This is a genomic window from Amycolatopsis sp. CA-128772, from assembly GCF_002904295.1.
GTDB lineage: Bacteria > Actinomycetota > Actinomycetes > Mycobacteriales > Pseudonocardiaceae > Amycolatopsis.
Genome location: NZ_PPHG01000066.1, coordinates 56,156 through 168,666, shown reverse-complemented (window position 1 = coordinate 168,666; position 112,511 = coordinate 56,156). Strand labels below are relative to the sequence as shown.

General features: G+C 72.1%; 108 protein-coding genes and 2 pseudogenes (2 of these 110 running past the window's edge). 47 read left to right on the top strand and 63 right to left on the bottom strand.

The features are described from left to right. A protein-coding gene (locus C2L59_RS22860) for an RICIN domain-containing protein (RefSeq protein ID WP_233223639.1) crosses the window boundary here: on the bottom strand, positions 1-339 show its 5' portion. The gene continues 1,098 nt to the left of window position 1, outside the view; only the first 339 of its 1,437 coding nucleotides appear in the window; its start codon is at positions 337-339; the stop codon falls past the left edge of the window. A gap of 452 nt (positions 340-791) precedes the next feature. Between C2L59_RS22860 and C2L59_RS22855 the strand changes: the two genes are divergently transcribed. Further along, complete coding sequence (locus C2L59_RS22855) at positions 792-1,520, top strand: serine/threonine protein kinase (protein ID WP_103351552.1); 729 nt, start codon at positions 792-794, stop codon at positions 1,518-1,520. On the opposite strand, the gene C2L59_RS22850 is transcribed toward C2L59_RS22855, so the two are convergent. From C2L59_RS22850 to C2L59_RS48175, 3 genes are all read right to left on the bottom strand, one after another. Continuing rightward, a complete protein-coding gene (locus tag C2L59_RS22850; RefSeq protein ID WP_103351551.1) occupies positions 1,505-2,830 on the bottom strand; it encodes a jacalin-like lectin in 1,326 nt (441 codons plus the stop codon). The genes C2L59_RS22855 and C2L59_RS22850 overlap by 16 nt on opposite strands. Next, the gene (locus C2L59_RS22845) at positions 2,827-4,665 is read right to left on the bottom strand and encodes a phosphatase PAP2 family protein (protein ID WP_304485943.1); all 1,839 of its coding nucleotides are present in this window, start codon (positions 4,663-4,665) and stop codon (positions 2,827-2,829) included. Before C2L59_RS22845 ends, C2L59_RS22850 begins: the two co-directional genes overlap by 4 nt. Positions 4,666-4,896: 231 nt before the next feature. Further along, a complete protein-coding gene (locus C2L59_RS48175) occupies positions 4,897-5,169 on the bottom strand; it encodes a hypothetical protein (protein ID WP_370444764.1) in 273 nt (90 codons plus the stop codon). On the opposite strand from C2L59_RS48175, the gene C2L59_RS48170 reads away from it, so the two are divergent. The 3 genes from C2L59_RS48170 to C2L59_RS22830 are packed head-to-tail and all read left to right on the top strand — an operon-like array spanning position 5,147 to position 6,625. Then, positions 5,147-5,407, top strand: a complete 261-nt coding sequence (locus C2L59_RS48170) for a hypothetical protein (RefSeq protein ID WP_233223638.1) — start codon at positions 5,147-5,149, stop codon at positions 5,405-5,407. The genes C2L59_RS48175 and C2L59_RS48170 overlap by 23 nt on opposite strands. 11 nt (positions 5,408-5,418) lie before the next feature. After that, a complete protein-coding gene (locus C2L59_RS22835) occupies positions 5,419-5,661 on the top strand; it encodes a hypothetical protein (RefSeq protein ID WP_103351549.1) in 243 nt (80 codons plus the stop codon). A gap of 37 nt (positions 5,662-5,698) precedes the next feature. Further along, on the top strand, positions 5,699-6,625 hold the full coding sequence (locus tag C2L59_RS22830) for a TAXI family TRAP transporter solute-binding subunit (RefSeq protein WP_103351548.1): 927 nt from the start codon (positions 5,699-5,701) through the stop codon (positions 6,623-6,625). Here the strand turns inward: C2L59_RS22830 and C2L59_RS22825 are convergent. Beyond that, positions 6,622-8,031 (bottom strand): HAMP domain-containing sensor histidine kinase, encoded by a 1,410-nt coding sequence (locus C2L59_RS22825; RefSeq protein ID WP_103351547.1) that lies wholly within the window; start codon positions 8,029-8,031, stop codon positions 6,622-6,624. The genes C2L59_RS22830 and C2L59_RS22825 overlap by 4 nt on opposite strands. Positions 8,032-8,036: 5 nt before the next feature. Then, the gene (locus tag C2L59_RS22820; RefSeq protein ID WP_199199209.1) at positions 8,037-8,711 is read right to left on the bottom strand and encodes a response regulator transcription factor; all 675 of its coding nucleotides are present in this window, start codon (positions 8,709-8,711) and stop codon (positions 8,037-8,039) included. Positions 8,712-8,989: 278 nt separating this feature from the next. Here C2L59_RS22820 and C2L59_RS22815 point away from each other — a divergent pair, with 278 nt between their 5' ends. The 5 genes from C2L59_RS22815 to C2L59_RS22795 all read left to right on the top strand — a co-directional run bounded on the left by C2L59_RS22815 (position 8,990) and on the right by C2L59_RS22795 (position 13,617). Further along, positions 8,990-9,718 carry an amino acid ABC transporter ATP-binding protein gene (locus C2L59_RS22815; protein ID WP_199199208.1) on the top strand — a complete coding sequence of 243 codons (729 nt, stop codon included), beginning with the start codon at positions 8,990-8,992 and terminating at the stop codon, positions 9,716-9,718. 50 nt (positions 9,719-9,768) lie between these two features. Then, positions 9,769-10,623 (top strand): glutamate ABC transporter substrate-binding protein, encoded by an 855-nt coding sequence (locus C2L59_RS22810; protein WP_103351544.1) that lies wholly within the window; start codon positions 9,769-9,771, stop codon positions 10,621-10,623. 76 nt (positions 10,624-10,699) lie between these two features. After that, the gene (locus C2L59_RS22805; protein WP_103351543.1) at positions 10,700-11,386 is read left to right on the top strand and encodes an amino acid ABC transporter permease; all 687 of its coding nucleotides are present in this window, start codon (positions 10,700-10,702) and stop codon (positions 11,384-11,386) included. Further along, a complete protein-coding gene (locus C2L59_RS22800; protein WP_103351542.1) occupies positions 11,383-12,288 on the top strand; it encodes an amino acid ABC transporter permease in 906 nt (301 codons plus the stop codon). The genes C2L59_RS22805 and C2L59_RS22800 overlap by 4 nt, the downstream gene beginning before the upstream one ends. Before the next feature lie 591 nt (positions 12,289-12,879). Further along, positions 12,880-13,617, top strand: a complete 738-nt coding sequence (locus C2L59_RS22795; RefSeq protein WP_103351541.1) for an SDR family NAD(P)-dependent oxidoreductase — start codon at positions 12,880-12,882, stop codon at positions 13,615-13,617. A gap of 41 nt (positions 13,618-13,658) precedes the next feature. Here C2L59_RS22795 and C2L59_RS22790 read toward each other — a convergent pair whose 3' ends face one another. From C2L59_RS22790 to C2L59_RS22780, 3 genes are read right to left on the bottom strand one after another with little or no spacing between them, the layout of a single operon-like run. Continuing rightward, complete coding sequence (locus tag C2L59_RS22790) at positions 13,659-14,177, bottom strand: GNAT family N-acetyltransferase (protein ID WP_103351540.1); 519 nt, start codon at positions 14,175-14,177, stop codon at positions 13,659-13,661. Next, positions 14,174-14,842 carry a YoaK family protein gene (locus C2L59_RS22785; protein WP_103351539.1) on the bottom strand — a complete coding sequence of 223 codons (669 nt, stop codon included), beginning with the start codon at positions 14,840-14,842 and terminating at the stop codon, positions 14,174-14,176. Before C2L59_RS22785 ends, C2L59_RS22790 begins: the two co-directional genes overlap by 4 nt. Then, positions 14,835-15,881: a DUF4037 domain-containing protein gene (locus C2L59_RS22780; RefSeq protein ID WP_103351538.1), complete on the bottom strand. Its 1,047-nt coding sequence runs from the start codon at positions 15,879-15,881 to the stop codon at positions 14,835-14,837. Before C2L59_RS22780 ends, C2L59_RS22785 begins: the two co-directional genes overlap by 8 nt. Positions 15,882-16,051: 170 nt before the next feature. Between C2L59_RS22780 and C2L59_RS22775 the strand changes: the two genes are divergently transcribed. Beyond that, complete coding sequence (locus tag C2L59_RS22775) at positions 16,052-16,903, top strand: helix-turn-helix transcriptional regulator (RefSeq protein ID WP_103351537.1); 852 nt, start codon at positions 16,052-16,054, stop codon at positions 16,901-16,903. Between the two features lie 6 nt (positions 16,904-16,909). After that, positions 16,910-17,089, top strand: coding sequence for a DUF397 domain-containing protein (locus C2L59_RS22770; RefSeq protein ID WP_103351536.1), 180 nt, complete (start codon positions 16,910-16,912; stop codon positions 17,087-17,089). Here C2L59_RS22770 and C2L59_RS22765 read toward each other — a convergent pair. The 6 genes from C2L59_RS22765 to C2L59_RS22740 form a co-directional block, all read right to left on the bottom strand. Then, positions 17,073-18,188 carry an amidohydrolase family protein gene (locus C2L59_RS22765; protein ID WP_158263100.1) on the bottom strand — a complete coding sequence of 372 codons (1,116 nt, stop codon included), beginning with the start codon at positions 18,186-18,188 and terminating at the stop codon, positions 17,073-17,075. The two genes, C2L59_RS22770 and C2L59_RS22765, sit on opposite strands and share 17 nt — an antisense overlap. Further along, entirely contained in the window at positions 18,185-18,424 is a 240-nt protein-coding gene (locus C2L59_RS22760; protein ID WP_199199204.1) for a hypothetical protein, read from the bottom strand. Before C2L59_RS22760 ends, C2L59_RS22765 begins: the two co-directional genes overlap by 4 nt. A 733-nt stretch (positions 18,425-19,157) precedes the next feature. Then, complete coding sequence (locus tag C2L59_RS22755; protein ID WP_103351534.1) at positions 19,158-19,910, bottom strand: succinate dehydrogenase/fumarate reductase iron-sulfur subunit; 753 nt, start codon at positions 19,908-19,910, stop codon at positions 19,158-19,160. Continuing rightward, complete coding sequence (locus tag C2L59_RS22750) at positions 19,907-21,823, bottom strand: fumarate reductase/succinate dehydrogenase flavoprotein subunit (RefSeq protein ID WP_103351533.1); 1,917 nt, start codon at positions 21,821-21,823, stop codon at positions 19,907-19,909. The genes C2L59_RS22755 and C2L59_RS22750 overlap by 4 nt, the downstream gene beginning before the upstream one ends. Positions 21,824-21,888: 65 nt before the next feature. Then, a complete protein-coding gene (locus tag C2L59_RS22745) occupies positions 21,889-22,713 on the bottom strand; it encodes a hypothetical protein (RefSeq protein WP_103351532.1) in 825 nt (274 codons plus the stop codon). Next, the gene (locus C2L59_RS22740; RefSeq protein ID WP_043783673.1) at positions 22,710-22,997 is read right to left on the bottom strand and encodes a hypothetical protein; all 288 of its coding nucleotides are present in this window, start codon (positions 22,995-22,997) and stop codon (positions 22,710-22,712) included. Before C2L59_RS22740 ends, C2L59_RS22745 begins: the two co-directional genes overlap by 4 nt. A 236-nt stretch (positions 22,998-23,233) precedes the next feature. Here C2L59_RS22740 and edd point away from each other — a divergent pair, with 236 nt between their 5' ends. From edd to C2L59_RS22720, 4 genes are all read left to right on the top strand, one after another. Next, the gene (edd, locus tag C2L59_RS22735) at positions 23,234-25,117 is read left to right on the top strand and encodes a phosphogluconate dehydratase (protein ID WP_199199203.1); all 1,884 of its coding nucleotides are present in this window, start codon (positions 23,234-23,236) and stop codon (positions 25,115-25,117) included. Further along, positions 25,114-25,719, top strand: a complete 606-nt coding sequence (gene eda, locus C2L59_RS22730) for a bifunctional 4-hydroxy-2-oxoglutarate aldolase/2-dehydro-3-deoxy-phosphogluconate aldolase (protein WP_103351531.1) — start codon at positions 25,114-25,116, stop codon at positions 25,717-25,719. The genes edd and eda overlap by 4 nt, the downstream gene beginning before the upstream one ends. Before the next feature lie 215 nt (positions 25,720-25,934). Further along, complete coding sequence (locus C2L59_RS22725; RefSeq protein WP_103351530.1) at positions 25,935-27,902, top strand: PEP/pyruvate-binding domain-containing protein; 1,968 nt, start codon at positions 25,935-25,937, stop codon at positions 27,900-27,902. Between the two features lie 19 nt (positions 27,903-27,921). Then, the gene (locus tag C2L59_RS22720; protein ID WP_233223637.1) at positions 27,922-29,232 is read left to right on the top strand and encodes an MFS transporter; all 1,311 of its coding nucleotides are present in this window, start codon (positions 27,922-27,924) and stop codon (positions 29,230-29,232) included. Between the two features lie 222 nt (positions 29,233-29,454). Here the strand turns inward: C2L59_RS22720 and C2L59_RS22715 are convergent, their stop codons facing one another. The 4 genes from C2L59_RS22715 to C2L59_RS22700 all read right to left on the bottom strand — a co-directional run bounded on the left by C2L59_RS22715 (position 29,455) and on the right by C2L59_RS22700 (position 33,441). Continuing rightward, complete coding sequence (locus tag C2L59_RS22715) at positions 29,455-29,982, bottom strand: regulatory protein RecX (protein ID WP_103351589.1); 528 nt, start codon at positions 29,980-29,982, stop codon at positions 29,455-29,457. Between the two features lie 80 nt (positions 29,983-30,062). Further along, on the bottom strand, positions 30,063-31,109 hold the full coding sequence (recA, locus tag C2L59_RS22710) for a recombinase RecA (RefSeq protein WP_103351529.1): 1,047 nt from the start codon (positions 31,107-31,109) through the stop codon (positions 30,063-30,065). A gap of 238 nt (positions 31,110-31,347) precedes the next feature. Then, positions 31,348-31,542, bottom strand: a complete 195-nt coding sequence (locus C2L59_RS22705; protein WP_103351528.1) for a DUF3046 domain-containing protein — start codon at positions 31,540-31,542, stop codon at positions 31,348-31,350. Positions 31,543-31,587: 45 nt separating this feature from the next. After that, positions 31,588-33,441, bottom strand: coding sequence for an Hsp70 family protein (locus C2L59_RS22700; protein WP_103351527.1), 1,854 nt, complete (start codon positions 33,439-33,441; stop codon positions 31,588-31,590). A 182-nt stretch (positions 33,442-33,623) separates the two neighbouring features. Here C2L59_RS22700 and C2L59_RS22695 point away from each other — a divergent pair, with 182 nt between their 5' ends. The 6 genes from C2L59_RS22695 (at position 33,624) to def (ending at position 43,296) form a co-directional block, all read left to right on the top strand. Continuing rightward, positions 33,624-34,874, top strand: coding sequence for a four-carbon acid sugar kinase family protein (locus C2L59_RS22695; RefSeq protein ID WP_103351526.1), 1,251 nt, complete (start codon positions 33,624-33,626; stop codon positions 34,872-34,874). Next, positions 34,871-35,899 (top strand): 4-hydroxythreonine-4-phosphate dehydrogenase PdxA, encoded by a 1,029-nt coding sequence (pdxA, locus tag C2L59_RS22690; protein ID WP_103351525.1) that lies wholly within the window; start codon positions 34,871-34,873, stop codon positions 35,897-35,899. Before C2L59_RS22695 ends, pdxA begins: the two co-directional genes overlap by 4 nt. Beyond that, a complete protein-coding gene (locus C2L59_RS22685; protein WP_103351524.1) occupies positions 35,896-37,173 on the top strand; it encodes an MFS transporter in 1,278 nt (425 codons plus the stop codon). The genes pdxA and C2L59_RS22685 overlap by 4 nt, the downstream gene beginning before the upstream one ends. Further along, positions 37,145-37,933, top strand: a complete 789-nt coding sequence (locus C2L59_RS22680) for a DeoR/GlpR family DNA-binding transcription regulator (protein ID WP_103351523.1) — start codon at positions 37,145-37,147, stop codon at positions 37,931-37,933. The genes C2L59_RS22685 and C2L59_RS22680 overlap by 29 nt, the downstream gene beginning before the upstream one ends. Continuing rightward, entirely contained in the window at positions 37,926-42,593 is a 4,668-nt protein-coding gene (locus tag C2L59_RS22675; protein ID WP_199199202.1) for a DEAD/DEAH box helicase, read from the top strand. The genes C2L59_RS22680 and C2L59_RS22675 overlap by 8 nt, the downstream gene beginning before the upstream one ends. Before the next feature lie 202 nt (positions 42,594-42,795). Continuing rightward, on the top strand, positions 42,796-43,296 hold the full coding sequence (gene def / locus C2L59_RS22670; protein WP_103351521.1) for a peptide deformylase: 501 nt from the start codon (positions 42,796-42,798) through the stop codon (positions 43,294-43,296). 7 nt (positions 43,297-43,303) lie between these two features. Here def and C2L59_RS22665 read toward each other — a convergent pair whose 3' ends face one another. From C2L59_RS22665 to C2L59_RS22650, 4 genes are all read right to left on the bottom strand, one after another. Beyond that, complete coding sequence (locus C2L59_RS22665) at positions 43,304-44,368, bottom strand: GNAT family N-acetyltransferase (protein WP_103351520.1); 1,065 nt, start codon at positions 44,366-44,368, stop codon at positions 43,304-43,306. Positions 44,369-44,523: 155 nt separating this feature from the next. After that, a complete protein-coding gene (locus tag C2L59_RS22660) occupies positions 44,524-45,255 on the bottom strand; it encodes a VOC family protein (RefSeq protein WP_103351519.1) in 732 nt (243 codons plus the stop codon). 58 nt (positions 45,256-45,313) lie between these two features. Continuing rightward, the gene (locus C2L59_RS22655) at positions 45,314-46,081 is read right to left on the bottom strand and encodes a maleylpyruvate isomerase family mycothiol-dependent enzyme (RefSeq protein ID WP_103351518.1); all 768 of its coding nucleotides are present in this window, start codon (positions 46,079-46,081) and stop codon (positions 45,314-45,316) included. Beyond that, on the bottom strand, positions 46,071-46,949 hold the full coding sequence (locus C2L59_RS22650) for an SAV_6107 family HEPN domain-containing protein (protein WP_103351517.1): 879 nt from the start codon (positions 46,947-46,949) through the stop codon (positions 46,071-46,073). Before C2L59_RS22650 ends, C2L59_RS22655 begins: the two co-directional genes overlap by 11 nt. 222 nt (positions 46,950-47,171) lie before the next feature. Here C2L59_RS22650 and C2L59_RS22645 point away from each other — a divergent pair, with 222 nt between their 5' ends. Further along, a complete protein-coding gene (locus C2L59_RS22645) occupies positions 47,172-47,684 on the top strand; it encodes a YbaK/EbsC family protein (protein WP_103351516.1) in 513 nt (170 codons plus the stop codon). Further along, on the top strand, positions 47,681-48,253 hold the full coding sequence (locus tag C2L59_RS22640; RefSeq protein WP_103351515.1) for a GNAT family N-acetyltransferase: 573 nt from the start codon (positions 47,681-47,683) through the stop codon (positions 48,251-48,253). The genes C2L59_RS22645 and C2L59_RS22640 overlap by 4 nt, the downstream gene beginning before the upstream one ends. A gap of 19 nt (positions 48,254-48,272) precedes the next feature. On the opposite strand, the gene C2L59_RS22635 is transcribed toward C2L59_RS22640, so the two are convergent. The 3 genes from C2L59_RS22635 to C2L59_RS22625 form a co-directional block, all read right to left on the bottom strand. Beyond that, on the bottom strand, positions 48,273-49,136 hold the full coding sequence (locus tag C2L59_RS22635) for a DMT family transporter (RefSeq protein WP_103351514.1): 864 nt from the start codon (positions 49,134-49,136) through the stop codon (positions 48,273-48,275). A gap of 216 nt (positions 49,137-49,352) precedes the next feature. Then, positions 49,353-51,035, bottom strand: a complete 1,683-nt coding sequence (locus tag C2L59_RS22630) for a DUF885 domain-containing protein (protein ID WP_199199201.1) — start codon at positions 51,033-51,035, stop codon at positions 49,353-49,355. A gap of 105 nt (positions 51,036-51,140) precedes the next feature. Then, positions 51,141-52,025, bottom strand: a complete 885-nt coding sequence (locus tag C2L59_RS22625; protein WP_103351512.1) for a methylenetetrahydrofolate reductase — start codon at positions 52,023-52,025, stop codon at positions 51,141-51,143. Positions 52,026-52,131: 106 nt separating this feature from the next. Between C2L59_RS22625 and merB the strand changes: the two genes are divergently transcribed. The 4 genes from merB to C2L59_RS22605 all read left to right on the top strand — a co-directional run bounded on the left by merB (position 52,132) and on the right by C2L59_RS22605 (position 56,313). Further along, positions 52,132-52,821 (top strand): organomercurial lyase, encoded by a 690-nt coding sequence (merB, locus tag C2L59_RS22620; protein WP_103351511.1) that lies wholly within the window; start codon positions 52,132-52,134, stop codon positions 52,819-52,821. A 60-nt stretch (positions 52,822-52,881) separates the two neighbouring features. Continuing rightward, positions 52,882-53,973 carry a polyprenyl synthetase family protein gene (locus C2L59_RS22615; protein WP_103351510.1) on the top strand — a complete coding sequence of 364 codons (1,092 nt, stop codon included), beginning with the start codon at positions 52,882-52,884 and terminating at the stop codon, positions 53,971-53,973. 1 nt (position 53,974) lies between these two features. Beyond that, positions 53,975-55,447 carry a phytoene desaturase family protein gene (gene crtI, locus C2L59_RS22610; protein ID WP_103351509.1) on the top strand — a complete coding sequence of 491 codons (1,473 nt, stop codon included), beginning with the start codon at positions 53,975-53,977 and terminating at the stop codon, positions 55,445-55,447. 86 nt (positions 55,448-55,533) lie between these two features. After that, a complete protein-coding gene (locus tag C2L59_RS22605; RefSeq protein WP_103351508.1) occupies positions 55,534-56,313 on the top strand; it encodes an LLM class F420-dependent oxidoreductase in 780 nt (259 codons plus the stop codon). A 2-nt stretch (positions 56,314-56,315) separates the two neighbouring features. Here C2L59_RS22605 and C2L59_RS22600 read toward each other — a convergent pair whose 3' ends face one another. From C2L59_RS22600 to C2L59_RS47535, 3 genes are all read right to left on the bottom strand, one after another. Further along, positions 56,316-56,837, bottom strand: coding sequence for a CGNR zinc finger domain-containing protein (locus C2L59_RS22600; RefSeq protein WP_103351507.1), 522 nt, complete (start codon positions 56,835-56,837; stop codon positions 56,316-56,318). A gap of 240 nt (positions 56,838-57,077) precedes the next feature. Then, complete coding sequence (locus tag C2L59_RS49140; protein ID WP_233223636.1) at positions 57,078-57,494, bottom strand: hypothetical protein; 417 nt, start codon at positions 57,492-57,494, stop codon at positions 57,078-57,080. 451 nt (positions 57,495-57,945) lie between these two features. Continuing rightward, entirely contained in the window at positions 57,946-58,314 is a 369-nt protein-coding gene (locus tag C2L59_RS47535; protein WP_158263101.1) for an Rv2175c family DNA-binding protein, read from the bottom strand. A 103-nt stretch (positions 58,315-58,417) separates the two neighbouring features. Here C2L59_RS47535 and pknB point away from each other — a divergent pair, with 103 nt between their 5' ends. The 5 genes from pknB to C2L59_RS22570 all read left to right on the top strand — a co-directional run bounded on the left by pknB (position 58,418) and on the right by C2L59_RS22570 (position 64,645). Further along, on the top strand, positions 58,418-60,421 hold the full coding sequence (pknB, locus tag C2L59_RS22590; protein WP_103351505.1) for a Stk1 family PASTA domain-containing Ser/Thr kinase: 2,004 nt from the start codon (positions 58,418-58,420) through the stop codon (positions 60,419-60,421). After that, positions 60,418-60,627: a hypothetical protein gene (locus tag C2L59_RS22585; protein ID WP_103351504.1), complete on the top strand. Its 210-nt coding sequence runs from the start codon at positions 60,418-60,420 to the stop codon at positions 60,625-60,627. The genes pknB and C2L59_RS22585 overlap by 4 nt, the downstream gene beginning before the upstream one ends. Before the next feature lie 170 nt (positions 60,628-60,797). Beyond that, positions 60,798-62,303, top strand: coding sequence for a flotillin family protein (locus C2L59_RS22580; protein WP_103351503.1), 1,506 nt, complete (start codon positions 60,798-60,800; stop codon positions 62,301-62,303). 138 nt (positions 62,304-62,441) lie between these two features. Next, on the top strand, positions 62,442-63,155 hold the full coding sequence (locus C2L59_RS22575) for a hypothetical protein (protein ID WP_103351502.1): 714 nt from the start codon (positions 62,442-62,444) through the stop codon (positions 63,153-63,155). Between the two features lie 239 nt (positions 63,156-63,394). Further along, entirely contained in the window at positions 63,395-64,645 is a 1,251-nt protein-coding gene (locus C2L59_RS22570) for a wax ester/triacylglycerol synthase family O-acyltransferase (RefSeq protein ID WP_233223642.1), read from the top strand. A 4-nt stretch (positions 64,646-64,649) separates the two neighbouring features. On the opposite strand, the gene C2L59_RS22565 is transcribed toward C2L59_RS22570, so the two are convergent. Further along, positions 64,650-66,041 carry a class II 3-deoxy-7-phosphoheptulonate synthase gene (locus tag C2L59_RS22565; protein WP_199199200.1) on the bottom strand — a complete coding sequence of 464 codons (1,392 nt, stop codon included), beginning with the start codon at positions 66,039-66,041 and terminating at the stop codon, positions 64,650-64,652. A 24-nt stretch (positions 66,042-66,065) separates the two neighbouring features. Between C2L59_RS22565 and C2L59_RS22560 the strand changes: the two genes are divergently transcribed. Continuing rightward, positions 66,066-66,662, top strand: a complete 597-nt coding sequence (locus C2L59_RS22560; RefSeq protein WP_103351499.1) for a phosphatase PAP2 family protein — start codon at positions 66,066-66,068, stop codon at positions 66,660-66,662. Positions 66,663-66,668: 6 nt separating this feature from the next. Here the strand turns inward: C2L59_RS22560 and C2L59_RS22555 are convergent, their stop codons facing one another. The 4 genes from C2L59_RS22555 to C2L59_RS49880 all read right to left on the bottom strand — a co-directional run bounded on the left by C2L59_RS22555 (position 66,669) and on the right by C2L59_RS49880 (position 73,070). Continuing rightward, on the bottom strand, positions 66,669-68,042 hold the full coding sequence (locus C2L59_RS22555) for an alpha/beta hydrolase (RefSeq protein ID WP_103351498.1): 1,374 nt from the start codon (positions 68,040-68,042) through the stop codon (positions 66,669-66,671). A gap of 81 nt (positions 68,043-68,123) precedes the next feature. Further along, positions 68,124-69,011, bottom strand: a complete 888-nt coding sequence (locus C2L59_RS22550; protein ID WP_103351497.1) for a serine protease — start codon at positions 69,009-69,011, stop codon at positions 68,124-68,126. 113 nt (positions 69,012-69,124) lie between these two features. Further along, positions 69,125-72,388: a hypothetical protein gene (locus C2L59_RS22545; protein WP_103351496.1), complete on the bottom strand. Its 3,264-nt coding sequence runs from the start codon at positions 72,386-72,388 to the stop codon at positions 69,125-69,127. A 553-nt stretch (positions 72,389-72,941) separates the two neighbouring features. After that, positions 72,942-73,070 carry a hypothetical protein gene (locus C2L59_RS49880; protein WP_255410279.1) on the bottom strand — a complete coding sequence of 43 codons (129 nt, stop codon included), beginning with the start codon at positions 73,068-73,070 and terminating at the stop codon, positions 72,942-72,944. On the opposite strand from C2L59_RS49880, the pseudogene C2L59_RS49130 reads away from it, so the two are divergent. Further along, positions 73,033-73,206, top strand: a pseudogene (locus tag C2L59_RS49130) (transposase); the annotation flags it as partial. The gene C2L59_RS49880 and the pseudogene C2L59_RS49130 overlap by 38 nt on opposite strands. A 94-nt stretch (positions 73,207-73,300) precedes the next feature. Here C2L59_RS49130 and C2L59_RS22535 read toward each other — a convergent pair. Both C2L59_RS22535 and gltB read right to left on the bottom strand, forming a co-directional pair. Continuing rightward, positions 73,301-74,809: a glutamate synthase subunit beta gene (locus C2L59_RS22535; protein WP_103351495.1), complete on the bottom strand. Its 1,509-nt coding sequence runs from the start codon at positions 74,807-74,809 to the stop codon at positions 73,301-73,303. After that, positions 74,802-79,355 (bottom strand): glutamate synthase large subunit, encoded by a 4,554-nt coding sequence (gene gltB, locus C2L59_RS22530; RefSeq protein ID WP_103351494.1) that lies wholly within the window; start codon positions 79,353-79,355, stop codon positions 74,802-74,804. The genes C2L59_RS22535 and gltB overlap by 8 nt, the downstream gene beginning before the upstream one ends. Before the next feature lie 300 nt (positions 79,356-79,655). Here gltB and C2L59_RS22525 point away from each other — a divergent pair, with 300 nt between their 5' ends. Beyond that, the gene (locus tag C2L59_RS22525; protein WP_103351493.1) at positions 79,656-80,444 is read left to right on the top strand and encodes an SDR family oxidoreductase; all 789 of its coding nucleotides are present in this window, start codon (positions 79,656-79,658) and stop codon (positions 80,442-80,444) included. A gap of 171 nt (positions 80,445-80,615) precedes the next feature. On the opposite strand, the gene lgt is transcribed toward C2L59_RS22525, so the two are convergent. The 4 genes from lgt to C2L59_RS22505 form a co-directional block, all read right to left on the bottom strand. After that, the gene (gene lgt / locus C2L59_RS22520; RefSeq protein WP_199199199.1) at positions 80,616-81,680 is read right to left on the bottom strand and encodes a prolipoprotein diacylglyceryl transferase; all 1,065 of its coding nucleotides are present in this window, start codon (positions 81,678-81,680) and stop codon (positions 80,616-80,618) included. A gap of 123 nt (positions 81,681-81,803) precedes the next feature. After that, positions 81,804-82,973: a M20 family metallopeptidase gene (locus tag C2L59_RS22515; protein ID WP_103351491.1), complete on the bottom strand. Its 1,170-nt coding sequence runs from the start codon at positions 82,971-82,973 to the stop codon at positions 81,804-81,806. Next, positions 82,970-84,094, bottom strand: coding sequence for an amidohydrolase family protein (locus C2L59_RS22510; protein ID WP_103351490.1), 1,125 nt, complete (start codon positions 84,092-84,094; stop codon positions 82,970-82,972). The genes C2L59_RS22515 and C2L59_RS22510 overlap by 4 nt, the downstream gene beginning before the upstream one ends. Next, positions 84,091-85,518 carry an APC family permease gene (locus C2L59_RS22505; protein ID WP_233223635.1) on the bottom strand — a complete coding sequence of 476 codons (1,428 nt, stop codon included), beginning with the start codon at positions 85,516-85,518 and terminating at the stop codon, positions 84,091-84,093. The genes C2L59_RS22510 and C2L59_RS22505 overlap by 4 nt, the downstream gene beginning before the upstream one ends. 57 nt (positions 85,519-85,575) lie before the next feature. Here C2L59_RS22505 and C2L59_RS22500 point away from each other — a divergent pair, with 57 nt between their 5' ends. Beyond that, positions 85,576-86,934 (top strand): glutamine synthetase family protein, encoded by a 1,359-nt coding sequence (locus C2L59_RS22500; RefSeq protein WP_199199198.1) that lies wholly within the window; start codon positions 85,576-85,578, stop codon positions 86,932-86,934. 399 nt (positions 86,935-87,333) lie between these two features. On the opposite strand, the gene C2L59_RS22490 is transcribed toward C2L59_RS22500, so the two are convergent. The 6 genes from C2L59_RS22490 to C2L59_RS22465 form a co-directional block, all read right to left on the bottom strand. Continuing rightward, a complete protein-coding gene (locus C2L59_RS22490; RefSeq protein WP_103351487.1) occupies positions 87,334-87,990 on the bottom strand; it encodes a peptidoglycan recognition family protein in 657 nt (218 codons plus the stop codon). Positions 87,991-88,109: 119 nt separating this feature from the next. Beyond that, positions 88,110-88,901, bottom strand: a complete 792-nt coding sequence (gene trpA, locus C2L59_RS22485) for a tryptophan synthase subunit alpha (protein WP_103351486.1) — start codon at positions 88,899-88,901, stop codon at positions 88,110-88,112. Then, positions 88,898-90,136 carry a tryptophan synthase subunit beta gene (gene trpB / locus C2L59_RS22480; protein WP_103351485.1) on the bottom strand — a complete coding sequence of 413 codons (1,239 nt, stop codon included), beginning with the start codon at positions 90,134-90,136 and terminating at the stop codon, positions 88,898-88,900. The genes trpA and trpB overlap by 4 nt, the downstream gene beginning before the upstream one ends. After that, on the bottom strand, positions 90,133-90,942 hold the full coding sequence (gene trpC, locus C2L59_RS22475) for an indole-3-glycerol phosphate synthase TrpC (protein ID WP_103351484.1): 810 nt from the start codon (positions 90,940-90,942) through the stop codon (positions 90,133-90,135). Before trpC ends, trpB begins: the two co-directional genes overlap by 4 nt. A 124-nt stretch (positions 90,943-91,066) precedes the next feature. Next, the gene (locus C2L59_RS22470; RefSeq protein ID WP_103351483.1) at positions 91,067-91,594 is read right to left on the bottom strand and encodes a Trp biosynthesis-associated membrane protein; all 528 of its coding nucleotides are present in this window, start codon (positions 91,592-91,594) and stop codon (positions 91,067-91,069) included. Between the two features lie 127 nt (positions 91,595-91,721). Then, positions 91,722-93,281: an anthranilate synthase component I gene (locus C2L59_RS22465; protein WP_103351482.1), complete on the bottom strand. Its 1,560-nt coding sequence runs from the start codon at positions 93,279-93,281 to the stop codon at positions 91,722-91,724. Between the two features lie 96 nt (positions 93,282-93,377). Here C2L59_RS22465 and C2L59_RS22460 point away from each other — a divergent pair, with 96 nt between their 5' ends. After that, positions 93,378-93,992 carry a TetR/AcrR family transcriptional regulator gene (locus C2L59_RS22460; protein WP_199199197.1) on the top strand — a complete coding sequence of 205 codons (615 nt, stop codon included), beginning with the start codon at positions 93,378-93,380 and terminating at the stop codon, positions 93,990-93,992. Between the two features lie 306 nt (positions 93,993-94,298). Here C2L59_RS22460 and C2L59_RS22455 read toward each other — a convergent pair whose 3' ends face one another. Genes C2L59_RS22455 through hisF form a run of 4 tightly spaced genes read right to left on the bottom strand, consistent with a single transcriptional unit; the run spans position 94,299 to position 96,164 of the window. Continuing rightward, positions 94,299-94,661 carry a DUF1304 domain-containing protein gene (locus C2L59_RS22455; protein ID WP_103351480.1) on the bottom strand — a complete coding sequence of 121 codons (363 nt, stop codon included), beginning with the start codon at positions 94,659-94,661 and terminating at the stop codon, positions 94,299-94,301. Next, the gene (hisI, locus tag C2L59_RS22450) at positions 94,658-95,020 is read right to left on the bottom strand and encodes a phosphoribosyl-AMP cyclohydrolase (RefSeq protein WP_103351479.1); all 363 of its coding nucleotides are present in this window, start codon (positions 95,018-95,020) and stop codon (positions 94,658-94,660) included. Before hisI ends, C2L59_RS22455 begins: the two co-directional genes overlap by 4 nt. Further along, positions 95,017-95,394 (bottom strand): hypothetical protein, encoded by a 378-nt coding sequence (locus C2L59_RS22445; RefSeq protein WP_103351478.1) that lies wholly within the window; start codon positions 95,392-95,394, stop codon positions 95,017-95,019. Before C2L59_RS22445 ends, hisI begins: the two co-directional genes overlap by 4 nt. Next, the gene (hisF, locus tag C2L59_RS22440; RefSeq protein ID WP_103351588.1) at positions 95,391-96,164 is read right to left on the bottom strand and encodes an imidazole glycerol phosphate synthase subunit HisF; all 774 of its coding nucleotides are present in this window, start codon (positions 96,162-96,164) and stop codon (positions 95,391-95,393) included. The genes C2L59_RS22445 and hisF overlap by 4 nt, the downstream gene beginning before the upstream one ends. A gap of 236 nt (positions 96,165-96,400) precedes the next feature. On the opposite strand from hisF, the gene C2L59_RS22435 reads away from it, so the two are divergent. Together C2L59_RS22435 and C2L59_RS22430 are read left to right on the top strand one after the other, a co-directional pair. Next, entirely contained in the window at positions 96,401-96,901 is a 501-nt protein-coding gene (locus tag C2L59_RS22435; RefSeq protein WP_103351477.1) for a SigE family RNA polymerase sigma factor, read from the top strand. Next, on the top strand, positions 96,898-97,875 hold the full coding sequence (locus C2L59_RS22430; RefSeq protein WP_103351476.1) for a hypothetical protein: 978 nt from the start codon (positions 96,898-96,900) through the stop codon (positions 97,873-97,875). The genes C2L59_RS22435 and C2L59_RS22430 overlap by 4 nt, the downstream gene beginning before the upstream one ends. Here the strand turns inward: C2L59_RS22430 and C2L59_RS22425 are convergent. Beyond that, complete coding sequence (locus C2L59_RS22425; protein ID WP_103351475.1) at positions 97,865-98,803, bottom strand: hypothetical protein; 939 nt, start codon at positions 98,801-98,803, stop codon at positions 97,865-97,867. The genes C2L59_RS22430 and C2L59_RS22425 overlap by 11 nt on opposite strands. Positions 98,804-98,937: 134 nt before the next feature. Between C2L59_RS22425 and C2L59_RS22420 the strand changes: the two genes are divergently transcribed. Continuing rightward, a complete protein-coding gene (locus C2L59_RS22420) occupies positions 98,938-99,324 on the top strand; it encodes a PPOX class F420-dependent oxidoreductase (RefSeq protein ID WP_103351474.1) in 387 nt (128 codons plus the stop codon). Here C2L59_RS22420 and C2L59_RS22415 read toward each other — a convergent pair. From C2L59_RS22415 to C2L59_RS22390, 6 genes are all read right to left on the bottom strand, one after another. Then, on the bottom strand, positions 99,308-99,784 hold the full coding sequence (locus tag C2L59_RS22415) for a GNAT family N-acetyltransferase (RefSeq protein WP_103351473.1): 477 nt from the start codon (positions 99,782-99,784) through the stop codon (positions 99,308-99,310). The two genes, C2L59_RS22420 and C2L59_RS22415, sit on opposite strands and share 17 nt — an antisense overlap. Positions 99,785-99,852: 68 nt before the next feature. Continuing rightward, a complete protein-coding gene (locus C2L59_RS22410; RefSeq protein ID WP_103351472.1) occupies positions 99,853-100,194 on the bottom strand; it encodes a DUF1330 domain-containing protein in 342 nt (113 codons plus the stop codon). 56 nt (positions 100,195-100,250) lie between these two features. After that, complete coding sequence (locus C2L59_RS22405; RefSeq protein ID WP_103351471.1) at positions 100,251-100,844, bottom strand: TetR/AcrR family transcriptional regulator; 594 nt, start codon at positions 100,842-100,844, stop codon at positions 100,251-100,253. A gap of 75 nt (positions 100,845-100,919) precedes the next feature. Further along, positions 100,920-101,657, bottom strand: a complete 738-nt coding sequence (gene priA / locus C2L59_RS22400) for a bifunctional 1-(5-phosphoribosyl)-5-((5-phosphoribosylamino)methylideneamino)imidazole-4-carboxamide isomerase/phosphoribosylanthranilate isomerase PriA (protein ID WP_103351470.1) — start codon at positions 101,655-101,657, stop codon at positions 100,920-100,922. A gap of 35 nt (positions 101,658-101,692) precedes the next feature. Further along, entirely contained in the window at positions 101,693-102,310 is a 618-nt protein-coding gene (gene hisH / locus C2L59_RS22395; protein WP_103351469.1) for an imidazole glycerol phosphate synthase subunit HisH, read from the bottom strand. Positions 102,311-102,342: 32 nt separating this feature from the next. After that, a complete protein-coding gene (locus C2L59_RS22390; protein WP_103351468.1) occupies positions 102,343-103,206 on the bottom strand; it encodes a hypothetical protein in 864 nt (287 codons plus the stop codon). 170 nt (positions 103,207-103,376) lie between these two features. Between C2L59_RS22390 and C2L59_RS48165 the strand changes: the two genes are divergently transcribed. From C2L59_RS48165 to C2L59_RS22375, 3 genes are read left to right on the top strand one after another with little or no spacing between them, the layout of a single operon-like run. After that, positions 103,377-103,553 (top strand): hypothetical protein, encoded by a 177-nt coding sequence (locus C2L59_RS48165; RefSeq protein WP_199199196.1) that lies wholly within the window; start codon positions 103,377-103,379, stop codon positions 103,551-103,553. Positions 103,554-103,601: 48 nt separating this feature from the next. Beyond that, entirely contained in the window at positions 103,602-104,774 is a 1,173-nt protein-coding gene (locus C2L59_RS22380) for an acyl-CoA dehydrogenase family protein (protein WP_103351466.1), read from the top strand. A gap of 37 nt (positions 104,775-104,811) precedes the next feature. Continuing rightward, positions 104,812-105,357 carry an NIPSNAP family protein gene (locus tag C2L59_RS22375; RefSeq protein WP_103351465.1) on the top strand — a complete coding sequence of 182 codons (546 nt, stop codon included), beginning with the start codon at positions 104,812-104,814 and terminating at the stop codon, positions 105,355-105,357. On the opposite strand, the gene C2L59_RS22370 is transcribed toward C2L59_RS22375, so the two are convergent. From C2L59_RS22370 to C2L59_RS22360, 3 genes and pseudogenes are all read right to left on the bottom strand, one after another. Next, a complete protein-coding gene (locus C2L59_RS22370; protein ID WP_103351464.1) occupies positions 105,343-105,768 on the bottom strand; it encodes an NUDIX hydrolase in 426 nt (141 codons plus the stop codon). The genes C2L59_RS22375 and C2L59_RS22370 overlap by 15 nt on opposite strands. Before the next feature lie 9 nt (positions 105,769-105,777). Then, positions 105,778-106,679: pseudogene (locus tag C2L59_RS22365) on the bottom strand (transketolase family protein). 2 nt (positions 106,680-106,681) lie between these two features. Then, entirely contained in the window at positions 106,682-107,374 is a 693-nt protein-coding gene (locus C2L59_RS22360) for a thiamine pyrophosphate-dependent enzyme (protein WP_103351463.1), read from the bottom strand. 52 nt (positions 107,375-107,426) lie between these two features. Between C2L59_RS22360 and soxR the strand changes: the two genes are divergently transcribed. After that, on the top strand, positions 107,427-107,888 hold the full coding sequence (gene soxR, locus C2L59_RS22355; RefSeq protein ID WP_103351462.1) for a redox-sensitive transcriptional activator SoxR: 462 nt from the start codon (positions 107,427-107,429) through the stop codon (positions 107,886-107,888). A 33-nt stretch (positions 107,889-107,921) separates the two neighbouring features. Beyond that, positions 107,922-108,536, top strand: a complete 615-nt coding sequence (locus tag C2L59_RS22350) for an RNA 2'-phosphotransferase (RefSeq protein WP_199199195.1) — start codon at positions 107,922-107,924, stop codon at positions 108,534-108,536. Between the two features lie 21 nt (positions 108,537-108,557). On the opposite strand, the gene C2L59_RS22345 is transcribed toward C2L59_RS22350, so the two are convergent. Next, positions 108,558-109,145 carry a TetR/AcrR family transcriptional regulator gene (locus C2L59_RS22345; RefSeq protein ID WP_103351461.1) on the bottom strand — a complete coding sequence of 196 codons (588 nt, stop codon included), beginning with the start codon at positions 109,143-109,145 and terminating at the stop codon, positions 108,558-108,560. A 204-nt stretch (positions 109,146-109,349) separates the two neighbouring features. On the opposite strand from C2L59_RS22345, the gene C2L59_RS22340 reads away from it, so the two are divergent. Then, on the top strand, positions 109,350-111,533 hold the full coding sequence (locus C2L59_RS22340; RefSeq protein WP_103351460.1) for an MMPL family transporter: 2,184 nt from the start codon (positions 109,350-109,352) through the stop codon (positions 111,531-111,533). Between the two features lie 52 nt (positions 111,534-111,585). On the opposite strand, the gene C2L59_RS48160 is transcribed toward C2L59_RS22340, so the two are convergent. Further along, positions 111,586-111,744, bottom strand: a complete 159-nt coding sequence (locus C2L59_RS48160; protein WP_199199194.1) for a hypothetical protein — start codon at positions 111,742-111,744, stop codon at positions 111,586-111,588. A gap of 17 nt (positions 111,745-111,761) precedes the next feature. On the opposite strand from C2L59_RS48160, the gene C2L59_RS22335 reads away from it, so the two are divergent. Then, positions 111,762-112,331, top strand: coding sequence for an MBL fold metallo-hydrolase (locus C2L59_RS22335; RefSeq protein WP_103351459.1), 570 nt, complete (start codon positions 111,762-111,764; stop codon positions 112,329-112,331). Here the strand turns inward: C2L59_RS22335 and hisB are convergent. After that, a protein-coding gene (gene hisB, locus C2L59_RS22330; RefSeq protein WP_103351458.1) for an imidazoleglycerol-phosphate dehydratase HisB crosses the window boundary here: on the bottom strand, positions 112,328-112,511 show its 3' end. The gene runs 416 nt beyond the window's last position; only the last 184 of its 600 coding nucleotides appear in the window; its start codon lies beyond the right edge, outside the window; the stop codon is at positions 112,328-112,330. The genes C2L59_RS22335 and hisB overlap by 4 nt on opposite strands.

The following is a 112,511-nucleotide window of genomic DNA, read 5'->3' as shown; positions in this document are numbered from 1 at the left end:
GTAGACGACCTTCGGCCGTTCGATCTTGGCCCGGCCCAGCTCGGCCGCCGACGACTGCGTCAGGACGTCGTTGCGGTACTCCCACGTCTTCAGGTCGGCCGACCGGTAGACCGAAACCGCCTTGAAGGTGTCGTCGGCGTTGCGGTTTTCGCCGAACCAGTAGTAGTACGCACCCACCTTGAGCACCCCGCCGCCGTGGGCGTGCACCAGGGCGCCTCCGGTGTCGGTGAACTGGCTGCCGTTGGTCACCGTCACCGGCGCGGCGGACGCAGGGGGTGCGCCGAGCAGGGCGGTGAAGAACACGAGCACGGACAGCACCACACCACGTCGTCGTAGCATGACGGCTCCTTTGCGCAGCACCCGGGCCGGGCTTCTGTTAGCGCTAACACAACTCCCGCAGTTTAAGTGACGCGCGCCACAGGGTGTCAAGGGCCGAACGTCGGCCGGCGCTGAACGGCCGGTTGACCGTGCCCGGGCCGGCCGCTATGTTAGCGCTCACTTTGCGTTCCGCGGCCGCGGTTTCCGGGCCGCGTCCGACTTCCCCGCACCATCGGCACCCCCCCATTGGAGGGCCGGTATGCCCGTTCGGCTCGCGGCGACGACGCCGTCGTCCCACCTCGCCCGGCGGCAGCGGCCGCTGACCGCGATCGTCACCGCCCTCGCCCGGGCCAGGGCGCGCCTCGTCAAGTAACGGCGTTCGGGTGGGTGAATTGCGCCGGTCGGCCGAACCGGATGCCCGTTCCCGCCGTATCCCCGCAGACGAGGAGCCGACGAAACGGAGGGACGACGACGTGGCGCACGAAGGAACACTCATCGGTGAGCGGTACCGCCTGCTCGGGCCCGCGGGGCACGGCAGGGCCTGGCGTGCCCGGGACGAGCGCCTCGACCGGCTGGTCGCGCTCCGGCCGCTGTTCGACGAGCCGGCGGCGATCCCCGCGCCCCGCACCCCGGTCTGCGACGTCGTCGACGAGGACAGCACGACGTACCTGGTGCTCGAATACCCGGCGTCGCGCACGCTCACCGAACTGCTCGAGGAGCACGGCGTGCTGCCTCCCGAGCAGGTGGCCCGGCTCGGCGCCCGGCTGGCGTCGGTGCTGGCGGCGGCGCACGACGACGGCGTGCTGCACCCCGCCGTCGAGCCGGATCGCGTGCTGCTCGCCCCGGACGGCCACGCCGAACTCGCGGCCGGCGCCCGTCCGCCTGGCACCGAGGCGTACCTCGCCCCGGAGGTGACCGACGGCGGGTTCCCCGACTTCCCGGCCGAAGTGTTCTCCCTCGGCGCCACGCTGTACGCCGCGCTGACGGGCCGCCCCCCGGCCGGCTCGGCGTTCGCCGGCAGCGGGAGCACCGGCAGCCCGGTCACCGAGGCCGTGCTGCGGCTGCTCCACCCCGACCCGGCGGCCCGGCCCACGATGGCGGCGGCCGAACACCTGCTGAGCAGCGTCGCGCCCCGCCGTCCGGGAGGTCTTCCGGACGGCGGGGCGAGCCGGATCGCCGCGGGCGACTACCGCTGCGTGTAGACGAACCCGAGCTTGTCGACCTCGTCGCCGGCCCGGCCGTGGAAGCCGGCGAGCTGCCAGCCGGCCGGCGCCGTCCGGGTCACGCAGTCCGGCGTCGTCGAACCGCCGGCGAGCGCGCGCCCGAGGTTGGTGGTGAACCGCGCCGAGAAGATCCGCGTCGTGCCGTTGTACTTGCCCTGGCACAGGGTCGCGGTCGTGACGTACTCGCCGCTGCCGAGCGTCAACGACGCCGCCGTCCCGCCCGTGGCGCCGTGGGCCAGCGTCGTGCCGTTCTCCAGGGTGACCCCGACCTGGTCGACGCGGGAGCCGCTGCGCAGCGAGAACGTCCGCACCCGGGCGGCCGCGGGCGCGGTGGCGACGTCGGTGAAGTAGTCGCCGTGCGGGCCGCCGAACTGCTCCGACAGCTGCAGCGCGGGGTTGCGGGTCCAGCTGAACCGCACGGTGACCGGGTCGTGGTCGGACAGCATCTTGCCCGCGCTGTCGAGGAACTTCGCGTGTTCGTTGTCGTAGAGCGTCGCGTCGAGCGACACGAGCTTGCTGCCGCGGTAGAGCACCTTGTCGACGACCTCGCAGTCGTTGGTGACCGCTTGCTCGTCGCACACCAGCGCCGGGCTGCCCGGGGCCGGCGCGACCCCGCCGCGCACGAGCTTCACCCACGCGTCGGTCAGGCCGTTGTCCGACGCGAACCCGGCGATCGTGTCGGCCGCGCGGGTGTAGCGCGTGTTGGTGTCGCCCATGACGACGACGGCGTTGCCCGCCGAGTGCGTCTTGATGAACGCGGTCAGCTGCGCCAGGTTCGACGCGCGCGAAGCCTCGTCGCCGTCGTTGGTCCCGGCGTTGGTGTGGACGTTGTAGAAGTCGACGTACAGGCCCTCGGCCAGCCGCACCCGCATGAAGGTGAAACCCTTCGGGGTCAGGCAGTCGCCGGAGTCGAGCTGGCAGGACGTCCAGCGGACGCGCTCGAAGTCGTCGGTGTCGTACGGCAGCGACGACAGCGTGTTGAGGCCGCTGCCGATCCCGGCGCCCCCGCTGGTCGGCGTGCGGTACGGGTGCTGGTCGGCGGCGTACAGCTTGGCGTGGTAGTTGAAGTCCTCCTCGACGTGCACGACGTCGTACGGACCGAGCCGCTGCCCGATCGCGGTCGTCGCGGGGTCACGCGGCGTCGGCGCGCTCGAGATCCCCTCGGGCAGGCCGGCGACGTTGTAGCTCAGCACCGAGAAGCTGCCGCCGTCGGCGGCGTGCGCCACCGTCGGACCGACCATTGTGGACACGGCCACGGCGGACAACAGGGCAGCCAAGCGTTTCTTCACGACAACTCCCGCAGGATTCGGACGGACAAACCGGTGGGCGTGTACCGCGGAACCACCCGGTACCCCGGGCGGTCCGCTGCGACGGCAGCGAACCGGCCGCGCAGCCGCCGCGCGCACAGCACTTCGACCTCGTGCGCGGGGCAGGCGCCGGGCGCCCGGATCTCCAGGACGCTGCCGCGTCCGAGGGTGGCCTCGCCGCGCACGAGCAGCACCGAGCCGGCCGCGACCGACAGCGTGCCGCCGGTCTGGTGGTAGCCGCTCACCCGGAGCCCGGACACGTGCAGCGCGCCGCCGGCGAGTTCGACGTCGCCGGCGCCCAGCGCGTCCGGCGAAGCCGCGACCAGCGTGCCCGCCTCGACGCGGGTGCCGCCGCGGTAGCGGTTCCCGCCGGTGAGCGTCAGGGTCCCGGTGCCCGCCTTGACGAGCCCGCCGTCGCCGCCGATGTCGTTGCGCCAGCTGTCGTTCGCGCCGAACCCGCCGCGCGTGGCGTCCATCGTGACGCGCACGACCGAGTCGAACGCGCCGAAGCCGTCGGCCGCGGCGAAGAGGTTCAGGCGCCCCCACAGCTCCGGGCCGTCGAGCAGCGGGTGCCCGGCCGGGAACGCCGTCGTGCGCAGGACTTCCCGCCGCTGCGCCGCGTCGAGGTACGGCAGGCGCGTCTCGAGCAGCACCTCGGCGCCCTTCGGGACGCGCATCGCGGTGCGCGCGGCGCGGCCCGGCAGGCCGTAGGTGGCCCGGCGGTCGACCATCGCGGCGTTGGCCCGGCGGTCGCCGTACTCGTCGGCGCCGGTGTGCGCCCGGGCGAACAGCGTGTCGGCCGTCGTGCCGGTCTGCGCGGTGAAGTACTTCAGCGCCTGCTCGCGCGCGCCCGCCTTGAGCGCGGCGTTCTCCGGGTCGGCCAGCGTGGCCGCGGTCAGCGCGGTGGCCATGGTGCGGCCGCCGATCACGTCCACCGGCGAGTGCATCCCGGCGACGATCCGCGTGTCCGAGAGGTCGTAGGCGCGCGCCACCAGTTCTTGGAACCGTTCCGGGACCGCGTAAGCCAGCGCGAGGCAGGCCAGGTGGAAGGCGTTGGTGTGCCCGCTCGGGAAGCCGGCGTCGTCCACCGGCGAGGTGCTGCGCTGCCGCAGCAGCTGCGGCGCGACGACCACCTCGGACTCGTAGACCGGGTAGCCGAAGGCGTCCGTCGCACCGGTGGGGACGACCCGGCTGTCGGCGGTCAGCCGCCACGGCCGCGGGTACTGGTAGGCGTATTTGCTCGGGTTGCCCGAGGCGAAGGTGCCCCGGACGGTGTCCACGAGCTGCGCCACCAAGCCGAGCGCGGAGTCGTGCGAGCCGGCACCGAGCGCCGAGCCCGCCGGGGCGTCCGCCGGGACGGCGTCGTCGATCTTCGCCGGCGGCGTGCCGTGGGGGGCGGACGTGATGCTCGTGACGGCCAAGGCGCCACTGCGGTAGAGGCTTGCCAGGGGGCCCAGGCCACCGATGGCGGCGTAGGACTGATGCCGGCGGTCGTAGACGAAGGCGCGCTCGGCCTCGGCGTCGGTCCGGCTGCGGGTGACGGCGACACAGTGCCGGACGTTGGCCCGCAGCACGCCCGCGTCGAGCACGGTCCCACCGTCCCAGGTGGACCCGGTGCGCCAGAGCCGCTGCATCCCGGCCAGGATCCGCACCACGGCGTTGGTTTCCGGAGTCCGGTTCGCGGCCACGTTGGTGCGGTAGGCGTCGACGAACGCCGTCTCCTCCGCCCAGGCGGGCACGCCCTGCACAGCAGGCACGGCGGCGACGGCGGGAACCAGTGCGGACCAGCGCAGGAAGGTCCGCCGGTCCACGGGCACAGGGGTCAACTCGTTCTCCTGGGAAGGCGCGCGTGGCGACGGCCGGAAAAAGCGCGCGGGGGAATTCGCTGCGGAAATGATCAGCGGCCGGCCGGGCCGGGTCAAGGAGCGTCCGGAGTAATTCGCCGGGCAGTAACCTGATCTTTTGCGGGGGTATCGTCAATTCGACGAATTCACCCGATTCGCACCTCGGCCGCGTTCGACCGGCGATCCGGCATCGCCCTGCCTGCCTTACGCGGGCCGCAGCTCCGCGCAGCATTCGCCGGCCCGCGGGTCGAGGACGGCCTCGACCGTCGCGGCCTGCAGCCCCTCCAGCACCCCGCCGAGGAACGCCTCGTTGATCCCGCACACCAGCTCGGGCGCCTTCGCGGCCAGCGGGTGGAACGGGCAGTTGCGCAGCCGCAGGCACACCGGGGCCTCGCGGTCCGGCTCGAAGCCGTGCTGCTCGACCAGGGCCGAAGCCAAGGTCAACGCGCGCTCGGTGCCCAGCCTGGTGTTCGACATCGGGTCGCTGATCGTGGCCGAGCCGGGGTTGCTGCCGAAGGGGTCGCTCTGGCTGGACGCCATCGGCGTCGTCGGCGCGCTCGCCGCCGCCCTGGTCGGCACCGGCCCGCTCGTGCTCTCAGCAGCCGCGCTCGTCGTGCTCGCGGCGTCGGGCTACCTGGGCGGGAAGCCGGCCTACCGCTACGGCGTCCGCGTCGCGGCGGAAACGACCCAGGCCGAGGGCTACCGGACGCACTGAAGGAGACGGACATGGACATCGCCGCGCTGATCGCGGCCCCGGCGTGGATCGCCTTCGCCCTGCTCGTCCTGGTGGCCCTGCTGGGCTTCACCATGCTCGCCCGCGGGCTCCCCGGCTACCGCGCCCGCGGCGCGTCAAGCGGCGAAGCGGCGCCGGAGCAGCACTTCCCGGTCGCCGTGGTGGGCGCGCACGGGCTGTTCGCGGTCGCCACCGTGGTCCTCGTGCTGCTCGCGGCCCTCGGCGTCGGCAGCTGACCTGCCCGCGCCGGGTGAAGTCTGGCACGATCGGCCCGTGACCAGCAGCCGTCGGACGCGTGGACTCGCGCTGGCGGGCGTCCTCCTGCTGGTGCTCGCCTCCTGCACCGACGGCTTCGGCGGGCTCAAGCTGCGGATCGCCGCGGGCAACGCCGGCGGCGTCTACGACACGCTGGCCCAGACGCTCGCCACGGCGTGGCAGAGCGGCCTGGACATCGACCGGCCGCAGGTGCTGCAGACGCAGGGGTCGCCCGACAACGTCGCCAAGGTGCTCGCCGGCCAGGCCGACGTCGCCTTCGTCGCCGCCGACGTCGCCGCCGACCAGTACCGGAACAACCCGGGCCTGGCCGCGCTCGCCCGGATCCACGACGACTACCTGCACCTCGTGGTCCGCCGCGATTCCGACATCCAGTCGGTGGGCCAGCTGCACGGCCGCCGGATCGCGGTCGGCTCGCAGGCCTCCGGCGTCGAGTACATCGCCGAACGCCTGCTCGACGTGGCCAACCTGACCAGCTCGGTCGCCAAGCGCCGGCTCGACCTCGACCAGTCCGTCGCCGCGCTGCTGAACGGCGAGGTCGACGCGTTCATCTGGTCCGGCGGCCTGCCGACGCCGAAGCTGGCGGGCGCCAACCTCCGGAACGCGCTGCGCCTGCTCGACATCGGCGGCCTGATGCCGAAGATGCAGGCCATCAGCCCGGTCTACGGCACGGCCACCATCCCGGCGAGCACGTACAACCAGCTCCTGCCGGTGACCACCCTGGTGGTGCCGAACTTCCTGGTGGTCCCGAAGTCGATGCGCGACGACGTGGCCGAGGCCCTGGTCCGCGGCCTGTTCGACGCCCGCCCCCAGCTGGCGGAGGCGAATCCGGCCGCCCTGTCGATCGACGTCCACCCGGGCATCGAGACCCAGCCGATCCCGCTGCACCCGGGTGCGCTGCGCTACTACCGGGCGCAGAAGACCTAACCCGCCGGGAACACCGCCGGGAACACCATCGCGATCCGCAGCCCGCCGCCCTCGGGCAGGTCCAGCTCCAGCTCGCCGTCCGAGTGCGCCACGATCTCGCCGACGATCGCCAGGCCCAGCCCCGAGCCCGGCACGTTCTGGTGGGCCGGGCTGCGCCAGAACCGGTCGCGGGCGCGCTCCAGCTCGTCCGGCCGCAGCCCCGGCCCGTGGTCGCGCACCGACAACCGGACCCGGTCGTCCTCGCGGGTCACCGCGATCCGGATCTCCGTGCCCGCCGCGGTGAACTTCAGCGCGTTGTCGAGCAGCGCGTCCAGGATCGTCTCGGCGCCGCGCGGCGGCATCCGGACCGTCACTCCTTCCCCGGACGTCTCCACCACCAGCCGCACGTCCCGGGCCTCGCCGACCACCGACCAGTCCGCCACCCGCTCCGCGACGGCCTCGTCCAGCACGACCGGGTCGAGCTCGCCGCCCGACGCTTCGGCGCGGGCCATCGTCAGCAGCCCGTCCAGGATCTGGTGCAGCCGCCCCGCGTCGACGCGCGCCGCCTCCAGGTCGGCCGCGGCCGGCTCGTCGTCGACGTGGCCTTCGAGGTTGCCGAGGCGGATCTTCAACGCCGTCAACGGGTTGCGCAGCTGGTGGGAGGCGTCGGCGACGAACGCGCGCTGGGCCGCCAGCGCCCCCGACACGCTCTCGGCCATCCGGTCGAACGACCGCCCGAGCTGACGCAGCTCCGGCGGTCCGCCGCCCTCCCCCACCGGCTCGGCCTCCCGCCCGCTGACCACCGACGCCACCAGCGCGCCGGTCGCGTCGTCGAGCCGCTGCACCGGCCGCAGGATCCACCGGACGACCGGGACCGCCACGGCGAGCGCCAGGGTGAAGGCGAGGATCCCGCCGGCGGCCAGCAGCAGCCACCACCACAGCACGTCGGCGCGCTCGGTGCCGGTCCCGGACACGGTGAGCACCGCGCCGTGCACCTCGCCGTCGGCGAGCACCGGTTCGGCGAGCACCAGCGGCGTCGAATCCCACGGCATCAGCACGCCGGCGGGCTGGGACCGGCGGCCGGCGAGCGCCTCGTGGATCGGGCCGCTGATCCGGTCGGCCTTCAGGTCGATCGGCGCGTCCGACGGCGCCAGCGAACTGGCGAACAGCTTGCTGTCCTGGTCGACCACCACGACCTGGACGCCGTACACCTCGTCGTAGCGGATCAGGTCGGATTCGATCAGCGACTGGTTGTTGTCCAGCAGCGGGCGCTGCGCCAGCGACGCGAACCGGGCGGTGTCGGTCAGCCGGTCGAGGAACAGGTCCTGCTGCGCGCCCGCGGCGATGCTCCGGGCCAGCGGGATGCCCAGGCCGAACACCAGCAACGCGACCAGCGTCAGCACGATGCCCTGCAACCGGACGCGCATGCCGCTCAGCTCCGGGCGACCTGGCCGCCGAGCCGGTACCCGACCCCGCGGACGGTCTCGATCAGCGCCGGCCGGCCCAGCTTCGTCCGCAGCGTCGCGACGTGGACGTCCAGCGAGCGGCTCTCCGCCGGGCCGCGGTGCCCCCACACCTCGGTGAGCACGTGCTCGCGCGAGCACACCGCGCCGCGGGCGCCCGCGACCAGCGCGAGCACCTGGAACTCCTTGCGCGACAACGCGACGGCCTTCCCGCCGACCAGCACCTCGTGCCGGGACAGGTCGACGCTGACGTCCCCGACCCGGATCACCACCGGCTCGGCGGAGGCGTGCTCCCCACGGCGGCGGCGCACGGCCTCGACCCGGGCGAGCAGCTCCTCGACGTCGTAGGGCTTGACCAGGTAGTCGTCGGCGCCCGCGCGCAGGCCCTGGATCCGGTCGTCGACCTCGCCGCGCGCCGAGACGACGATGATCGCGACGTCGCTGACCGCGCGGATCTGGCGGCACAGCGTCACGCCGTCGATGTCCGGCAGGCCGAGGTCGAGCAGGATGACATCGACCTCGTGCACCCGGTCGAGCACCCCGGCGCCGGTGGCCAGCCGGGCGATCGCCAGGCCGCGGCGGGTCAGCGCCGGGATGAGCGCACCCGCGACCCGGTCGTCGTCCTCCACCAGCAGCACCCGCACCCGTCCGCCTCCCATGGTGACCTGCTCCACCGGCCGGTAGGGCGAACTCTAGGACCTCCGGGCGGCACCCGCACCGGCCACCCGGACGGTCACTCCCCGTGACCTCGGGTGGACACCCCCCAAAAGGGACATCGATACTCAGTTGAAACCCTAAGTATTGCTCAAGCGGCCTTGTCAGCCGGTGAAGCAACGGTAGGTTCTCGCCATCGCGTGGTGACCCATGCCCGATTTGCACGAACGACCCGGGAGGCCAGATGACCGCGGAGGTGGCGGCGCCGATGATCAAGGCGTCCGCCGTGAACAAGTACTTCGGCGACCTGCACGTGCTCAGGGAGATCACGCTCGAGGTGCCTCGCGGCCAGGTCGTCGTGGTGCTGGGCCCGTCCGGTTCGGGCAAGTCGACCCTGTGCCGGGCGATCAACCGGCTGGAGCCGATCAACTCGGGCGAGATCGCCGTCGACGGCGTCCCGCTGCCCGCCGAGGGCAAGGCGCTGGCCGCGCTGCGGGCCGACGTCGGCATGGTGTTCCAGTCGTTCAACCTGTTCGCGCACAAGACCATCGTCGAGAACGTCATGCTCGCGCCGGTGAAGGTCCGCAAGGTCGGCCAGGCCGAAGCGCGCAAGACGGCGATGGAGCTGCTGGAGCGCGTCGGCATCGCCAACCAGGCCGACAAGTACCCGGCGCAGCTTTCGGGTGGCCAGCAGCAGCGCGTCGCCATCGCGCGGGCCCTGGCCATGCGGCCCAAGGTGATGCTGTTCGACGAGCCGACCTCGGCGCTGGACCCGGAGATGGTCCAAGAGGTCCTCGACGTGATGACGGGCCTGGCCAAGGACGGCATGACGATGCTCGTCGTCACCCACGAGATGGGCTTCGCCCGCCGGGCAGCCGATCGGGTGATCTTCATGGCCGACGGCGAGATCGTCGAGGACACGACGCCGGAATCGTTCTTCACCGCGCCCAAGAGCGAGCGCGCGAAGGACTTCCTCGGCAAGATCCTGACCCACTGAGAACGTTTGCCCGGCTGCTGCCGGTCAAGACGGAAGGAACCTGAGAGACAATGCGGTTGAACCGAGTTCTGCAGGTCGGCGCGGTCGTGATGGCCGCCGGCCTGGCGCTGACGGCCTGCGGCGGCGGGTCCGGCAGCAACGGCGCGAGCGGTGACAAGAATTTGGTCCAGCGGGCCAAGGACAACAAGAAGCTGACCATCGGCATCAAGTTCGACCAGCCGGGCCTCGGCCTGAAGAAGCCGGACGGCACCTACGCCGGCTTCGACGTCGACGTCGCGAAGTACATCGCGAAGCAGCTCGGCGTCGACGAGTCCGGGATCACCTGGAAGGAAGCCCAGTCGGCGCAGCGCGAGGACCTGATCAAGAAGGGTGAGGTCGACTTCATCGTCGCCACCTACTCGATCACCGACAAGCGCAAGAACGAGGTGTCCTTCGGCGGCCCGTACTTCGTCGCGCACCAGGACCTGCTGGTCCGGCAGGACAACACCGACATCACCGGCCCCGAGTCGCTGACCGGCAACAAGAAGCTGTGCTCGGTCAAGGGCTCCACCCCGGCGCAGAACGTGAAGACGAAGTACGCCAAGGAGGTGCAGCTGCAGGAGGTGGGCAAGTACACCGACTGCGTGACCGCGCTCCTGAACGGCACGGTGGACGCGATGACCACCGACGACGTCATCCTCGCCGGCTACGCGGCGCAGCAGCCCGGCAAGCTGAAGCTGGTCGGCAAGGGCTTCACCGACGAGAACTACGGCGTCGGCCTGAAGAAGGACGACGCCGACGGCAAGGCCGCGATCAACAAGGCCATCCAGGCGATGGAGCAGGACGGCTCGTGGGAGAAGGCCCTGCAGACCAACGTCGGCCCGTCGGGCTACAAGATCCCGGCCGCGCCGGCGATCGCCCAGTGACAATCGGTTCCTGACGACGGACGGTGCGCCGTGAAAGCGGCGCACCGTTCCCATACCGAGGCCAGGTTGGACTACCGTGTTCGATTTCCTCAGCAATCCTGACTATCACATCGTCGACGCGTTCTGGACGACGATCCAGCTGACGTTCTTCTCGGCGATCGGATCGCTCATCTGGGGGACCATCCTCGTCGCCATGCGCGTCAGCCCGGTCCCGATCATGCGCGGGTTCGCCACGGTCTACGTGAACACCTTCCGGAACACCCCGCTGACCGTGATCATCGTCTTCACGTCGCTGGGGCTGTCCTCGACGCTGGGCATCAACCTGGCTTCGGCCGATTCGCCGACTTCGCTGGCCGACAACGCGTTCCGGCTGGCGATCCTCGGGTTCGTGGCCTACACGGCGACCTTCGTGTGCGAAGCGCTGCGGTCGGGCATCAACACCGTGCCGGTGGGCCAGGCGGAGGCGGCGCGCGCGCTGGGCCTCGGCTTCCTCCAAGTGCTGACCCTGATCGTGCTGCCCCAGGCGTTTCGCTCCGTGATCGCTCCGCTGGCGAACGTCCTGATCGCCCTGCTGAAGAACACGACGGTCGCCGCGGTGATCAGCGTGGCCGAGGCGGCGGCGCTGATGTCGGCCATGATCGAGAACGAGTCCGACTCGCTGTTCCTGGTCTTCCTCGTGTTCGCCGCGGTGTTCGTGGCGCTGGTGCTGCCGCTCGGCCTGGTCCTGGGCTGGGTGGCCAAGAAGGTCGAGGTCAAGCGATGAGCACCCAGTCCGTCCTCTACGACGCCCCCGGCCCGAAGGCCCGGGCCCGCAACTGGATCTACACGGTGGTGTTCGTGCTGGCGCTGCTCCTGGTGGCGTACTTCGTCTACCGGGGCTTCGACGAGAAGGGCCAGTGGGCGGGTGCGCTGTGGAAGCCGTTCATCGACGGCTCGACCTGGACCCAGTTCCTGCTCCCGGGCCTGCTCAACACGCTCAAGGCAGCGGCACTGGCCATCGTGATCGCGTTGCCGATCGGGGCCCTGCTGGGCATCGGACGGCTGTCCGAACACAAGTGGGTGCGCATCCCCGCCGGCGCCGTCGTGGAATTCTTCCGGGCCATCCCGGTCCTGCTGCTGATGGTGTTCGCGGCGTCGTTCTACGCGTACTACACCGGGCTCGAGGCGGACACCCGTCCGCTGTTCGCCGCGGTCACCGGCCTGGTCCTCTACAACGGCTCAGTGCTGGCCGAGGTATTCCGGGCGGGCATCCTGGCCCTGCCCAAGGGCCAGACCGAGGCCGCCTCGGCGCTGGGCCTCCGCAAGACACAGGTCATGACGAACGTCCTGCTGCCGCAGGCCGTCACGCTGATGCTGCCGGCGCTGGTGAGCCAGCTGGTGGTCATCCTGAAGGACACCGCGCTGGCCGGCCAGCTGACCATCGGTTACGACGAGCTGATCCGCGGCTCCGGCCCGATCACCGGCAACTTCAACAACACGATCCCGACGTTGATCGTCATCGCGATCATCTTCATCGTCCTCAACCTGCTGCTGACCCGCCTCGCGTCGTATCTGGAGCGCAAGCTGTCGCGGCGGAAGAAGGCGCCTCGCGGAGCCAAGCCCCTTGATGAGGCCCCGGCCTCGATCGTGGCGGAAACGGACATGGCCAGCGGCCGCGGAGTCTGATTTCCGCGGTTCGGAGGCGGGTGAGTGCGGCAGCGTCGCCCTCACCCGCTTTTTCGTTCCCGGCCGTGGAGGCCCGTTCAGTCCGGGAAGCCGACGCTGACCCGGGTCGGGCTCTCCGGCGATGGAGCACGGAACCTGGGAAATCTCGTTCTTGTTCATCCACGGCCCCATGATCGGGAACTTCGCGAAATCGCAGTAGACGGCGACCCGGTGCGCTCTCGCCGCGCACTGCCAATAGCCGACGCCCCATCGGAGGTCCGACCACACCTTGCAGTCCGGCGGGATCGAAGCCGGTACCGCCACCGCAGCCTGAGCGGCTTTGGTCGCCGACGCTTCCGCCGGCACAACTGACATCGTTCCGCTCGCCAGCAAGGCGATGGCGAGTACAGAGTCTCGCCTCGGTCCTCTCCGATCCACCGTGTTGATCAAGACGCAAGCATCATCATGCCTCGCGGAGGAGCCGGCCGGGTTCATCCGATGGAGCGGAGTCGGCATGCGCCGGCAACGTCGGTCTGAGTCACCCGTCCGAGGCCCCCGGGACATGTCCCGGGGGCCTTGTCGTGTCCCGGGGTGTCCCCTAGCGTCGGGCGCATGGGTGTCGCACTGGTGACCGGCAGTTCCCGCGGCCTGGGCCGGGTGATCGCGCGCCGGCTGGCCCGCGACGGGTTCGCGGTGGCGGTCAACGGCCGCCACGACGACGCCGACCTGAAGACGGCGGCCGAAGCCATCCTCGCCGAGGGCGCCCGTGCGGCGGCGTTCGCGGCGGACGTGACGGACCGGCGCCAGGTCGGCGACCTGGTCGACGCGGTCACGGCGTTGCTCGGCCCGATCGCGGTGCTGGTCCTGAACGCGACCGGTCCGCAGCCGGAAGCCCCGCTGGCCGGCGTGGACTGGCCGGATCACCTGGCCCAGCTCGACTTCTTCGTGCGGTCCCCGGTCCTGCTCGGACACGCGGTCCTCCCGGGCATGCGCGCCCGCGGCCACGGCCGCATCGTGCACGTCGACTCGGAGGTGGCGGACCGCCCGCCCCCGGGCCGCTCGGCGTACGCGACGGCCAAGAGCGCCCAGATCGGCCTGGCCCGCGCATGGGCCCGCGAGCTGGCCCCGGACGGCATCACGGTCAACACGGTGGCGCCGGGCTTCATCCCGGTGGAGCGCCACGCGGAGATCCCGGCGAAGACGCTGGAGGAGTACCGCGCCTCGGTCCCGGCCGGTCACCTGGGAGCCCCGGAGGACGTGGCGGCGGCGGTGAGCTTCTTCGCGTCGGAGGAGGCGGGCTTCGTGACGGGCCAGCGCCTGCTGGTGGACGGCGGACGTGCGCTCGGTTGATGGTGAAACGGCTCGGCCCTTACGGCCCAACCATCCGGATATCACCACTGATCCGGCGGACGGTCGCGGTCCACGAACCCGAGCCGGCGGTTCATCATGATCGCCGGGGTGTTCGCCGCGTGGTGGCAGGCGATCAACCGGCGATGACCGGCGTCCCGGGCGAAGCGAACAGCCAAGAGCTTGAGCGCCAGCGAAAGCCCCTGCCCGCGATGAGCCGCAAGCACTCCGGTCATCTCGCTGAAGGCGTACCCGGCGCGCAGCGACGTCGCGGACATACCGATCCAGTCGCCACCGCGCAGTGCGAAGAACACGCCGTCCGGGGTGAAGGACGGCACCTCGATCCGCTGGGCGACGTAGTCGGCGTAGGAGTAGAACGGCCCGCGGCCGGGAATGTCCGCGGCGCAAGCCCGGTTCAGCTCGTACAGCGACCGCCGGTGCTCCGCGGTGTCGCCCAGCTCGGCCAGCGAAACGAACTCGACGCCGGAGCGGCGCAGGTACGGCTCGAACTCACGGTCGTCAAAGGCGTCTACGTCCAGTTCCAGCCACACCCAGTCCGTCACCGCACGGCCCTCCGCCGCGCCGGCTGCAGCACCGCCAGCACCCCCACGACCAGCACCAACGCCAGGCCGAGCGCGACCCACATCGCCACGTGCAGCTGAAGCAGTCCGCCGGCGAAGGCGCCGGCGAGCATCGCCCCCACCGCGGCGACCTTCCGCAGCGGGTGCGAGCCCGGTCCACCCGCCGCCTTCGAATCCGCCGCGAAGCCGGTCAGCGTCATCGTCAGCACCGTCGTCGTCAGGTCCGGCGCCCCGATCCGGCGGACGGCCGCGTTCTGCAGCCCCATTGCCAGCCCGAGGGCGACGATCAGCAGCTCGGCGCCCAGCCTCGTACCCGCGCCGAGCGTCGCCGACAGCACCACGGCCACCGCGATCAGCGCGGCCTGCACCGCGGTCGCCCGCCGCAGCGTGTCGTGGTCGTCCCCGCGACGGGCCAGCCGGCCACCGGCGAGCGCGCCGGCCAGGAACGCGAGGACCGCGGTCAGCGAGGCCAGCACCGACAGCGTCGTCTCCCCCGCCGCCGCGAACCCGAGGAACACGACGTTGCCGGTCATGTTGGCCACGAACACCCGGCCGAGCCCGAGGAAGCTGACGGCGTCGACCACCCCGGTGACGACGGTCAGCGTCAGCAGCAGGGCGGCCAGGTCCCGCGGTTTCGGTTCAGCCATGCGGGCAGTCAACCACCCCGCGCGTGAACGTGCGGTCGCCGAGCGCGTCCGTGTTGTCCACGAACTGGTCGATCGCCCCGGTCAGGGCGGGCGGCTGCGCGCCCGCGAGCAGGGCCGTCACGAAGCGGCCGGCGTGGATCACCTGGAACGGCCGGTCGTGGTAGCCGCTGGTCCGCGGGTCGACGGGATCGGTGAGGCCGAGGTCGTTGTGCAGCCCGGCGAGGTACTCGTACGCGGGGACCAGGTGCCGCTCACGCTCGTGCCACGTCGTCGCGGCCAGCGCGGCGGTGAGGTGCGGGCTCAGCCGCGCGGCCGCGGGCAGCCGCGCGAAGGCGCTGCCGAGCCACTTGCTGTACGGCGGGTACCGGCGCGCCATGAGCAGGCACAGCCGCATCAGGTCCCGGACGAGCCGCGCGGCGACGACCGCCGACCCCAGTTCGTCGCCGGCCTCGCCGCACCGGCCGACGAAGGCTTCCTCCTGGCCGATCCGCTGCCACTGGCACGCCAGGACGTACCGCCAGACGTCTTCGGGGTACCAGGCGAGGTTCTCCCGCAGGCTTTCGAGCCCGAGGTCGTCGTGGAAGACGGCGCCGCCGGTGAACTCGGCGAAGATCTGGGTGGGCGTGGCCAGCCAGTCGGCCCGGGCCGGGCGCCGCGCGCCGAACCCGAGCGTTCCGCGGACCCAGTCGTCGAGCCCGGCCACGACGACGCCGTGGTCGATCCGGCCGGTCGCCGGCGCGAGGTGCCGGGTGCCCGTGTCGTCGGTGACGAAGTGCGTCGGGTAGCCGAGGAACGTGCGGGGCAGGTGGTCGGCGAGGAGGGCGGGGATCGCCGCGCCGCCGCCGTCGTCGGCGAACAGCAGCAGCCGCGGTCCCCAGTTGTGGTCGGTGGAGCGGGGCGAGTCGAAGCCCAGCACCTCGGAGCCGTAGCCGATGAGCGCGGCGGTGTAGCGGAGCCGCGGGAGCTCGCGGCGCAGGATCGGGCGGACCGCTTCGGCGTGGAACCGCCGGGACAGTTCGATTCCGGGAGTGAATTCCATGGGCACATTGTGTCGCGCGAAGGCGCGAAGCGCGCTTCTATTTGCGAAGCTGCTTCGCAGCGCTTCGCGACCGCTTTTCGTTGTCACACAGGCGAAACACCGACCTCCTTGCGGTGAATCCGCGCGCGGCGCACGCCGTTTTGTCGGAGGTCCCCTCTACCGTCCCTGCCATGACCGAAAAGAGCACGGTACGCACCCGGGAAATGGCCTACGAACTCAAGAGCCAGCGCGAGCTGAAGCGGATGACCCTGCGCGAGCTGGCCCGCCGCGCGGACTGGTCGGCGTCGAAGGTGTCGGCCTGGGAGAACGGCCGCCGGATCTCCCCGATCGACGCCGCGATCTACCTCGCCCACTGCGGGACCAGGGCCGCCGAACGCGCGCGGCTCCTCGAGCTGGCCACGCCGCCCGGTGACCTGTACTGGGTGCGGCCCTACTTCGCCAAGCTCGTCGACCCGATGAAATCGCTGATCATCCAGGAAAACCTGGCCCGATCGATCATGCACTACAGCCCGGCCGCCATCCCCGGGATGCTGCAGACGGAGGAGTACGTCCGCACCTGTTTCGAGCTCACCGGGCGCTACACCACCGACCGGCTCGGCGTGCTCACGCGAGCCCGCGTGGACCGGCAGCAGCTCCTGCAGCGCCCCCATCCGCCGATCTCCACCTTCTTCGTGCACGAGCGCGCTCTCCGCTCGGTCGTGGGCGATCCGGCGCTCATGCACGAACAGCTGCAGAACCTCGTGCTGACCACGAACCTGCCGCACTGCGTCATCCGGGTGGTGCCGGAGTCCGACCCCACGTTCCGCGTGCTGAGCACGACCTTCACGGTGATGGAATTCCCCGAACACTCACCGGTGGTCTACGAGGAGACCTTCACCGCCGGGTTGTTCGTGGACGAGCGCATCGCGGTGGAAGCGTTCTACCTTCTCCTCACACGCCTGGAACAAGTGGCCCTCTCCGAGGGAGAATCGCGCGAGTGGCTCGTCCGGTTCGCGGACGAGTACGAACGCCTGAGGGAGTGATCGAGGATGGCCCGAGAGCGGATGTGGTTCAAGAGCAGCCACAGCGAAGGCCAGGAGCACCAGACCTGCGTGGAAGTGGCCCTGACCTCGAAGGAAACGGCGGTCCGCGACTCGAAGGCGCCGACGGCCGGGCACTTGACGGTCCCCCACCCTGCGTGGAGCGCGCTGCTCAGCTCCGTGCGCTGACGGCTTTCCCGTCGTGCCAGACCGCCCGGGTCCGCCCGGGCAGATCGGTCACGTCCAGGTCCGTGCCGTCCAGCAGCACCAGGTCGGCGCGCAACCCCGGCTCGATGCGGCCGCGGTCGTCGTCGAGCCGGAGCAGCCGGGCCGCCTCGGAGGTGGCCGCCTTCAAGGCGGCCGCTTCGCCGAGCACCTCGGCCAGCAGCCGCAGTTCGGTCGTCAAGTCGACATGGGGACGCGGGGCGAGGTCCGACCCCGCGGCGATGCGGACGCCCGCTTCGGCCGCGAGACGCAGCGAACGGCGATGCGTCCCGGCGAACTCGCTGTCGCTGATCGGCGAGAGCGTCGGCACGTACCAAGCGCCGGCCAGGGCGGCGACAGCGGAGTCGTCGAGGAAGGTGCCGTGCTCGATGCTGCGGGCCCCGGCGCCGGCGGCCGAGACGACGGCTTCCGACGTGTGCGCGTGGGCCAGGACGTCCCGGCCGCAGCGGCGGGCTTCGTCGACCAGCGCGGCGAGCTCGTCGTCGGTCGGGCGCACGTCCGCACCCGAGCGCACGGCCCGCATCGCCCCGCTCGCGCCGACCTTGACCCAGTCGGCGCCCGCCCGCACCATGCGACGGACCGCCGCGCGCGCCGCGTCCGGTCCGTCGAACAGCGGGTCCGGCAGCGACGGGTCGCCGTAGTGGTCGACGCCACCCGCGGGCGGCTCCCAGCTGTCGCCGAGCCCGCCGGTCGGGCTCAGCTGACGCAGGCTGACGAGCAGATCGGGCCCGGCGATCCACCCCTCGCGCAGGGCGTGCTTGAACCCGGCATCGGCGCCCCAGGCGTCCCGGACGGTCGTGATCCCGCGCGCCAGCAGTCCCCGCAGCACCGGCACGGCTTCGAGGATGCGCGCGCTGCGCGGCAACGGCTCGGGCCGTGGGAAGGCCACGTGCACGTGGCAGTCGATGAGCCCGGGAATCAGCAGCCCGCCCGAGCAGTCGACCCGCTCGCCCGCCAACCCCAGGCCCACCTCGGCGATCCGCTCCCCGTCGAGCCGAACGTCTGCACGCGTGGTGTCCCCGGTGTCGGGATCCAGCACCCGCGCCCCGGCGAGCACCCTCACCGAAAGTCCTTGCGGTAGCTGAAGAACTTGCACACGGCCCCGGCGAGAGCACCGTCCACGAAAGCGACACCGATCTGCCCGGCGGCGACGAACCCGGCCACCTCCCCGGCGGACGTCCGGTCGGCGCTCCCCCGCCAGAGCCCCTTCTCGGCTTCGGCGTAGACGTGGTTGACCAACGCCGCAACCCGTTCGACGACGCCCCGGTCAGCCGACGGCGGCTGCAGTTCGATTCCCATACCGCCATCCTGCCGTGCACCGCACGAAGCCCGAAACCGGCTGCGCCTCGCCCCACGCCCGTAACGGAACGCCGGCGGGGAAAAGCAGCGGGCGGCGGCACGCCAGCAAGCGCAAGCCCAGCGGGCCGCACAACGGGTGGAGCGGGAAGACGTGGCTTCGCGATTGGCAGAACAGCATGCGAAGGCCGACGCCCGAGCGCGGGCCGACGCCAGCAAGCAGCAGAAGCAAGCCCACCTCGAACTCCAGCAAGCGCGGGTGGCCAGCTGCAGCACGTACACCAGCAGGCCGAGCACGCGCGCGGCGAGGCATCTGAGCAAGCCAACCCAGTCTACGACGAACAATGTGCGGAACGCGAACGCGAAGTCGCAGCACACAACGCGGACGTGCCGCCCTGACGGCCGCCTTCGCCAATTGTGAAGCTGAGGAAGTTCTCGAGTACTTCACGCCAGTCCTCGCCAATTCCGACTACCCGGAGAAGTTCTCCGGCAATACCGGATCGCTTAATCCTTGAAGACCCGCCCGGCGCGGGATGGCGACGTCGACTGCGTCGCGTTCGATCCGCGACCTTTCCGGGACGATGCAGAACGACGGTGCGTCCAAGGGCATCCTGGTGACGGCATCCGGTCACGGTCCGGCGACCTACGACTTCCCCGCCGGCCAGCCGCCCGAGGCATCACAAAAAACGCTCGCGAACCGGCTCGGGGCCGGTTCGCGAGCGTCAGGAAGAAAGCCCTACTTGTCCCGGCGGAACAGCTTGTTCCCCAACCAGACGATCGGATCGTACTTCCGGTCCGCCACGCGCTCCTTCATCGGGATCAGCGCGTTGTCCGTGATGTGGATGCCCTCCGGGCAAACCTCGGAACAGCACTTCGTGATGTTGCAGTACCCGAGCCCGTGCTCGTCCTGGGCCGCGTCACGGCGGTCCGCCACGTCCAGGGGGTGCATCTCCAGCTCCGCGATGCGCATCAGGTACCGCGGCCCCGCGAAGGCTTCCTTGTTCTCCTCGTGGTCGCGCACCACGTGGCAGGTGTTCTGGCACAGGAAGCACTCGATGCACTTGCGGAACTCCTGCGAGCGCTCGACGTCGACCTGCTGCATCCGGTACTCGCCCGGCTTGAGGTCCGCCGGCGGGGTGAACGACGGGATCTCACGCGCCTTCGTGTAGTTGAACGACACGTCGGTGACCAGGTCGCGGATCACCGGGAACGTCCGCATCGGCGTCACCGTGATCACCTCGTCCTCGGTGAACGTCGACATCCGCGTCATGCACAGCAGGCGCGGGCGGCCGTTGATCTCCGCCGAGCACGAGCCGCACTTGCCCGCCTTGCAGTTCCAGCGGACGGCGAGGTCCGCGGCCTGCGTCGCCTGCAGGCGGTGGATGATGTCGAGGACGACCTCGCCCTCGTTCACTTCCACCGTGAAGTCCTGCAGCGCGCCACCGTCGGCGTCGCCGCGCCAGACGCGGAAACTCGCCTTATAGCTCATGCTTTGCTCCCGGGGTGCGTCTCGAGCTCCGCATCGGTGTAGTACTTCCCGAGTTCGCCGAACTCGAACAGCTCCAGCAGGTCCTGCCGCAGCGGCACCTGCTCCTCGACCGTGACGCCGATGTCCGGGACGACCGGGTTGTCGCCGGCGGAGGCCGCGCACACCAGGAGCTTGTGGCGCCACTCGGCGTCCAGGCCCGGGAAGTCGTCCCGCGTGTGCCCGCCACGGCTTTCGGTCCGCATCAGCGCCGCCTTCGCGACGCACTCGCTGACCATCAGCATGTTGCGCAGGTCGATCGCCAGGTGCCAGCCGGGGTTGAACTGCCGGTGCCCCTCGACCGTGACGCGCAGGATCCGCTCCCGCAGCTCGCCCAGCTTCACCAGCGCCTGCTCGATCTCGCCCGCCTTGCGGATGATGCCGACCAGGTCGTTCATCGACTGCTGCAGCTCGGTGTGCAGCGTGTACGGGTTCTCGGCCGAGGCACCGGACGGCGGATCGAACGGCGCCAGCGCCATCTTCGCCGCGGCGTCCACATCGGACTCGCTCACCGCGGGCCTGCCGTCGAGGCCGGACACGTACTCGGCCGCGCCCAGACCCGCCCGCCGGCCGAACACCAGCAGGTCGGACAGCGAGTTGCCGCCGAGCCGGTTGGACCCGTGCATGCCGCCCGAGCACTCGCCGGCCGCGAACAGGCCGGGCACGCTCGCCGCCGCCGTGTCCGGGTCGACCTCGATGCCGCCCATGACGTAGTGGCAGGTCGGGCCGACCTCCATCGGCTCGGCGGTGATGTCGACGTCCGCCAGCTCCTTGAACTGGTGGTACATCGACGGCAGCCGCTTGCGGATCTCCTCGGCCGGCAGCCGGCTGGCGATGTCGAGGAAGACGCCGCCGTGCGGGGATCCGCGGCCCTCCTTGACCTCGGAGTTGATCGCGCGGGCCACCTCGTCGCGGGGCAGCAGGTCCGGCGTGCGCCGGTTGTTGTCCGCGTCGGCGTACCAGCGGTCGGCTTCGTCTTCGCTTTCCGCGTACTGCCCCTTGAACACGTCGGGCACGTACTCGAACATGAACCGCTTGCCGTCGGAGTTCTTCAGCACGCCGCCGTCACCGCGGACGCCCTCGGTGACGAGGATGCCCTTGACGCTCGGCGGCCAGACCATCCCGGTCGGGTGGAACTGGACGAACTCCATGTTGATCAGCTTCGCGCCCGCCCGCAGGGCCAGCGCGTGGCCGTCACCGGTGTACTCCCACGAGTTCGACGTCACCTTGAACGACTTGCCGATGCCGCCGGTGGCCAGCACGACCGCGGGCGCCTCGAAGAGGATGAACCGCCCGCTCTCGCGCCAGTAGCCGAACGCGCCGGCGATCTTGCCGTCGGTGGTGAGCAGCTCGGTGACCGTGCACTCGGCGAAGACCTTGATCTTCGCCTCGTAGTCTCCGGTCTCGGCGAAGTCCTCCTGCTGCAGCGAGACGATCTTCTGCTGCATCGTGCGGATCAGCTCGAGGCCGGTGCGGTCACCGACGTGCGCGAGCCGCGGGTACGTGTGCCCGCCGAAGTTGCGCTGGCTGATCCGGCCGTCGGCGGTGCGGTCGAACAGCGCGCCGTAGGTTTCGAGCTCCCAGACGCGGTCCGGCGCCTCCTTGGCGTGCAGCTCGGCCATCCGCCAGTTGTTGAGGAACTTCCCGCCGCGCATGGTGTCGCGGAAGTGGACCTGCCAGTTGTCGTTCGAGTTCGCGTTGCCCATCGAGGCGGCGCACCCGCCCTCGGCCATCACCGTGTGCGCCTTGCCGAACAGGGACTTGCACACGACCGCGACGCGGAAGCCGCGTTCGCGGGCTTCGATCACGGCGCGCAGACCGGCGCCACCGGCACCGATCACCACCACGTCGTAGCTGTGCCGTTCGACCTCGGTCATGAAGAAATTCCACCTCGGAACTGGGGACGTCTGTTGTTGGGAAGCACTGTCGGGAGCGGGAAGAGCTAGTTCACGAACCGCAGGTCCGCGATCGCGCCGCTGGCGACGAGCATGACGTAGAAGTCGGTCAGCACCAGCGTGCCGAGCGTCGTCCAGGCCAGCGTCATGTGGCGGGTGTTGAGCTTCGTGACCTGCGTCCAGATCCAGTAGCGCACCGGGTGCTTGGAGAAGTGCTTCAGCCGGCCGCCGGTCACGTGCCGGCAGGAGTGGCAGGACAGCGTGTAGGCCCAGAGCAGGATCACGTTGGCGAGCAGGATGACGTTGCCCAGCCCGAAGCCGAAGCCGCCGGTCTTCCCGTGGAACGCCGTGATCGCGTCGTAGGTGTTGACCAGCGAGACGATCAGCGCCACGTAGAAGAAGTAGCGGTGGACGTTCTGGATGATCAGCGGCAGACGCGTCTCGCCGGTGTACTTGGCGTGCGGTTCCGCGACGGCGCAGGCGGGCGGGGAGAACCACACCGACCGGTAGTACGCCTTGCGGTAGTAGTAGCAGGTCAGCCGGAACCCGAGCAGGAACGGCAGCACGACGAACCCGAGCGGGATGAACCCGGGCAGGTCGCCGAACCAGTGGCCGAAGTGGCTCGAGCCTTCGACGCAGGAGGTGGACAGGCAGGGCGAATAGAACGGGGTCAGGTAGTGGTAGTCGGGCACCCAGTACGCGGTGCGCACGAACGACCGGACCGTCGCGTAGATGATGAACGCCGACAGTCCGAGCACGGTCAGCAGCGGCTGGAGCCACCACCGGTCCGTGCGGAGGGTGCGCTCGGCGATCCGGGCCCGCCTGGGGGCCCGGACGCCGGTGCCGACGCCGTTGTCAGCGGGTGCGCTCACCGCTGGTCGCGCTTGTAGCCGCCGACGCCTTCGTCATCGGCGCCGTGCCACAGCGCCGGGTCGTAGGGGGTGTCGGGGACGGGGACGCGCTCCGCGGCCTTCGCCTGCGCGGGCACCGCGAGGGGCACGCCGTCGAGGTCCGCGATGTCGATGTCGAGCCGCTCGACGTCGTTGGCGAGCCGGCGCACCGCCGACGCGTCGCCGTAGCGAGAGCGCAGTGCGCCGACGCACTGCCGGAGCTGGCCGATGGTTCGCCGCAGCTCGGCGATCTCGGAGGTGGACATCATGCCTCCCGTGGTGGTGGGGCTGGCAGGGAACCGGGGGACGGCTGTGCCACGCGTCGTGCAGTGTGACAACTAGCACACTAACGGTTCCAGAGGTGATCGGGGTCACGCGAATCGATCTTCTGAATCGATTTTGATTCGGCGTTTTCCCGAGGTAGTGTGGCCAGGGTCACGACCCAGAGGCGTCAGCGCTGCCGTCCCGCGGACCACCACACACCAGTGATCCGGAGCCGGACATGAGCCCGACCCCATCGTTGCACCCCGTCATCGCCGAAGTCACCGCCCGCATCGCCGCGCGCAGTGCCGCGACCCGCACCGCCCACCTCGGCCGCACGGCCGCCGCGTACGCCGAAGGCCCGGTCCGCCGCGGCCTCGCCTGCAGCAACCTCGCCCACGGTTTCGCCGCGATGGACGGCGTCGACAAGGAAGCGCTGCGGGCCGCGCGCGCTCCCGGCGTCGCGATCGTGTCGTCCTACAACGACCTGCTTTCGGCGCACCAGCCGATGCAGGAGTACCCGGCCTGGCTGAAGAAGTCGGTGCGTTCCGCGGGCGGCGTCGCCCAGTTCGCCGGCGGCGTGCCCGCCATGTGCGACGGCATCACGCAGGGCCGCGCGGGGATGGAGCTGTCGCTGTTCAGCCGCGAGGTCATCGCGATGTCGACGGCGATCGCCCTCTCGCACGACATGTTCGACGCGTCGCTGCTGCTGGGCGTTTGCGACAAGATCGTGCCCGGCCTGCTGATCGGCGCGCTGTCGTTCGGGCACCTGCCGGCGATCCTGGTGCCGGCCGGCCCGATGAACTCCGGGCTGCCGAACAAGGAGAAGGCGCGCGTCCGGCAGCTCTACGCCGAGGGCCTCGCGACCCGCGAAGACCTCCTCGACGCCGAAGCGGCGTCGTACCACTCGGCCGGCACCTGCACCTTCTACGGCACGGCCAACTCGAACCAGATGGTCGTCGAGGTGATGGGCCTGCACCTGCCGGGCGCCAGCTTCGTGCAGCCGGGTTCGGCCCTGCGTCAGGCGCTGACCGAAGAGGCCGGACGCCGGGTCGTGGCGATTTCGCGCGGCGAGGAGTACACGCCGGTGTCGCGAATCCTCGACGAGAAGGCGTTCGTCAACGGCGTCGTCGCGCTGCTGGCCACCGGCGGGTCGACCAACCACACGATGCACCTGGTCGCCATCGCCGCGGCCGCCGGCATCCAGCTGACCTGGGACGACTTCTCCGACCTCTCGGCCGTCGTGCCGCTGCTGGCGCGGGTCTACCCGAACGGCAGCGCCGACATCAACCACTTCCACGCCGCCGGCGGCATCCAGTTCCTCGTCGGCACCCTGCTCGACGCCGGGCTGCTGCACGAAGACGTCCACACGGTGGCCGGGTTCGGGCTGCACCGCTACCGGGCCGAGCCGATCCTGTCCGACGGCGAGCTGGTCTGGCGGGACGTCCCCACCCGCAGCCTCGACGAGGACGTTCTGCGCCCGGCGTGGCGGCCCTTCGCCGCGGACGGCGGGCTGCGGATGGTCGCGGGCAACCTCGGCCGCGCGGTGGTCAAGGTGTCCGCGGTGGCGCCCGAGCACCGGGTCGTCCAGGCGCCGGCGCGGGTGTTCACCACGCAGGAGGGCTTCACGGCCGCGTTCGAGGCCGGCGAGCTGGACCGCGACGTCGTGGTCGTGCTCCGGCAGCAGGGTCCGCAGGCCAACGGCATGCCGGAGCTGCACGGCCTGACGCCCGCCCTCGGTGTGCTGATGGACCGGGGGTACGCCGTGGCGTTGCTCACCGACGGCCGGATGTCGGGCGCGTCGGGCAAGATCCCGGCCGCCATCCAGGTGACGCCGGAAGCCGCGGCGGGCGGCCCGATCGCGCGCATCGCCGACGGCGACGTCATCCGCCTCGACGCTTCCACGGGTTCGCTCGACGTGCTGGTCGGTGACGAAGAACTCGCCCGGCGTGAACTTGTGGACGCGCCGCCGTCCGAAGCATCCTGGACCGGCACCGGCCGAGAGCTGTTCGCCGCGTTGCGCCGGGCGGTCGGCCCCGCCGACCAGGGCGCTTCGGTGTTCGGCGGTTTGACTCCGGAGCACTTCGGAATGCCCACTCTGGAAACCCAGGAGGTCGGTCAGTGACCACCGGTCAGGACCTGCTCGAGCTGTCCCCCGTGATGCCCGTCGTGGTGATCGAAGACGCCGCGGACGCGGTGCCCACGGCCCGGGCCCTGCTCGCCGGCGGGATCGGGGTCATCGAGCTGACCCTGCGCACCCCGGCGGCGTTGTCGGCGATCGAGCGCGTCGCCACGGAGGTGCCGGACATCGTCATCGGCGCCGGCACCGTCACGGCGCCGGACCACGCGAAGCAGGCGGCCGACGCGGGGGCGAAGTTCCTCGTGACGCCGGGCTGCACCGACGCCGTCGTCGACGCGTGCTTCGAGACCGGGCTGCCGTTCCTGCCCGGCGCGAGCACGGTGTCGGAGGCGATGCGGCTGGCCGAGCGCGGCCTCACGGCGCTGAAGTTCTTCCCGGCGGAGGCGTCCGGCGGCGTCGCGTACCTGAAGTCGATCGCGGGTCCGTTGCCTTCGCTGCGCTTCTGCCCCACCGGCGGGATCACCGTGGCGTCGGCGCCGTCGTACCTGGCGCTGCCGAACGTCGGCTGCATCGGCGGCTCGTGGCTGACGGCCTCGCTCGACCCCGCCGCGATCGAGAAGCTGGCCGCCGAAGCCGCGGCGCTGTAGCGGAGATCACGCGGCGTCATTCTCGCACCCGAACGGCGGAAACGGCGTCCGCATCCCGGGAGCACCGTTCCAGCGCGCTGGAACGGTGCTCCGAGCGGGTGTGGCGCCCGTCATGGGAACCGGACCCGTCCCGCTGAATGGCCCATTCACCGCGCAGATGGGCGGTTAACCGGCCTGTTATCGTTCCTCTTCGCTATTTCCAGCGAGGAGAATCCGTGTCCCTGACCAGCGTGGTCACCCTCAGCCCTGCCTCCGAGACGGTCGCCGCCCTGGTCGGCGCCCGCCTTTCCCTGTCCGCACTCCACCAGCTGGGCGGCACCCTCGGCGGCTATTCCTTCGTCAAGGTCGTGGTCGACCGCGAGCAGGCGAAGATCCACTTCCTGAACCACGCGCGGCATTCCTTTCACGCGATCTATATCGGCGAAGAGATCCTCGGCGTCCCCGAAGAACGCGTGCGCGCGGAGATCGATTCGTACAACGAAACCTTCTACCACGCGCCGGACCGCCGGTTCCTCCTCGGCATTCTTTCGCTGCACCCGCAGCTGCTTTCGCTGGAAACGGTCGAGGTCGACACCATGCCGGCCGAGCTGATCCGCGAGTTCCACGCGTTCGTCACGCAGTACGTCGACCCGGCGCTGCCGCTGGTGTTCAAGCCGGCCAACCAGCGGCAGGAGCGGCTCGTCCGGGAGATCCCGGCGAGCGAGCTGCCCCGCGTCTTCGCGCACGAGCTGTTCTCCGCGGCGCCGTTCGTGGCGCTGAACCCGGGCACGGCCACCGGGCGGCTGCGCGCGTTCCGCACCGAGGCCGAGTACCGGGCCGCGACGCTGGACTGGACGGACATCATCGTGATGGACCGCGTGCCGGACGACATCCCGCGGCTGTCGGGGATCGTCAACGCCCGGCACACGACGCCGTTGTCGCACACCAACGTCCTCGCGACCGGCTGGCAGATCCCGAACGCCGTCCAGCTCGGCGCCCTGGCCGAGATCGAGCGCCGCGGCCTCGACGGCAAGTGGGTCGAGTACACGGTCGACGCCCGGGGGTTCGCCCTGCGGGAGATCGGCGAGCCGGCGGACGCGGCGCCGCCGTCCTGGTACGCCCAGCGCGTGACGCTGGAGCAGCCGGAGGCCGACCACAGCCCGATCGTGAACCTCGCGCGGCTGCGCGGGGCCGACCGGCACCGCTACGGCACGAAGGCGGCCAACCTGGGCGAGCTGCACCACGTCCTGGCCGCCGGTTCGGAACGGCTGCTCGGGTTCTACCGGGTGCCGCGGCCGCCGCGGGACAACCTGCTGCCGTACCTGGCCCGCCTGCTGGACGTTCCGGCGGACGCCGACCTGGGCGCCGCGGCCCGCCGGCTGCTCGACGAGCACGTCCGCGTGCCGCGGGGCATCGCGCTGCCGTTCTCGCTGCAACGGCGGTTCCTGGAGTCGTCGCCGCGGATCCAGCAGGCCATCGGCAAGCTGAAGATGGCCCTGGAGCTCGACGCGCGGGAGATCGAGCCGCTGTGCGTCGAGCTGCAGGGGCTGATCCGGTCGGCGCGCATGCCGGGCGCGCTCGCCGGCGAGATCGACTCGGCGCTCGTGTCGCAGCTGGCCGGGGTCCGGGCGTTCGTCGTGCGGAGTTCGTCCAACGCCGAAGACCTCGCCGGGTTCTCGGCCGCCGGGATCTACGAGTCGCTCAACCACGTCACCACGGCCGAGCGCATCTTCGCCAGCGTCAAGGAAGTGTGGGCGTCGCTGGTGTCGATGCGCAGCGTCCGGCTGCGGCAGCAGGCCGGGATCTCCCTCGACGAGTGCTACATGGGCGTCGTCATCCAGGAGCAGGTCGCGGCGGACTTCGGCGGGGTACTGGTGACGACGAACCCGATGAACCGCGCGGACTTCCGCACGGTGTACGTCAACGTGTCACCACGCGTCACCGACGTCGTCGACGGCTCGGCCCTGCCGATGCAGTACCTGTACTCGACGGTCGAGGGCGGCGGCCGCACGGTGTCACTGGGCGACGCGCCCGCGGACCTCGACTCGCGGGGCCACGACCAGCTGCAGCGGCTGGCGATCGCCGGCCGCCTGCTGCAGGGCCACTTCTCGCCCGACTACACGTTCGACTCGCCGGTGGACGTCGAGTGGCTCGCCGACGGCGACCACCTCCACCTCGTGCAGCTGCGCCCCTATTCGGCCTGACCTCCCGGGAGACACGACCATGCTGGGCCTTCGCCTGCCCGCGAAACCCGCCGTTCAGCGCGCCGTCCGGCTGAGCTACGGGTTCCAGTTCTTCTTCGGCCTGCTGCTGTGGGTGCCGATCTTCTACCAGTACCAGAAGGCCGCCGGGCTGTCCGACGGCGAGATCTTCGGCATCCAGAGCATCTACTACATCGTGTTCTGCCTGCTGGAGATCCCGACCGGGATGATCGCCGACCGCTTCGACTACCGCACCTCCCTGGCGGCCGGCGCCGGCGTGTTGGTGGCGGCGAACCTGGTTCCGGTGCTTTCGGGCTCGTACACGGGTTTCCTCGTGCACTTCATCCTGATCGCCCTGGCCCGCTCGCTGGTGTCCGGCGCGCAGAGCGCGTACCTGTACGAATACCTGCACGCATCCGGCGCGGGCGGACACTACCTGCGTGTGGAGGGTGTCGGCCGCGCGTACAGCCTGGTCGGCAAGATCGTGTGCTGGCCGGTGATCGGCCTGCTGATGTCGTGGAGCCTCCCCTCTCCGTACTGGCTGACGGCGATCAACGCGGGCATCGCGCTGGCCTTCGCGTGCAAGCTCCCCCCGATCCCCGGCGGCCGCCGGGCGGCCGGCAAGACGGCCTCGGTGCTGGCCGGAGTCGGCGGCGCCCTGTCGGCGCTGCGCTCGTCCCGCTGGCTGGTGCTGCTGATGGTGCAGGGCATCGCGATGTTCACGCTGGTGCGCATCTGCCAGGTGAACCTGTTCCAGCCGATCCTGGAGTCGAAGCCCGTCTCGGTGAACTGGTACGGCGCGGTCCTGGCCGCGATGACGGTCTTCGAGGCCCTGGGCGCGGCCCGCCCCCACCGCCTCCGCCGCGCGATCGGCCCGGTCGGTTCGGTGTTCTCCCTGACGATCGTGATGGCCCTGTGCCTCGGCGCGACGGTCTTCGCGGGCTCCTTCCCGGTGGTGGTGCTGCTGTGCGTGTTCGCGGTGGCCACGGGCATCGCGTTCCCGGTCCAGAAGCAGCTGCTCAACGACTCCATCCCGGATTCCCGCTACCGCGCGACCCTCCTGTCCATGGAGTCCATTGTGGACCGCGCGGTCTGCGCCCTGGTCGCGGTGGCCCTGGGCGCGTACCTGGCCGCCGGTCAGCTGGACGAGTTCCTCCTGCTGACGGCCGCGGTGACGTGCGTGGCGATGGGCCTGCTCGCGGTGCTGCTGCTGGCGGTCCGCAAGCACCGTTCGGACCGCCGCGTGCCGGCGGCCCACCGTCCCGCCCAGGGCGGCACGACGTTTCCGCGCACCGAACGCAGTGCGCCGCGGCCGGGAGAAGTCCGCCACTGACCGCCGCACCGGGCACGGCCGGCGCAGTGCGGTGCCTGACCCCCGCGCTCGCGCCCGGCCTGGAGCCGCCCAGCCGCATCGCCGAGCCGCTCAGCCCACATCGCCACCCGATGCTCGCCGCCCAGCGAGCCGATCAACCCGCATGGCCGCCCGACGTTCGCCAAGCCGCCCGATGCTCGCCGCCCGGCGAGCCGCCCATGCTGCCGGGCACGGCCGGCGCGATCAGTCGATGACGGCGTCGTCGAGCAGGGTGGACTCCGCACCGTACTCGCGGAGCTCCTCCCTGATCACGGTGTACGCCAGCCCCTGCGGGTAGCCCTTGCGCGCGAGGAAGCCGAGCAGCCGCCGCAGGGCGGTCTGTTCGTCGACGTTGCCGAGCGATCCGAGGCGCTTGCGGACCAGTTCCCTGGCCATCTGTTCCTCGGACTCGCGGTCGACCTCACCCGCCGCCTGCGCGGCGATCTCGTCGTCGACGCCCTTGCGCCGCAGCTCGGCCACCAGCGCGGTCCGGGACAGGCCCTGGTTCGCGTGGCGGGACTTCACCCACAGTTCCGCGAACTCCGCGTCGTTGACCAGCCCGGCCCGGTCGAGCTTGCCGAGCAGCGTTTCGCTGGTCTCCTCGTCGAACCCCTTGCGGTGCAAAGCCTGCCGGAGCTCCTCTTGGGTGCGCGCACGCACGGCCAGGAGATCGAAGCAGATCTCCTTGGCCTTCTTGTACCGCTCCTCCGGAGGCAGCTCGGCCGGCGGCACCTTCGGCGCCCTGGCCACCTGGGTCTCTCCTCGTCTTCACGCCCACCGCGGACCGCGACGGGCTCACCCTCTCCGGACGATCAGAAGTCGACCGGCGCCGGGACGGGCTCGATGCCGGCCGCGTCGAGCTGCGGGCCGATGCCGAGCTTCTCCTTGATCCGCTTCTCGATCTCGTTGGCGATGTCCGGGTTGTCGCGCATGAACTTCCGCGCGTTCTCCTTGCCCTGGCCGAGCTGGTCGCCCTCGTAGGTGTACCAGGCGCCGGACTTGCGCAGGATGCCCTGGTCGACACCCATGTCGATGAGCGAACCCTCGCGGGAGATGCCGTGGCCGTACAGGATGTCGAACTCGGCCTGCTTGAAGGGCGGGGCCATCTTGTTCTTGACGACCTTGACGCGGGTCCGGTTGCCGACCGCCTCGCCGCCGTCCTTCATCGTCTCGATGCGGCGCACGTCCAGGCGGACCGACGCGTAGAACTTCAGCGCCTTGCCACCGGTGGTGGTCTCCGGGGAGCCGAACATCACGCCGATCTTCTCGCGCAGCTGGTTGATGAAGATCGCGGTGGTGCCGGAGTTGTTCATCGCACCGGTCATCTTGCGCAGCGCCTGGCTCATCAGCCGGGCCTGGAGGCCGACGTGCGAGTCACCCATTTCGCCCTCGATCTCGGCGCGGGGCACGAGCGCGGCCACGGAGTCGATGACCAGGATGTCGAGCGCGCCCGAGCGGACCAGCATGTCCGCGATTTCCAGGGCCTGCTCACCGGTGTCCGGCTGGGAGACGAGCAGCGCGTCGGTGTCGACGCCGAGCTTCTTGGCGTAGTCCGGGTCCAGCGCGTGCTCCGCGTCGATGAACGCCGCGATGCCGCCGTTGCGCTGCGCGTTCGCCACCGCGTGCAGGGCGACCGTGGTCTTACCGGAGGATTCCGGCCCGTAGACCTCGATGACCCGGCCCCGGGGCAGGCCGCCGATGCCGAGCGCGACGTCGAGGGCGATCGAGCCGGTGGGGATCACGGCGATGGGCGGCCGGGTGTCCTCGCCGAGGCGCATCACGGAGCCCTTGCCGTACTGCTTGTCGATCTGCGCGAGCGCGAGCTCGAGCGCCTTGTCCTTGTCGGGTGCTGCAGGCATGGAAGTCCACCTCGCTGGTCTAAGCCCCTGTCTCGGGGGCTCTGTGTCGGTTCTTCAGCTGTCCGGTCCGACGCTAGCGGCGGGGACCGACAATTCCAGGCGCGGCGCCCAATCTGTGGATCGCTGGACCCGATGTGGACAACACCATAGACGAACACCTGTTCGAGGTCGTCAGCGACACACCCTTGCGCTAGGATTTTCGCCCGCCCGGGTCAGGACCCGTGCGTGTCCGCCCAGGTCAACGCCGTTCAGCCGGGACGTCGAAGGCGTCGCAGACCTCGCGCCAGATCTCCTTCGCCGGAATTCCCGCGGTCAGCGCCTGGTCTACGGTGCGGCCGCCGAGCCCGCTGAGCACGTGGTCCCGGGCCAGCACCTGGGCCCGCCCGGAGCCGAACTCGTCGGCCATCAGCCGCCGGAAAACCGTGATCCGCATCGGACCCACTCTAACCGGCGGGCGCGAAAGCTCCGTTCGCGCCGTCTACTCCCCCGGCTGGACGCTCGCCTCGAAGTAGTCGGCCAGCGTGCCGGGCGTGGTCGCCGCCGCCTGGTCGTTGGTGTTCAGCTGGTAGATGAACCCGGCCAGCGGCCGGTCCGCCACCGTGAACACCAGCACCGCCGACGTCTTGCCCGCGGCCGACGAGTAGTGCCCCTTGAGCCCGTTGCCGCCCCAGTCGGCCTCGGTGCGGTCACCGCCCGCCGAGGTGAGCAGGCCGTCGGTGTACTGCTTGAGCGTGTCGGCGTTGTCGCCGTGGACGTAGGTCACCTGGGTGCCCGCCCGGCCCGGCGCGGAGCAGGTCGACGAGGCCCCCAGGCGCTGCGCCGGCGCCGCCGGGCCGTTGCCCATGCCAGGTTTGCAGTCGCCGGTGTCGGCGATCTTCCCGGCGAGCTGGCGCAGGCAGCCGGTGAAGCCCTTGTCGTCCGTCTGCCCCGGCGTCCTGCACTGGTCCGCGGTGTAGGTCGCCACCGAAGACGACGAGGTGAGGAACAACGTCAGGCCCACCGCCAGCGCCACGACGACCGCGGCCGCGATCCCGATCAGCAGCTTCTTCCTGCCGCCGGATTTCGGCTCGGCCCGCTCCGGCGCGGGCGAGTACGCGGGGAAGTTCGACGGCATCGGCTGCGGGCCGCTGGGCGGGAAGTTCGACGGCGCGTAACCGGGGTACTGCGGCGGCGGAGGGGCCGGCGGCGAGTACTGCGGCCGGTGCTGCGGCGGCGCCCCCGCGGCCACCGCCCCTTCGACGTTTTGCGTCCGCACGGAGAGACCGTCGCGGGCCACATGCTGGGCACCGAGCGCGACCGCCGTCTCCGGCTGGTCGAGGCTGCCCGGCACGACGCCGAGCTTCTCCGCGATCATGGTGCCGACCAGCGGCAGCCGGCTCGACCCGCCGACGAGGTAGATGCCGGCCAGCCGGTCCGGAGCCAGCCCGGACGAGCGCAGCGTCCGCGACAGCAGCTCGACGCTGCGCAGCATCGCCGGGCGCACCAGGCCCTCCAGCTCACTGCGGGTGACCAGGACATCCTTGAACGGCTCGGGCATCGGCACCTCGGTCTGCGGGTGCCGCGACAGCGCCTCCTTGGCCGCCTTGACGTCCTCCTGCAGCGCGCGCCGGGTGCGCCGGTCGGCGGTCGACTCCGGGCGCAGCAGCCGCTGCCAGCGCTGCGGGTCGGAGTGCGAGACCTCGCGCCCGACGTGCACCATCAGCGCCTGGTCGACGTCGAGACCGCCGAGGTCGGGCAGGCCGTCCTCGGCGAGCACGGTGAACCCGTTCTGGGTGGCGCCGACGACGGCGACGTCGAAGGTGCCCGCGCCGAGGTCGTAGACCGCGAGCGCCTGGCCCGGGGCGAGCGCCTTGCCGGGGAACGAGGCGAAGTGCGCCGCCGCGGCGACCGGCTCGGGCACCAGCAGGATGTTCGGGCCCATCCCGGCGAGCCGGGCGGCGGACATCAGCACGGTGCGGCGGGTGTGGCCCCACTGCGCGGGGTGGGTCAGCCGGACCTCGTCGGGCTGGTCGCCGCCGAGCTGGCGGGACGTCTCTTCGAGCACCCGGCGCAGGATGGCGGCGAGCGCCTCGGTCACCGGGACGACGTCGGTGCCGAGCAGCAGGGTCTGCTCGTCGATGCGGCGCTTGGGGTTCGGTTCGAAGCGCGTCGGGTCGAGGCGGGCGCGGCGCTCGGCGTCGCGGCCGACCATGATCGTGCCCTCTTCGGTGGCGAACACCGCCGACGGCATGTTGGCCGAGCCGTCCACCTCGACGACCCGGGGCGGCATCCCGTGCGCCGAAAGCACGGCGACGGTGTTGGACGTCCCGAGGTCAACGGACAGGATCCGCACAGCACTCCCCTTCGCGAAACACGCCTTGACGGCGCTCGCGGTGATGCTGCCATGCGCACGGTCACCGTGCGTGCGGACCCGCGAAAGTCACTGCACCTTGACGCGGACGGTGATCAAGGTGCACGATAGTTGCACAGTTCGGTCAACTCGGCTGAGCAGACTGTGCAAGAAGGGAAGGTCCGATGCCGAAGTTGCTCGTCCTCGGCGACGACCTGACCGGCAGCAACGCGACCGGAGCGCTGTACGCGCGCTTCGGGCTGCGCGCGGTCTCCGTCAATGCACCCCTGGCACCGGACGCGCCCTGCTTGCGCGCGGAAAGCGGGATCGACGCGCTGGTGGTCAACCTGGGTACCCGGCACGCTTCGCCACCACACGCCGCGCAGGCGGTGCGGGCGGCGATCGAAGTCGTCGGGCCCGTCGACCTCACGGTGAAACGTGTGGACACGACGCTGCGCGGCAACGTCGGCGCCGAAACCGAAGCCGTCCTGGCGTCGGCGCCCGGAGCCCGGGCGCTGGTGGTGCCCGCGTTCCCGGACGCGGGCCGGGTCACCCTCGGCGGCCTGCACCTCGTCGACGGCGTGCCGCTGGCCGAAAGCCCGGCGGCCCGCGATCCCCTGGCCCCGGTGAGGTCCTCGCGAGTCCGCACGCTCCTGCACCCCACCCGCCGGGAGATCGCCGAACTGCCGCTGGACGTCGTCGAGGAGGGCATGGACGCGGTCGAAGCGGCCCTGCGGCGACCGGCCGCGATCGTCGTCTGCGACGCCACTACGAACCGGCACCTCACCACCGTCGCCCGCGCCGCGGCCCGGCTCGCGGCCGAGGGCACGCGGTGGATCTCGGTGGACTCCGGCCCGTTCGGCGTCCGGCTGGCCGCGGCCCTGGGCCTCGCGCCCGGGCACGGCACCGTCCCGCCGGTGCTCGCGGTGGTCGGCAGCATCACCGGGCAGACCCACGACCAGCTGCTGGAAACCGAGCTGGTGCTGGACGCGCGGTACGTCGACGTCGACCCGCAGCGGCCCGATCCGGCCGCGGCCGCCGCCGCGGCGGGCGAACTCCTGGCCGCCGGGCACCGTGTGGTGGGCATGCGGACCCGCGCACCCGCGCCCGGCACGCCGGTCGATCCGGCGGTGGCGGCCCGGCTCCCGCCTGCCCTCGGGGAGGCGGCCCGGCTGGTGCTCGGCACGCACCGGATCGGTGGGCTGTACGCCACCGGCGGCGACATCGCCGTCGGGGTCACGAGGGCGCTGGGGGCCGAAGGCTTCGAGATCGACGCCGAAGTACTGCCCCTGGCGGTCGCCGGCCGGCTGTCCGGCGGCCCGCACACCGGGTTGCCCTTCGCCACCAAGGGCGGGCTGATCGGCGGCCGTGACGCCGCGGTGGCCTGCCTGGAACACCTGAACCACGTCCTCGCCACCGGAAGGAAGAACCCGTGAGCGACCTCCCCGTCCTCGCCGTCACGCTCGGCGACCCCGTCGGCATCGGCCCGGAGATCACCCTCAAGACCCTCGCCGAGCCCGAGGCCCTGCAGATGGCGCACGGAGTGGCGGTGGGTGACGCGATCGTGCTGGAGCGCCTGGTCCGCCACCTCGGCCTGCACCTGGAGATCAACCCGATCGCCACGGTCGCCGACGCGCGCTTCACCACCGGCGTGATCGACGTGCTCAACCTCGGGGTGGTCACCGAAGACCTGCCGTGGGGCGAGGTGAACGCGACCGCGGGCGCCGCCGCGGTCGGGGCGATCGAGGTCGCCACCCGGCTCGCGCTGGCCGGCGAGGTCGACGCGGTCGTGACCGCGCCGATCAACAAGGAGGCCATCTGGGCGGCGGGCTCGCAGCACCTCGGGCACACCGAAATGCTCGGCGAGCTGACCGGGTCGACCCGGTTCAACACGATGTTCTGGGTGTCCGGGCTGAAGATCTTCTTCGCCACCCGGCACCTGTCCCTGCGCGAAGCGATCAACCAGATCACGCGGGAGAACATCGAGCACGCGATCCGCGAGGCGTACACCGCGCTGGAGGTCTTCGGCACCGAAAAACCGAGGCTGGCCGTGGCGGCGCTGAACCCGCACGGCGGGGAGAACGGCAAGTTCGGCGACGAGGAGATCATCGCGATCGCCCCGGCGGTCGCCGCCGCACGGGTGGCCGGGCTGGACGTGGTCGGCCCGATCCCCGCGGATTCCGTTTTCCACCAAGGGATCCAGGGCCGGTTCGACGGCGTGCTCTCGCTCTACCACGACCAGGGGCACATCGCGTCGAAGACGTACGACTTCGACGGCACGGTGTCGGTGACGGTCGGCCTGCCGATCCTGCGCACCTCGGTCGACCACGGCACGGCGTTCGACATCGCCGGCACCGGCCGGGCGTCGCACGGCACCATGCGGGCCGCGTTCAAGGCCGCGGCCACCCTGGCGCCGTACGCGCGGAAGCTGCCCATGATCTACCCACCGGGTGTCCGGTGATCCCCCGCAAGCGCTGGGCGTACGTCATCCCGGTCGCGGTGGTGATGTACATGCTGGCCTACCTCGACCGCACGAACGTCGCGGTGATCCTGCCCTACATCGGCGACGACTTCCCGCTGTCCGCCAGCGCGAAGGGGCTGGCGAGCGGCATCTTCTTCGTCGGCTACCTCGTGCTGCAGATCCCCGCGGCCGTGCTGGCGGCGAAGTGGAGCGCCCGCAAGACGGTGCTGCTGCTGATGATCGCGTGGGCCTTCGCGGCGGTGCTGTGCGGCCTGGTGCGGAACGAGACCCAGCTGTACCTGGCCCGGCTGCTGCTCGGGCTGTTCGAGGGCGGCGTGTGGCCCGCGGTGCTGATCCTGCTGGCGTCCTGGTTTCCGCAGGCCGAGCGGGCCCGGGCGAACGCGCTGTGGATGACGTGCCTGCCGATTTCGGCGATCCTCATGTCGCCGCTGTCCGGGTTCATGCTCGACCACATGTCCTGGCGCTGGGTGTTCGTCCTGCAGGGGCTGCCGCCGCTGGTGTGGGCGGTCGTCTGGTGGTTCGCGGTGGCCGACCGGCCGGCGCGGGCGCGGTGGATCTCCGCGGCGGAACGCGAACACCTCGAAACCATCTTGAAGGCCGAAGAGGACGCGAAGCCGGCCTTCGCGAAGCAGGGGTACCGGCAGGCGCTGGCCGACCGCCGGGTGCTGCTGCTCGTCGGCGTCTACTTCTTCTGGATCACCGGCTTCTACGGCTTCTCGCTCTGGCTGCCGTCGGTGGTGAAGACGATGACCGGCGGCTCGGCCACCGCCGTCGGCTTCCTCTCGGCCGTGCCGTACGTGCTGGCGCTGGGCGGGATGGTCGCCTGCGCGTACTGGTCCGACCGCACCGGCAACCGGCGGCTCGCGGTCACCGTGCCACTGCTCGTCGCGATCGCCGGGCTCCTGCTGGGCAACCTCGTGCACTGGCCGGCGGCGGTGCAGCTGGTGCTGCTCTGCGTGGTGGCGACCGGCGTCTACATGCCGTACGGGCCGTTCTGGGCCATCCCCGGCCGGGTGCTCGGCATCGAGGTCGTCGCCGTGGCGATGGGCCTGATCAACGCGCTGGGCAACCTCGGCGGGTTCGCCGGGCCGTACCTGGTCGGCTGGCTCACCGACGTCACCGGCACCGCGACCACCGGGTTCGCCGTCCTGGCCGCGTTCCTCGCCGTGGCCGCCGGGCTGGCGTTCTTCGGGCTGAAACCCGCGACTGTGGAAGGGTCGGCGCATGTCCCAGCCGCGACCAGGCACCCGTGACCGGCGCGCGATGCTCCTGGAAGCCGTCCGTGACGGCTCCGGCGGCATCGCGGAGCTGGCCCAGGAGTTCGGCGTCTCCGAGTCGACGATCCGCCGCGACCTCGCCTCGCTCGCCGGTGCGGGCCACGTCGTCCGCACCTACGGCGGCGCGCTCGACACCGAACGCAGTCCCCGCGAAAAGGACCGGGAGCACGCGGCGGCGAAGGACGTCATCGCCCGGGAAGCCGCCGCCCTGGTCCAGGACGGCGAAGTGGTGCTGCTCGACGCCGGCACGACCACCGGCAGGCTCGCCCACCACCTCGCCCACCGCGAGGGGCTGACCGTGGTGACCAACGGCGTGAACGCCATCCGCGAGCTCGCGGGCTTCTCCGGGATCGACCTCATCATCCTCGGCGGCCGGGTGCGGCGCCCCGACGAAGCGATCCTCGGCGAAAGCGTGCTGGCGCAACTGCGGCACATCTCACCCGATCGGGTGTTCCTGGGCGCGGACGGCGTGGTGGCCGGCCGCGGGCTGTGCTGCTCCTCACTGGAGCAGTCCGTGGTCAAGCACGCGCTGCTCCACGCGGGCGGCCAGGCGTACGTGCTGGCCGACCGGTCCAAGCTGGACCAGGCCCCTTTTTCCTACTGGACACCGCTCGACCGCGACCACCGCCTGATCACCGACGAACCGCGGGTCGACGTGACGTTTTCGCAGTTCGCCCAGAGCGTGATCGTCGCCCGGGCGCCGGAAATTGTCGGTGGTGCCGCGCATCATGAATGACGTGGCAACCGACGTGCTCGACCTCTTCTCCCCCGCGACCCGGGACTGGTTCGCGGGGGCCTTCGCCGCGCCCACCGCGGCGCAGGACGGGGCCTGGCGGGCCGCGCACGCGGGCGAGCACGCCCTCGTCGTCGCGCCCACCGGGTCCGGCAAGACCCTGTCCGCGTTCCTCTGGGCGCTGGACCGGCTCTCGGTGGAGCCGCCCCCGGCGGAGGCGACGAAACGCTGCCGGATCCTCTACGTCTCGCCGCTGAAGGCCCTGGCGGTCGACGTCCAGCGGAACCTGCGGGCGCCGCTCGCCGGGATCTCGCAGGCCAGCCGCCGGCTCGGGCTGCCGGTGCCCGCGATCGAGGTCGGCATGCGCACCGGCGACACCACCGCGGCCGAGCGGCGCACGTTCGGCAAGACCCCGCCGGACGTGCTGGTGACCACGCCGGAGTCGCTGTTTCTGATCCTCACCTCGTCGGCGCGGGAGTCGCTGCGCGGGGTCGAGACCGTGATCGTCGACGAGGTGCACGCGGTCGCCGGCGGCAAGCGCGGTGCCCACCTCGCGCTCTCGCTGGAGCGGCTGGACGCGCTGCTGCCGAAGCCGGCGCAGCGGATCGGCCTGTCGGCGACGGTGCGCCCGGTCGACGAGGTGAGCGCGTTCCTGGCCGGCGGCCGTCCGGTGCGCGTCGTCCAGCCGAAGCTGGCGAAGACCATCGAGGTCCGCGTCGAGGTCCCGGTCGAGGACATGAGCAACCTCGACGCGCCGCGCGGCCCGGCGCCAAGCCCGCTCGACGCGCTGGAATCCCTGGAGTCGCTGACCGAGGCGTTCCCGCCCGGGGACATCGCGCCGGGCGGCATCGGCACGCTGGAGGAGGTGGCCGGCAACCCGGTCCAGCGGCCGTCGATCTGGCCGGCGGTCGAAGAACGGGTGCTGAGCCTCATCCGCGACCACCGGTCGACCATCGTCTTCGCCAACTCTCGCCGGCTCACCGAGCGGCTCACGGCCCGGCTCAACGAGCTGGCCGCCGAGCAGACCGAGCTGACTCCGGGCGAGGCGTTCCCGGCGGAGGCGGCCGGCCAGTCCGGGGTGACCACCGGCGCGCCGCCGGTGATCGCCCGGGCCCACCACGGGTCGATGTCGCGGGAGCAGCGCACGCACGTCGAAGAGGCGCTGAAGTCCGGGCAGCTGCCGTGCGTGGTCGCGACGTCCTCGCTGGAGCTGGGCATCGACATGGGCGCGGTCGACCTGGTGGTGCAGATCGAGGCACCGCCGACGGTGGCGTCCGGGCTGCAGCGGGTCGGCCGGGCCGGGCACCAGGTCGGCGCGGTGTCGTCCGGGGTGATGTTCCCCAAGTTCCGCGGTGACCTCGTCTCCTGCGCGGTCGTCGCGGAGCGGATGGCGAGCGGGGCGATCGAGGCGGTGCGCTACCCGCGCAACCCCCTGGACGTCCTGGCGCAGCACGTCGTGGCCATGGTCGCGCTGGAGCCGTGGACGGTGCCGGACCTGGCGTCGCTGGTGCGGCGGGCGGCCCCCTTCGCCGCCATGCCGGACGACGCCCTGCACGCGGTGCTCGACATGCTCGCCGGCCGCTACCCGAGCGAGGAGTTCGGCGAGCTGCGGGCGCGGATCACCTGGGACCGCATCACCGGCGAGCTGCGCGGCCGGCCCGGCGCGCAGCGGCTGGCGGTGACCTCGGGCGGCACCATCCCGGACCGCGGCCTGTTCACCGTCATGACGCCGGGCTCGGACGACAAGGCGGGTTCGCGCGTCGGCGAGTTCGACGAGGAGATGGTGTACGAGTCGCGCGTCGGCGACACCATCCTGCTGGGCACGTCGTCGTGGCGGATCACCGACATCACCCACGACCGGGTCATCGTGGTGCCCGCACCGGGCGAGCCGGCGCGGATGCCGTTCTGGAAGGGCGACGCGCCGGGCCGTCCGCTGGAACTCGGCCGGGCGCTGGGGAAGTTCGTCCGCGAATTGTCCACTTCGGACGACCAGAAGGCGCGCGAGCGCGCCGAGGCGGCGGGGCTGGACGAGCGGGCGCGCGACAACCTCCTCGCCTACCTGGCCGAGCAGAAGGCCGCGACCCGGCACGTGCCGAACGACCGGACGATCCTGCTGGAGCGCTACCGCGACGAGCTGGGCGACTGGCGGATCGTCGTGCACTCGCCGTTCGGCGCGCAGGTGAACGCGCCGTGGGCGCTGGCCATCGCCGCGCGGCTGCGGGAAAACCGCGGGGTGGACGCGCAGGTGGCGCACTCCGACGACGGCATCGTCCTGCGGCTGCCGGACGCGCTGGACGCCGAGGGCGGCGAGGTCACCATCGGCGCGGACGACGTGCTGCTCGATCCCGAGGAGGTCGAGCAGCTGATCGTCGCCGAGGTCGGCGGCTCGGCCGTGTTCGCGGCGCGGTTCCGGGAGTGCGCGGCGCGGTCGCTGCTGCTGCCGCGCCGGGACCCGCGGCGGCGCACCCCGCTGTGGCAGCAGCGGCAGCGCGCGTCGCAGCTGCTTTCGGTCGCGGCGAAGTACGAACGGTTCCCGGTCGTGCTGGAGGCGATGCGGGAGGTCCTGCAGGACGTCTACGACGTCAGCGGCCTGCGCGAGCTGATGGCCGACGTCCGCGCCCGCAAGGTCCGGCTGGTGGAGGTCGAAACGCCGGCCGCATCACCGTTCGCGCGCAGCCTGCTCTTCGGCTACGTCGGGATGTTCCTGTACGAGACCGACGCACCGCTGGCCGAGCGGCGGGCGGCGGCGCTGTCGCTGGATTCGGCGCTGCTGGCCGAGCTGCTGGGCACCGAGGCCATCCGGGAGCTGCTGGATCCCGAGGCCGTCACCGAGGTCGAACGGTCGCTGCAACGGCTCGAGCCCGACCGGCACGCACGCTCGGCGGAAGACGCTGCCGACCTGCTGCGGTTCCTCGGCGATCTGACCGTCGAGGAGGCCGCCGAGCGCGGCATCCAGGAAGCGTGGCTGACCGAGCTGGAGGCGGCGCGCCGGGCCATCCGGGTGCGGATCGGCGGCGCGGAACGGTTCCTGGCCATCGAGGACGCCGGCCGCGTCCGGGACGCACTGGGCACGGCCCTGCCGGTGGGCGTGCCCGAGGCGTTCACCGAACCGGTCGCGGACCCGCTCGGGGACCTGCTGTCGCGCTACGCCCGGGGCCGGGGCCCGTTCGCCGCGGCGGACGCGGCCGCGCGGTTCGGGCTCGGCACCGCGGTCGTCACCGGGGTGCTCGACCGGATGACCGGGGAAGGCCGTCTGGTGCGCGGCGAGCTGAGCCCCATCGGGCACCCGGAGACGCACGGCGCCGGGGTCGAGTACTGCGATTCGGCGGTGCTGCGCCGGCTGCGGCGGACGTCGCTGGCGAAGCTGCGGGCCGAGGTCGAACCGGTCGAGCCGGCGGCGCTGGGCCGGTTCCTGCCCTCGTGGCACGGGTTCGGCGGCCGCGTCCGGGCGGCGCCGACGGCGGACGACGTGCTGTCGGTGGTCGAGCAGCTCGCCGGGGCGCCGCTGCCGGCGAGCGCGGTGGAGTCGCTGATCCTGCCCGGGCGGCTGCCGGGCTACTCCCCCGCGCTGCTGGACGAGCTGACGACGGCGGGCGAGGTCACGTGGGCGGGCTGCGGCGCACTCGCCGGCGGCGACGGCTGGATCGCCCTCGCCCCCACGGACGTGGCCGACCTGCTGCTGCCGGAGATCGTCGAGGACATCCCGACCGGCCCGCTGCACGACGCCATCGTGTCCACTTTGGAGGGTGGCGCGCTGTTCTTCCGCCAGCTGGTGGACCGCGCGACCGTGCTGGTGGACAAGGCCCCGAACGACGCCGAAGTCGTGGCGGCGCTGTGGGACCTGGTCTGGGCCGGCCTCGTCACCGGTGACACGCTGGGCCCGCTCCGGGCGCAGGTCGCCGGGCACGGCGCCCACAAGCCGCGGCGCCAGGCCCCCCGCGGCCGCTACGCCCGGCTGCGGGCGGGGCGGCCCCAGATGCCGTCGCGGTCCGGGCCGCCGACGGTGGCGGGGCGGTGGGCCCTGACCCCGCCGCGCGAAACCGACGCGACCCGCCGGGCCCACGCCCGGACGGAGGCGTTCCTGGAGCGCCACGGCGTCCTGACCCGCGGCGCTCTCGACACCGAGCGCGTCACCGGCGGGTTCTCCGGGATCTACAAGGTGCTGCGCGGCATGGAGGACACCGGCCAGGTGATCCGCGGCTACGTCGTGGAGGGCCTCGGCGCCGCGCAGTTCGCAGCGAAGGGCGCGGTCGACCGACTGCGCGCGCTGTCCGGACCGGGCCGGCCGGCGCCGGGCCGGCCGGTGGTCCTGGCGGCGGCGGACCCGGCCCAACCCTACGGCGCCGCTCTCCCCTGGCCGGCGGCCACGGGCGACACGAAACACCGCCCGGCCCGCAAGGCGGGCGCGCTGGCGGTGCTGGTGGACGGGGTCCCGGCCCTGTACGTCGAGCGAGGAGGCCGGTCACTGCTGAGTTTCACGGAGGAAAGGCAACCCCTGTCGGAGGCGGCCCAGGCCCTGTCGGCCGCGGTCCGCGAGGGCTGGCTGGGCCAGCTGTCGGTCCAACGCGCGGACGGCGAGCAGGCGCTGACCTCGGAGCTGGCGGAAGTGCTGCAGGAGGCCGGCTTCCGGGCCACCCCCTCCGGTCTGCGCCTGCGGGCCTGAGCGCGGAGAGGAGGAGTCCACGCCGGCCGGGCGGTTCGTCCCGCACGAGATGCCGGACCGGTTCGCCGGCTTCGCGAGTCCGGCTCGGCCCTGCCTGCCGCCCCGCCGAAACCCGTCCGTCCCCGGGTTTCCGGTTCGCCCACGCCACCGATCCCCACTGGCCTAAGCTGCCAGTCCGACACGCACGAAGGATGTTCTGCTCATGGCGATGCGCGAACTGCGCTATTTCGGCGACCCGATCCTCAAGTCCGTCTGCGATCCGGTCACCGTGTTCGACGAGAAGCTCGAGGCGCTCGTGCGGGACCTGGTCGACTCGGTGAAACCCGCCGGCCGGGCCGGGCTGGCCGCGCCGCAGATCGGCGTGGGCCTTCGCGTCTTCAGCTACGACGTCGCCGGTCTCACCGGGTACGTCATCAACCCCGAGATCGTCGAGCTGTCCGAGGAAACGCACGAGATCGACGAAGGCTGCCTGTCCGTGCCGGAGCTGTGGTTCCCCACCAAACGCGCGAAGCACGCGAAGGTCCGGGGCGTCGACGTGCGCAACGAGCCGATCGAGGTCGAAGGCGAGGACGTGCTCGCCCAGTGCCTGCAGCACGAAACCGACCACCTCGACGGCGTCCTCTACCTCGACCGGCTGACCGCCGAACGCAAGAAGTCCGCCATGCGTGCGGCGCGGGACAAAGACTGGTTCTGGAAGCGCTGAGCCCGCCTCACGCCGGCAGAAACAACCTCAGCTTCGCGCCGTCCTCCATACGGCGTTCCGTACGCAGACCGGCGCGGGCCGCCGTGCGGGGCAGGACGTCGTCGCCCGCCAGGCAGTCCGCGGACAGCTCCGTGATGCCCTGCGTCTCCGCCAGCACCGCCACCCGCGCCAGCAACGCCGTGCCGATGCCCTGCTGCTGCCAGTCGTCCTCCACCAGCAGGGAGATTTCCGCGCCGCCGGACGTCAGCGGGATCAGCTGCGCCAGGCCGATCACCTCGCGGCCGAAGACGGCCAGCACGCTCGTGCCGCGCGGGGGCACCAGCAGCCGGTGCAGCCAGCGGCGCGGCACCGACCGCACGCCCGTGTGGTAGCGGCGGAACAACGTCGCCATCGAGCAGCGGCGGTGCAGCTCCGACACCGCGTCGGCGTCGCCGGGGACGCCCCTGCGCAGGACGATCGCCGCGCCGTCCGGGCGGTCGAGGACCACCGGGCCGGCGACGTTCCGGGCCGCCGCCGCGAGCAGCGTCACCAGCGCCTCCGCGCGGGTCAGCTCCAGCTGCACGAACGGAGCCCACCGGCGGCGCGCCACCAGGGCGCTGCCTTCGGCCAGCACGAACACCGCGCGGTGCCCGCCCTCGGTACGCGCCGGGTTCGCCTCCAGCGCGGGAACCAGCGTGACGACGTCCGCCGCCAGGACGTCCTTCAGCACATCGGCGAGGCGGGCCGGGTCGTCGACCGCGCGCCGGGCCGCGAGCAGCGTCGACGCCGACGGGTCGACCAGCTCGTGGACGTCGGCGTCGATGATCGCGGTGCATTCGCAGCCCTCGGCGCGGATGGCGTCGGCCAGGTGCCGGCGGGGCAGGCCGGTCGCGGGGCGCAGCACGATCTCGTCGAGCACGCCGCCCGGCACCGGCAGCACGGACAGGCCGAGGATGTTGCACTCGAGGTCGGCGAGCCGGATGGCGATGCGGGCGAGGGTGCCCGGGTGGTCGTGCATCCGGATCCGCACCCGCCACGCCGACGGCGTGTCCGGCTCCTCGGCGACGGCGGCCGTCCGGCCCGGCTGGGGCAACGCTCTGGAGGTCTCCATGCCCCCACGGTCCCCCGGGGTTGTTGCCGCTCCAGGACACCGGTGTTTCGCGCAGGTCAGCGTTCGACGCCGCCCGGCAACCCGGCCGAAACACCGAGCCGGCTCCGCCCGGCGAGCTCCCGGCGCTTCACCCGAGGTCAGCGCGGGGTCAGCACGCAGAACTCGTTGCCCTCCGGATCGGTCAGCACCCGCCACGGCAGCGCGGGGCCGCCCAGGTCGGCGGGCGCCGCACCGGCCGCGACGACCTCCGTCACCGCCGCGGCGTGGCCGGCGTCCGCCGGGGGCGCCACGTCCAGGTGCACGCGGTTCTTGACCCGCTTGACGTCGTCGTTGCGGAGAAACTCCAGCCACGGCCCCCGGCCCGACGGCGAGCGCAGGCTGACCAGGACGTCCCCGTCGCGCCCCTGGACCGGCCAGCCGGTGATCCGCGCCCAGAAGCCGGCGAGCGCCTCGGGGGCGTGGGCGTCGACCACGATCGACGCCACCGCATCCGTGTCCGCGTACCGTTCGCGCGGCTCGAGGACGCAGAACTCGTTGCCTTCCGGATCCGCCAGCACGACCCACGGCACGTCACCCTGCCCGAGGTCGACACGGCTTCCGCCCAGCTCCAGGGCGCGCGCCACCAGCTCGGCCTGATGCGCCGCGGTCGTGCTCGCCAGGTCCAGGTGGACGCGGTTCTTCACCTTCTTGGGTTCCGGCACCGGCACGAACACGAGGTCCAGGTCCCAGCCGTCGCTCGCGGGCGCGCGGACGTCGACCTCGCCGGGCTCCTCGAGCGCGACGCGCCAGCCGAGCAGCGCGGCCCAGAAGTCCGCCAGGACCCTCGGCCGCGCCGCGTCGATCACCAGGTTCACCAGGCGTGTGTTCATGCGCCGCAGGCTAACCGCCACCTCCGACAGTTCCGGTTCGGCTTCCCCACCGGCCGGTTCATCGGGTTGCGAGCCGCAGCAGCGCCCAGAGCTGGGCCGCCTGGTCGTGGACGCCCCGCACGGTCACCGCGGTCAGGGACGCCCGGCCCCAGAGCCACAGGTAGAGCTGCGCGGGTCTGGCCGTGACGACGTCGTCCGCGGACTCGGCCTCCTCGGCCGAGCAGCGCCAGGCGTCCGTGGTCACCGGCCCGGCCCGGGCGATCCAGCTGTGCGCGCCGGCCCGGACGCCGACCGTGCCCGCCTTGGTGCCGGTCAGGCCGAGCATCGGCAGTTTCTGCCCGAACCACAGGGTCAGCGCCTCGTCGATCCCGTCGATCGCGACGTCGTCGGGCACGCCACGGGACTCGACGCCCGCCGCCTGCTCGACGTCCACCCGGTGGATGACCGTTTCGTGCAGCATCCGCCGCCGCCAGAACCCGTAGGTGCGATCCGCCGGCCACCAGGTGTCGGCGCGGTCTTCCGGGTCGTGCGCGGCCAGCTCGTCGAGCAGTTCGGTGAGGCCCGTCTCCAGGAAGTCCCGCAGGCCCTGGCCCGGTTCGGGGTCGCGCGGCCAGTCGTCGGGGCTCCGGCCGTCGGTCAGCCGGCGCCGGACCATCCGGTAGAGGCTCCCGACGTGCCGGGCGACCTCGCCGAGCGACCAGCCCGGGCAGGCGGGCACCGGCGCCTCGACCGGCGCGGCGTGCACTGCTTCGGCCAGCAGCCGGCCTTCGATTCCCAACGCCGTGAGCAACCGCCCCTGGTCGACCGGGCCGTGCTCACGCGACATGGGCTTCCCCGGTGATCGGCAGGCCGTGCACGAGACGGCGGACCAGTTCCAGGAACGGCGTGGCGGCGCCCACCAGTTCGGCGGCCGAGCCGGCGGTGACCTTCCCGGTGATCCCGGCCTGCGCGGCGGCGCGGGTGGCGGAGTTGCTCGCGAAGAAGGCGGACCACTCCCGCAGTTCGGGGGCGACGGAGTCGAGCAGCACCCAGGTGCTGGCGGGCCGCGCGCGCCCCCGGTGCGGCCGCCCCCGCGCGGCGAGCACGGCGGCGGCGCCCCGGAGCGCGGCGAGGTAGGCCCCGATGAAGCGTTCGGCGGGCTGGGTTTCCCGCTCGGCCTCGGCGAGCAGGCGCCGAGCCTGGGCAAGAAGCCCGGCAGCAGCCGGATGCGCGGGCGGCCGAAGCGCCATGGGCAGCGACGACTGATCGGCACCGGGCGGCCGGAGGGAGGCGGACAGCCCGGAGTCGACGGCGGGCGGCTGGGAGTGCTCGCGAGCTGCGGGACGCTGCGGCGGAGCCGGCAGCTCGGACTGGTGCGCGGAGTCCTCGGCTGGGCGGGAGCGTTCCAAAGCCGCGGGACGCTGCGGCGGGACCGGCAGCTCAGGCTGCTGCGCTGAGTCTTCGGACTGCTCCGAAGCCGCCGCAACCGGGGGCAGCTCGCGCTGTCCCGGGTCCGCAGAAACCGCACCCGCCGCGCACACCATCGGAAGCTCCGGCTGCCGCATCTCCGCCGACGGGCGTGGCCGGGAGTCCGCCGCCGGGGTCAGGCACTGGCGGGATCGCCGGGGGGCCTGCGGGCGGGTGGCCTGCGGGCGCAGCGTCATGGGCAGCTCCGGCTGCCCGGGATCCGTGGGGGACACGACCTTGACGGACATGGCGACCCTCCTCCTGCGCGGGGTGAGCCCGATCAAGGGCCCGGTGCCGAGACGCTTCCCCCGTCCCGGTCCCGGGCACCTGACCGGTGCGCGCTCACCAGATGTCGAACGCCTGTTCGAACAATTTCCAGAGTAACCCGGACCGGGTGCTCGCTCAACCCCAGGGGGCCATCCCCGGACGTGGCGCGGGACACCGGGTCGGCGGCGTGATCTCATAGGTTCATGAGTTCGCTGGAGCACCCCGCCGTCGCCAAGGTGGCGGCCGCGCTGGCCGAAGCCGGGCAGCACGGCGCCGCCGAGGGCATCCGTGTCCTGCCCGCCGAGGTCCGGACCGCCGTGCAGGCGGCCGAAGCACTCGGCGTGCCCGTCGGGGCCATCGCCAACAGCCTCATCTTCCGCCTGGGGTCCGACAAAACCGCGCTCCTCGCCCTGACCTCGGGCGCCCACCGCGCCGATCCGGCCACCCTTGCGCGGCTGGCCGGCGGGGAAATCGGCAAGGCCGACGCCGATTTCGTGCGGGCGCACACCGGGCAGCCGATCGGCGGCGTCGCCCCGGTCGGGCACCCCGCGCCGCTGCGCACGCTCGTCGACACCGCGCTGCGCGCCCACGACGTCGTGTGGGCCGCCGCGGGGCACCCGAAGGCCGTCTTCCCGACCACCTTCGCCGACCTCGTGGCCTTGACCGGGGGCACCCCGGGCGCGCTCGGCGGCGCGGAGGAAGATGGACCGCTGTGACCGCGATGCCCGCCGGCTGCTCCCGCTACGTCCAGCTCTCCGCGGACGAATTCCGCACCCACCTGCCCGAAGCGCTGGACATCTACGTCCGGGCGATGCGGTACCCGGCGGGCACCGCCGAGCAGCGCGCGCCGATGTGGCTCACCCACGCGCTGCGTGAGGGCTGGCGCTGCATGGCCGCGTTCGACGCCGACGACGTCCTGCTCGGCCTGGCCTACGGCTACCGCGGCCGCGCCGGGCAGTGGTGGCACGAGCAGGTGCGCCACGGCCTGAGCCGCCGGTCCGGGCCCGCCGAGGCCGACCGCTGGCTGACGGACTACTTCGAGCTGACCGAGATCCACGTCCGGCCGGAGAACCAGGGCCACCAGATCGGCGAGGACCTGCTCCGCGGCCTGCTCGACGGCGTGCCGAGCGCGAACGTGCTGCTGTCGACGCCCGAGGGCACCAGCCGGGCGTGGAAGCTCTACCGCCGCACCGGGTTCGTCGACGTCCTGCGCGACTACCACTTCGCCGGCGACCCGCGCCCGTTCGCGATCCTCGGGCGGGCGCTGCCCCTCGACGCGCGCTGAGCCGAGGGGCAGCGGTCCCCTACCGGGGTTCGGGCCGCCAGTAGCCGACGGCCAGCGCGGCGACCAGCACGGCGGCGCCGCACCAGGCCGTGCCGCTCAGCCGTTCACCCAGCAGCACCGCGGACAGCACCGCCGCCGTCAGCGGCTCGAGCACCGCCGACAGCGCGCCGAGCACCGGGTGCGCGCCGGCCAGGCCACGCAGGTAGGCGGCGTACGCGAGCGCGGTCGGGACGGCGCCGAGGTAGCAGACCACCGCGAGGACGTCCGCGTGCAGCGGGAGGGCCAGGCCGGACCAGCTCGCCACCGGGATGAGCAGCACGCCGCCGGTGAGGCAGCCGAACGCCGTCGTCGACAGCGGTTCGAGGCCTTCGACCGGCTTCGCGGTGAGCAGGGTGAGGGTCGCGAACCCGGCCGCCGCGAGCAGCGCGAAGCCGAGGCCGCTCAGCGAGATCGCTTTGCCCGGCGACCACTGGAGCAGCGCCAGCCCGGCCACCGTCCCGGCCACGGAGACCAGCGTCCAGCGCCGGGGTTTGCGCACCGACGCGAGGGTGACCATGACGGGCGCGGCGCCGATGGTGGTCATGGTGGCGACGCTGACCGAGCTCAGCGCGACAGCGGCGAAGTAGCTGGCTTGGAAGAGGGCGAAGAGGCCGCCGACGGCGAGGATGCGCCGGGCGGCTTCGGGCGTGCGCGGGAGGGTGCCGCGTTTCAAGAAGGCGATCGCGACGGCACCGCCGACGAGCAGCCGGTAGTCGGCGACGGCGAGCGGGCGGAGGCCGGCCAGCTCGCCGAGCAGCGAGCCGGCGAGGCCACCGGTGCCCCAGAGGACACCGGCGAGGACGAGCGCGGCCGAAGAACGGGCGCGCGTGGGCAGAGAAACCAAGGGAAACGCTCCTGCGTCGAAGGAAAAGGGAGTTCGACGACGCGGGGCGGTGCGCAAGACGAATCAGCCGCGGGCCCCGAAGGCCACGCGGCGGAGGACCACCCCGCTCAGGCGCGGGGCGGTGGGGTGACGAAGAGCATTCGGCGCACGAGGGGAACCTATCGGCGGGACGCGAAGGGGGGCCACCGGTTTTCGGTGACCCCGCCCCGGAACCGCTCAGTCCAGGCCGGCCAGCTGCTCCCGCAGCGTGTCCAGTCCCATGCCGCCCAGTTTCAGCGCCTCCGTGTGGAACCGCTTGATGTCGAAACCGGCGCCCGCCCGGGTCTGCGCCTCGGACCTGGCCGCCAGCCACAGGCGCTCGCCGATCTTGTACGCCGGGGCCTGGCCCGGCCAGCCCAGGTAGCGGTCGATCTCGTCGCGGACGTGGGCCTGGTCGGTGATCGTGCGGGTCAGCATGAACTCCAGGCCCAGCTCCGGCGTCCACCTCGAGCCCTCGTGGAAGCCCGTTCCCGCCGGGATCTCCAGCTCCAGGTGCATGCCCAGGTCCACCACGACCCGGGCCGCGCGGAACAGCTGCTCCGACAGCATCCCCAGCAGGTCGCCGTCGTCCGACAGGTAACCCAGTTCCTCCATCAGGCGCTCCGCGTACAGGGCCCAGCCCTCGGCGTGGCCCGACGTGAACGCCATCAGGCGCTGGTACTTGTTCAGCCCCGCCGACTGGTCGACCGCCGTTGCGATCTGGAGGTGGTGGCCGGGTGCTCCTTCGTGGTACACCGTGCTGGTTTCGCGCCAGGTGACGAACTCGTCGCGGCCCGCCGGGAGGGACCACCACATGCGGCCCGGGCGGGCGAAGTCCTCGCTCGGGGCCGTGTAGTACGCGCCCACACCGCCGCCCGGCGGGGCGATCTTGCACTCCAGGGCCATCACCCGGTCGGAAATCTCGAAGTGCTTGCCGCGCAGGAACTTCAGCGCGTCGTCGGACAGGCGCTGCATCCACGCCTCGAACTCCGCGCGCCCCCGGACGCGGTAGCGCGGGTCGGCGTCCAGGACCGCCGCGGCCTCGGCCGGCGAAGCGCCCGGCTTGATCCGGTTCGCCACCGCGCGCATCTCGGCCTCGATCCGGGCGAACTCCGCCCAGCCCCACTCGTAGGCCTCCCGCAGGTCCAGCGCGGCGCCCACGAAGTACCGCGACCACAGCCGGTAGACGTCCTCGCCGACGGCGTCCTTGACCGGGGCCTTCGGCGCCAGCTCGGCCCGCAGGAACCCGGCGAACTCCGCGAACGCCTCCTCCGCGGCCCGGGCGCCGTGCTCGAGGTCGGCTTTCAACGCCGGCGAAGCCGCGCCGCCGACGAGCTCGGTGAAGAAGCCCTTCTCCTCCTTCAGGCCCGCCCACGTCTCACACTGCTCCGCCACCTTCGCGACCTGCCGCAACGCCGCCACGCGCCCCGCGTCGGCCGCCGAGAGCAGGCCGCCGCGGATGTTCGCGAGCGCCTGGGGGACCTCGCCGATGCGGGCCGAGACGACCGACCAGTCCTGCTCGGTGTCCAGGGGCATCAGGTCGAACGCCATCCGCAGTTCCTGCACCGGGCTGGCGATGACGTTGAGGCTCGCCACGTCCAGGCCGGCCTCGTGGATCTCCAGTTCCAGGCCGATGCGCTCGGTGAACACGGCTTTCGCCGCCCGCTCGGCGGTGTCCCGCGGCTCGGTGGCGGCGACGGCGGCGTGCGCCCGCGCGGCGATCCCGGCGCGCTCGGCGAAGCCGTCGGCCGAGTAGTCGGTCAGCTGGTGGTCGTGACCGTTGATGCCGTGGACGGTCGCCGCGACCGGGTCCGCGGCCACGTATTCGTCGACGTAGCGGTCACAGATGTCGTGCACGCCCCGGGGAGCAGTAGAAGCCATGCGCCGCACGGTACCTGGCCACACCGACCGGGCGGTACGGACTTCAGTTCGGGGGTCCGGGTGGCGAGGCCCCCGGCCCGGGGCGAAGCCCCGGTTGTCACCGCCTCAAGCACGGGCGGGGACGAGCCCCAGCCGGGCGATCACCTCGCGCGTCGCCTTGGAGCGGTTGAACGTGTAGAAGTGCAGGTTCGGCACGCCCTCGGCGATCAGCTTCTCGCACAGCTCGGTGATCACGTCGATGCCCGCCGCGCGGAACGCCTTGGGGTCGTCGGCCAGCGGTTCGAGCCGGTCCAGGAGCTTCCGCGGGGCCGGGGCGCCGGACAGCTTGATCGTCGTCTGCAGCGTCCGCATGGTCGTCAGCGGCATCACGCCCGGCAGCACCGGGACGTCGCAGCCGGTCGCGGCCACCCGGTCGCGCAGCCGGAGGAAGTCCTCGGCGTCGTGGAACAGCTGCGCGATCGCGAAGTCCGCGCCCGCGCGCAGCTTGCGGACCAGGTACTTCGTGTCGGTCTCGAGGTCGGCCGAGCGGGGGTGGCCGTAGGTCGACGCCGACACGCCGACGCAGAAGTCACCCAGCTCGCGGACCAGCTGCACCAGCTCTTCGGCGTAGGTCAGGCCGTCCGGGTGCGGGATCCAGTCGCCGTAGACGTCGCCCGGCGGGTCGCCGCGCAGCGCCAGGATGTTGCGGACGCCGACCGAGGCGTACCAGCCGATCACGTTGCGCAGCTCCGCGACCGAGTGGTTGACCGCGGTCAGGTGGGCCATCGGCACCAGGGTCGTCTCGGTCGCGACGCGGGCGATGCTGCGGATCGTGCCGTCGCGGCTGGAGCCGCCGGCGCCGTAGGTGATCGACATGTACGCCGGGTCGTACGGCTCGAGCTCCCGGATCGCCTTCCAGAGGACGGCCTCGTCCGCCGTGTCCCGGGGCGGGAAGAACTCGATGGAGAACTTCGGCCCGTCGCCTCGCAACCGCTCGATCACCGACGTCATACCCGCATGTTAAAGGCCGCCGCCCGGCATGCGGGAGCCCCCGTCCGCGTCGCGAGACAGTCATTCGAGTCACTCTCCAGGACTAGACTGGGCGTGGGAGTGAGCGATGCGGGACGACGACGCGAGCTGGGACGAGGACGTGCGCCTCGCGGTTTACCACGCTTTCGCCCGCCACGGCCGGGCGCCGTCGGCGCCGGAGCTGGCCGACGCCGCGGGCGGGTCGCTGGCCGTCGCGAAGCAGGCGCTGCACCGCCTCGCCGGCGCCCACCACCTGGTGCTCGACGAGTGCGAGCACGTCGTCCTGGCCCACCCGTTCGCCGCGAAGTCGCTCGGCTTCTCCGTGATGGGCGCGCACACGCTGTGGTGGGGCGGCTGCGCGTGGGACTCGTTCGCCATCCCGCACCTGGTCGACGCCGAGCCGGAGGTGCTCGTCGCGACCCGCTGCCCCGGCTGCGGGCAGCCGCACGCCCTCGTCGTGGACCGCGCCGGACCCCCGGAGGGCACGCAGGTCGCGCACTTCCTGGTGCCCGCCGCGCGGATGTGGGACGACGTGCTGCACGCGTGCGCGCACCAGCGCCTCTTCTGCTGCGAGTCCTGTGTGGACGCCTGGCTCGCGGAAACCGGGCAGGCCCGGGGATCCGTGCTGGACCTCGGCACGCTCTGGCGGCTCGCACGCGGCTGGTATGCGGGCCGGCTGGAGCGCGGTTACCGGCGGCGCGAACCGGACGACGCCGTCGCCTACTTCGCCGAGGCGGGCCTGACCGGGCCGTTCTGGGCGCCCGCGCACGGAGTCTGATTCGCCACATCCGGGTGCCCCGGCGGCCCGCGCCCCCGCGGGTTCGGCGAGGATGGCGGGATGAACGCGCCCGTCGCCGACACCGATCTGCCCGTCCACGTCGAGCGTGCGCTGACCGGGTTCCTCGATCGGGCGGGCTCCGAAATCCTCGGCACCGAGCCGACCGTGGCCGCCGGGATCGACGCGCTGCGCGGGTTCGTGCTCGGTGGCGGCAAACGCTTGCGCCCGACGTTCGCCTGGTGGGGCTGGCGCGGCGCGGGCGGCGATCCCACCGGCCCGGACGCCGAGGGTGTCCTGCAGGCGGTGGCCAGCCTCGAGCTGATCCAGGCGTGCGCGCTGATCCACGACGACCTGATCGACTCCTCCGACTCCCGCCGCGGCAACCCGACCGTGCACATCGCGGGCGCCAAGCTGCACGCCGACCGCGGCTGGCTCGGCTCGCCCGCGACGTTCGGCCTGGCCACCGCGGTGCTCGTCGGCGACCTGGCGCTGGCCTGGGCCGACGACATGTTCGCCGATGCGCCGCTGCCGGCCGGGACGCTGGCCGCGGCCCGCCCGGCCTGGCGCGCGATGCGCACCGAGGTGCTCGCCGGGCAGTACCTCGACGTCCGCACGCAGGCCACCGGCGACGCCTCCGTCGAGGCCGCGCTCAAGATCGACCGGCTCAAGACCGCCGCCTACACCGTGCAGCGGCCGCTGCACCTGGGCGCCGCGCTCGGCGGGGCCTCCCCCGAACTGATCGCCACGCTGCTGGAGTTCGGCGGCGAGGTCGGTGTCGCGTTCCAGCTGCGTGACGACCTGCTCGGCGTGTTCGGCGACCCGTCGGTCACCGGCAAGCCCGCCGGCGACGACCTGCGTGAGGGCAAGCGCACCCTGCTCGTCGCGCTCGGCCTGCAGCTCGCGGCCGAGAAGGGCGAACAGGCCGCGGCCACGGTGATCGCCGACGCGATCGGCGACGCGGACCTGTCCGACGAGGGTGTCGAGACCGTGCGGATGGCGTTGCAGCAGGTCGGCGCGGTCGACGCGGTCGAGCACCGGATCGACGAGCTGACGACGGCGGCGATGGCCGCGCTGGACCGGGCGCGCCTGGCCGAGCCGGCGCCCGCCGCGCTGACCGGGCTGGTCGTCAAGGCCACCCAGCGGACGTACTGACGTGCGGACGATCGACCGGCCGGCCGACCACGTCGTTGTCATCGGCGCGGGCCTGGCCGGGCTTTCGGCGACGCTGCACCTGCTCGGCGCGGGGCGCCGCGTCACCCTCCTGGAGCAGGCGGGCACCCCGGGCGGCCGGGCCGGGCAGCAGAGCTTCGACGGCAACGCCGTGGACACCGGCGCCAGCGTCCTGACCATGCCGGAACTGCTGGAAGAGGCGTTCGCCGCGGTCGGCGAGCCCTTGGCCAAGAACCTGCGCCTGACCCGGCTCGACCCGGCGTACCGGGCGCGGTTCGCCGACGGCAGCTCGCTGTCCCTCCGCACGGACGGGGACGCGATGGAGGCCGAGATCCGCGCGTTCGCCGGCGCCCGCGAGGCGGCGGGCTACCGGGCGCTGCGGCGCTGGCTGACCGAGCTGTACGCGGTGCAGAAGGACCACTTCCTCGCGGCGAACTTCGACTCGCCGCTCGAGCTGGCCCGCCCCGAGCTGGCGCGGCTCGGCGCGTTGGGCGGCTTCGGCCGGCTCGGCCCCCGCGTCGCCCGCTACCTGCGCGACGAGCGGGTCCGGCGGCTGTTCACGTTCCAGGCGCTCTACGCGGGACTCGACCCGGCCCGCGCGATCGGCGCGTACGGCGTCATCGCGTACATGGACACCGTCGGCGGCGTCTACTACCCCGAAGGCGGGATGGGCGAGATCGGCCGGGCGATGACCGGGGCCGCCACGCGGGCGGGCGCGGACGTCCGGTTCGGCACCGAAGCCGCCTGGCTCGAGCGGGTGAATTCGCGTGTCCGCGCGGTCCGGACGCGCTCGGGCGAGCGGATCGCGTGCGACGCCGTCGTGCTGGCCACCGAGCTGGGCACGGCCTACCGGCTGCTCGGCGCGCGGCCCCGCCGTCCGCTGCCGCTGCGCTACTCGCCGTCCGCCGTGGTCCTGCACGGGCGGGCCTCGCAGGCGTGGGACCTCGGCCACCACACGATCTTCTTCGGCGGCGCCTGGGAGCGGACCTTCGCCGAGATCATCCGCGACGGCAAGCTGATGAGCGACCCGTCGTTGCTGGTCACCCGGCCGACGGCGACCGACCCGGGGCTGGCCGGGCGCGGCGGCGAGATCGTCTCGGTGCTCGCCCCCGCGCCGAACCTGCGCCGCGGGCCGATCGACTGGGACCGCGTCCGCGGGCCGTACCGCGAAGAGCTGCTTCGCACGCTGGAAGCCCGCGGGCTGACCGGCTTCGGCGGCGAATTCACCATCGACGAGACGATCACCCCGGCGGACTGGGCGGCGCGCGGGCTCACCGCCGGAACGCCGTTCTCGCTGGCGCACACGTTCACCCAGACGGGGCCGTTCCGCCCGGCGAACCTGGTCCGCGCGGCGGGCAACGTCGTGCTGGCCGGCAGCGGCACGACGCCCGGCGTCGGCATTCCGCCGGTGCTCATCTCCGGCCGGCTGGCGGCGGAGCGGATCACCGCCCGCTGACCGGACCGGAGGCGGGTGGTGGCACCACCCCTTTCGGCTTCCGTCTGGGCGCGCGGGACGTTCCGCAGCGGTCGTAGGCTGCGGTCATGACCGAACGACGCATCCGGATCGGCCTGCAGCTCCAGCCGCAGCACGCCGACTACGACAGCATCCGGCGCACCGCGTCGGCCGCCGAAGACCTCGGGGCCGACATCATCTTCAACTGGGACCACTTCTACCCGTTGTACGGCGACCCCGACGGCATGCACTTCGAGTGCTGGACGATGCTCGGCGCGTGGGCGGAGTCGACGTCCCGGGTGGAGATCGGCGCGCTGGTCACCTGCAACAGCTACCGCAACCCCGAGCTGCTGGCCGACATGGCCCGCACGGTCGACCACATCTCCGGCGGCCGGCTCATCCTCGGCATCGGCTCGGGCTGGTTCGAGAAGGACTACGACGAGTACGGCTACGAGTTCGGCACGGCCGGCGGCCGCCTCGACGACCTGGCGGAGTCGCTGCCGCGCATCGAGTCGCGGCTGGCGAAGCTGAACCCGGCCCCGACCCGCAAGATCCCGGTCCTGATCGGCGGCGGCGGCGAGAAGAAGACCCTGAAGCTGGTGGCCAAGCACGGCGACATCTGGCACGGCTTCGGCGACCCGGAGGTCGTCGGCCGCAAGGTGAAGATCCTCGACCAGCACTGCGCGGACGTCGGCCGCGACCCGGCGGAGATCGAGCGTTCGTGCGGCGTGCAGGGCGAGCCGGACGAGCTGGGCCCGCAGCTGCTGGAGCTGGGCGTCACGACGTTCACGGTCGGCGTGGGCGGCCCGGACTACGACCTGGGCGCCCTCGAGAAGTGGATCGCCTGGCGCGAGAAGACCCAGGGCTGAGTTCAGCTCCGCGCCCGGTGCGCGGCGACGCGTTCGCGCGTCGCGCACCGGGGCGAGCAGTACCTCCGCGGGCTCCCGCCGCCCGTGTGCGCGAACGGCCTGCCGCACGTCGGTGACGCGCACAGCCCGCCCGGCAACCCCTGGCGCTCCGCCAGCAGCGACGCCAGCCCCAGCGCCGACGACGTCACCAGCCACGGCCCCCACGGCCCGTCGTCGGCCGCGTCCGCGTGCAGGTGCCAGCCGTAGCCCTCTTCGTGGTCCGTCAGGCGCGGTGGGCCCGCGTACGCCGCGAACAACGCGTTGAGCACCGAAGCCGCCGAAGCGACGTCAGTCGCTGCGAAAACCTCGCGCAGTTCCACCGCCGCCGCGCGCAGCTCGCCGACGTCTTCCGGGGACAGGGACGCGTCCGGTTCGCCGTGGTCGCGCAGCACCCCGGCCACCGCAGCCGGGTCGGGGGCCGGAGTCAGCAGCACAGCCAGCAGGTCCACCGCGCGCTGCACGGAATCCCGGTGCGGATAAAACATACCCCATTGTAACGTCTTGTCCGTGATAAGACGTTACCTGGCCGGCGCCACGCTCGCCCGGACCGGCGACGAACTGTCCGGGCCCGCGCTCCTGCTGCTCGGGCTGACGGTGAGCCCGTACGCCGGTTCGGCGTTGCTCGCCGGGCTCACCGCGGCGGCCGCGGCCGGCGGTCCCCTGTTCGGCGCCCTGCTCGACCGCAGCGCCGCTCCGGGACGGCTGCTCGCCCTCGCCCTCGGCGGCTACGCAGCCGGAATCGGCCTGGTCGCGGCCGCCTTCGGGCACCTGCCACTCGGCGCCGTCGTCGCCGTGGCCGTCGCGGCCGGGCTGCTCAACCCGGCCATCGCCGGCGGCTGGACCGCCCAGCTGCCCGCCGTCGCCGGGCCCGCGCTGCCGACGGCCAGCCGCTTCGACGCCATGACGTTCACCGCCGCCGCCCTGGCCGGGCCGGGGCTCGCCGGGCTCCTCGGGGGTCCGGCCGGGCTCGTGGCCGCCGTCGGGATGGTCGCCGTGGCGGCCCCGGTGGCGTGGACGCTGCCGAGGCGGGAACCGAAGAAGACCCGCCTCAAGGACGGCTTCCGGGTCCTGGTCCGCAACGCGCCGCTGAGGCGGGCGACCGGTGCTTCGGCGATCTCGTGCGCGGGGATCGGCATGGTCACCGTGTGTTACCCACTGCTGGGCGCGGCGCACCTGCGCGGCCCGGCTGACGGCGCGCTGCTGCTGACCGTCCTGGCCGTGGCGTCCCTGCTCGCCAACGCCGTCCTCGCGAAGCGCCCGCTGCCGTGGGCACCCGACCGGACCGTCTGGCTGAGCGCGCTTCTGCTGGCGGCGAGCTGCCTGGTGGCCGCCGGCGGGCACGGCGTCGTGGTGGCGGCCGTGCTGGCCGGATTCGCCGAAGGCCCGCAGCTCACGGCGTTGTTCGCGATCCGCCACCGCGAAGCGCCGGAGCAGGTCCGGGCGCAGGTGTTCACGACGGCGGCGAGCGTGAAGATCACCGGGCTGGCCGCGGGCGCGGCGCTGGCCGGTCCGCTGGCCGCGTGGTCGCTCCGGGCGTGCCTGATCGTCGCGGCGGCCGTTCAGCTCGCCGCCGCGCTCAGCTGTCTGCGCAGGTCAGAACGCCATGGCCTGGGCGCGCCGCTTGACCTCGGTGCCGTGGCTGGTGCGCAGCGCGTTGATGGGCGTGCTGCCCGGCAGCGTGTCGTCGGTGGTGAACAACCACCGCAGCATCTCCGTGCGGCTGAACCCGGAGTCGGCGAGCACGGTGATCGTGCCGGTCAGGCCCTTGACGACGCCGCCGGAGACGAAGAAGTCGCTGGGCACGCACAGGTCGCCGCGGCGCCGGACCGCGATCAGCTGCCCGTCGCGCAGCATCTGCCGGACCTTGTTGGCCGAGGTCCCGAGGACGGTCGCCACCTCCGCCAACGGAAGGACCGCGATGGCGGTGTCGAGGATGTCTTCGGCGACAGGAATCCCACTCACAGGTGACACTGTGCCACATTCCGTCCCCTCACCCGCTACTGCGCACGGGTGACCCGCGAGGTCTCCTCCACGAGGCGTGTGCGATTCCGTACGATCCATACTCGTGACACGCACCCAACCCAGCCTGGTCGGCACGCTCCTGGAGCGGCGCTACCGGGTTGACCGGCTGCTCGCCCACGGCGGAATGTCTTCCGTCTATCGGGGGACGGACACCCGGCTGGACCGTCCGGTCGCGATCAAGATCATGGACCCGCGGTTCGCGGACGACCGGTCGTTCGTCGACCGGTTCGTGCGCGAGGCGCAGTCCGCGGCGCAGCTGCACCACCCGCACGTCGTGGCGGTGCACGACCAGGGCTTCGACCTGCCGCAGGGCGCGGAGTCCGGGCTGGCCTTCCTGGTGATGGAGCTGGTCGACGGCGGCACCCTGCGCGACCTGCTGGACGACCGCGGCCCGCTGGACGTCGCGCTGGCGCTGAGCGTGGCCGAGCCGGTGCTGTCGGCGCTGGCCGCCGCGCACCGCTCCGGGCTGGTGCACCGGGACGTCAAGCCGGAGAACGTGCTGATCGGGCGGGTGGGGCAGCACACCGGCGGGGCGGTGAAGGTCGCCGACTTCGGCCTGGTGCGGGCGGTGGCGAGCGCGGGCACGACCAGCTCGAGCGTCATCCTCGGCACCGTCGCCTACCTCTCCCCCGAGCAGGTCGCCACCGGCGCGGCGTCCGCGCGCGGCGACGTCTACTCGGCCGGGATCCTGCTCTACGAGATGCTGACCGGCCAGGTGCCCTACACCGGCGACACGGCGATCTCGGTGGCGTACCGGCACGTGAACGACGACGTGCCGCGCCCGAGCGAGCTGCGCCCGGACCTGCCGCCGGCGCTCGACGACCTCGTCGTGCGCGCGACGCGGCGGGACCCGCAGCTGCGCCCGGCCGACGCCGGGGAGTTCCTGACCGAGCTGACCGCGGTGCGCGCCCAGCTGGGGCTGCTGCCGGTGACCGTGCCGATCCCGGTGTCCCGCGGCCAGGGCGACCTCGCCGACACCGAGCGCACGCTGCCGCGGATCCCGCAGGTGCCGGACACGCAGAAGACCATGCCGGTGCACCGCCCGAACGCGACGCAGGCGCTGAGCCACGCCGCCGTCCCCCCGGTGCTCACCCCGCCCCCGCCCCGGCGGCGGAGCCGGCCCGAGCCGGAGAAGGAGCCGGTCGACAACCGCAAGCGGATCCTGGTGATCGCCGCCGCGGTGCTGCTGCTCGGCGGGCTGATCGGCGCGTTCACGTTCATCCTCACCGACACCGGCGGGGACAAGAGCGCGCGCGTGCCGCACCTGGTCGGGCTGAACCAGGCCGCGGCCGGCGACGCGCTGCGCGCGGTGAAGCTGAACCCGCAGTTCAGCCAGGAGTACGACAACACGGTCCCGTCGAACACGGTGCTGCGCGCCGACCCCGCGGAGGGCACGACGCTGTCGCCGAACGCGAACGTGTCGGTGGTGCTGTCGAAGGGCCGCCCGGCGGTGCCGGACGTCCGGCCGGGCACCGCGCTGCCCGACGCCGAGCAGGCGATCAAGGCGGCCCAGCTGACGCCGGTCCGCGGCACCGACGACTTCGACCCCGACGTCCCGCAGGGCGCGGTGATCCGCACGTCGCCGTCGGCGGGCAGCCAGCTGACCATCGGCGGCCAGGTCACGATCATCGTGTCGAAGGGCCCGATCCCGCTGCCGCCGGTCCCGGACGTCACCGGCCGGCCCAAGGACGAGGCGTTCCAGCTGCTGCAGCAGGCCGGGTTCGAGCCGTTCCAGGCGGGCGAAGAGTTCAAGCAGGACGTCCCGGCCGGCGCGGTCACCCGCACCGACCCGGCGGCGAACTCGCAGCCGAAGGCGAAGCGGATCGGCGTGTTCGTCAACAACGCCGTCCAGGTGCCGGACGTCCGGTTCCGCTCGTTCGACGACGCCCAGAAGCTCCTGGAGCAGGCCGGCCTGAAGGCCGACCGCGACGGCGGCCGCGGCCACGGCAACGGCGGCGGGTTCGACTTCGTCTTCCAGCAGGACCCGCAACCGGGCACGTTCGTGCAGAAGGGCAGCAAGGTCAAGCTGAAGGGCTTCGGGGGATGATCGGCAGCCGAGGCCGCGTGACGGGCACGATCGGCCCCGGCCTCATCGGCGAGGTGCTGTTGAACGTCCGGGGCGGCACGGAGGCGTTCTACGCGTACCCGGCCGACCCGGAAGAGACGTTCACGTCGGGGACGCAGGTGCTGGTGGTGGACTTCGAGCCGCCGCGGACGGTTTACGTCGAACGGTGGCAACCGCTGCGCCGCTGACGGCCGGCGGGATCGGGCTCTCCGCCCGGCCTCGCTGCCCCCGGCCACCCGAACATTCGCAGACGGCAAGCCGCTTGCGAATTCACACCGAAGGTGGCAACCCGCGGGCCACCGGCGGCGTCGAAGAGGCACCAACACACCCACAACAGAAAAGCGAGGGGGTCGGTGCCATGAGTCTCGTCGAAATCCTGCTGGTTTCGGCCGGTGGCGTCATCGGCGTGCTGATCGTCGTCTTCGGGATCCTGCGGTTGCTGTACAAAGTGGCCGAACCGAACGAAGCGTTGATCATCTCCGGGCTCGGGGTGCGCGTCGATCGCGCCGAGACCGCGGACAGCCTGGGCTTCAAGATCATCACCGGCCGCGGGGTGAACGTCATCCCCGGGTTCCAGACCGCGCGGCGGCTTTCGCTGGACACGCGCGGGGTCAACCTGCAGGTCTCCTGCGTCACCAAGCAGGGGCTGCCGGTCACCGTGCGGGCCGTCGTCATCTACAAGGTCGGGGACGACTACGCCTCCATCGCCAACGCCGCCCGCCGGTTCCTGGACCAGCAAAAAGGCATGAACGACACGATCCACGAGCTCTTCTCCGGCCACCTGCGCTCGATCGTCGGCGGGCTGACCATCGAAGAGATGATCCACAACCGGGACGCGCTCACCGGCGAGGTGCGGCAGTCCTCGGCCACCGAGATGATCAAACTGGGGCTGATCGTCGACTCGCTGCAGATCCAGGAGATCGACGACGAATCGGGCTACATCAACAACCTCGGCAAGCCGCACGCCGCCGCGATCGCCGCGTCCGCCCGGATCGCCGAGGCGCAGCGGGACCAGGAGGCCGCCGAGGTCGAGCAGGTCTCCGCCGCGAAGAAGGCCGCCGCCGTCCGGGAGAGCCAGATCCAGCAGGCCGGCTACCAGGCCGAAGTGGACCAGGCGCGGGCGAAGGCGTCGCAGTCCGGTCCGCTGGCCGAGGCGACCGCGCGCCAGGAGGTCGTCGTCCAGGAGACGCGCGCCGCCGAACTGGAGGCCGCGCTGGCCGAACAGCGGCTGCAGTCGCAGGTCCGCAAGCCGGCCGACGCGAAGGCCTACGACACCCGGACCGCGGCCGACGCCGCCCGTGACGCCTCGATCGCCAAGGCGCAGGCCGAGGCGAAGGAGACCGAGCTGCGGGCCGCGGCGGACGCGACCCGCGTCAAGACGGCCGCCGACGCCGAGGCCCAGGCCACGAAGGCCCGCGCCGAAGCGATGGCCGGCGCGACCCGGGCGACCGGTGAGGCCGAGGCCGCCGCGGCCAAGGCCCGTGGTCTCGCGGAGGCCGAATCCGCGAAGGCGCGCGGTCTCGCCGAAGCCGAGGCGGCCCGGGCGAAGGGGCTCGCCGAGGCGGACGCGATCAAGGCGCGCGCGGCGGCGCTGGCGGAGAACCAGGAAGCCGTCGTCGCGCAGCAGCTGGCCGAGCGCTGGCCGGAGATCGTCGAGGCGGGCGCGAGCGCGTTCGGCAACGTCGACCACATGGTCGTGCTCAACGGCGCCGACGGCATGTCCGACATGTTCGCCAAGGCGCTGTCGCTCGGCGGGACCGGTCTCGGCCTGGCCCGCCAGCTGATGGACGCCATGGGCAAGCCGGCCGAGAAGGAGCTCGACGAGTCCGCCCGGCGCAACGGCGAGCTGAAGCTCAGCGACTGATCGCTCACGCTGCGTGTACGGCCCCTGTGTCCCGGATCACGGGGCACCGGGGCCGTACCCCCGTTCGGGGGCGGAAATTCCCGCTCTCTTGTCCTACCGTGGGCGCATGGTGCCGGACCGTGCGTCGCGGGCCGTCCGATGAGCTTCTTCACCGGCGGTCCCCGTGAGCGTCCCCTGTTCCCCGTTCCGGAGCAGGAGCTTTACGCGTTCAACGGACGGCACTGGACCGATCCCCCGCGCGAATACATCGTCCCGGCGGTGCTGCCGTGGGCGCAGCCGCTGGGGCGCTCCGAGCGCACGGTGGTCGCGCTGCGGGCCATCGAGGTGTGGCCGCAGGCCGTGACACTGCGCGTCACGGTGTTCTCCCGGGACAGCCTGGTCGACGACCCCGCCGAGGGGCTGATCGACCACCGGCGCAAGCCCGACTACAACGGGCTGCTGATCGGCGTGCTCTTCGCCGACGGCAGCCGGGCGAGCTCCGAGACGATCTCGGTGCCGTCCGCGTCCGAACCGGACGCTCCGGTGCTGCGCGCGCAGCCGGTGGGCGGCACGCGGTTCGCCGTCGACCACGAGATCTTCCTCTGGCCGCTGCCGTCGGCCGGCCCGCTGAAGCTGGTCGTGCAGTGGACCGACCGGGACATTCCGGAAACCCGGACGACCCTGGACGGCGGCGCGATCCGGGCCGCGGCGAAGGACGCCGCGGAAATCTGGCCGGGCCTCGGCAAGCGGCAGGTGAACGGCCTGCCGGTGCGCCGCGTCGGCAAGCAGGTCGCGCTCACCCCCGATTGGGGGACGCCCGTGGACCGGGCGGAAGCACCCCGGCCGGTGCCGGAGAAAGAATCTTCTTCTTGATCTGTGAGCCCGGGCACCGCGGCCCGGGGTGTATCGAATGGCTGAACAGGGTCGCTCGTTAGCGTGGTGGAAACACTTCGACCACCCGGCCGTCATGTCGGGCTGGTGCAGTGAGGTCCTCCCCTTCCGACGCACGAGGCCGTGCGCCCCTCGCGAACCCGGAAAGGTCGCCCATGGCAGGCTCGCCGCTCAGCGCACTCGACGTCGCTTTCCTGTGCCTGGAAAGCGAAACCTCTCCGATGCACATGGGGGCGGTGGTCACCTTCGCCGCCCGCGGCCCGGTCGACCCCGCCGCGTTGACGGCGCTGCTCGCCCAGCGGGCCGCGCGGCTGCCGAAGCTGCGCCAGCGGGCGCGCGCGGAACTGTTCCCGCCCGGTTCGGCGCGCTGGACCGAAGACCCGCGGTTCGCCGCGGCCGACCACGTCGACCACGTGGAACTCAGCTCCCTCTACGACCCGGACCCCTTGACCGCATACGCCTCGCAGTGGATCGCCGAGCCGCTCGACACGTCCCGGCCGCTGTGGCACCTGACCCTGGTCACCGGGCTGCCGGACGGGAAGTTCGCGCTGCTGCTGAAACTGCACCACGCGCTGACCGACGGCGCCGGCGCGTACGCGGTCGCGGCCGGGCTGCTCGACGGCGTCAAGCTGCCGGAGCGGAGCACCGCGCCGGCCCGCCCGATCCCGGCCCCGCGTTCCCCTTTGGACACGGTGAAGGACGCGCTGGGCACGGTGTGGGACCAGGCGAACGAGACGGCCGGGATCGCGTCGTCGGTGGTGCGGGCCGCGCGCCCGCCGCTGTCGCCGGTGTCGGCCCCGGCCTCCGCCCAGCGGCGCCTCGGGTTCGTGCGGCTGCCGCTGACCGAGCTGCGCCGGGTCCGCCGCGCGCACGGCGGCACGACCAACGACGTCGTGCTGGCCGTGCTGTCCGGCGCGCTGCGCGAGTGGCTGGTCAACCGCGGCCAGCGCGCCGACGGCCGCACGTTGCGCGCGCTGATTCCGGTGAGCGTGCGCGGCCGGGCGGCCGGCCAGCTCGGCGGCAACAAGCTGTCGGGCTACCTGTGCGACCTGCCGGTCGGCGAGGACGACGCGGCCGAGCGGCTGCGGGTGGTCCGCCGGGCGATGAACCGCAACAAGGCGGCGGGCCCGAGCCGCGGCGCCGGCGCGCTGCCGCTGCTGGCCGGCCGCGTCCCGCCGCTGCTGCACCGCCTGGGCACGCGCACGGCCGGGCTGGCCGCGCCGATGCTGTTCGACCTGGTCGTCACGACGGTCCCGATCCCGCCGGCCCGCCTGTCCCTGGACGGCGCCCGGCTGGTGGAGGTGTACCCGTTCGTGCCGCTGGCCCCACGCCACGCGGTCGGCATCGCGGTCGCGACCTACCGCGATGCGGTCCACGTCGGGCTGCAGGTCAACGGCGAGGCGGTGCCGGACGTCGGTTCGCTGCGGGACGCGGTCCTGAAGTCCGCGGCCCGCCTCCTCGACGCCTCCTGACCCGTCAGCCGCGGAGCATCTCCGCGACCAGGAACGCCAGTTCCAGCGACTGCTGCGTGTTCAGCCGCGGGTCGCAGGCGGTCTCGTAGCGGCCCGACAGGTCGACGTCCGAGATCTCCTGGGCGCCGCCCAGGCACTCGGTGACGTCCTCGCCGGTCAGCTCGACGTGGATGCCGCCGGGGTAGGTGCCCAGCTTGTTGTGCACCTCGAAGAAGCCCTGGACCTCGTCGACGATCCGGTCGAAGTGGCGGGTCTTGTAGCCGGTGGACGACTCGTGGGTGTTGCCGTGCATCGGGTCGCACTGCCAGATGACCTTGTGCCCGGACGCCTCGACCTTCTCCACGATCGCCGGCAGCACCTCGCGGACCTTGCCGTTGCCCATCCGCGCGATGAGCGTCAGGCGGCCCGGCTCGTTGCGCGGGTCGAGCCGCTCGACGTACTCCAGGGCCTGCTCCGGCGTGGTCGTCGGGCCGATCTTCAACCCGATCGGGTTGGCCAGCAGCTCGGCGAAGGCGATGTGCGCGCCGTCCAGCTGGCGGGTCCGCTCGCCGATCCAGAGGAAGTGCGACGAGAGGTTGTACAGCTTCGGGTTGGCCGCGTCAGCGTTGTCCAGGCGCAGCATCGAACGCTCGTAGTCGAGCAGCAGCGCTTCGTGGCTGGCGAAGATCTCCGTCGACTGCAGGGACGTGTCGGTGACGCCGCACGCCGACATGAACCGCAGGCCACGGTCGATTTCGTTGGCCAGGGATTCGAAGCGCTGCGCCGCGGGCGACGCCGACACGAAGTCCTTGTTCCAGTCGTGCACCTGGTGCAGGTCGGCCATGCCGGCGGCGGTGAGGGCGCGGACGAGGTTCATCGCGGCGCCCGCGTTCGCGTAGGCGCGGATCATCCGGCCGGGGTCGGGCACGCGCAGCTCGGGCTTGGCGACCAGGGAGTTGATGATGTCGCCGCGGTACACCGGCAAGCCCAGCGCGTCCGTCCCGGCCGAGCGCGGCTTCGCGTACTGGCCGGCGATGCGGCCGACCTTCACCACCGGCAGGCTGGCGCCGTAGGTGAGGACGACGGCCATCTGCAGCAGCGTGCGCAGGTTGGCGCGGATGTGCGGCTCGGTGTTGGACTCGAACGTCTCCGCGCAGTCGCCGCCCTGCAGGAGGAACGCCTCGCCGCGGGCGACCATGGCCAGCCGGCCCTTCAGCCGGTCGATCTCGGCCGGGACGGTGATCGGCGGCACGCTCTCGAGCACGCCGCGGACCCGCCGGGTCGCCTCGGGGTCGGGCCACTCCGGCTGCTGCGCGGCCGGGAGGGCCAGCGCCTTGTCGAGCCGCGCCCGCAGTTCGGGCGGCAGCGGCGGCAGCTCGGGCAGTGTGTCGACGGGGACGTCCACAGTCCAGTTCACGCAGACCAGGATAAGGTTTGCCGCGTGTTGCGCTTCGCCCGGTTGGCCACCGAGGTCCTGGCCCCCTGGGTGTGGGTCCTCACGCTGCCCCTCGCCGTCGCCTGGGCCGCCACCGGCCACCGGCTCCTCCCCGCCCTGGCCTGGGGACTCCTGATCTCGGTCACCGGTTCGCTGATCCCGATGGCGGTGATCGTCCGCGGGGCCAGGCGCGGCAAGTGGGACGGCCACCACGTGACGAACCGGGCCGGACGCCGGATCCCGCTGCTGGTCGCCGGGGTGTCGCTGGGCCTCGGGTTCGCCGTGCTGCTCGCCGGCGGCGCACCCGCGCCACTGGTCGCCCTCGCGGCGTCGATGCTGGCGAGCCTGGTGGTCGCGGTGGCGGTCACGTTCGGCGCGAAGTTCAAGATCTCGCTGCACGCCGCGGTCGCCGCGTCCGCGGTCGTGGTCCTGGCCCTGACGTACGGCCCGTGGTGGCTGCTGCTGGCGGTGCCGGCCGCCTGGGTGGCGTGGTCGCGCGTCGCGCTGCGGGACCACACCACCCCGGAGGTACTGGCCGGCCTGCTGATGGGAATCGTCGTCGGCGGGGGCGGCTACTGGGTTCTGCTCACCACCTTGACCTGATCCGGGTCAGCAGGAGCCGTCCGCTGCGGGGAAGGCCCCGTCACGCAGATAGCCCAGCACCACGGCGTTGCCGCACGCGTTTTCCCGGGTGAGGACCCCGTGGCCGCCGGCGTCGACGGTCACCATCCTCGCGCGGGCGCCGAACGCCGCCCGTGTCTCGTGTGCGCCGGACAGCGGGGTCGCCGGGTCGCGCCGGTTCTGGACCAGCAGGATGTTCGCCGGGCCCCGGCCGCCGATGCGCACCGGGGGCTCGGCGCGCTCCACCGGCCAGAACGCGCACGGGTTCACGTTCGCCGCGGCGGGGCCGAACATCGGGTGCAGCCGCCGGTGCTCCTCGACCGCCCGCTGGTAGAAGCCGAGGCTTTCCGGCCAGCCGGAGTCGTTGCAGATCACCTGGAGCTGCAGCGCGGCGTGGTTGTCGCCGTCGAGCGGGCCGGCCGCGGCTCGTGCGGTGCCCGCCCAGTCGCGGGCCAGCGCGGGGAAGAAGGCGTCGTCGTAGAGCCCGTTCCAGGTGTTCGCCCGGAACTCCGGACCGCGGACCGCCGCGAGCTCGGAGAACTTCGCCGTCACCGCCGCCGGCGTCCGGCCGAGGTGGTAGACGTCGTCGCGCTGGGCCGCCCAGGCGGCGAAGTCCGGGAAGCGGTCGTCGAACCCTTCGGCGAAGCGCTGGTTGGCGCGGACGTCGAGGCCGCGCGGGCCGAGGACGCTGTCGAGCACGATCCGGTCGGTGCGGCCGGGGAACATCGACGCGTAGGCGGCGCCGAGGTAGCTGCCGTAGGAGACGCCGTAGTAGGAGATCTTCTTCTCCCCCAGTGTTTCCCGGATCCGGTCGAGGTCACGGGCGGTGTTCGCGGTCGTCATGTGCGGCAGCAGGTCCTTTGTGGACGCACGACCGCACTGCTCCGCCACGACCCGTGCTTTCGCCGCGGTGGCGGCGACGTCCCTCGGCCCGTTCGCGTACGGGCCGAGGACCGCACCACGCTGGTCCGGCGTCAGGTCGCACGTCACCGGCGTGCTGTAGCCGGTGCCGCGGGGGTCGAAGCCGATGACGTCGTAGGCGTCCGGGAGGCCGGAGCCGCCCACCCGCTGCACGAGCTGGGCGGGCATCGCGAGCCCGGGACTGCCGGGTCCGCCGGGGTTCATCAGCAGCACGCCCCGCTTCTTGCCGGGGGCGGCGGCGTGGCGGGAGACGGTGAGCTCGATGGTGCGGTCCGGGTGCGCGTAGTCGAGCGGCACGCGCAGGGTGGCGCACTGGAGGCCGGCCGTCGGGGACGGCGACAGGCCGTAGTCCGGGCAGGGGGTCGTCCACTGGAGTCGCGGGGCCGCGTCCGCCGGTGGTGCGCTCAGCAGGAACGTCAGTGCGATCAGGGTTTTGAGCATGCCCCGAGCCTCCTGCGGCCGCACCGCGCGGACGTCAGCCCAGGGGCCGGAACTCCCGCTCCGCCCCTGGGCTGACGCGGGTCACCCGGCCTGCGCGCGGTTGTAGAGGTTCTGCGCGTCGGTGCCGAAGTACGGCCCGAACATGTAGCCGGGCAGGAAGTTGTAGCCGAAGCTGTTCACCGAAGCCTGCACGCCGGCGCCGGTGCCCTCGTTGAAGGAGAGGAACCACGGGCCGCCGCTGGAGCCACCGGTCATGGTGCAGCTCATGCCGTGGTCCTTGGTCAGCAGGAAGTCGGTGAAGGTGGTGCCGCTGCAGTAGATCAGCTTGGTACCGTCGTAGGGCGCCGCGGCCGGGTAGCCGAAGGTGTACATGCTCTGGTTCTTCGGCTGGTTGAAGGCGATGCCCTGCGCCCCGACGACATCGGTGAGCCGCTGGGAGTTCAGCGGGTTGACGACGGCCATGCCGACGTCGTAGTTCATGTCTTCACTGGCTTCCCACTGCGGCGTGGTGAGGGTGGTCTTCGCGGTCCACTGCCCGTAGGGCGCGTTGCCGTTGTTGTAGCCGGGCACGAAGACCCACTGGGTGTGCCAGGTGCCCTGGTACTTCACGCAGTGCCCGGCGGTGACGACGACGCTGCCGTTGGTGCTGGTGACGGCATCCCCGGAGCACGACGCTTTCTGGCCGTTGAAGAGGAAGAACACCCGTCCGACGGTCTGGGTGACCTTCCCGCCGCCGGTCCAGGCGCCCCCGCCGTTCGGGATGCTCTGGATGATCGTGCTCTGCCCTCGGGCGACGTCTTTCGGCGTTGCGGCCGGGGCTTCGACGAGCGAGTCCATGGGGACGGCCGCCCGCATGGCATCGGGCGTCCAGAAGGGTTTCGCAGCGGCCTGGGCCGGGGCCCCGGCCAGGCCGAACGCAAGGGACAGGACGGCGGTGACCACCGCGGCCCGGAGTTTCGTGTGCTTCAAGACGCCCCACCTTCCGCAGAAGTGAATCGTCGCAAAGGCGACACAACCCCTCGAAAGTAGTTGGCCGTGTACACAGAGCACAGCCGCCGTCCGGCGTAATGGACGAGCGCGCGTCACTCCCCGGAAGTGCGGAACCCCAGGCGCGCTTCCTGCAGTTCGATGAACTGGTCGATCACCGCGGCCAAGCCGGGGCGCTCGTCCGCCGAAAGCGCCGCCAGTGCCTTTGACCAGTCGTTGTCCAGCATGACTTCGGCGAGCACCCGCGACCGCATCGGTTCGCCGGCCTTTCCCGCGATGGCCACCAACGCCGCGGTCCGCTCGTAATTGACCAGCAATGTCTTGGCCAGTTCGAAAGCGCGTTCACCATCGTGCTCGGCGAGGTGTTCGAGGAAAACCCTCGGTGCCGTCGACCGCGGGTCGACCCCGAGGTGCTTGAGCACCTGGATACCGTCGCGGTGCCCCGCCTCGCCCAATGCCTCCGCGAGACTCCCGGCGAGCCGCCAGCCGGACGGCTCGTCACGGCCCTCGTCGAGCACCACATCGATCGCCGACTCGACGTCCCCGATCGCGCAGAACTCCTTCAGCACCCCCGACAGCGCCCGCATCCGGTCGAAGCTGTCCTCGGATCCCGCCACCCAGGCGAGGGCTCGCCGCGGCAGACCGGCCGCACAGTAGAACCCGGCGACGTCCGGCAAGCGGATCGAGTCGAACCGGGTTCCTTCGAAGTGCTCGACGAGATCGTCGACCCGGGCGACGATCCGGCGGACCGCACCGGTTTCACCACCGGCCCGCAGGCGGCGCAGCAGGGGCGAAAGCACCTCCATCAGCACGGAGACGCGTTCCACCCGGAACGCGAGGGATTCCGCTAACCGGGGGTCGCCGCGTTCGGCCAGGAAGCGGGCGATGCCCGCGAAGTGCTGCCGCTTCATGCCGGCTTCGACGATGATCCTCGCGAGCCGCTCGGCGGTCTTCACATCGCCGGCCGCGACCGCGAACTCCACGAACCGCCGGAACAACGCCCCGGTTTCGTAGGAGTCACCGACGTGCCGCGCCGCCGACTCGGCGTGATGGGCGAACACGCGCGCTCCTTCGGTGTCACCGGAGGACAGCATCCCTTCGGCCAGCGCCGTGTAGGCGTCCGCCCGTATCGCCTGGTCGAACCGCCGTTCGGGCTTCGCCACGGCACCCTTCAGCAGGTTGCCCGCTCGTTCGCCCAGACCCCGCTTGCCCATCTCCGCGAGCACCTCGAACAGGGCCAGCTTGCCCTCGAACGACATCATCGTGTCGAGGAGCGATTCCGCGAGGTCGAAGTCTCCCCGCTCGGTCGCCAGGGACGTCAGCACCCGCATCAGCCGCTCACGGGAACCGATGTCGTCGATGGCGTGGACCGTCGCATACGCACGATCGAAGTCCTGCCTGGCCAGCAACTCGATCTCGGCACGAAGAACCGGCCAGCGCGCGGCGGCGTTCCCGGTCGAATCCGCCAGGCGCCTCGCCGACTCGAAATCGTCCGCCCGCAGCAGGAATTCGACGGCCTGCTCGGCCACGTCCTCGCGGTAAAGGGCGGAGAGATCTTCGGCCAGCCGCATCGCCCTCTCGATTTCTCCGCGCCGGATCAGCCATGACGCGACGAAGTGCCGGGCCCCGGCTTCCGTTTCCTCCCCCTCGATCGTCCCGACCGCGGCCAGCAGCTCGTCCGGCTCCGTTCCCGGCTCGGCGGCGGCGACCACCAGCAACGCACGTCGGCGCTGGTCGGCGTCGGCGACCGCGCTCGCGAGCGCCCGCGCCCCGGCGAGATCACCGGCGGCGACGACGGCTTGCACGAACCGGCGCCGGACGTGCGGATTCTTCGTTTCGTCGACGGTTTCGGCGATCAACCGGTCCGCGCGCTCGATCTTCCGGTGTTCGACGAGCACCTCGACGAGGGCACTCACGGCGTCGGCCCGGCGGAAGGGTTCGGAGATCGACCGGGTCAGCGCCTCCGCCCGGGCGAAGTCGCCCAGCCGGGCCCAAAGGGCCGGTAACCTCGCCGGGGTACGGGCATTTCGATCACTGAGGTCGTCGCGGTGCATCTTCAACCTGACGATGTCGAGGACGTCCGGCTTCGCCGACGCGAAGACAGCCGCATGCGCCCCCGCGACTTCCGCTTGGACAGCGGCTTCGCCGCCGGCGACCTCCGCGAGACGCCGTTGCCGGGCCAGATCGGTGACGCACCGGACCATCCGGCCGAAGTCCCCGTCCTCCTGCAGCAGCCGCGGGTAGCCCTGCAGGAGGAACTGCGGAGTCCGTGCGGGCCAGCCCTGCTCCCAATACCCTTCGGCCCACTCCGTGATCTGCCGGCGGTAGGCCCGGATGGCCGGTTCTCCCAGCCGGCGTGTCGCCTCGGCTTGCAGCCCTTCGTGGCCCAGGAGGTAGACCTCGGGAGCGGACCGGGGATGCCAATGGGCGCGACGGCGGCTGAACGCCCGGCCCTGGACGCTGTCCATGATCTTCTGGATCGGTGCCTCCTCCCCCGTCAGTTCCACGAGGTCCTGCCGGCTCAGCCCGCCGCGCGCGGCGACGAGGAGGCCCAGGACGTCCCGGCCGGGGGCAGCTGTCGGAGTGAGCAACCGGTCGAGGTCGGCTTCCATCGCGTGCCGCGCCGCCTCGGCCGCCGGGGAAGCTGCGAGTTCGCGGACGATCGCGCGGTCGTGGAGGGGGTGGTCGTCCGGCAGCACGGACGGGAGCCCCGGATTCGGCCGGCCCGTGACGATGATCCGGAGGCCGTTGACCGGGCTGCGGGGCAAGAGGGCGGCGATGCTCCTCGCGCCGCCCGCCTGCCCGGTCCCGCGGTCCTCGTCGAGTCCGTCGACGACCAGCACCAGACGTTCGCCGCGGCCGGTGCACAGCTTCGCCGCTTCCGACAGCAGACCACGGAATTCGGACGGGCCGTCCCCTTTCGGCGCATCGATCCCCAGTATCGCCGCCAGCTGGGGATTGACGACGTTGAGGAAGTCGTCGCGCGTGTCGGAGCCGGCATACCGGGCCGTGATGAAGAAAGGAACCAGCCGGACGTTCCGGGGTGGATTGAGGACGAACCACGAAATCAGGGCCGTCTTGCCGGACCAGGCTTCGGCTCTCCACCACACGTACTGCGGCGACGGATCGGGTGCGGTGCAGAACTTCGCCAGCTCGGCCAGTTCGGTCGCCCGGTTCGCGAGGCTGCTCGGCGCCACTTCACGAACCGTCTCCAGGTACCAGGATCGGGCGATGCCGGATGGCCCGTGGTAGACGTTGCCGACGATCTGGCCGGCCTGGAAGATGCTTCCGGTCATGTTCTCGTCGAACGAAACCGAATTGACCACGCTTTCCGGCTCGCTCTGCTCGGGCTGGGTCATCGGCGATCCCCCCGTCACCGTCCGCTGGCCCCTCCAGCGTCGTTGCGAGAACGACCATCGTTACTACTTTACCGCCCGGATCCGCCGAAGGCCCCCTCACCAGCTTGGGTTCTAGCGGTCCTCGCAACACCTACGGCTTGTGGGAGTTGCGAGGACCGTGGGGCGCCGGATTGCTGTTGAGCTTGAGAAGGGGTTCCTGGTACGGCTCGATGCGTCGGGGAGGGTGACCGAGGCGGCCCGGGAAGTCGGGGCCAACCGCAACACGGCCTTCGCCTGGGCCCGCGCAGCGGGCTGGGAACGGCCTGAGGGGATGCGCAGGCACCCCCCGGCGCGCTGAGTACGGGGACACTCCATGCGGGCAGTGGCGCCGGCACTGGGCCGCTCGGCCAGCACCATCTCCCGCGAGATCCGCGCGAACTCAACCCACGGCGCCTACCCGCCCTACGCCGCCCAGCGGGCCTCAGCCGCCCGGCGGCCGCGGCCGAAGACACGCAAGCTCATGGTCGCGGGCCCGCTGCGCCAGTTCGTGGCCGACGGGCTGCGCGAACTGTGGTCACCGGAACAGCCGGATCAGCGCCGGCACCGGCTCGGCGATCGCCACCCTCGTCGAGCGGACCACGCGCTGCACCATGCTGGTCCACCGGCCACCCGGCCCCTGGCAGCGAGGCAGCAACGAAAACACCAACGGCCTGCTGCGTCAGTAATTCTCCCAGGGCACCGACCTCAGCATCCACACAGCCGAAGACCTCGAACGCGTGGCGCAGCAGCTCAACAGACGACCACGCAAAACGCCCGGCTGGGATACCCCAGCCGAGCGCCTCGCTATGCTCCTGACCGAAGCCAGTCGATCACTTGTGTTGCGACGACCCCGGGAATCCGCCCAGCGGCAAGGGGGCCTCCGAGACGAACGGATCAGACGACCGCGAGCGGCAATGCCGTCGGGTGGACCGGTGCCGGCAGGTCCGAGGCTCCCGTCAGGTACGTGTCCACCGCGTTGGCCACCGATCGGCCCTCCGCGATCGCCCACACCACCAGGGATGCTCCGCGGTGCGCGTCTCCGCAGACGAACACGCCCGGGGTCTCCGTCTGCCAGTCCGCGCCGCACGACAGGGTTCCGCGGCGGGTCAGCGACAGGCCCAGCCCGTCCAGCAGGGGCATCTCTTCGACGCCCTCGAAGCCGATGGCCAGGAGGACCAGGTCCGCCGGCCGCGTCTCGATTTCGTCGTTCACCGGGATGACCTCGCGGCGGCCCGTTGCCGGGTCCTTCTGGACGCGGACCTGCTGCAGCTCCACCGCCGTCACGTGGCCTTCGGCGGAACCGACGAACCGCTTCACCGCCACCGCGAACTTGCGCTCGCCCGCCTCCTCGTGCGCCGCGTACGTGCGCAGGATGTACGGCCACGTGGGCCACGGCGACCGCGAGTCGTCCCGGGTCGCCGGGGGCATCGGGTACTGGTCGAGCTGGGTCACCGACAGCGCGCCCTGGCGGGTGGCCGTTCCGTAGGAGTCCGCGCCCGTGTCGCCGCCGCCGATGATCAGCACGTGCTTGCCGCGGGCGTCGATCGCTGGGGGGCCGTCGCCCTCGACGTACTTGTTGGCCGGGACCAGGTGCTCCATCGCCAGGTGGATGCCCGCCAGCTCGCGGCCCGGGGTCGTCGTGTCGTCGCGCCCGCGCAACGCGCCCACCGCCAGGACCACCGCGTCGTACTGCGCGCGCAGGTCCGCCACCGACAGGTCGACGCCGACCTCGCAGCCCGTCACGAACCGGGTGCCCTCCTTGCGCAGCTGCGCCAGGCGGCGGTCGAGGACCTTCTTCTCCATCTTGAACTCGGGGATGCCGTAGCGCAGCAGGCCGCCGAGGCGGTCGTCGCGCTCGTACACCGTGACCTCGTGGCCGGCGCGGGTCAGCTGCTGGGCCGCCGCGAGCCCGGCCGGCCCGGAACCGACGACCGCCACCCGGCGGCCACTGGACACTTCGGACACCTGCGGCTGGACGTAGCCCGCTTCCCAGGACTGGTCGGCGATCGTCTGCTCGACGCGCTTGATCGACACCGGCCCGCCCGAGGCCGGCGAGATCGACAGCACGCAGCCCGCCTCGCACGGTGCCGGGCACAGCTTCCCGGTGAACTCGGGGAAGTTGTTGGTCGCGTGCAGCCGGTCGCTCGCCGCCGCCCAGTCGCCGCGGCGGACCAGGTCGTTCCACTCCGGGATCAGGTTGCCCAGCGGGCAGCCGGAACCGCCGGAGTGGCAGAACGGGATGCCGCAGTCCATGCACCGCGACGCCTGCTTGCGCACGCTTTCGTTGCGCTCGGCCGGGGCGACGTCCGCGTAGACCTCGCCCCAGCTTTCGAGACGCTCCTCTTTGGACTTCTTCTTGGGCTCTTCGCGCTCGTACTTGAGAAAGCCGGTCGGGTCAGCCACGAGCGGCCTCCATGATCGCCTCGTCGACGTCGCGGCCGGCAGCACGCGCTGCCTTCGCCGCGTCCAGGACCCGCTGGTAGTCGCGCGGCATCACCTTGGTGAACGCCACCGACCGGCGCGGCCAGTCGCCGAGGAGCGAGGCCGCCACCGCGGAGCGGGTGAGATCGTAGTGCTGTTGCACGGTTTTCTTGAGCCACGCCAGGTCGTCGGCCGTCGGGCGCAGCAGGTCCACCATGTCCTGGTTGACCTTCTGCGCGTCGACGTCGAGGACGAAGGCGATGCCGCCGGACATGCCGGCCGCCAGGTTGCGCCCGGTCGGGCCGAGCACCACCGCGCGGCCGCCGGTCATGTACTCGAAGGCGTGGTCGCCGACGCCCTCGGCGACGACCGTGGCGCCGGAGTTGCGGACGCAGAAGCGTTCGCCGACCTGGCCGCGCAGGAAGATCTCGCCACCGGTGGCGCCGTAGGCGATCGTGTTGCCCGCGATCGTCTGCGCCTCGGCGGCGAAGGCCGCGTCCGGGTCGGGGCGGACGACGATCCGGCCGCCCGACAGGCCCTTGCCGACGTAGTCGTTCGCGTCGCCGACCATGTCGAGGGTGATGCCGCGCGGCAGGAACGCGCCGAGCGACTGGCCGGCCGAACCGGTGAGCGTGACGTTGATCGTGCCCTCGGGCAGGCCGTCGCCGCCGTAGCGGCGGGTGATCTCCGAGCCGAGCAGGGTGCCGACGGTCCGGTTGACGTTGCGCACCGGCAGCTCGATGTTCACGTGGTGCGCGTCTTCCAGGGCCGCCTCGGCGAGCTGGATCAGCGTGCGGTCCAGGGCGTGCTCGAGGCCGTGGTCCTGACCGCGCGTGCGCCGCTTCGCGCCCCCGTACGGGGTCTCCGAAGGCATTTCGAAGATCGGCGTCAGGTCCAACCCGAACGCCTTCCAGTGGTCGACGGCCTCGTCGGTGTTCAGCAGCTCGGCGTGGCCGATGGCTTCGTCGAGCGTGCGGAAGCCGAGCGCCGCCAGGGTTTCCCGGACTTCTTCGGCGACGAACTTGAAGAAGTTGACCACGTGCTCGACCTGGCCGGTGTAGCGCTTGCGCAGCTCGGGGCTCTGCGTGGCGACGCCGACCGGGCAGGTGTCGAGGTGGCAGACGCGCATCATGATGCAGCCCGCGACGACGAGCGGGGCCGTCGCGAAGCCGTACTCCTCGGCGCCGAGCAGCGCCGCGATGACGACGTCGCGCCCGGTCTTCATGGCGCCGTCCACCTGCACGGTGATCCGGTCGCGCAAGCCGTTGAGCAGCAACGTCTGCTGGGTCTCAGCGAGGCCGATCTCCCACGGCGTGCCCGCGTGCTTGAGCGAGTTCATCGGGGACGCGCCGGTGCCGCCGTCGTGGCCCGAGATGAGCACGACGTCCGCGTGCGCCTTGGACACACCGGCCGCGACCGTGCCGACACCGAGCGAGGACACCAGCTTCACGTGGATGCGGGCGTGCTCGTTGGCGTTCTTGAGGTCGTGGATCAGCTGCGCCAGGTCCTCGATGGAGTAGATGTCGTGGTGCGGCGGCGGGGAGATCAACCCCACGCCCGGCGTCGAGTGCCGGGTCCGCGCGATCCACGGGTACACCTTGTTCGGCGGCAGCTGGCCGCCCTCGCCGGGCTTCGCGCCCTGCGCCATCTTGATCTGGATGTCGTCGGCGTTCACCAGGTATTCGCTGGTGACGCCGAAGCGGCCCGACGCGACCTGCTTGATCGCGCTGCGGCGCTCGGGGTCGTAGAGCCGCTCGGGGTCTTCGCCGCCCTCACCGGTGTTGGAGCGGCCGCCGATCCGGTTCATCGCGATGGCCAGGGTTTCGTGCGCCTCGGCCGAAATCGAGCCGTACGACATCGCGCCGGTGTTGAAGCGCTTGAAGATCGCCTCGGCCGGCTCGACCTCGTCGAGCGGGATCGGCTCGCGAACGCCGTCCTTGAACGAGAACAGCCCGCGCAGCGTGCCGCCCTCGCGGTAGAGGCGGTGCACCTCGTCGGTGTAGGAGCGGTACACCTCGTCGCGGCCGGTCTTGGACGCGTGCTGCAGCAGGAACACCGTCTCCGGCGTGAACAGGTGCAGCTCGCCCTCGCGGCGGTAGGCGTACTCGCCGCCCGTCTCGAGTCCTCGGTGGACCCGGTCGGTCGGGTTGTCCGGGTACGCGCGGCGGTGGCGCGTCGCGACCTCTTCGGCGAGCACCTCCAGCCCGATCCCGCCGAGCTTCGACGACGTCCCGGTGAAGTACTCGTCGAGCAGGTCCTGGCTCAGGCCGAGGGATTCGAAGACCTGGGCGGCGGTGTACGCGCCGACCGTCGAGATGCCCATCTTGGACATGATCTTCAGGACGCCCTTGACCAGCGCCTGCACGTAGTTGCGGATCGCCTTGCCGGCCTCGATGCCGGTGACCGCGCCCTGCCCGATCATGTCTTCGATGGTCTCGAAGGCCAGGTACGGGTTGACCGCCGCGGCGCCGTAGCCGAGCAGCAGCGCGATGTGGTGCACCTCGCGCGCGTCGCCGGACTCGACGACCAGCGCGACGCGCAGGCGTTCCTTGGTGCGGACCAGGTGGTGGTGCACCGCGGCGACCAGCAGCAGCGACGGGATCGGCGCCATCCGGTGGTCGGAGTCGCGGTCGGACAGCACGAGCGTGCGCGCGCCGGCCGCGATCGCCTCGGACGCCTCACGCCGGACGCGCTCGATGGCACCGGCCAGCGCTTCCGCGCCGCCGTCCACTTCGTACAGTCCGGAAAGGACGCTGCAGGCGAAGCCGGGGAGGTCGCCGTCGTCGTTGATGTGGATGAGCTTGGCGAGCTCGTCGTTGTCGATGACCGGGTACGGCAGCTTCAGGTGCCGGCAGGACGCCGGGCCGGGGGCGAGGAGGTTGCGCTCCGGGCCCATGATCCGCGCCATGCAGGTGACGAGCTCCTCGCGGATCGCGTCCAGCGGCGGGTTCGTGACCTGGGCGAAGTTCTGCTTGAAGTAGTCGTAGAGCAGCCTCGACCGCTTCGACAACACGGCGGGCGGGGTGTCCGACCCCATCGAGCCGATCGGCTCGGCGCCCTTTTCGGCCATCGGCGCGAGCAGGATCTTGAGCTCTTCTTCGGTGTAGCCGAAGGAAAGCTGGCGGCGCAGCACCGAGTCGTGGCTCTGCACGACGTGGTCGCGGTCGGGCAGCTCGGCGATCTTGAGCAGGCCCGCGTGCAGCCACGAGTCGTACGGCAGCTCGGCGGCCAGCGCGGACTTGACCTCTTCGTCGTCCACGATCCGGCCGGCCTCGGTGTCGACCAGGAACATCTTGCCGGGCTTGAGCCGTCCCTTGGCGACGACGTCCTTCGGGGCCACGTCGAGGACGCCGGCCTCACTGGCCAGCACCACGCGGTCGTCGGCCGTGCGCCACCAGCGCGCCGGACGCAGGCCGTTGCGGTCGAGGACCGCGCCGACCAGGCTGCCGTCGGTGAAGGTGACGCACGCCGGGCCGTCCCACGGCTCCATCAGGCTGGCGTGGAACTGGTAGAAAGCGCGGCGCTCGGGCTTCATGGTGGCGTGGTTCTCCCACGCCTCCGGGATCATCATCAGCACCGCGTGCGGCAGCGACCGGCCGCCCAGGTGCAGCAGCTCCAGGACCTCGTCGAAGGACGCCGAGTCCGAAGCGTCCGGCGAGCAGATCGGGAACAGCCTGCTCAGGTCGCCGGGGATCACGTCGGACTCGAGCAGCGCCTCCCGGGCGCGCATGCGGTTGCGGTTGCCCCGGATGGTGTTGATTTCACCGTTGTGGGCGACGAACCGGAACGGGTGGGCCAGCGGCCACGACGGGAAGGTGTTGGTGGAGAAGCGCGAGTGGACCAGCGCGATGGCGCTTTCCAGCCGCTCGTCGCGCAGGTCGGCGAAGAACGCGGGCAGCTGCTCCGGCGTCACCATGCCCTTGTAGACGAGCGTCCGCGAGGACAGGGACGGGAAGTACGTCCCGCAGCCGGCCGTGACGCTCTCGTGTTCGACGCGTTTGCGCAGGCAGAACGCGAGCCGGTCCAGCTCCACCCCCGACTTGCCGTCGGCGGTGACGAACAGCATCGCGAAGTGCGGCATGACCGAGCGGGCGGTCGGGCCGATGTCGGCGCGGCCGGCGTCGACCGGGACCTCTCGCCAGCCGAGAACCTCGAGGCCCTCTTCGACGGCGATGCGTTCGGCCAGCCCGACGGCCTTGCGGCGCTGCTCGGCGTCTTCGGGCAGGAAAGCGATGCCGGCGGCGTAGGTGTGGTGCCCCCGCTCGTCGGGCTCGGGGAGGGCGAAGCCGGCTTCGGCGCGCAGCAGCGTGTCGGGCAGCTGCAGCAGGATGCCGGCGCCGTCGCCGCTGGTGGGCTCGGCGCCCGCGGCGCCGCGGTGGTCGAGGTTGGTCAGCGCGGCCAGGCCGTCGGTGACGATGCCGTGGGAGCGGCGCCCACGGATGTCGGCCACCATGGCCACCCCGCAGGAGTCCTGTTCGGTCTCCGGATCGTAGAGACCCTGCTTGCCGGGAATGGCGGAGAAGATCATGAAGGGACCTCCTTCGTCGTCTTGTCGTGCGGGGCCGGGCTACCGGCCGGGAGCGCACGGGACGACGATGGCCCGCTTGTTAGCGCGACTTTAACACCTGGGAAACACCGCAGCAGCACTCCAGAGCGCCCCGGACGACGGCGGACGGTAACGATCTGGCTGCGCGGAACGACGTAGTTCCTGATGGGTTCCCGGCAGTTCGTTCGGCTAAGTATACGGCCCGGAAACTCCGGTCAAGGCCAACGTGACGTGATCGGCGCGGTGTGTTGGCGGTCACTAGAACGTGTTACATTTCGCCGCATGATCCTCGATCGGTTCAAGCTCACCGGCCAGGTGGCGGTGGTCACCGGAGCAGGGCGCGGAATCGGCGCGGCCACGGCCGTGGCCCTCGCCGAAGCGGGCGCCGACGTGGTGATCGCCTCCCGCACCGCGGCCCAGCTCGACGAGGTCGCCGCGGTGGTTTCCGCGACCGGCCGGCGCGCGGTCCCGGTGCCGGTGGACCTGTCCTCACCGGACGCCGCGGCGGACCTGGCTTCGACGGCGGTCGCGGAGTTCGGGCGCCTCGACCTGGTGGTCAACAACGTCGGCGGCACGTACCCGCGGCCGTTGCTCGAGTCGACGGTCGAGTTCATGGAGGAAGCGTTCCGCTTCAACGTGGCCACGGCCCACGCCCTGACGGTGGCGGCGGCGCCCTCCCTGGTGAAGACGGGCGGCTCGGTCGTCAACATCTCGTCGGTGATGGGCCGGGTGTCAGGCCGCGGCTTCGCGGCGTACGGGACGGCGAAGGCGGCCCTGGCGCACTACACGCGCCTGGCGGCGGCGGACCTGGCCCCGCGGGTGCGGGTGAACGCGATCTCGGTGGGATCGGTGGCGACGTCGGCCCTGGAGATCGTGGTGGGCAACCCGGAGCTACGCGCCAAGATGGAGGCCGCAACCCCGCTGGGCAAGATCGGCGAAGCGGAGGACATCGCGGCGACGGTGGTCTTCCTGGCGTCCCGCGCGGGCGGGTACATCACGGGCAAGATCATCGAGGTCGACGGCGGGTTGCAGACGCCGAACCTGGAGCTGGGCCTGCCGGACCTGGACTGAGCCGGCCCGGAACTGTCGGTGCCACCCGGTAGCGTGGAAACCGGGGGCGGCGCCCCAAGCCAGCTTCCGCTGGAAGCCACCACCGGCGCCCGCACCCGCCCCAAGCCACCGGCGCCTGCACACGACGAAGGCCGCCACCCGGAGCTCCCGGCGGCGGCCTTCGGGAAGCGCTCAGCTCTCGTCGGTCTTCTTCGGCTCCTCGGCCGGCGCCTCCGTGGAAGCCGGCTTCGCCGCGGAAGCCGGAGCCTCGGCCGCCACCTTCTCGGACTCGTCGGCGGCCACCGTCGCAGGCTCGTCGGCGGTGTCGGAAACGGTGTCGGAAGCGGTGTCCGAGGCCACCGGGACCTCGTCCGGCCCGACCGCGTCCTTGCTCACCAGCGTCTCCGGCGCCTCCCGCGGCCCCCGCCGGCCGGCGATCACGAAGTACGCCGCCGCCGCGACGAACAGCAGGATCGACGTCCACACGTTGACCCGGAGGCCGAGGATGTGGTTCGCCGTGTCCGTGCGCATCATCTCGATCCAGCCGCGGCCCACCGTGTAGCCCGCCACGTACAGCGCGAACGCCCGGCCGTGCCCGAGCTTGAACCGGCGGTCCGCCCACACCACCAGCAGCGCCACCAGCAGGTTCCAGAGCAGCTCGTACAGGAACGTCGGGTGGACCGGGCTCTCCGGCAGCGGGATGTGCCCCGTCGCGACGCCGTTCAGGAGGTTGTCCGGGTCCTCCGGGTTGAAGCGCTGGTAGACCTCGAGTCCCCACGGCAGGTCCGTGTGCGCGCCGTAGAGCTCCTGGTTGAAGTAGTTGCCGATGCGCCCGATCGCCTGCGCGACGACGATGCCCGGGGCGACCGCGTCCGCCATCGCCGGCAGCGGGATGCCCTTGCGACGGCAGGCGATGAGCGCGCCCACCGCGCCCAGGGCGATCGCGCCCCAGATGCCGAGGCCGCCGTCCCAGATCGCGAACGCGTTCCACGGGTTGCGGCCCTCGGTGAAGTACAGCTCCGGGTCGGTGATCACGTGGTACAACCGGCCGCCGACCAGGCCGAACGGCACCGCGAACACCGCGATGTCGATCACCGTGCCCTTGGTGCCGCCGCGGGCGATCCAGCGCCGCTCGCCCCACCAGATCGCCACGATGATGCCGGCGATGATGCACAGGGCGTACGCGCGGAGCGGGATCGGTCCCAGGTGCCAGACGCCGCGGTCGGGGCTGGGGATCGTCGCGAGGAAGGCGCTCATCACGCGGCCACCGTAGCGCTAGCGCGCCTTTTGTCACCAACCCGGCCGCAGTTACGGCCGCTGACTTTTCGGTAATGGTCACGTGCCGGTCGGAGGGGGGCGGCCTGCTTTCCGGCCGGGTTGCTAAGGCACCGGAGCATCCAAGGCGGCCAGGTAGCCCGCCACCAGCGCGTGCGCGACCTGGGTGACGGCTTGGTCACGCGGCAGGAAGCGTTCGTCGTGCAGGCTCGGCACGCCCGCCGTGTCGCCGAGGCCGACGAACAGCATCAGGCCGCGGGTGGCGCCGCCGCAGTAGTGGGCGAAGTCGTCGGCGCCGAACGAGCGGAACTGGTCGTCGACGGTGAAGCCGGCGTGCGCCAGCCACCGCTGGGCACCCCCCGCCAGCGCTGCGTCGTTGTCCAGGACCGGCTCGCACGGGCTGATCTCCAGCTCGGCCGTGCAGCCGTGCGCCCGCGCGGTGCCGTGCACGATGTCGGCCAGGGTCTCCAAGGCGCGCTCACGGTCCTTCGTGCGCATCAGGCGCAGCGAGCCGAACGCGCTCGCGCTGTTCGGGACGACGTTGGCCGCCGCGCCGCCCTGGATGCGCCCGATCGAGCAGACCGCGCCGAACACCGGGTCGATCCGGCGGGACGCGAGCTGCTGCAGGCTCACCACCAGCTGGGACAGCGCCAGGATCGGGTCGCGCAGCAGGTGCGGGTAGCCGGCGTGGCCGCCCTGGCCGTGCATGGTGACCTCGAACTCGTCGGTGGAGGCGTTCACCGGCCCCGGCGCCGCCGAGACGACGCCGTGCGCGATCCGCGGCTGGACGTGCGCGCCGATCACCGTGTCCACGCCGTGCTCGGTCAGCACCCCGGATTCGACGACGTCGAGCGCACCGGGCGGGGACGTCTCCTCCCGCGGCTGCAGCAGCGCCAGGATCGGCCGCGGCACGCCGACGCGCTGCGCGGCCCGGCCGACGGCGACCAGCGCGGCGAGGTGGACGTCGTGGCCGCAGGCGTGCATCAGGTCGTTCCCGGACGCCCACGGCACGCCGGTGCCCTCCAGCACCGGCAGGGCGTCGAGCTCGGCCCGCAGCGCCACGGCCGGGCCGGACCCGCCGGGCAGCGGGATGGCCCGGCCGGTCTTGGCGACGCGGGTCCCGTCGCCCGCGCCGAGCGCGCCGGCCACCAGGCGGGCGGTGTCCTCCTCGTCGCCGGACCCGCGGGGGTCGGCGTGCACGGCGTGCCGGAGCTCGACGGCGGTGGGCAGTTCGTCGGCGATCGCCTGCGTCCACCGGGTCCACAGATCACTCACACGTGCTCCAAGCGGTAGATCCTCTTCGCGTTCTCGTGCCCCACCAAAGCACACAGCCGGACGGCGTCCTTTTCGGACATGGCGTTCGCGGCGAGCGCGGCACGCACGAAGTCCGACAACCCCTGCCGGAACAGGGCCGTGCCCAGGTGGTACAGCTCGGCCAGGCCGAAGGCGTCGGTGGAGAAGAGCACCTTCCCGAACGGCGCGAGCTCCAGGAGCTCGGCCAGCACGGCCGGCGCCCGGAGGCCCGCGTTGTGCGTGATGAGCCCGGCGTCGACGAACACGTGCTCGAAGACCTGCGCCAGATACCCGGCGTGGCGGTGGAACGGGTAGTTGTGCAGCAGCAGGATCGGCACGCCGCGGCCGCGCGTCGCCCGCAGCAGCCCGGTGAGCAGCAGCGGGTCGCAGCGGTGCAGGTCGACGTCGGCGTCGCCGTAGCCGACGTGGAACTGCACCGGCAGGCCCAGGTCGAGGCCGGTGAAGACGAGGTGCCGGTGCAGCACCTCGTCGGCCAGCCGCCCGCCGCCCGCGGCGAGCCAGCGTCCGGCGGCGGCTTCGACCTCCGACGGCGTCGGCGGCGAACCCGCCAGCTCCAGGCCGACGCGGTAGGCCGCGATCGACTTGAGCCCGACCGCGCCGGCCGCGCGTTTCCCCAGTTCGCCGGCGAAGGCGGCGGCGAACCCGGCCGCGGTGGTCCCGCCGATCACCGCCTCCGCGACCTGCTCCAGCCGGACGACGTCGTGCGCGCGCGTGCCCGCCAGCCCGGCGAACTCCGCGGTCGTGGTCAGGGTGTCCGGCAGGAACCCGCCGTCCAGCAGGAAGTCGGTCGTGCCGGTGGCCCGCAGGAACCGCCGGGTCACCTCGGCCGCGCCCAGTTCGGCGCGGCGCCGCAGGTAGACCTCGGCCGGGGCGTGCTTCGGCAGGTCGAGCACGGGCGCGCAGCGTTCGCGCACGGCCAGCCCGACGAGCGAGTCGAACAGGCTCGTGCCGAGCGGCGACGGCGCATCGGCCTCGGTCAGCATCGCCTCGAAGTCCCCGCGCGGAACGTCGCGGATGACAACGCCGTGGCAGTGGTGGTCCACCAGCGGCAGATCCGCGACGAACGGCAGCAACGCAGTCATGTGCCTCCGTCCCGGGTCGCCAGCCTCTCCCCCACCCTACGAGCGAAGCCGGGCGCGGACAGGACGGCGAGCACCGCGAGCACCAGCACCGCCGCGGCGACCACCGGGAACCAGCGCGCCGGCCCTTCGGCCGGGTACGGCACCACGTTGACGTACACGGTGTACCCGAGCACGGCGAGCGCGCCGACCGGGAAGACCAGGTGCCAGGCCGGCACGCGCATCCGGCGCTTCACGAACAGCAGCAGGATCGCGCCGACCGTCGTGAGCAGGTAGATGACCAGCAGGATGAGCGTCCCGATCGAGCCGGACCAGGCGAAGGTGTCCGACGCCGTCGCGCCGAAGAAGACCGCGCACACCACGATGATCAGCGCCGCGGCGAGGGTCACGGCCGTCACCGCGGCTACCGGCGTTCCGCGCGCGGACGTCCGGCCGAGGCCGCCGCCCGCGTCGCGGCCCAGGGCGTAGAGCAGCCGCGAGCCGCCGACGACGCAGGCGAGGCAGCAGCCGAACGCGCTGATCGCCGCGCCGGCGCTGATCACGTCGCCGACCCATGCGCCCGCGTACCGGCTGCCGAGGTCGCCGAGCAGGGACGGCGAGTCGTGGAACGCGCCCGCGTCGCTGCCGAAGGCCATCATCTCCACGGCCGTCACGACCACGAAGTAGAGGCCGCCGAAGAGCGCCGTGCCGAGGATCGCGCGGGGGATGTTGCGCTCCGGGTCGTGGGTTTCCTCGCCGAGCGTCGCCGCGGCTTCGAACCCCGCGAAGGACAGGAACCCGAACACCGCGCCGAGGAACACGCCTGACAGCCCGGTTTCGGGGACGAAGACGGCCATCGTGAACCGGGCGCCGCCCGGGGCGTTCCCGGCGACGAGCCGGACCAGGATGACCACGGTGACCAGCAGGATCACCGCGATCGTCGCCCCTTCGACGGCGAGCAGGGTGCTCGTGCCGCGGCGGGCGGGCAGCACGGCGAGCAGCCAGGCACCGATCAAGGCGACGGCTGTCAGCACGAACGGCCCCCAGGACGGCGGATCCGGCCAGATGCCCGCCTGCATCAGGAAAGCCGTGCCCAGCGTGCCCGCGGCCGAGCTCGTGACGACGGCGTAGAACGTGTACGTCCCGAGGAGACCGATGCCGGAGACGACACCCGCGCGCGGGCCGAGGGTGGCGCCGACGAAGGCGTACACCGAGCCGGCGTGCTGGTAGTGCCGGCAGAGCTTCACGAAGCCGTAGGCGACCAGCAGGACGCCGACCGCCGAGAGCAGGAAGGCGAGCGGGACGGCCCGGCCGGCGGCCGCGGCGGTCTGCTGGGGGTTGATGTTGGCGGCCATGCTCGGGGCCATCAACGCCACGGACAGGCCGACGGCCTGCCAGACGGAGAGGGAGCGGCGCAGACCTGGACGGGTTTCGACGGTGTCTGACACGATCTTCACCTCGGTTCTCGAGCGAGAAGCACTCAAGTGAACATCGACGGGGGCAGGATGAGCCAGCTCGATCGGGCAGAACTCGCGCAACAGGGCGCCATCCGGGCCGACGGCCTGCGCGCCGCCGGCGTCGAGCTGGTCGCGTTGACCTTCGTGGACAACAGCGGCATCGCGCGGGTGAAGGCGGTTCCGGTGGACCGGCTGTGGTCGGCGGCGGCGTGGGGCGTCGGCGCGTCGAACTCGTTCGACTTCTTCCTGGCCACCGACGACATCGTGGGCGGCACGCATTCGCGCGGCCCGGTCGGCGACCTGCGGCTGCACCCCGACCTCGACGCGCTCGTGCCGCTGGCCGCGCAGCCGGGCTGGGCGTGGGCGCCGGCCTGGCGGTACGACCAGGAGGGCGCGCCGCACCCGCAGGACGCGCGGGCGCTGGTGGCGGCCGCGACGGCCCGGCTCGCGGAGCTGGGCTACCACGCGCGGACGGCGTTCGAGCTCGAGTGGGTGGTCACGGCGGCCGACGCCCCGGACGACCCGCGCTCGGCCACCGCGGGCCCGGCCTACGGCTACGCGCGGCTGTCTTCGCAGGCGGGTTACCTGCGCAAGCTGGTGTCCACGTTGACCGCCCAGGGTGTCGCGGTGGAGCAGATCCACCCGGAGTACGCGGCCGGGCAGTTCGAAGTGTCGGTGGCCGCGGGCGATCCGCTGCGCGCGGCGGACGTCGCGGTGCTGACCCGCGAGACGATCCGGACGATCAGCGGGCAGTACGGGCTGCGCGCGTCGTTCACGCCGAAGTTCGCGCCGGACGGCGTCGGCAACGGCGGTCACGTCCACCTGAGCCTTTGGGACGGCGACCGCAACCTCTGCACCGGCGGCGACCGGCGGTTCGGGCTCACGGACACCGCGGAGGCGTTCGGCGCCGGCATCCTCGCGCGGCTGCCGGCGCTGCTGGCGATCGGCGCGCCCTCGGTGGTCAGCTACCTGCGGCTCGAACCGCACCACTGGGCCGGCGTGTTCCGCGCGTGGGGCCTGGAAAACCGCGAGGCGCCGCTGCGGCTGGTCCAGGGCCCGGCCGGGCAGCGCGACCGGGCGGCGAACTTCGAGGTCAAGTGCTTCGACCTGACGGCGAACCCGTACCTGGTGGTGGCCGCGCTGATCTTCGCGGGGCTGGCCGGGGTGTCCGCCCGCGCGAGCCTGCCGGAACCGGCCGACGTCGACCCGGCCACGCTGCCCTCGGCCGAGCGGCTGCCGGTCTCCCTGGCCGACGCGGTGACGGCGTTCGAAGCGGACTCCGCGCTGACGTCGGCGTTCGGGGCGGAACTGGCGACGACGTTGATGGACGTGCGCCGCGGCGAGATCGACCGGCTGGGCGCGCTGCCGCCCGAGGAGCTGTGCGCCGTGATGCGGTACCTCCATTGATCCTTTCGGCAAGCAACTTTTTGCCGCGAATGCCGTTTTCCGGCCCGGGAATCGTGCGGTGATCGAACTACAGGCCGCGGCGGGTCAGCGGGCCCCGGTGGCGCTGGTGCCGCCGGGCGACCCGATGACGCTGGTGGCCGGGAAACCCAGCCCGGCCAAGACGAACCTGCACCGGGCGGGGTCGACCAGCCCGCGCTCGACCGCCGGTCGTCGAGCACCCGGGCGTAATGCCGCACGTTGCGATCGTCGGGCCTGGACCGGTCGAAGGGGTCGTTGCAGCAGCTGGGGTGCACGCACCCGGCGGCCTCACCGCATCCGCCGCGGCGGCCGCGCCGGACCCGGCCGACCAGGCCGCGGCTTCGGACGCCGTGCGGACGTTGGGCACACTCGGCTGAGCTCCTACGCCGCCAATGCCCTGGCGACCTCCGTGCGCAGCTGCGGCAGCTTCGCGTACAGGCGGTCGCCGGGGCATTCGGTGTTGTAGAAGTCTCGGTGCCCCTTGATCTCCTCGACCCCGATGCCGTACTGGCGGCAGATGTAGGCGCAGAACACGACCAGCGAGGCCCACTGCGCCTCCGGTGGCTCCACGTTCGTGTAGGTGCCTTCGTTCTCGATGCCGATGGCGTTGGTGTTCTGGCCCGGGCAGTGGGCGCCCTGGATCATCGTCCTGCCGCCACGCAGGGCGTCGAGGCTGCCGTGGCGGCCTTCGAGGCGGTAGCCGCCGCGACTGACCGTGAAGTGCTGGCCGGTGTCGGACCAGCCGTTGTTGTCGATGTGGTCGTGCTGGTCGTCGCGGGCGACCTGGAAGGCGTGCGCCAGGGAGTAGTCGGTGCTGTCGGGGCACGCGATGTGGTGGATGAGGACCCGGTCCGCCGGGTGGCCGAGGGTGGTGAGCGCATCGGCGGGCGGCCGCGCACCCCATTCGGCACAGCTGTAGATCCGCGGAGCGCCGGCGGCCCGCGCGGCTTGCGGCAGCAGAAGACCGGCGGCGCCGGCCACGGCGAGGCCGGCGGCCCCGCGGAGGAAGCTGCGCCGCGGGAGGTGTGCGATGTCCATGGACAGGACCCTGCCGCGGCGGCGTACAGCTTCCGTACAAAAGCCGGTCGGCCGAGACGGATCGTCGCGGCGGAGGGCCGAGCTGATCCGGTTTCCGGTCTCGGCCCGCCGAGGCCGGCTCAAGCGGTCGCGACCGCCCGGCGCACACCCTCGGCCAGCTCCGACGACAACCGGCGGACGCCGCCGGAACCTTCCGCCGCCGCCGTGACCAGGGCCGAACCCACGATCACCGCGTCCGCGAACGAGGCCACCTCGGCCGCCTGGTCGCCCGACCGGACGCCCAGGCCCACGCCGATCGGCAGGTCCGTGTGGGCCCGCGTGCGCCGGACCAGGTCCTCCGCGCCCGCGCCGACCTGGTCGCGGGCACCCGTCACGCCCATCACCGCGGTCGCGTAGATGAAGCCCGAGGACGCCGCCGCCGTGCGGGCCAGCCGCTCCTCCGACGACGAAGGCGCCACCAGGAACGTCCGGTCCAGGCCGTGCTCCTTCGAAGCCGTCAGCCACGAAGAGGCTTCGTCCGGGATCAGGTCCGGCGTGATCAGGCCCAGGCCGCCCGCCGACGCGAGGTCACGCGCGAAGCGGTCCACGCCGTAGCGGTTCACCGGGTTCCAGTACGTCATCACGACCGCGCGGCCGCCGCGTGACGACACCGACTCGACCACCTCGAACAGGTGCTTGAGGCGGAAGCCGTTGTCCAGCGCCGTCACCGACGCCGCCTGGATCGTCGGGCCGTCCATCACCGGGTCCGAATACGGGACGCCGACCTCGATCAGGTCCGCGCCGCCGTCGACGCAGGCCGCGATCAGGTCCTTCGAGCCGTCGACCGTGGGGAAGCCCGCCGGGAGGTAGCCGATCAGCGCGGCGCGGCCCTCCGCGCGGGTCGTCGCGAAGAGGTCGTCCAGCCCGCTCATCCGTTCACCAGTCCGAACCACTTGGCCGCCGTGTCCATGTCCTTGTCACCACGACCCGAAAGGTTGACCACGATCAACCCGTCCGGGCCGAGTTCGCGGCCCAGCACCAGCGCGCCGGCCAGCGCGTGCGCCGACTCGATCGCCGGGATGATGCCCTCGGTGCGGGACAGCAGCTTGAACGCGTCCATCGCCTCGGCGTCGGTGACCGGCCGGTACTCGGCGCGGCCGGTGTCCTTCAGCCACGCGTGCTCCGGGCCGACGCCCGGGTAGTCCAGCCCGGCCGAGATCGAGTGCGACTCGACCGTCTGGCCGTCCTCGTCCTGCAGCAGGTACGTCATCGCGCCGTGCAGGTTGCCCGGGGTGCCCTTGGTGAGCGTCGCCCCGTGCCGGTTGCCCTCGATGCCCTCGCCGCCCGGCTCCAGGCCGACCAGCCGCACGGACGGGTCGTCGTAGAACCCCGAGAAGATGCCGATCGCGTTGGACCCGCCGCCGACGCAGGCCGCGACGACGTCGGGCAGGCGGCCGGCCTGCTCCAGGATCTGCTCGCGGGCCTCGGTGCCGATGACGTGGTGGAAGTTGCGCACCATCGTCGGGAACGGCGCCGGGCCGGCCGCCGTGCCGAACAGGTAGTGCGTGGTGTCGGCGTTGGTCACCCAGTCGCGCAGGGCCTCGTTGATCGCGTCCTTCAGCGTCCGCGAACCGGTCTTGACCGGGATCACCTCGGCGCCGAGCAGCCGCATCCGGGCCACGTTCAGCGCCTGGCGCTCGGTGTCGACCTCGCCCATGTAAACGACGCAGTCGAGGTCGAGCAGCGCGCACGCGGTGGCCGTCGCGACGCCGTGCTGGCCCGCGCCGGTTTCGGCGATGACGCGCTTCTTGCCCATCCGCTTGGTGAGCAGCGCCTGGCCCAGCACGTTGTTGATCTTGTGGGAGCCGGTGTGGTTCAGGTCCTCGCGCTTGAGGAACACGCGCGCGCCGCCGGCGTGCTCGCCGAAGCGCTTGGCCTCGGTGAGCAGCGACGGACGGCCCGCGTAGTCCTTCAGCAGGCGGTTGAACTCGTTCAGGAACTCCGGGTCGTGGCGGGCCTTGTCGTACTCGGTGGCGACCTCGTCGACGACGCCGATCAGCGCCTCCGGCATGAACCGCCCGCCGTACGGGCCGTAGTAGCCGCGCTCGTCCGGGTCGTGCGCGCCGAGTTCCTGAGGCCGTTCGACAGCACCGTGCTCTTCGGTCACCGCGACGGCCTCGGGCAGGCGGGGTGGGAACCGGCGGTGACCAGCTTGACCAGGGCGCCCTTCGGGTCGCCGGAGGCCACCAGGCCCTCGCCGACCAGCACCGCGTCGGCGCCGTGGCCGGCGTACGACATCAGGTCGCCCGGGCCGCGGACGCCGGATTCGGCGACCTTGTAGACGTCCATCGGCAGGCCGGGGGCCAGCCGCGAGAAGACGTCCCGGTCCACCTCGAGGGTGTGCAGGTTGCGCGCGTTGACGCCGATGACCTTGGCGCCCGCCTCGAGGGCCCGGTCGGCCTCCTCGGCGTTGTGGATCTCCACCAGCGCGGTCATGCCGAGCGACTCGACGCGGTCGAGCAGCGAAACGAGCGCGTTCTGCTCCAGCGCGGCGACGATCAGCAGCACCATGTCGGCGCCGTGCAGGCGGGCCTCGTGCACCTGGTAGGGGCTGACGATGAAGTCCTTGCGCAGGACGGGGATGTCGACCGCGGCACGGACGGCGTCCAGGTCGGCCAGCGAACCGCCGAACCGGCGCTGCTCGGTGAGCACGCTGATCACGCGCGCGCCGCCGGCTTCGTAGTCCTTCGCCAGCGCGGCCGGGTCGGGGATGTCGGCCAGGTCGCCCTTCGAGGGGCTGCGCCGCTTGACTTCGGCGATCACGCCGATGCCGGACTCGCGCAGCGCGGCCATCACGTCGCGGGGGCCGGGGGCGGCGGCCGCCCGGATCTTCAGCTGGTCGAACGGCAGCGCGGATTCCCGCACGGCGAGGTCTTCCCGCACGCCGGCGACGATGTCTTCGAGCACGCTCACCGGGCGCCCCCACCAGGGCACGTGCTCACGGATTCACTCGCAAGGTCGCTCACAAAAACCTTCCCCTTCCCGCCGAAACGATGCTAACCCCCGCATCCGAGACGCCCGGTTCCGGGTGTGCGCGTTACTCCGAATGCCTGCCCCGGACGTCCGTCGGGTCTTCCCCTTCGGACAGCGCCTCCCACAGCTCGGCGTCCGGGTCACGCACCTTCTTCCGGGTGGCCGGGGCCGCGTACTTCGTGCCGAGGCGCGCGGCGCGGCCGGCGCCCTTGACGGCGACCAACCCGCCGGTGGCGACGAGAATTCCCCCGAGCACGGCCAGGCCGCGGCCCAGCAGCATCTGGGTGACGGGCAGGCCGTCGGCGTAGCCGGAGAACCGGACCCCGGCGACGCCGGTCCAGACCGCGGCGGCCCCGGCCAGCGCCAGCACGACGCCCAGGACGCGCCGCGCCCAGCCGCCGGTGGCCACCACCCCGGCCACTCCGGCCAGGGCGAGCAGGGCCAGCGGCACCAGGGCGGTGGCCTGCTGCTCGCCGGACTCGCGGTAGAGGATCGTGCCGCGGACGCCGCCGTCGCGGAACTCGGCGAACCACGTCAGGCGTGACGCACCCCACAGCGCGGCCGCACCGAGCAGCAGCGCGACCACGATCATCCACAGTGGACGCCTCGACGCGGTCGCCGCCGGCGCTGCCGCGCCGGCAGCCGGAGAGGCCGCGCCCAAAGCCGCCGCGTCGGCGGCCGGGGAGGCGGCGCCCGGCGCCCGCGGCGCGTCCGGTGTGTCAGACATGCGCGGCGTCCGCGGCCGGGTCGAGCGCGCCCGCCGCCACCATGGTCTGCGCCGCGGCCACCGCCGAGAGCACGGTCCGGGCCTTGTTCAGCGATTCGGTGTCCTCGTAGTCCGGCACCGAGTCGGCGACCACCCCGCCGCCGGCCTGGACGTGCGCGATGCCGTCCTTGACCAGCGCGGTGCGGATCGCGATCGCGGTGTCGGCGTCGCCGGCGAAGTCGAGGTAGCCGACGACCCCGCCGTACAGCGCGCGGCGGACCGGCTCGAGCTCCTCGATCAGCTGCATCGCGCGGACCTTGGGCGCGCCGGACAGCGTCCCGGCCGGGAAGCACGCCGTCACCGCGTCGAAGGCCGTCTTGCCCTCGGCCAGCTCGCCGGTGACGGTGGACACGATGTGCATCACGTGGCTGTAGCGCTCGATCTGGAAGAAGTCGACCACCCGGACGGTGCCCGGCTTGCAGACCTTGCCGAGGTCGTTGCGGCCGAGGTCGACGAGCATCAGGTGCTCGGCGCGCTCCTTCTCGTCGGCCAGCAGGTCCTTGGCCAGCTGCGCATCCTCCTCCGGGTCGGCGCCGCGCCAGCGCGTGCCCGCGATCGGGTGCGTGGTCGCGCGGCCGTCCCGCACGGTGACCAGCGATTCCGGGCTGGAGCCGACGATGTCGAAGCCCTCCAGGCGCAACAGGTACATGTAGGGGCTCGGGTTGGACGTCCGCAGCACGCGGTAGATGTCGAGGGCGTCGGCCGCAGTGGAAATCTCGAACCGCTGCGACGGCACGATCTGGAACGCTTCGCCGGCCTTGATCGCCTCGACGGCCTTCTCGACGGCCGCGTGGAAGTCCGCCTTCGACCGCTTCCGGGTGAATTCCGGGGCGGGCCGGTCGAACGCGGCGACGGTGGCCGGCGCGGGCACCTGCAGCTGCTCGGTCATCGCGCTCAGCCGGGCGACGGCGTCGTCGTAGGCCGCGTCCACCCGCTCGGGCGAGTCGTCCCAGTTGACGGCGTTCGCGATCAGCGTGACCGTGCCCTCGTGGTGGTCGAACGCGGCCAGGTCGGTGGCCAGGAGCATGGTCAGCTCGGGGATGTCGAGGTCGCGTTCGGCCAGCTCCGGCAGCCGTTCCAGCCAGCGCACGGCGTCGTAGCCGATGTAGCCGACCATGCCGCCGGTCAGCGGGGGCAGGCCGGGCAGCGGCTCGGTGTGCAGGGCCTCGATGGTCTCGCGCAGCACGGTCAGCGGGTTGCCCTCGGAGGGCAGGCCGACCGGTGGGGTGCCGGTCCAGACCGCTTCGCCGTCGCGGACGGTGAGCGCGGCCGGGCTGCGGACCCCGATGAACGACCAGCGGGTCCAGGACGCGCCGTTCTCGGCGGACTCGAACAGAAACGTGCCCGGCCGGTCGGCGGCGAGCTTGCGGTACACCCCGATCGGCGTCTCGCCGTCGGCGAGGACCCGGCGCACGACCGGGATCACGCGGCGGCTCTCGGCGAGGACGCGGAAGTCCTCGCGGGACGGGCTGACCGTGCCGGGACCGGCCGAACCGGCGGATGCGCTGACCATGGACCTCATTGTGCCGCTTGCGCGGAGCACGGCGGGCGCCGGGGCACAAATTCAATGAGCGTTGAATTCGGGTGGCCCATCGGTCATGATGGAGCCGTGAGCACCACGGAGAACACCGAGCCTAACGTCCGCCGCCGCGGCCGGCGGCCCGCCGGCCAGGACACCCGCACCGCACTGGTCGACGCGGCCCGGGCCGTGTTCGCCGAGAACGGCTACGACGGCGCGACGGTGCGCGCGATCGCCACCCGCGCCGGTGTCGACGCGGCGATGGTCAACCACTGGTTCGGCAGCAAGGAGGGCCTGTTCGCCCAGGCGGTCCTCGAGCTGCCGTTCGACCCGCTGGAGCTGCAGAAAGTCCTGCGCAACGGGCCCGACGACGAACTGGGCGAGCGGATCGTCCGCACGTTCGTCACCCGCTGGGACAGCGCGGGCGGCGGCGTGTTCGTGGCGCTGATCCGCAGCATCACCGGCCACGAACAGGCCGGCCACGTGCTGCGCGATTTCTTCCAGCGCTTCTTCAGCGCCCTGATCACGTCGATCGGCTCGGACCACGTCCCGCTGCGAATGAACCTGTGCGCCTCCCAGATGGTGGGCCTGGGCATGGTCCGGTACGTGGCGAAGTTCGAACCGCTGGCCACCGAGGACGTCGAGGTCCTGGTGCGCGCGATCGCACCGAACCTGCAGCGGTACCTGACCGGCGCGATCGGCTGAGCCGGGCCGCGCGGTCCGCGGCCGGTACCGCACCAGCATGCAGCCGCGCGGGTTTCGACGGCGAAGTCGATCCGGCGGTCACCGTCGGCGGTGCAGGCGCCCAGCGGCCAGCAGGACGACGACGGCGGAAACTGCTGCTTACCGAGGGCTTCGCGACCGCGAGGAAGCCGCGGCCGAGCACGGCGATCACCGCGGCGGTGAGCCACCACGCCCGCCGCCGGACGAGCGCGAACGGGACCCACCGGCCGAGCTCAGGAGCGTCGAGCCGGGCCCGGCGGGCGAGAGGCGGTTGCGGCCGCCGGGCGCCTACCTCGCCAGCAGCAGCGCGATCAGCGCCAGCGCGCCCGGGAGCACCTGCACGAACAGGATCCGCTTGCTGGCCGTCGCGGCGCCGTACAGGCCCGCGATGATCACGCAGACGATGCCGTACAGCTTGAGCTGGAAGCCCGTCGGGTCGCTCGCGATCAGGCCCCACACCAGGGCGAGCGCGAGGAAGCCGTTGTACAGCCCCTGGTTCGCGGCGAGCGTCTTGGTCTGCTCCGCGAACTCCTTCGTCATGCCGAAGCCGGCGCGGGCGCGGGGGCTCGTCCAGAGGAACATCTCGAGGACCACGATGTAGAGGTGGATCAGGGCGACGAGCCCGACCAGGATGTCGGCGACGATGGTCACGCGAGCTCTTTCTCCTCGGCCAGGAGCAGGCGCTCCTCGGTGTCGAAACAGGTGTGCGTGCCGGTGTGACAGGCCGGGCCGGTCTGGTCGACGCGCAGCAGGACCGTATCGCCGTCGCAGTCGATCCGCACCTCGCGGACGTGCTGGTAGTGGCCGGACGTCTCGCCCTTGACCCACAGCTTCTGCCGGCTGCGCGACCAGTACGTGCCGCGGCGGGTGGCCAGGGTGGCAGCGAGGGCGTCGTCGTTCATCCAGGCCATCATCAGCACGTCCGAAGTGGCGTGCTCGACGACGACCGCGGAGATCAGGCCGTCGGCGTTGCGCTTGAGGCGCGCCGAAACGGCCGCGTCCAGGGTCATGCTTCGGCTCCCAGGATGTGCCGCTTGAGCGGCATCGAGTTCAACAGGACGAACGCGTAGCCGTAGCCGGCGAAGGACAGGCCGGAGAACAGCTTGACCCACCACAGCTCGGCGCCGAGCACCAGGAACGCGTGCAGCAGCGCGAAGACGACCGCGACGACCAAGCCGCCGATGCGCGCGCTGCCGTGTTTCAAGACGAGCCCGGTGGTCACGACGCCGCCGAGGATCAGCGCCAGCGCGGGCATCCGGTAGATCGCCAGGCCCGACCCCGCGCCGAGGACCGGGATCAGGTCGAGCAGCGCCCACGCGACCGGCAGCCCGACGAGCAGGCCGGCGGTGACTTTCACCTCGACGGGTGCCTGCCAGGACTTCACCGGACCTCGACCCCGCCTTCGCGCAGCGCGTCCTTGACGTCCCCGATCTTCAGCTGTCCGAAGTGGAAGACGCTGGCGGCGAGCACGGCGTCGGCCCCGGTCCGCACGGCGGGCAGAAAGTGTTCGAGGGCCCCGGCGCCGCCGCTGGCGATCACCGGCACGCGCACGGCCTTGCGCACGAGTCCGAGGAGTTCGAGGTCGAAGCCGTTCTTGGTGCCGTCGGCGTCCATGGAGTTCAGCAGGATCTCCCCGACGCCGAGTTCCTCCCCGCGCGCCGCCCACTCGACGGCGTCGATCCCGGTCCCGCGGCGCCCGCCGTGGGTGGTGACCTCGAACCCGGACGCGGTCGGCTCGCCGCCCTCGGGCACGCGCCGCGCGTCGACGGAGAGCACGATGCACTGGGCACCGAACCGCCTCGACGCCTCGCTGAGGAACTCGGGCCGGGCGATGGCAGCGGTGTTGATGCTGACCTTGTCGGCCCCGGTCCGCAGCAGCCGGTTGACGTCGTCGTTGCTGCGCACCCCGCCCCCGACGGTGAGCGGGATGAACACCTGCTCGGCGGTCCGCCGGACGACGTCGTAGGTGGTTTCGCGGTCGCCGGAAGAGGCGGTGACGTCGAGGAAGGTGAGCTCGTCGGCGCCTTCGGCGTCGTACCGCCGGGCGAGCTCGACGGGGTCGCCGGCGTCGCGGAGGCCGGCGAAGTTGACACCCTTCACGACCCGGCCCGCGTCGACGTCGAGACAGGGGATCACCCGCACCGCGACAGACATGACCACCAGCGTAGTCAAGGGCCCGCGGACCTCCGCCGATGGCACGCGGACGAAGGCGAAGCCGGTGGCCGGTTCGCCGCCGGGCACCAGGTCCCCGGCGCCGTCCGGCACGCACTCCCCGGTGGTCGCGTCCCAGCGCTGCGGGGCCGGAGGAGGTGACGGGGTAGACAACTTCCGTCCGCCGTGCAGCGGTACGGCCCCCTCATGCGTCCCCCAGAAAGACGGAAGGGACGCGTGTGAGCTTCGAAGAGTTCGTGGCGGAGCGGCTGGACGGGCTGCTCCGCTACGCCACCGTCCTGACGAACGACCCGCACCTGGCGCAGGACATCGTCCAGGACGTGCTGCTGCGCGCCCAGCAGCGCTGGGACGGCATCGCCGCGCCGCCGGCCTACGTGCGGCGGATGGTCACCAACGAGTACCTCTCGTGGCGGCGGCGGGCCGTGCGGCGGATGGTGCCGAGCAGCCACGACGTCCTCGACGCGCTCAGCCCGCCGGAAGCCGATCCGGCCGCCGCCTACGACGAGCGGGACGCGATGCTCGGCCTGCTGGCCACGCTGCCGCGCAAGCAGCGCGCCGCGATCGTGCTGCGGTACTACGAGAACTACTCCGACGCCGAGATCGCCGCGGTCCTGCGCTGCGGCGCCTCCACCGTGCGCAGCCAGATTTCGCGTGCGCTGGCCACCCTGCGCCAGGCCGGGTTGAACCACACCGCCATCACCACCGGAGCCCCCGAATGACCCGCAGCGAGCACGAGACCGAGACGCTGGTCCGGGACAGCCTGGAGCGCCTCGCCGCGCGCGCCCCGGACGGCCACGCGGTGCGCGACGCCCTCGCGCGCGCCGGCCGGCAGCGGCGGCCGTCGACCCGGCTGGCCCTCGTCGCCGCCGCCGTGGTCGTGCTGGTCGCCGGCGTCGTCGCGGGCACGCAGCTGCTGACCCGGCCGGACCTGACGCCGGCCGCCGGCCGCCCGGTGCTCGCCTACAGCCCGGAGTGGCTGCCGGACGGCTTCACCGAGCAGTACCGCGAAGGCGGGCCCGGGCTCCTCCCCCAGGTCCGGCGGTGGTTCGCCGGGCCGGCGTCGATCACGCTGCAGACGTACCCGACCGCCGATCCCGAGTGGTCGCAGGCCGCGCTGAAGATCGCGGCGCTGCGCGACCAGATCGTGGTGCACGGCCGGGTCGCCATGGTCACCGGCGCGGACAGCGCCGCCCGGCTCACCTGGCTGGCCGACGACGAGCACGTGGTGGTCGCGTCGCTCACCGGGGTCCCGGACGCCCGCGCGGTCGCCCAGCGGATCGCCGACGCGGTCGCCGCCGACCCGGTCGGCGTCCGCGGCGAGCTGCGGTTCGGGCCGCTCCCGACGGGGCTGGCCGAGCGTTCGGCCGCGGTGCGGGGCACCGGCCCCGCCGACGCGATCACCGAGCTGACCGCGGCCGACCCCGCCCGGCCGTCGGTCGCCGTGGTGACGGCGACCGCCGGCGCGAGCTCCCCCGGCCTGAGCGGCGCGGCCCCGGTGACCGTCCGCGGCGGCGAAGGGTACTTCGTCGCGCCGGGCACCGGACGGGACGCGACGGTCGCGGTCCGGCTGCCGTCGGGGCGCTGGCTGACCGTGTCGGGACCGCGGCCGGAGGCCGAGCTGATCGCCGTCGCGAACGGCGTCCAGCTCGACCCGGCGCCCGACTACGGCTGGCTCGGCCGCGTCACCAGCTGACCATCGGGAACCAGATGATCCCCAGCCGGCCGAGCACGCGGACGTCCCAGTAGAGCAGCGTGAACGTGCCGCCGACGAGCAGCGCCGCACCGGTCACGGTGGCGACCCGGGCCGGCTTCGCGGCCAGCCGGCGCTGCACGCGGCCGCCGGTGGCGTAGGTGAGGATCAGGAACAGCACGGCCATGACGACGATGTTGCCGACGGACTGCAGCGCGAACGCGGCGGCGCCGTAAAGCACGTTGTGCTGCTCCGCGGCGCTGCGGAACATGATCCGGAACAGCGGGTACGGCCGTCCGATGAGGAACCCGCCGATCAGCGCGCCCATCAGGACCAGCGGCGCCGCGGGGTGGCGGCGGGTGAAGCCCGCGAAGGGGTTGCGGACGATGCCGAGCGCGATCAGGCCCATGCCGAGGAAGACCAGGCCGACCACCCCGAAGGCGATCATGGACTGGATGCTGCGCGGCGAGAGCCCGGTGGTCTTCGAGGTGTCGAACTGCGGCATCCGCGTCCCGACGAGCGCGACGATCACGCCGTAGCCGACGGACACGGTGAGCATCCCGGCGGCGATCCAGCCGAGCGGCTTGAAAGCGTTGCGCTTCCCGCCGGTCTGGTCGCCGACGAGCGGGGCGACGGCCCCGAAGGCGGCGATGTTGCAGGCGGTGAAGGAGCCCGCGAGGCCGGAGACGAAGGCGAACAAGGTTCCGGCGAGGACGCCGCTGACCGGGGTGGCTTTGGCGTCGTAGCCGAGCAGCCCGTTCGCGACGCTGTCCCCGATCACGGAGTCGACGAACGGCGCCGACCAGATCGCGGTGAGGACGAACCCCGCCAGGACCGCGATGACGGCGATGACGGCTCGCCGCGCGGGATAGGGCCCCGCGCCGAAGAAGCCAGCTTCAGGCTGGACCGGGAGTTGCTGTTCGACCGCCATCTACGCCCTCCAGTGTGCGGGTGATCCAGCAGCATGAAGCGTTGCAGATGCAGGCGTTGAAACGCTTCGGCCGGGCGTGTGGGGTTTGGCGCCGAAAGGCGCAGCCGAATTTCCCGGGCGGCTACGGTGGGGTCATGACTTCCGAGACCGACCGCCTCGCCGCCGAGCGGTACGTCGTCCTGACCACGTTCCGGCGCGACGGGCGGGCCGTGCCCACTCCGATCTGGGTGGCCGGCGACGGCGGCGAGCTCGTCCTGTGGTCGGAGCGGAAGGCCGGGAAGGTCAAGCGGATCCGCAACGGCGGCCGCGTCGAAGTCCAGGCGTGCGACCTGCGCGGGCAGAAGACCCACGGCGCGAAGGTGTCCGGGCAGGCCCGGCTGCTCGATGCCGGCGGCACCGAGCGGGTCCGGCGGGCCATCGCCCGCAAGTACGGCATCGTCGGGCGGGTCACGATGTTCTTCTCGAAGCTGCGCGGGCCGGCCGACCGGACCGTCGGGATCGCCGTCAAACTGGACGGCTGAAGCTCCGGAACCCGCGCCGCAGGTAGTTCGGCAGCGCGTTCGGGTGGTCGAGCGTCGAGGTGTGCAGCCACACGCGGCGCGTGCCGGGCAGCGTCCACGCGTCGGCGACGACGAGGGTGAGCGCGTACCCGCCCAGTCCTTTCCCGACGAACTCCGGCAGCAGCCCGAAGGTGGTGATCTCGACGACGCCGTCCGGCTGCGGCTCGAAATCGGCGGCGCCGGCGACGTCGCCGCGGTACTCGACGACCCGGTACCGCCGCTCCGGTTCGGCGAGCCAGCGCGCCCACTCCTCGTCGCCGCGGGACGCGCTCGGCCAGCGGTGCGGCGTCCCGATCCGGACGTGCAGCTCGCGGATCAGCGGCCCCGGCTCGACGGCCCGCACCGCGACGCCGTCGACGGGCGGTGCGGGGTTGAGCTGATCGGCGGCGGTCATTTCGAGCTGGGTGACGATCTCCTCCACCCGCGGCAACCTACGACCACCGGGGCCGCCTGTCAGCCCCTTTTCGGCCCCACGCTTCCCATTCGGTCTCACGCGGCCGCGCGCAGGGCCGCACCCAGCGCGGCCGAGTCGTGGTCCGGGCCGCAGCCGTCCACGAGGACCAGGTCACCCGGGATGTGGTCGGCGCGCAGCCGCAGGATTTCCCGGTAGGCGGGCGAGTCGTACCACGCGCGCGCCGCGGTGAGGCTCGGGAATTCGATGACGACCAGCGCGCCCGGCCACTCGCCTTCCCGCACCTCCACCTGCGCGCCGTGCACGAGGACCTTGCCGCCGTACGGGTCCAGCGTCGCCTGGATGCGTTCGAGGTACTCGAAGACCTCCTCCGGCAGCTGAGCGGGCGGGCGCAGGTGGGCTACTCCGTAGGCGGTCATGGTGTTCCTTTCGTTGTCCCGAAAGGAATCTTCGCCCGCCGGGGGAACGGTGTCGATTACGTCGGAGGTAACGGCGGCGGCCCGGCCAGCAAGCGGTCCACCAGCGCCGTGACGAGGTCGTGGCGTTGGTCGTCGGTGAACAGGTCCGGCAGGGTCAGGCGTTCCATGATCAGCCAGTTCAGCGCCAGCCACAGCAGGACGACCGTCGTGCCGTCCCCGGGCAGCCCGGACTTTTCGTGGTAGCCGACGTTGAATTCGACGTCCGCCCGGATGCGGCGGGTGAGCACGTCCCGCAGCCCGGGCCGCCGGGTGGCTTCCAGCCGCAGTTCCAGCAGGGCCAGGAACCCGGTCGGGAACGCGGCGACGCGGTCGACGAGCTCGTGCATCAGCTCGGTGACCCGGGCCCGGTCGCGCGGCCCGGCCAGGCCGCCCGCGAGGACCGCGTCGTCGACCAGCCGCTCGTAGACCCGCTCCCCCGCGTGCATGAGGATTTCGTCGCGGCTGGAGAAGTAGTTGGACGCCGTGCCGACCGGAACGCCGGCCTGCTGGTCGACGGCGCGGAAGGTGAGCCCGCGCGCGCCTTCGCCGGCGAGGACTTCGATCGCGGCGTCGAGCAGGGCGGCCCGCCGCTCGGGATTGCGTCGCACCATGACTGCTCCTGCCGTAGGTGAAGGCACTCCGGCCAAAGTACTACATCCGGAGTTGTTCAGGAGCGCGCAGCCGGACTAGACTTTCGCGACCGCTACGAGGGCTTCCGGCAGCGTGAACGCGCCGGCGTAGAGCGCCTTGCCGACGATGGACCCCTCGACGCCGTCGGACGCCAGGCCCGCCAGCGCGACCAGGTCGGCCACGCTCGACACCCCGCCGGAAGCGATCACCGGCGCGTCGGTGCGGGCGACGACGTCCCGCAGGAGCTCGAGGTTCGGGCCGCGCAGGGTGCCGTCCTTGCTGACGTCGGTGACGACGTAGCGGGAGGCGCCGTCGCGGTCGAGCCGCTCGAGGACGTCCCACAGGTCGCCGCCGTCGGAGGTCCAGCCGCGGGCGGAGAGGCGATGGCCGGCCTCGGTGATCCGCACGTCGAGGCCGATCGCGACGCGGTCGCCGTACTCGCCGATCACGCGCGCGGTCCACTCCGGGTCTTCGAGCGCGGCGGTGCCGAGGTTGACGCGCCGGGCCCCGGTGTCGAGGGCGGCCTTGAGGGAGGCGTCGTCGCGGATGCCCCCGGAGAGCTCGACCTGAACGTCGAGCCGGCCGACGACCTCGGCGAGCAGCTCCCGGTTGCTGCCCTTGCCGAAGGCGGCGTCGAGGTCGACCAAGTGGATCCACTCGGCCCCGTCCCGCTGCCACGCGAGCGCGGCTTCGAGCGGGCTGCCATAGGAGGTCTCGGTGCCGGCCTCGCCCTGGACGAGTCGCACGGCCTGGCCATCGGCCACATCAACGGCGGGAAGCAGCGTGAAAGTCACACGCCAACTCTAGGGCGGCGGCCCCGGTCACCCGGTCAGAGGGTCGCCAGCCAGTTGCGCAGCAGCTGCGCCCCGGCGTCGCCGGACTTCTCCGGGTGGAACTGGGTCGCCCACAGGGGGCCGTTCTCCACCGCCGCCACGAAGTCCTCGCCGTGGTGGGCCCACGTCACCTTCGGCTCCTGGCCCGGCAGCCCGTCGAGCTCCCAGCTGCGCGCCGCGTACGAGTGCACGAAGTAGAAGCGCTCCTCCGGGTCGAGGCCGGCGAACAGCTGCGAGTCGGCGGGCGCGCGCACCGTGTTCCAGCCCATGTGCGGCAGGACGTCGGCGTGCAGCCGGTCGACCACGCCCGGCCACTCGCCCGTGCCCTCGGTCTCCTCGCCGTGCTCGACGCCGCGGGAAAAGAGGATCTGCATGCCGACGCAGATGCCGAGCACCGGGCGGCCGCCGGCGAGGCGCTTGCCGATGATCCGGTGCCCGTGCACGTCCAGCAGCCCCGCCATGCAGGCGGAGTACGCGCCGACGCCCGGCACGAGCAGGCCGTCGGCCTCGATCGCGGCATGGGGGTCGGCGGTGACCTCGACTTCGGCTCCGGCGCGCGCCACCGCGCGTTCGGCGGAGCGGAGGTTGCCGGAACCGTAGTCGAGGATCACCACACGAGACACGGCACCCAGCGTAGCCGTCGCACTCAGCGGCGCTCGAACGAATAGACGTCCGTCACCGTGTTGCACGGCGACGGCGGCACGACCTCGACCCGCAGCACGCCGGCGTCGTAGTCGACGCCTTCCGGGGTGAAGGTGCCCGTGCACGTGCTGACCAGCGGAACCTGGCCGATCTCGTGCACCCGTGCGGTGACGTCGCGGCCGGTGAGCGGGCGCGCGAGGTCGATCTGCAGGAGCTGGAGGTTGGTCGGGTACAGGTCGTTGTACGGGTCGCTGGTGGCGCAGATCAGCGTCGTCACCCCGACGAAGTCGCAGCCCTGGGCGCTGCGGACGTGGTGGTCGAGGTGGATGCGGGCGGCCACCGGGAGGTCACCCGCCTGCCGCGGCCCGCGCGGGTTGAGGAAGGGCGTCGGGGACACGTAGAGGCGGTCGATCTCGCCGAGCGGCCCCGAGACCAGCCACTGCCCGTCGGGGGTGGCCGCGACCTGGGCGTTCGCGTTCGCGGCCGGCTCGTCGGCCTGCAGCGGGTGGACGAACTCCGTCGTCGTCCCGTCGGGCCGGGTGACCAGGTACATCTTCGTCGCGGGCGCCGGCGTCCGGGTGTCCTGGTAGACGTCGAAGAGGTAGCCGCGCAGCGAGTCCGGGTCGCCGACGTGACCCCAGCCCTCGTCCTTGAGCGGCTGCGGGATGGTGGCGCCGTTGCGGTACACGATCTCGGGGGCGTGACCGGGAAGCCGCAGGGTGGTGAGGCCCTCGCCGCTGATCCGGTTCTCGGCGGCGGTGTGGCCGACCTGCTGCCAGCGTGCGCCGTGCGCGGTGGCGACGCCGGTGGCGGCGAGCAGGGTGGCGGTGGTGAGGGCGAGCAGACTTGCCGTCCGCAGTGCGCGCATGTGCGCTCCTCGGGAGTTGAGGCCTTGGCGGCGGCGAGACGATTCTTCCACGGAGGGGCCGTCGGCCGAAAGAATCTTGAAGAAGGCCGTTTGAACGTCCCGCTCGCCGGGTATCAAGTCACCCGATCGTGTGGGTGGAGCCCGGCACGACCGGACGCCAGGAGGCGAAGATGGCCGAGGACGACTTGCTGTCCCAAATGCTGCACGCCTGGCGTGAAGACATCGAAAGTGTGCCGTTTCCGCAGTTCGGCGAGCTGCTGATCCCGCGCCAGCAGGTCCGGCCGCGGTACCACCCCGGTACGTCTGCTGCGCGCGTGACGAACGCCACGCGGAGTACAGACGCCTGACTGTGGTTTCCTGCGAGGGCCGCATCGACGCGTCCCCCGGGAGCCTTCATGAGCCGCACCCCTGACCCGCACGACTTCTTGGACCTCGACGCCGGGCTCGCCGAGGAGGAACGTGCGATGCGCGACGCGGTGCGCGCCTACGCCAAGGACCACCTGCTCGGCCACGTCGCCGACTGGTACGAAACGGGCGCCCTCCCCGCCGCCGAGCTCGCGAAGGGCTTCGGCTCGCTCGGCCTGCTCGGCATGCACCTGGAGGGTTACGGCTGCGCGGGCACCAGCGCCGTCGCGTACGGCATCGCGTGCCGCGAACTGGAGGCCGTCGACTCGGGCCTGCGCAGCTTCGTGTCGGTGCAGGGGTCGCTGGCGATGTACGCCATCCACAAGTGGGGCAGCGAAGAGCAGCGGCAGGAGTGGCTGCCGCGGATGGCCACCGGCGACGCGCTGGGCTGCTTCGGGCTGACCGAGCCGGACGCGGGCAGCGACCCGGGCTCGATGCGGACGCGCGCGGTGCGCGACGGGTCCGACTGGGTCCTCTCCGGCACGAAGATGTGGATCACCAACGGCACGGTCGCCGACGTCGCGGTGGTCTGGGCGCAGACCGACGACGGGATCCGCGGGTTCGTCGTCCCGACGTCGGCGCCGGGCTTCACCGCGAACGAGGTCAAGCACAAGCTGTCGCTGCGGGCCTCGCTGACGGCCGAACTGGTGCTGGACGGCGTCCGGTTGCCGGCGTCGGCGGTGTTCCCCGAGGTCCGCGGCCTGCGCGGGCCGCTGTCGTGCCTGAACGAAGCCCGCTACGGCATCCTCTTCGGCGTCGTCGGCGCGGCGCGCGCGTGCTACGAAGCCGCGTTGGAGTACACGCTGGCGCGTTCCCAGTTCGGCAAGCCGCTCGCCGGGTTCCAGCTGACCCAGCGCAAGCTCGCCGACCTGGTGGTCGAGGTCAACCGCGCCGGACTGGTGGCGCTGCAGATCGGCCGGCTGAAGGACGCCGGTTCGCTGCACCACAACCACGTCAGCTTCGGCAAGATGGCGAACGTCCGGTCGGCCATCGACGTGGCCCGCACCGCGCGCTCGATGCTCGGCGCGAACGGCATTTCGCTGGAGTACCCGGTGATGCGGCACATGGCGAACCTCGAGACGGTGCTGACCTACGAAGGCACCGAGGAGATGCACGCGCTGTCACTCGGACAGGCGGTCACCGGGCTCGCGGCGTTCCGCTGATCGTTTTTTGTCGGTGGTGGCCGCTAGCTTCGGCGGCATGACCACTTCCGACTTCGAGACGGTCCTGGAGCTGCGGCGCTACACGCTGCACCCGGGCCGTCGTGACGAGCTGATCGAGTTGTTCGAGCGCGAGTTCATCGAGCCCCAGGAGGCCGCCGGGGCGCACCTGTTCGGCTTGTTCCGCGCACCGGCGGCCCCGGACGAGTTCGTGTGGCTGCGCGGCTTCCGCTCGCTGGCGTCCCGCAAGGCGGCGCTGGAAGAGTTCTACTTCGGCCCGGTGTGGAAGGAGCACCGCCCGGCCGCGAACGCCACGATGATCGACTCGGACAACGTGCTGCTGCTGCGCCCGGTCCACCGCGGCCTGGCCGCGCCACCACCGGGCGAAGGCGTGTACGTGACGGTCACCTCTCCCTCGCCACCACCGGATCCGGTGTTCGCGGCGTTCGAAACCGAGCCGGCGGAGAACACGTTCCCGCAGCTGCCGGTCCGCACCGACGGTCCCTTCGCGGTGTGGTTCAGCCGGGCGCCGGTCTCGGACGCTTCGGAGCGGCTGGAGCCGGCTTCGCGATCACTGATCCGGTGAAAGGAGCCCGATGAGCCCTTCGGGGTAGAGGATCCGGCGGCCGTCCCGGAATCCGGCGAGGTCGATCCACCGGGCGGTGGCGGGATCATCGAGGATCTTCATCTCCTCGCGCCGGTAGCGGCCGGCGTCGGCGAACTCGGCTTCGTAGACGAAGGCGATCTCGTGCCCGGGACGGCCCCGCCAGAGGAAGACGTTCTCGAGCACCCCGACCAGCGCGTGCACGGTGATCTCGGCATCGAGCTCCTCGCGGAACTCGCGCACGAGGGCGTCGGTGCTGTGTTCCCCGAATTCGATCCCACCCCCGAGCGGCCGGCAGTAGGTCTCGTCCTTGACGTCGTCGTGCGCTTCGAACACGAGAAGGGAGGTTCCCCGCCGGATGACGGCGAGAACGATCGGCCGGATCGAGGGCATGGGGCCACGCTAATGGGTTCCGGGCTCCGCCAGGAACTCCCGGATGGACATTGCCAGCGACCCGGCGTCCAGCCCGTGCGCCAGGTCGTGGTCCGCGATCTCGCCGTACGAGCGGATCTCGACGTCACGGCGGACCCCGAGCGCCTTCAGCCGGTGCGGCACGTCGGAAAGGGCCTCCGCCACGCAGTGCGCCGACGTCCCGGCGAGGTACGGCTCCACCAGCACCACGTCGGCGGCGGCGGACACCGCCGACCGCAGGCCGGCGCCGTCGAACGGGCGGATCGTCGATGCGTACAGCACCGTCACGTCCAGGCCCGCCGTTGCGCGCAGGACCCGGTCCAGCACCGGTCCGACCGCCACCACGACGCCCCGCGAGCCCTCCCGCAGCCTGGTGAAACCCACGCCCAGGTGCGCGGAAGCGTTTTCCTGCGCCGAAAGCCGCAGGTACACGCGGCCGTCGCCGGGGATCGACTCCAGCAGGAGGCGGCGGGCCTCCGCCGGGTGGCCCGGGACGTGGATCGTCCAGCCGGGGAGGGAGTCGATCAGGGCCACGTCCGCCGGAGACTGGTGCGTGCGGCCCGCTGCCGGCATGTCGTACGACGCTCCCCACGACACGAGGACCCCGCCCACCTCCTGGTGCGAAAATCGAGCTTGATCTGCTCGAAAGCGCGTTCCACCAGGAACGACGGGAACGTGTGCACGATCGGCCGCAGGCCAGCCAGGGCCAGGCCCGCGCCCGTGCTGACCAGGAGCTGCTCGCGGATGCCGACGTTGATCACGCGGTCCGGGTGGCGCCGTGCGGCGCCGGCGAGCTGCGCGGCCGAGATGTCGGCCAGGACGACCGCCACGTCCGGGTCCGCGTCGATGATCCGTTCGGTGGTGGCGAGGAACTCTTCGCGCATCGGCAGCATGTTCAGCCCTTCGGTTCGACGACGGCGACCACGGCGAGCGGCCGGCCGGGGTGGGCGGTGGTGAAGGCGTCGTAGAGCGCGTCGTGGTCGCGGCCGGAAACCGTGCGGGTTTCCCAGCCCTCGACGGCGAAGCGGCGCGCGATCCCGCCCGGCCAGCCGCGCGTCGACGACTGGTTGTCGACCACCACCGTGGTCAGGTTTTCGAGGCCGGCCCGTGCCGCGACGACGATCGCCTCGTGGTTCGAGCCCTCGTCCAGCTCGGCGTCGCCGACCAGCGTCACGACCTTGGCCCGCGTCAGGCCGCGAGCCCGCAGGCCGAGGGCGGTGCCGAAGGCGATCGGCAGGCCGTGGCCGAGCGAGCCGCTGGAGATCTCGACGCCGGGGATGCGGCGCCGGTCGGGGTGGTAGCCGAGCCGCGACACCGGGTCGGACCACGTCGGCAGCTCCGCTTCGGCGATGAAGCCCTTCGCCGTGAGCACGGCGTAGTACGCCATCGGGCCGTGCCCCTTGGAGAGGAGGAACCGGTCGCGGCCGGGCTCGCGGAAGTTTTCGGGTGAGACGTCGAGCACGCGGTCGTAGAGCACCCACAGGACGTCCAAAGTGGACTCCGCGGCGGCGCTGTGCTTTTCGTCGCCGGTCATCAGCGCGATCAGCCGCGGCAGGTCGGCGTAGCCGGGTTCGGTCACAGTGGTCATGACCCGACGATGCAACCTCGACTAAACTCGAAGTCAAGGATAGCCTGACCTGGTGACCAGGCTCGCTGAACATCTCAGCATCGGACAGGTGGCGGAACGCAGCGGGGTTCCGCACACGGCTCTGCGGTTCTACGAGGAAAAGGGGCTCATCGGTTCGGAGCGGTCGGCGGGCAACCAGCGCCGCTACGCCCGCTCGGTGCTGCGCCGGATCGCGTTCATCCGCGCCGCGCAACGCGTCGGGCTTTCGCTCGAGGACATCAGCGCGGCCCTGGCGACGCTGCCGGTGGACCACGCCCCGACGAAGGCCGACTGGGCGCGCGTGTCCCGCGACTGGCAGCAGGAGCTCGACGCCCGGATCGACGCCCTGCAACGGCTTCGCGACCGCCTCACCGGCTGCGTCGGCTGCGGCTGCCTGTCCCTGCGCAGCTGCGCGTTGTACAACAACGACGACGAGCTGGCCCGGTTCGGTCCGGGGGCGAGCAAACTGCGCCCCGCGGTCGAAGGCGGCATCTAAACCGCTTGCGCGCGGCGGGATGCTGGGAAGGCAATGAACGAAAAAGAACTGGTCCGCATCTCGAAGCGGCTGGCGCGCCACCTGCGCCACGACCCCGCCGCCCTCGGCCTCACCCTCTCGCCCGACGGCTGGGCCCCCGTCGACACGCTCGTGCGCGCGCTCTCGATCACCCGCGCGCAACTCGACGAAGTGGTCGAGAAGAACAACAAGCGCCGCTTCGCCTTCGACGAAACGGGAACGCGCATCCGCGCGAGCCAGGGCCACAGCGTGGAAATCGACCTCGGCCTGCCGGACGCGACACCGCCGGAGGTGCTCTACCACGGCACGGTGGCCAAGTTCCTGGACGCGATCTTCCACGAGGGCCTGCGCCCGATGAACCGCCACGCGGTCCACCTGTCGGCCACCCCGGACACGGCCCGGACGGTCGGCGCCCGCCGCGGCAAGCCGGTGATCCTCCGGGTCGACGCGGCCGCGATGCTCGCGTCAGGACACACGTTCCAGGTGAGCGCCAACGGAGTCTGGCTGACGGCTTCAGTCCCCCGCACTACCTCCGCCGCCTCGCCTGACCCCGCGATGCCCCGCCTACCACGGAAGTCGCCCCTCCAGTCACGCGAGATGCCCCTCCAGCCACGCGAGATACCCGCCTGAGCACGCGAGTGTCCCGGATCGTCAGAGAGTCGGCACCGGAGTTCGGCGGCGAGGACGGCCCAAGAGGCGGCGGCCCACGTCCAGCAGCTCCGCGCGCAGCTCTTCGTCGCCCAGGGCGGCCAGGTCCGGGGAGCCGCCGGCCATGGCGATGCCGGTCAGCGTCACCAGGGCGTTGACGCGGGCCGTCGTGTCCGGGTCGGGTCCCGACAGGATGCCGAGCAACACCCGGCCGAAGCCCTCCATGCCGCCGTGGGCCGACTTCTCGATCGCGCGGGCGATCCCCGGGTCGCTCGAGAACAGCGCCACCAGCGCCCGGTGCCGGATCACCAGGTCGACGAACCCCTCCAGCAGCAGGTCCACCTGCGCGCCCCGGCGCTTCTGCGCCGCCGCGCGGCGGACCAGGTCGTCCAGGTCGCGCACGCCCGGCTCGGCGACCGCCTCGGTGATCTCCGCCTTCGTCTTGAAGTGGTAGTAGACGGCCGCCTTCGTGATGCCCAGCGCGTCCGCGATCATCTGCAGCGACGTGCCCTCGACCCCGTGTTCGGTGAACAGGCGCAGTGCGGTCTGCAGCAGTCGGGTCCGGGTGTCCTCGGCCGGGCCGGCGGTCATTCTTCCTCCTCAGCAGCCGTCGGAGCCTACGTCACGCCTTGTCGATCGGCAAACCGCCTTACTAGCCGGTCGGCTAGGACTAAACCTGCTGTTCGGCAAGTCACATACTTGCCGATCGGCTTGGAGTCACCCTTGCCGATCGGCTAGCTTGGAAAAGACCCTGTGGAGTGAACTGACCCCGTTCGGGCGAAACGGAGCTGACTCGTGGCGACCTTCCTGTACCGGCTGGGCCGGTTCTCCTTCCGGCGGAAAGCGCTGGTCGCGGCCGTTTGGGCGGCCGTCCTCGTGGCGCTCGGCCTGGGCGCGCTGACGCTGTCGGGCCAGCTGTCGAACTCGGTGACGATCCCCGGCACCGAGTCGCAGCGGGCGATCGACCAGCTCACGGAGAAGTTTCCGCAGGCCAACGCGGGTGGCGCCACCGCACGCGTGGTCATCGAGGCGCCGGCCGGGACCACGGTGACCGACGCGAAGGGCAAGGCCGCCGTCGAAGCCCTCGTCGGCCAGCTGAAGACGGCACCGAAGGTCGTCGCCGTCGTCGACCCGTTCCAGGCGCGGTCCATCTCCCCCGACCAGCGCGTCGCGCTCGCTCAGGTCAGTTACGGAGCGAAGGCGTACGAACTCACCGACGGCGACCGCCAGGCGCTGCTCGACACGGCGAACGCCGGCCGCGCCGCCGGGTTCACCGTCGAGTTCGGCGGCGACGCCGTGCAGGGCGTGCCCGCGACCGGCGCCACCGAAGGCCTGGGTGTCGCGGTGGCCGCCGTCGTGCTGATCATCACCTTCGGCTCGCTGCTCGCGGCCGGGATCCCGCTGCTCACCGCGCTGATCGGAGTCGGCACCGGGATGGCGGGCATCTTCCTCGCCTCCGGGTTCCTCGAGCTGAACTCGAACACGCCGATCCTGGCGCTGATGATCGGCCTCGCCGTCGGCATCGACTACGCGCTGTTCATCGTGTCGCGCTACCGCCACGAGCTGAGCATCGGCCGCGACCCCGAGGAAGCCGCCGGCCGCGCCACGGGCACCGCCGGGTCCGCCGTCGTGTTCGCCGGGCTCACCGTGATCATCGCGCTGGCCGGCCTGACCGTGGTCGGCATCCCGTTCCTCGGCCAGATGGGGGTCGCCGCGGCCGTCACCGTCGCGATCGCCGTGCTGATCGCCCTGACGCTGCTGCCCGCGATCCTCGGGTTCGCCGGCGCACGGGTCGCCGGCGGCCGCATCCGGCTGCGCCGCAAGCCGATCGAAACGACGCACGGCGAGCGCTGGGCGCGGTTCGTCGCCCGCCACCGGATCCCGGTGCTGCTCGTCGCGCTGGCCGGCATGGCCGTCGTCGCGCTCCCCGCGCTGAGCATGCAGCTCGGCCTGCCCAACGACAGCACCGCGGCGCCCGAGTCGACGCAGAAGAAGGCGTACGACATCGCCAGCCGCAGCTTCGGCGAGGGCTCCAACGGGCCGCTGCTGGTGGTCGTCGACGTCTCCGCGAGCGCCAACCGCCAGGCCGCGCTCGGCCAGGCCGCGGCCGCGATCCAGAAGCTGCCGGACGTCGCCGCCGTCACCCCGCCGCGCGTCAACCAGACCGGTGACACGGCGTTGCTGACGGTGATCCCGAAGAGCGGTCCGAGCAGCACGCAGACCGAGGACCTGGTGTCCGCGATCCGGACGGAATCCGGCTCGCTGGACGCGAAGCTGTCGGTCACCGGGCAGACGGCGGCGAACATCGACGTCTCCGAGAAGCTGTCGGACGCGATGCTGCCGTACCTGGCGCTGATCGTCGGGCTGGCGTTCGTGCTGCTGATGCTGGTGTTCCGCTCGGTGGTGGTGCCGCTGAAGGCCACGATCGGCTTCCTCGGCTCGGTCGCGGCGACCTTCGGCGCAGTGGTCGCGGTGTTCCAGTGGGGCTGGCTCACGGACCTGCTCGGCGTCGCCTCGACCGGCCCGATCATGAGCATGCTGCCGATCCTGCTGATCGGCGTGCTGTTCGGGCTGGCGATGGACTACCAGGTGTTCCTGGTGACGCGGATGCGCGAGGAGCACGTCCACGGCGCGGAGCCGCAGGAGGCGATGGTCACGGGCTTCCGCCACGGGGCGCGCGTGGTGGTCGCGGCGGCGCTGATCATGATCAGCGTGTTCGCCGGCTTCATCCTCGCGGAATCGTCGCTGATCCAGTCGATCGGCTTCGCGCTGGCGTTCGGCGTGCTGGTGGACGCGTTCGTGGTCCGGATGACGCTGGTCCCGGCGGTGATGTCCCTGCTCGGCCGCGGCGCGTGGTGGCTGCCGAAGTGGCTCGACCGGGTGCTGCCGGACGTGGACGTGGAGGGCGAGAAGCTGACGAAGCAGCTGGACGACGCCCCCGGCGACGACGGGCGGGAGCTGGTCGGCGCGAGCCGCTGATCGTCCGCGTGTGTGAAGGCCCTCCCGGTGCGCCGAGGGGGCCTTCACCGTTTCAGCTGGAGAACCAGAAGATCGCGCCGCCGATGGCGAGGAGGGCCGCGATCCCCAGCACCACGGCCATGAACTTGGCCGTCTTCCACGTCGAGTAGACGCCGCCCACCAGGAAACCGCCCAGGGCGAGCAGGAGCACGCCGACCACACCACTGTTCACGCCGGTTAGGGTGCCACATGCCCTTGGACCTGATCGTGCTGGGCAGCGCCAGCTCCTACCCGCGGCCGGGGGAACCCTGCTCCGGCTACCTCGTGCGCGGCGGCGGCGCGACCGTCTGGCTGGACGCCGGCCCCGGCACCCTCGCCGCGCTGCAGCAGCACACGGCGCTCACCGACGTCGACGCCATCTGGATCTCGCACCTGCACGCCGACCACGTCGCCGATCTGCTGCCCGGCCACTTCGCCGAAGCCGGCGGGCTGACCCTGGCCACCACCGCGGCCGAGCACGGCTTCCCGGCGTTCGGCGTCCGCGTCACCGACGGCGACCGCGTACTCGCCTACTCCGGCGACACCGGCCCGTACGCGGCGCTCACCGAACTGGCCGCCGGCGCGGACCTCTTCCTGTGCGAGGCCGACGTGCCGGCACCGTCGCCGGTGCACCTGACGCCGGAGGACGCAGCCCGCGCAGGTCACGCTGCGGGGAAGCTCGTGCTGACCCACCTCGGCCCGTTCCTCGACCCGGCCCAAGCTGCCGACCGCGCCGGAACCGACGCAGTCGCCAAGCCGGGAACCGTGTCCGAGGTCTAGAGCACGCCCTTCGTCGACGGGATGCCGCCCGCCCTCGGGTCCGGCTCCGTCGCCGTGCGCAGGGCGCGGGCCACCGCCTTGTACTCCGCCTCCGCGATGTGGTGCGGGTCGCGGCCGTGGATCACCCGGACGTGCAGGGCGATCTGCGCGTGGAACGCCAGCGAGTCGAACACGTGCCGG

Bases quoted from the DNA above. Each gene is read 5' to 3' on its own strand.
- C2L59_RS48175 (WP_370444764.1), bottom strand. From the start codon at position 5,169: ATGTCGAACACCAGGCTGGGCACCGAGCGCGCGTTGACCTTGGCTTCG.
- C2L59_RS22835 (WP_103351549.1), top strand. From the start codon at position 5,419: ATGGACATCGCCGCGCTGATCGCGGCCCCGGCGTGGATCGCCTTCGCC.
- C2L59_RS22825 (WP_103351547.1), bottom strand. From the start codon at position 8,031: ATGCGCGTCCGGTTGCAGGGCATCGTGCTGACGCTGGTCGCGTTGCTG.
- C2L59_RS22815 (WP_199199208.1), top strand. From the start codon at position 8,990: ATGATCAAGGCGTCCGCCGTGAACAAGTACTTCGGCGACCTGCACGTG.
- C2L59_RS22810 (WP_103351544.1), top strand. From the start codon at position 9,769: ATGCGGTTGAACCGAGTTCTGCAGGTCGGCGCGGTCGTGATGGCCGCC.
- C2L59_RS22800 (WP_103351542.1), top strand. From the start codon at position 11,383: ATGAGCACCCAGTCCGTCCTCTACGACGCCCCCGGCCCGAAGGCCCGG.
- C2L59_RS22795 (WP_103351541.1), top strand. From the start codon at position 12,880: ATGGGTGTCGCACTGGTGACCGGCAGTTCCCGCGGCCTGGGCCGGGTG.
- C2L59_RS22785 (WP_103351539.1), bottom strand. From the start codon at position 14,842: ATGGCTGAACCGAAACCGCGGGACCTGGCCGCCCTGCTGCTGACGCTG.
- C2L59_RS22780 (WP_103351538.1), bottom strand. From the start codon at position 15,881: ATGGAATTCACTCCCGGAATCGAACTGTCCCGGCGGTTCCACGCCGAA.
- C2L59_RS22775 (WP_103351537.1), top strand. From the start codon at position 16,052: ATGACCGAAAAGAGCACGGTACGCACCCGGGAAATGGCCTACGAACTC.
- C2L59_RS22770 (WP_103351536.1), top strand. From the start codon at position 16,910: ATGGCCCGAGAGCGGATGTGGTTCAAGAGCAGCCACAGCGAAGGCCAG.
- C2L59_RS22760 (WP_199199204.1), bottom strand. From the start codon at position 18,424: ATGGGAATCGAACTGCAGCCGCCGTCGGCTGACCGGGGCGTCGTCGAA.
- C2L59_RS22755 (WP_103351534.1), bottom strand. From the start codon at position 19,910: ATGAGCTATAAGGCGAGTTTCCGCGTCTGGCGCGGCGACGCCGACGGT.
- C2L59_RS22750 (WP_103351533.1), bottom strand. From the start codon at position 21,823: ATGACCGAGGTCGAACGGCACAGCTACGACGTGGTGGTGATCGGTGCC.
- C2L59_RS22740 (WP_043783673.1), bottom strand. From the start codon at position 22,997: ATGTCCACCTCCGAGATCGCCGAGCTGCGGCGAACCATCGGCCAGCTC.
- edd (WP_199199203.1), top strand. From the start codon at position 23,234: ATGAGCCCGACCCCATCGTTGCACCCCGTCATCGCCGAAGTCACCGCC.
- C2L59_RS22720 (WP_233223637.1), top strand. From the start codon at position 27,922: ATGCTGGGCCTTCGCCTGCCCGCGAAACCCGCCGTTCAGCGCGCCGTC.
- recA (WP_103351529.1), bottom strand. From the start codon at position 31,109: ATGCCTGCAGCACCCGACAAGGACAAGGCGCTCGAGCTCGCGCTCGCG.
- C2L59_RS22705 (WP_103351528.1), bottom strand. From the start codon at position 31,542: ATGCGGATCACGGTTTTCCGGCGGCTGATGGCCGACGAGTTCGGCTCC.
- C2L59_RS22695 (WP_103351526.1), top strand. From the start codon at position 33,624: ATGCCGAAGTTGCTCGTCCTCGGCGACGACCTGACCGGCAGCAACGCG.
- C2L59_RS22680 (WP_103351523.1), top strand. From the start codon at position 37,145: ATGTCCCAGCCGCGACCAGGCACCCGTGACCGGCGCGCGATGCTCCTG.
- C2L59_RS22675 (WP_199199202.1), top strand. From the start codon at position 37,926: ATGAATGACGTGGCAACCGACGTGCTCGACCTCTTCTCCCCCGCGACC.
- def (WP_103351521.1), top strand. From the start codon at position 42,796: ATGGCGATGCGCGAACTGCGCTATTTCGGCGACCCGATCCTCAAGTCC.
- C2L59_RS22660 (WP_103351519.1), bottom strand. From the start codon at position 45,255: ATGAACACACGCCTGGTGAACCTGGTGATCGACGCGGCGCGGCCGAGG.
- C2L59_RS22655 (WP_103351518.1), bottom strand. From the start codon at position 46,081: ATGTCGCGTGAGCACGGCCCGGTCGACCAGGGGCGGTTGCTCACGGCG.
- C2L59_RS22650 (WP_103351517.1), bottom strand. From the start codon at position 46,949: ATGTCCGTCAAGGTCGTGTCCCCCACGGATCCCGGGCAGCCGGAGCTG.
- C2L59_RS22645 (WP_103351516.1), top strand. From the start codon at position 47,172: ATGAGTTCGCTGGAGCACCCCGCCGTCGCCAAGGTGGCGGCCGCGCTG.
- C2L59_RS22630 (WP_199199201.1), bottom strand. From the start codon at position 51,035: ATGGCTTCTACTGCTCCCCGGGGCGTGCACGACATCTGTGACCGCTAC.
- C2L59_RS22625 (WP_103351512.1), bottom strand. From the start codon at position 52,025: ATGACGTCGGTGATCGAGCGGTTGCGAGGCGACGGGCCGAAGTTCTCC.
- merB (WP_103351511.1), top strand. From the start codon at position 52,132: ATGCGGGACGACGACGCGAGCTGGGACGAGGACGTGCGCCTCGCGGTT.
- C2L59_RS22615 (WP_103351510.1), top strand. From the start codon at position 52,882: ATGAACGCGCCCGTCGCCGACACCGATCTGCCCGTCCACGTCGAGCGT.
- C2L59_RS22605 (WP_103351508.1), top strand. From the start codon at position 55,534: ATGACCGAACGACGCATCCGGATCGGCCTGCAGCTCCAGCCGCAGCAC.
- C2L59_RS22600 (WP_103351507.1), bottom strand. From the start codon at position 56,837: ATGTTTTATCCGCACCGGGATTCCGTGCAGCGCGCGGTGGACCTGCTG.
- C2L59_RS22585 (WP_103351504.1), top strand. From the start codon at position 60,418: ATGATCGGCAGCCGAGGCCGCGTGACGGGCACGATCGGCCCCGGCCTC.
- C2L59_RS22580 (WP_103351503.1), top strand. From the start codon at position 60,798: ATGAGTCTCGTCGAAATCCTGCTGGTTTCGGCCGGTGGCGTCATCGGC.
- C2L59_RS22575 (WP_103351502.1), top strand. From the start codon at position 62,442: ATGAGCTTCTTCACCGGCGGTCCCCGTGAGCGTCCCCTGTTCCCCGTT.
- C2L59_RS22570 (WP_233223642.1), top strand. From the start codon at position 63,395: ATGCACATGGGGGCGGTGGTCACCTTCGCCGCCCGCGGCCCGGTCGAC.
- C2L59_RS22555 (WP_103351498.1), bottom strand. From the start codon at position 68,042: ATGCTCAAAACCCTGATCGCACTGACGTTCCTGCTGAGCGCACCACCG.
- C2L59_RS22545 (WP_103351496.1), bottom strand. From the start codon at position 72,388: ATGACCCAGCCCGAGCAGAGCGAGCCGGAAAGCGTGGTCAATTCGGTT.
- gltB (WP_103351494.1), bottom strand. From the start codon at position 79,355: ATGATCTTCTCCGCCATTCCCGGCAAGCAGGGTCTCTACGATCCGGAG.
- C2L59_RS22525 (WP_103351493.1), top strand. From the start codon at position 79,656: ATGATCCTCGATCGGTTCAAGCTCACCGGCCAGGTGGCGGTGGTCACC.
- lgt (WP_199199199.1), bottom strand. From the start codon at position 81,680: ATGAGCGCCTTCCTCGCGACGATCCCCAGCCCCGACCGCGGCGTCTGG.
- C2L59_RS22510 (WP_103351490.1), bottom strand. From the start codon at position 84,094: ATGACTGCGTTGCTGCCGTTCGTCGCGGATCTGCCGCTGGTGGACCAC.
- C2L59_RS22500 (WP_199199198.1), top strand. From the start codon at position 85,576: ATGAGCCAGCTCGATCGGGCAGAACTCGCGCAACAGGGCGCCATCCGG.
- C2L59_RS22490 (WP_103351487.1), bottom strand. From the start codon at position 87,990: ATGGACATCGCACACCTCCCGCGGCGCAGCTTCCTCCGCGGGGCCGCC.
- trpA (WP_103351486.1), bottom strand. From the start codon at position 88,901: ATGAGCGGGCTGGACGACCTCTTCGCGACGACCCGCGCGGAGGGCCGC.
- C2L59_RS22470 (WP_103351483.1), bottom strand. From the start codon at position 91,594: ATGATCGTGGTCGCGCTGCTGCTCGGTGCGGCCGCGCTGTGGGGTGCG.
- C2L59_RS22465 (WP_103351482.1), bottom strand. From the start codon at position 93,281: ATGGTCAGCGCATCCGCCGGTTCGGCCGGTCCCGGCACGGTCAGCCCG.
- hisI (WP_103351479.1), bottom strand. From the start codon at position 95,020: ATGACCCTGGACGCGGCCGTTTCGGCGCGCCTCAAGCGCAACGCCGAC.
- hisF (WP_103351588.1), bottom strand. From the start codon at position 96,164: ATGTCTGTCGCGGTGCGGGTGATCCCCTGTCTCGACGTCGACGCGGGC.
- C2L59_RS22430 (WP_103351476.1), top strand. From the start codon at position 96,898: ATGACCCGCAGCGAGCACGAGACCGAGACGCTGGTCCGGGACAGCCTG.
- C2L59_RS22425 (WP_103351475.1), bottom strand. From the start codon at position 98,803: ATGGCGGTCGAACAGCAACTCCCGGTCCAGCCTGAAGCTGGCTTCTTC.
- C2L59_RS22420 (WP_103351474.1), top strand. From the start codon at position 98,938: ATGACTTCCGAGACCGACCGCCTCGCCGCCGAGCGGTACGTCGTCCTG.
- C2L59_RS22410 (WP_103351472.1), bottom strand. From the start codon at position 100,194: ATGACCGCCTACGGAGTAGCCCACCTGCGCCCGCCCGCTCAGCTGCCG.
- C2L59_RS22405 (WP_103351471.1), bottom strand. From the start codon at position 100,844: ATGGTGCGACGCAATCCCGAGCGGCGGGCCGCCCTGCTCGACGCCGCG.
- C2L59_RS22390 (WP_103351468.1), bottom strand. From the start codon at position 103,206: ATGCGCGCACTGCGGACGGCAAGTCTGCTCGCCCTCACCACCGCCACC.
- C2L59_RS48165 (WP_199199196.1), top strand. From the start codon at position 103,377: ATGGCCGAGGACGACTTGCTGTCCCAAATGCTGCACGCCTGGCGTGAA.
- C2L59_RS22380 (WP_103351466.1), top strand. From the start codon at position 103,602: ATGAGCCGCACCCCTGACCCGCACGACTTCTTGGACCTCGACGCCGGG.
- C2L59_RS22375 (WP_103351465.1), top strand. From the start codon at position 104,812: ATGACCACTTCCGACTTCGAGACGGTCCTGGAGCTGCGGCGCTACACG.
- C2L59_RS22370 (WP_103351464.1), bottom strand. From the start codon at position 105,768: ATGCCCTCGATCCGGCCGATCGTTCTCGCCGTCATCCGGCGGGGAACC.
- C2L59_RS22360 (WP_103351463.1), bottom strand. From the start codon at position 107,374: ATGACCACTGTGACCGAACCCGGCTACGCCGACCTGCCGCGGCTGATC.
- C2L59_RS22350 (WP_199199195.1), top strand. From the start codon at position 107,922: ATGAACGAAAAAGAACTGGTCCGCATCTCGAAGCGGCTGGCGCGCCAC.
- C2L59_RS22345 (WP_103351461.1), bottom strand. From the start codon at position 109,145: ATGACCGCCGGCCCGGCCGAGGACACCCGGACCCGACTGCTGCAGACC.
- C2L59_RS22335 (WP_103351459.1), top strand. From the start codon at position 111,762: ATGCCCTTGGACCTGATCGTGCTGGGCAGCGCCAGCTCCTACCCGCGG.